Genomic DNA, 115,343 nt, shown 5'->3' on the forward strand with positions numbered 1-115,343 from the left:
GCTCATCTCCATCAGGCACCGCTCGAACACCCATAATCTGCACAGCGTCGGCAATACCCATTACACCCAGGTTATTGGTCCGATCTGCGCCAATAATACCGGCAACGTGCGTGCCGTGGTCGGGGCGCGGGCCTGCAATGTCGGGATTACCGTAATCGCGCTGATTTACATCATTCGGATTGTCGCCTACGATTGTACGGCTGTTAAAATCCGGGTTATAATTGTATTCAGCGCGGGATTTGAGTTGTTCATTGGCTTTTTCAAGTTCGTTCATTACCACGTCCGTATCAGCCGCTTTTTGCTGACGCAGTAACCGAAGGATACCCGTCACGGGCCGCTTCAGGGCCGCGTCGCTGAGTGTATCAGCCGCTTTGCTGAGCGTGATCGTGTCGAGTTTCGTAACGTTCAGCGCTTTTTTCAGGCTGGCAACCGCCGTCGAATACTGCGTATAGAACTGACTGATACCCTGATATTGCTGCTTGTACTGCGCCTGGTTTTTCTCAACCTCCGCTTTCGTTTTTACATACAGATCATACTCTTTCTGCTGCTCGGACTTGAGTGTTTTGCGATCTTTGCCCTCGTAGGTCGGCTTCAACTGGGCATACAGCCGGGTCACTTCGGCGGTTTCATAATCGACATTGCGACCGTCTTTTCCGCCAATAAAATTCCAGCCATGAATATCATCGACATAGCCATTCTTATCATCGTCTTTGCCATTTCCAGCTACTTCTTTCGGATTTACCCACAACACCCGGCGCAGATCTTCATGGGTCGTATCAATCCCTCCGTCGATAACGGCAACAATAACTGGTGTTGGTTTACGCCCTTTGAGTAATTCGCTGTAGGTACGCTCAACGCTGATACCAGCGGTTTTATCGGTTTTATCACGCAGATACCACTGCGTTTCCTGCGCCGATGCTGCTACTGTGAACAGACAGACAGACGCGCTAATAAGGAGTTTCTTCATGAATTAAGAACAAAAATTCCTCACAAATTACGAAGAAACTGGCTTAAGTTTAGCTTAAAAATTGTTAAACGAGCCCGACTTTCTTCTTTATGGCTTCGCTACATGACTACTTTTGTAATGCTCCTGTAGTAAGTCTTCGCCAAAATCGTTTGTCAAATCCCGAACCACGGTGTGAATGTGATTGGCATTGGTTTGCGTGTTATCGTACTCAATTAATAGGGTTGGGCCATGAATTCGGTAATACCAGCCTTTACCTTCGCCTAGTTCTGGCGTGAGGTCGCCCGCCCAGGCAAACCGGAGGCTATCCAGACCCGATTTTTCCAGCTTTGCCATCTGCTGCTTGGCCAGCGTGATTCGATAATTGGCCATATAAATTTGTAGCAGATCTAAAAAGAGCTTACGCTGGTCGGCGTTCATTTCGGATAGCATTAGTCCATCCATCTTTTCCAGGGACACTTTCCGTTTATTGCTGGTCACAATTTCAGGATAGGCAACGGCTGCGATAACGGCTTTTTTTCGTTGTTCGGCGTCAAGTGTTTTCAATAAAGCAAAGGCTTGCTCTGTTTCTTTCTTTAATATTTGCCGCCCTTTCTGGGGTAGATCGGCCACGCGTGGATCGCTCATCCGTTTGTCGGCCATGTGCGTATCGTATTTGAGTACACCCGGATTGCTACCAAAAAACGTAGGTGTCTGTGCCAGCACCTGGCCGGTAAGTGATAAAAATTGCAGCGACAAATGGTGCCCTTCGATCCGCCAGCTCCACGGATTTTTGGCGGATGGCTCACCGAAGATGGTGAACGAGTAATTTTCGGGGTCACGGTATGTATCATTCGGGGGACGATTATCAATAACTCGCAGCACATTTTCCATATCGATAATGGAGGTTGCTTTCTCGTACCCCTGATCACTGAGCCCCGTTTTAAGCATTGCCATAGCTGCCCGTCGCTGGTCGGGTGTCATCTGTTTCAGCGGAAGTCCTTTGCGTTCGCGGGGAACATAGTGCCAGTTGAACCGCTCAACGTCATCGAGTGGATAGGTAGCCTGTTTTCGCTGATCGGGTGTAAGCATCCCTATGAAGGTGGTAACGGCATCCAGCATTTCATCTTTAATCCGTTGCTGGGCCGACGTTGGTTTTGGGGCAGGTGCCGTTTGTTGAGCCAGTGCTGGAACAGCCAGTAACCAGCAGAAAAGTAAGCGTTTCATAAGTAGACTTGTTAATCGGTAAATCACAAAGCCACCTGTAACCTACATTTACCTATTTGGGTGTAAATCCCACCAAATCAAATGATTTGCTCAATAAACGAGCCTTTTGCCAACAACAGTTGCCATTTGGTAGTTTACAAATCAGCTCACTGTTAACATTAAGATAATGTCCACTCGACCACCCAATGACAGCACAGGTCCCTTCGACCATTTGGCGCTTCGTTACCTGCGTCAATCCCTCGATACTTCACATCCAGCCGATGAACCGTATGTACTGAACTCCATTGAAAGTCGCGTAATCAGACGGACAAAAATCGTGACCCTGAGTATTGCTGCTGTGCTCGGCCTGATGGGTGTTATTCTGTTATACGGGCCTCAGTATATGTGGCCGGATCTATTTTCCAATACAACCGTTTCGCTATTTGGCACTACGTATGAATTGCCACTTATCACGATGCTGTATGGGGTGTTGCTGGTTTATCTGGAAGTGAATATACTGGTGGTGCTAAACCTTCGCGGGGTAAAGACAATCATGCGTATTTGCCAGTTTCCCAACGCCCACGATGCTCAATATGACCGCCATTTGCAGGCGTTGGCCGATGCAGCACTTGAAAAAACGAATAGAGGTATTTTACGATTTGGCATTGATCCTTATTTGAACATGCCACGCTGGGGGCTCACGATCTACTACCTGCTGAATATGATGAAAGCAGCGTTGAGCAATCTAGCCCTCAAATTTTTATTGAAACGATTTCTGGGCCGCTACCTGCTTCGTCAGATAACTGACTTAGCCGGAATGCCTATTTATGCCTTCTGGAATGCCTGGGCTTCCTGGCAGGTTCTTCACGAAGCTCAGGTTCGTGTTATGGCACCAACAACGATCCGTGAATTTGTCCATGAATTGCACGAAGAATGGGGAAAGAATGACCAATTACGCCCCTTACTGCTGGAAGCGCTACAGTATGTGGCCATCCTTAAACGGCAATACAATTATGCCCACTTCCTGCTGACTGAAACACTCATTGACCGGTTTGACCTGAAGGCCGAGACGGCGTTGACCGGTAATTTTCTGGAACAGGCTTCTCAGGCTCCCGCTGCGGTGCGCCATAGTCTCGAACGGCTTATTGTTTTTGGGGTTCTTGTGGATGGCAAGTTGTCTTTTATTGAGAAGAAACGACTGCGCGAATTGCGAAAAAAAGGTTTTTTGACGTATTCAGCCAGCGAGATCCAACGGATAGGCAACGATTACAACCAGGGTCGTGGACTCTGGGTGTAATCGGCACAGAGAATAAGTAACAGATTTGCCTACATTGTCTTACCTCGATCAAAAATATCCTCCTGATCAGGCATTGTCGGGTTAACAAATACGTCGGCACCGTTTATCGTGCGTCGTATCGGTTCAGTATTTGGGCTCTGACGATGATGTTTATAGGCCTTATCAGACGAATAGTGGCATACGTATGACTTTCGGGTTTGCGCTGGATTCCGGATTTCTTCTCCGCCGTGCGCCAGGGCAGCATGCCAGATCAGAACCTCTCCTTTTTTGATCAATAACGTTTTCTTTTCGAGCCCGGCACTCGCGCAGGCAGCATCGAGGTATCTGGCAAAATCGTTTGGATTCAGCGTTGATTTACCATTAAAAAAGATCCCATTACCAAAATTAAATTTATCGATTTTGTGCGAACCGGGATAATACGATAGCGGCCCCGAATCAATATGTACGTCCTCAAGTGCTATCCAGGCAGCAGCCAGATGACTCGGAATCTCGGATACGACGTAGGCAAAGTCCTGATGTGTTGGTTGCTGACTGCCATATTTGAACAGCAAACTTTGCATGCCAATTACTTTATCATCAAATACTGCTTCCAGGAAAGTAACGATGTTCTTGTGAAGCATTATTTTTTTGCCGATTACTGAGTTATCGTGAAAATCATTGAATTTGAGAAACGGTCCGTTCAACACAGATTTAGGAACACTGTTTACAGGCTGCACTGGATTAGCCTGATATTCCGGTAGGTCGATCCGTACCTGAGTCTGGTATTTTTCGTGGTGCTCGATCAGTTCCTCAACTTCGCGCCAAAGCTGGTCCAGCCATTCTGTCGGAATGGCCTGCCCTAAAATGACATAGCCGTTGTCGCGCCAGAAAGTTAGTTTTTCGCTTAAATCGTATGGCAAGTCATTAGCTGCAGGAAACTGTTTAACAAAAGCGTCAATATCAGCATTGCTCTTGTCGATCCAGGGCAAGGAGTCATACGGAAACTCGGTAACAGGTGTCTCTTTTTGTGCTGGGTGAATCACCTGTTTGGCAACAGACTTTAATCTAGAAAAAATGCTGGTCATATGTTTGTGGTAGAAAGCTTCAAGTAAACTTACTCAAAGCCAGCTAGCCTACAACAATAAATTACTAAACGGTAGATTGTGTATATAAAGATGCGGCCCTTTTCTAACTGGCCTCTACAGCTTCATCACTTTTCTTAACCCGCACCTCATTAATTCGTTTATCATCTGCAGATAAGACATGAAAAAGAAATCCAGCATAGGTTATCTCTTCATTGGGTTTAGGCAGCCGGTTGAACAGTTCCAGTAATAACCCGCCAAGTGATTCACTATCACCCTGAACGGCTTCAAATGTTGTTGCATCGACATTTAAAACACGGCACACATCGGTAAGGGGCATTTTCCCTTCAAAGACTACAGTCTGATCATCTTCACGCCTGTAGCCAAGCGGAGCTTCATCATCGAACTCGTCATTGATCTCACCGAATATTTCTTCAATAATATCTTCCAGCGTAACCAAACCCCGCGTTCCGCCATATTCATCGACCACAACGGCCATATGCACACGCCGTTTCTGAAAATCCTGCAAAAGGTCATCTACCTTCTTATTTTCTGGAATAAAGAATGCTGGTCTCAGCAACGATTGCCAGTTGAAAGAATCATCCTGATGAATATGCGTCAACAAATCTTTAATGTATAAAATACCCTCAATCTGGTCGAGCGATTCATGAAAAACGGGCACTCTGGAATAGCCCGATGCGTTGATCTGTTCCATGAGCTCACTAAATGTCAGGTCATCTTCTACCGCCGAAATATCCAATCTGGCACGCATCACTTGACGGGCCGTCAGATTACTGAAATTAACAATCCCCTTAAGTATTTCTTTCTCTTCGACCGTTGCGTTTGTACCCGTCAATTCGACGGCCTGACTAAGCTCTTCAACGGATAATTTATAGCCTTTTCGCTCAATCCGGCGGTCCACCTGATTACTTAAATTAACCAACACCATGGCCAGAGGGCGAAAGACGGCCAAACCAATTTTGGCCAAAGAGGCCGTTTTACGAGCCACCGTCAGGTTATTCTGACTGGCATACACTTTAGGCACTATTTCCCCAAAAAGTACAATAGCAATGGTTGTTGCCAATGTGACGACAGGCAATACCCAACCCAACCCCTGCGACGTTTGAGAGAACTCCCAGGTGAGGTAGGTGACAATGACGACAATGGCGATATTCAATAGGTTATTAAAGATTACCAGCGACGCCAAAAGTCTTTTGGGTCGTTCGAGGAGGCTGGCGATACGCTGGTCATCGGCCAGATGACTATCCCGGCAAGAAGCCCGGTCATCGGGCGACAGCGAGAAGAAGGCTGCTTCTGAAGCTGATACTAAACCAGCCAGCGTAAGCAGTAATAAAATAAGCGCCGTATAAGGGCCGTATAAATCAAAATAGGTGCCCCAGCCGTCTGTGGCCAGGAGCACCTGTCGAGGAAGAGGATCACTAAGGTCCATGTATATCAAATCTCGTTCAACAAGTGAGCGCACTACGTAGGTTAGAACGGTAAATCGTCATCACTACTGTTGCTCTCAAAGGGTACTGGTTCTGGCTCTCGGCGCTGTGCTGGCTGTTGCCGGGGGGCTTGAGCGGCCTGTGGGGCGGGTTGCTGCCGGGGGGCACTGGCTGGCTGCGTCGGAGCGGCCTGCTGACGGGGAGCCTCATACGAGGGCTCATCCTGACGGCCGTCATTTGGAGCACCCAACAGTTGCATCGTGTTGGCCCGCACGCGTAGCGAAGTCCGCTCTTTGCCTTCCTTATCTGTCCATAACTCCGTCCGTAAACGGCCTTCGACGTATACAGAATTGCCTTTCTTCAAATATTTCTCAGCTACTTTAGCCTGTTCATTCCATAACTCAACACGAAACCACTCGGTTTGCTCAACTTTTTCGCCGTTCCGGTTCGTATATTTTTCGGTAGTTGCCACGTTAAACGTCGCGACGACAGCTCCGCCGTCCAGATAACGTACTTCAGGATCAGCGCCTAAGTTACCGATAATTGTCATCTTATTAAGACTTGCCATGCTCTTTGTTTTGTTGGTTACTTCTTAAAAATAGGTAGTGTTTAGATGATTAAAGATACTGAATTGTACCGACTTATCCAAACTGCTGATCCAAATAATTTGTAACCAAAACAGGCTTGGGTAGTTTACTTATTTCTGTCGGCAAATACCATTGTAAGTCAATCGGCAAGCTAGTAACCAACGCATCCGGTACGTCGATCAAGTAAAATTTAGCCCGTATTCGTTGATGGGACAATAATTGTACCGATTCAATTGGCGGAGCAACCAGGACGCCCTCTCGAACGAGCTGGCCAACCAAGTCAGCTAATGGTATGTCTCGCAACGCAGTTTTCGGCTCATCGGTTTCCTGCAGGTGAAAATCATATAGATTTTGCCAGATATCGCGGTCAGTCCGCTCCCGGAGAGCCAGGCGGCCATTGTGTCTGAATACAAAGTAGTTAAAGAACCGCTCACGCACGGGTGCTTTTTTCGATTTAACAGGCAGCAGGTGCTGACGCCCGGTCAGGAAAGCGATACATTGTTGCTGAACCGGACACAGAAGGCAATCGGGAGCAACAGGCGTACAATGAATGGCCCCAAACTCCATAATCGCCTGATTGTAGGTAGCTGGATCATGGGCCGATTGAATCAGTTGCATAGCCAGGCTGGCGAACGTTTTCTTGGCCATTGTGGTAGTAATGTCTTCAGTAACCCCGAACACACGTGCCAGTACCCGATACACGTTGCCATCAACCACAGGCACACGCTCGCCAAAAGCAAATGAAGCTATAGCGGCTGCAGTATAGGTGCCTATACCCTTCATTTTCAAGAGCTCGTGGTAAGTTTCCGGAAACTTACCATCTAGTTTATCAGTTACATAACGAGCAGTCTGGTGCAGATTTCGAGCGCGGGAATAATAGCCAAGCCCCTGCCAAAGGCGGAGTAATTCCCGCTCGTCGGCACGGGCCATGTCGACCACGGTTGGATAGGCTTCGACAAAGCGCTCATAATACGGTTTCCCCTGCGCTACGCGGGTTTGCTGGAGAATTATTTCCGACAGCCAAATGCGATAGGGATCAACGGTATGACGCCATGGAAGGTCTCGTTTATGCACGGCATACCACTGTTCCAGTATGGGTGCAAATGTGATTTGAATACCGTTAGAGTCTGATTGCCAATTCAAAATAAAACAAAAAATTAAGTCGTTACTTAGAAAAACGGGAGTACAGGGTTTTATAATTTATGGGAAACCCCTACCTTTGTGCTCCCATTTTTGAGACCCCAATTTTCAACAATACAGTAAACGTTAAAGTTTAAGAAGTCGTGACGAAAGCAGATGTAATTGCCGAGATCTCCGATAAGACCGGAATTGACAAGGCAGAAGTGACAAACACGCTGGAAACTTTCTTTTCAGTAGTTAAGGACTCGCTGGCCGAGGGAGAGAACATTTATGTGAGAGGGTTCGGCAGCTTCATCAATAAGAAAAGAGCCAAGAAAGTAGCCCGGAATATCTCGAAGAATACCGCCATGGTAATTGATGAGCATTTCATTCCTAGCTTTAAACCCGCCAAAGTATTTGTTGAGCAGGTGAAAACCAGCGACAAAGCCAAAGTAACGGCGGAGTAAGACAAGTAACCTGACTTGAACAGGCCCGGGCGCTTGCCTTGTAACACGAATCTTCTATGAACAAATCTGTATTATTTGTTATCCTACTGGCTGCCGCCCTGACGGTTGGGTTATATACCCGCCCGAAAGTGGTCGTACGCAATGAAGAGAAACAGATTGCTACAGCAACCTCTGGAGGTCATGCAATGCAAGCGCCCACTACTGTTCAGGGAGGAACGGATTCACTCAACGTACAATCGTCCAAAAATGGCGCCGACGCGTCGGCAATCCACGAGAAGCCTGTATCGCCAGCACAACGGAAGCAGCTGGAAACACTGGAAACCGCGTTTGCTGCGGCAAGCCCGGCCCAGAAAGAGGCTGTTGGCCTGAAGCTAATTAACGCGTTCCGTGAAGCCACTCGTTATGACAGCGCAGCTCATTATGCGGAACTGGTTGCCTTGGCCCAGCCCAATGAGCGCACGCTGGTACGGGCTGGCGATGAGTATTTCGAAGCGTATACATTTGCCGTAGACGACAAGAAAACAGCCATGCTGGGTCAAAAAACCCGACAGTTCTATCAACAGGCGCTGGCTAAAAACCCGAACCTGCTGTCGGCAAAGGCTAATATGGCCATGACCTATGTAAATACCGATACGCCAATGCAGGGAATTATGCTGCTACGTGAGATATTGAAGCAGGAACCAACAAATGAATTAGCCCTGTTTAATTTAGGTTTGTTATCCATGCGATCGAACCAATATGAACGGGCGATTGAGCGATTCCGGCAAATTTTGGTGAATAACCCAACGAGCCGGAAAGCGCAGTTTTATCTGGGTATCAGTTTAGCCGAAGCCGGTCAGAAAGCCGAAGCCAAAAAAGTGCTCGCTCAGGTAAAAGAGCAGGAGAAAGACCCGCAGATTCTGGCCGCTGTACGCGAGTACGAAGAGCGGCTATCTCATTGAGTTATAGAGTCGAAAAGGAATGAAGGTGAAAAGCTCTTGACTGTTCACGATCTGCTAACCTCATCCCTTTAACGCTATACAACTTTTTTAAGCCGTCCGGGTGGGCGGCCGATACTATTTTCAACCATTAAACACTGTTTAACTATGCCTTGCGGTAAGAAACGGAAACGGCACAAGATTGCCACTCACAAGCGGAAGAAACGGCTAAGAAAAAATCGGCATAAGAAAAAATAGTTTGTAGTTCATGGTTCGTTATTTGCTAATATTGACTCGTTCAATAGCATGTACGCGATAAACCGTGAACTACAGACTCATTTTGTGGGAGCCTCGGCCGGTCTGCAAAGCCCGAACGTGGCTTCTTTCTTTTTATACAGCCATTCTAACCGTACATTCATCTTGTGAGTAATGAATTAGTTATCAGTTCGACTCAGAAAGGTGATCGGATTGCGCTCTTGCAAAACAAGAGATTGCTGGAGTATCACGAAGAAGAGTTAGACAGCAGCTTCACCGTTGGCGATCTATACTTAGGAACAGTCAAAAAACTTTCATCGGGCCTTAACGCAGCTTTTGTTGACGTTGGTCACGAAAAAGATGGTTTTTTGCACTATCAGGACTTGGGGCCGAATATCAATTCGCTCAACAAGCTGGTCAAAGATGTAATTGCCAAGCGCGTCACTACCGGACGGCTCAACCCTAACCAGTTGGAGCCGGTTATCGAAAAAATTGGGAAAATCGATAAGGTGCTGACGAAAAACGCGCCCATTCTGGTTCAGATAGTTAAAGAGCCTATCTCAACCAAAGGTCCACGCCTTTCCTGCGACATTTCTATTGCCGGACGCTATTTGGTTCTGGTACCCTTTTCAGACGGGGTAAACCTATCTAAAAAAATTACCGACCGTGCCGAGCGGTCGCGGTTGATGCGGCTGATGTCGTCGCTTAAACCTAAAAACTTTGGCGTTATTGTCCGGACAGTCGCCCAGGATAAAGACGTTGAAGAACTCGACCGGGACCTGCAAAACTCACTGGCCAAGTGGGACCAGGCTATTAAATCCCTTGCCGATGCCAAGCCCCGCGATAGAATCCTGGGCGAAATGAATCGTGCTTCGTCTATTTTACGGGATATGCTCAACGAATCGTTTGAGAGTATTACTGTGGATACGCGCGAGTCATTTGACGAAATCAGAGATTACATTCACACGATTGCCCCCGATAAGGAGAAAATAGTTAAGCTTCACACGGGCAAAACGAAGGTTTTTGAAGCCCTCGGGCTTGAAAAACAGCTAAAATCGTTATTTGGACGATCCGTTAGTTTACCGGGCGGTGGGTATTTGATTATTGAGCATACCGAAGCGTTGCACGTTATCGACGTTAACAGCGGCAATAAATCAAACTCCGAGGAAGATCAGGAAGCAACAGCCGTAAGCGTAAACCGCGAAGCCGCTAAAGAGATCGCGCGTCAGCTTCGATTGCGCGATATGGGTGGTATCATCGTTATCGATTTCATCGATATGAAGAAAGCAGAGAATAAAAAACTTCTGCAAGACATCATGCGCGATGAGATGAAACCCGAGCGATCCAAGTTTACGATCCTCCCCTTAACAAAGTTTGGCCTCATGCAGATAACACGCCAGCGTGTTAGGCCTGAGATGAATATTGTTACTCGGGAAGTTTGCCCAACTTGTGGTGGCACAGGTACCATTCAAGCCAGTGTTCTAGTAACCGACGTGATTGAAAACAACCTTGATTACATACTTACCAAGCAAAATGAGCGTGGTATTTCAATCTCAATGAATCCCTTTCTGTATGCTTACTATACAAAAGGAGTCTATTCGAAGCAGGTTCAGTGGTATATGAAATATAAAGTATGGGTCAAACTGGTTAAGGACACGTCGCTTGGTATGGTGAATTTCAAATTTTTCAACAAGTCAGGAGAGGAAATTGAAGTTGGTACCAATGCGTAGAACGTAGTAAAATTTTACTACGCTTTTCATACAAATAAGGCCCGAACCTAGTAGTAGATTCGGGCCTTGTTTATGTCAAACCAGAACGTTGATTAGTGAAGCACTTCCATTTCCAGTAATTCTCCGAAAACTTCCTCCCCAACAACTTCTTCTACCGACTCAACTCCGTTTAGGTTGAGTAGTAAATCACGCAAGTCTTCAGTTATCTCATACGTTTGGTAGAGCTGTCGATCAAAAAGGATCGGTGCCTGTTGAAGATCACACAGTGAATATCGCTCTTCATTAAAGGCAGGCCGAATGCCTCCCCGTCGAGTAAGCCCGTTTTTAGGCCTTTCAGGCTCTAGGAATGAATGTATATAATTCCACCCTTCCCACTGTTCCGGGTATTGATTCAGGAATGGCCAGAAGGCATCATAAAGTTGCTGCATGGCTTCCTGACAATAGATTTCCCGATCACTTTGCACAATTGGTCGAATTGGCTTCAGGCAATGTAACACGTTGGTCATATCGGGCTGGCGGTAACTCACGACGGGTACAATAGGGATGCCCGTTGCATGAGAAAGATAACCAACCCCTTTGCGCGTTTTAACGCGTCGATTACCAAATCGCACAGACAGAAACTGTGATTCGTCACCTGCTTCAGGCGCCGTTTCGGGGCTGCCATCTACATAAACGATCAACGATCGTCCGGCTTTTAATTCCCGCAGAACCGTCAGTCCGGCCGAGGGGCTTCCTGTTTCAACTACGCGAAAAACGTTGGTTAGCCCGTGTTTTTGTCGTAATCCTTCAATGTGTTCTGCCATGCCATCGCCCTGGGACCGATTCATATTACTACCCACCAATAGTACACAATCTACACCCTGCCGGAAGAGCACACTGGTCAGTAGACGGTAGGAACCGAGGTGATACGTACAATAAATGCGGGGGCCAGCTTCCTTCTTCAGCATTTTATGTGCCCCGCGCTGTTTTACCAGATCGCCAGCGGATAAACATTGCTGATCAAAGTTGGTCAAAACCTGTTGCAACAATAATTGACTGAACATTGTTGCATGACTGTCGCGGGGTATTTCGGGCAGGAGATTCCCAACGGTAGCTGAGAACGTTGTGAACTTCATCAGGTAGCCCTGTTCTTTTTCGAGGTCTACCTGCTCAAAGTGTTTACGGCAGTTCTCCAGCTCTTGCTTATAAAGTTGCTTTGCAGTTAGCATGGCGTGTATATAAATTAGCGAACGGCTACCATTTTCGACAGATCGAAACTGCTGCAGCAAGCACCATCTGCCAGGAACTTCAATACGTTGGCTGATTCTGACTTGGCTACTGATTTCGAGATTGCTTTAACAACTTGAGCTGGTTTGATACTGAATTGATTTTTCATGATGATCTATTTTCGAATGATTGTTAGAAATTGCTTTACAGAGTATGGTATGTATAAATTAGCGGACGGCTACCATTTTCGACAAATCGAAACTGCTGCAGCAAGCACCGTCTGCCAGGAACTTCAATACGTTGGCTGATTCTGACTTGGCCACTGATTTCGAGATTGCTTTAACAACTTGAGCTGGTTTGATACTGAATTGATTTTTCATGATGACCTATTGTTTAAATGATTGTTAGAAGTTGCTTTGTTTGATCAGCGCCTAAACAGCGCCTTTTTGTTGATACAAAGCTACTGGCTGAAGCAAGGGTCATCAATGAACAAAAAGTCACTATGCGTACTTGGAATTAGTTAAATATTACTAGTATATTAGTATGAGATTTGAATAAGGGGACAGCATGAAGGAAATTCGACTCACACGGGGCTTCCTGAGAAAACCGGTCAACAGTGTTATCATACTGTTCGGTATCATTGTACTTATTGAGGCTATTTCCTGGTCTATCGGTTACGATATAAAAGCCAATAAGGTGGAAAGAGCTGGCGGTTATTTCCATTATATAGGCTTATTCCTACGCGTATTTTTGATTCCGGAATTATTCACCCTGTTTATTACCATATCGCTTGTCAATCGTTTCCATAAGTGGTTTAAGATGGAAAGCGTCGAAAACACATGGAAAGAAATAGGTCGCTATGAGCTACGTTTCCTACCAGTTTTAGCAATAGCCTTTTGGCTGTTTGATCCGGTTACACAAACTATTCGTTTTTTATTAGAACAGTACCCTACTTATTCCTTCAGCAGTTACTGGAAAGCGTACCTGGTCGATACATATACATGGAATGTATATTTCAAATATTTTTTTCCAGTACTTTTGATTGGTTACACAGCTCTTAACATTTCCCTTCTCCAGGACTTTTTACAGCAACGCCGGGAAGCCCAGGAGACTGCCGAGGCAGAAGCCGCCAAAGCCGCTCAGGAAGCCTTAGCCCTATCCGCGACTTTTCTGCCAAAACCCATTCTTCCCTCGCCATTTCTTTCTTACCTGAAGGGTAAGAACTTGCTCGGAGAACTTGATTTCCCGGTGAATGACGTCTATTATTTTACGATTGAAGAGCGGTTTTACTACGCAGAGTTAGCCAAAGGGCGATATATGATCAGTAAAACGCTGAACGAACTGGAGGCCGAATTAGACCCTACCCAGTTCTTTCGGATAAAACGAGACTACATTGTTAACCGACAGGCTGTTTTAAATTATGCCTATTGGGAAAATGGAAAATATATTGTCCGCGTAAACACACCTGAAGGCCACGACATTATCGTTCCCCGCGCACGAATGCAGGAATTCAGGGAATGGCTTCAGAGCGGTCAGGGACCGTTTGCTACGTCCGACTCATTTATGTTGGCTACCTAAGGGCATTTACAAGTAATTTTTAACCGCAATACCATATTTAGGTAACTGACGGCAACTATTCAACTGGAGCTTTTTCGCTATGTGCGCTTTGTGATTTACAGCCGTCCGGTAGCTAATATTCAGTTTATCAGCAATATCCGTGGCCGTGTGCCCATTTGCAATCATCCGTAATACTTCCCGTTCACGCTGGGTCAGGCGACTGAGTTCTGCACGGGTGGAGTCAGAGATAACGTCTACGCCATATCCTTTCAGTAAGTTCATAAAGCCATTGCTGTAATAACAGCCCCCATTGCTAACCGTCTGAAAGCAACGGTACAACTCATCCAGACCATCAGTAGCATACAGAAACCCAAAGAAGCCAATCTGCATGGCATTGGCAACCATTCTCAAATCAGAATTTCGGGTATACAGGATAAACTTTGTCTGCTGGTTCGACTGTTGCATCTGCTCAACAATCCCAAAGCTCTGCTGGCCTGAAATTTCTGCTTCCAGAATTACGCACTGTGGGCGCTTCACTCTGATCTGTTGTAATGTGTCTTCCATTTCAACCGCTCGGCCTACAACATTATAGCCCTGCTCTTTCAATAGCTGACTCAAAACTTCGCAGTTAAACAACTCAGATTGGGCAACGAGGATTGAAAAGTCCCGGCGCCGAATCGCGAACTTCTTTGTGAGTTCTTCACGACTGTCTACTTGATTCATGATCATTTACATCTATAGGTGGAACAAGGTAACAAGGATAAAGGCCATTCGGCAATACCACATGAATGAAATCACCCATTTTCCGGACGAAATCAACTATTTAGTCAAAACTATTTGGGTGATTTCGTCCGGAAAAATGGTGATTTCACGCAAAACAGCTTGCTTTCAGCCTAAATAGGAGCCTATTTTTGATCATCCAATTGCACAACACATATTTGACCATCGGATGATGAATCAGGAAGAATCAGCAATATCGTTTGGCTATGAAGCCTCAGAAGAGGAGATCCAAAAAGTCATTTTAGCATGGGCGCAGGCAACGGAAGCTTTTCATTATCGCTTTGCTAAATTGGATCGCCTGATCAATACGTTACAATCAGTAGCCCATCGGAAGCCTAGCGCTAACCGGGCTCGCTTAAATCGGCTTGTCGCATTGCGCCAACATATGGGCGATGTATTGATGACCTTACTGCTAGATATGTCGAGCCAGAAGACAGGTCAACCAGCTCAACTATCTAAACCCGGTCAACTCTATTCACATGCTAATTTGTTGGATGAGTTGAATCGACAAATCGATGTCGAATTGATCAGCGTCACACACGTCGCTCAAGCTTAGTGTTCACCCTCCCCTCCTATAAAGGTTAGCCCCGGCATTTGCCAGGGCTTTTTTTATGCACTTTTGGGCACTTATCCAGAAATCACCGTGCCTAGAAGGCTTGAAATTTCGATGTCGATTCGCTTAAAGTGCATAAACTCAGCCAACAGTTGGTCAGCCTCTTCAGCCGGTTTGTTACTTGCTTCACGAAGAAGTTGCTGTAGGGTTGCCATACGCTGTTCGGCCAGCATCTTTTTGATCCGCAAAATATTACGATAAGCCGAATCTGCCAGAATCCCGATCTCCTCCTCCGAAGGCACAAGAATCTCATGCTTTAGCCAGCCACCACTAATCTCATACCGGGGCGTGGTCAAGTGAATCGCTTGGCTCTGAAGTGCGGCATTGTCGGGCCGCTCAGGGGTATCGGCACGGCGATTTAAAAAATCATCAGCTGTCAGGATATCACCCCGGCTGTAGGCTTCCCTGAACAAGGCTAGAATTACGTCATAGGGTGACGTCTGAAAGTCTATCTCGTGTAATTCACTCAGCACATACTGACAGAGCGTTATACCAGGCTCTAGTTCGCGTGTACCGTAGTTAATCAACAACCTGACACACTCCTCCTCCTGATAAGATATAGGCGTTCTAACGGGTTTTATACGCTCATCCCTATAGAATCTGTCTGGTTCTATTACATCGGGCGTAGACGCCTGCTCGAACGGTTCAGCGCCAAACCCGTCGAGTAGCAAATTTATATCATCGAAAGATGGTTCAGCTGGGGTTGATGAAGAGCCAGACGTTGTTTTTTTAGTGGTGTCACCAACCCGTTGCTGCCGTTCAGAATCCTTTTTAGTTTGATCCTGTTGCTTGCGGAGCAGTCGGTTTATTTCCGAAATAACCGACTGCTCGCTAACATGAAACACCTGCGCCACGCGTTGAGAGAGCGTCTGACGCTTGAGCGGATCGGGTATTCTGGTAATGCTGGCACAAACATCGGAGATTCCTTCTGCCCGCTTGAGTGGATTATCACCGGCTTCGGTTAGCCACTGACTGGCTTTGAAGTCGATAAAGTCCTGTGACTGCTCCTGGATGTACGTTTTAAACGCATCGGCTCCTACCTTATGGACATAGCTATCGGGGTCTTCTCCATCAGGCAACAGCAAAAGTCTAAGGTTAAGCCCTTCTTCAAGTACCATGTCCAGACCACGCAGAGCCGCCTTGATACCGGCAGCATCGCCATCATAGAGAATGGTAACATTGGGGGTAAACCGAGAAATTAACCGGATTTGCTCTGTTGTGAGCGATGTACCCGATGAAGCCACTACGTTTTTAATTCCGGCCTGATGCAATGAAATCACATCCGTATATCCCTCCGTCAGGTAACAGACATCTTCTTGCCGGATGGACTGCTTAGCCTGAAAGATTCCATATAAAACCTGACTTTTATGGTAGACCGTCGTTTCAGGCGAATTGAGGTATTTGGGGGGTGTTCCACCGGGCTGATTCTTATCCGTTTTTAAAATCCTTGCGCCAAACGCAATAACTCGCCCCGATACATTGTGGATAGGAAACATGACCCGCCCCCGAAACCGGTCAAACACCTTTTTTTCGCCCCCTGCCGTACCCTCTTTGACTAAAACTAGTCCGGCTTTTTCGAGTAGATCACGGCTATAACCCCGGCGCTGACCTTCTTTTAACAGAGCGTCCCACTGGTCTAGTGTGTACCCTAGTTCAAAGGCGTCGATGGTGGGGTTGGTGAATCCTCTTTCCCGAAAATAACTCAGGCCAATGCTCTTTCCTTCATCGGTCGTTTGCATGGTTTCCCGGAAAAACGTCTTCGCAAAGTTGAGCACAATCAATAAGCTCTCCCGTTCATTCTGGCGGAGTAGATCTTCCGGCGTTTGCTCCTGCTCTTCAATCTCGACCCCATATTTTTTAGCCAGATAGCGCAACGCTTCTCCGTAGCCAATATTTTCGATGTCCATGACAAAACGAACCGCATCACCTGCTTTACCACACCCAAAGCATTTATAGATTTGCCGGGTGGGATTTACGTTGAAGGACGGTGTTTTCTCATTGTGAAACGGGCAACAGGCAATGTAGTTACTGCCTCGTTTCTTTAGGGATACAAAGTCGTTTATGACCTCCAGAATGTCGGTTGACTGACGGATTCGCTCAACTGTTTCTTCAGGAATTCGCATTGATCAGGTACTGGTTAAAAAGATTATCAAATGTACAGCGAAAGTTTCGCGCTTGCTTCCCGGTTACTCAGGAAGCATTCATCAGACTAATTTATTCTGGCAGCGTTTTTGCTACCCGTCATTATTGAGACTTAGCCCCCTATAAAATGACACGATTTTTTTACCGTAATCAATGATGAATGTATCTTTCCCTACCGTAGCCCATAAACCCTCGTCTATACCAACAAGTACCTACCAAAGTCGTCTGGGCTTGTTAGCCAGCCTGCTGCTGCTTGCATTCTTGCAAGCCTGCCGTGTTCAACCCGACCCAGACCCTGTAGGCACACCAGGTGGTAAAGCAGCTGACCAGTATACAGGCGATGTAGCAACTCAATGGGCCGCCTTACAACTTAAACTAACCAAATCGACGGCTGGCTTCACTCCTCCAGTAGCCTCACGAGCCTATGGCTACGCAGGCATAGCTATGTATGAAGCTGTCGTTCCCGGCATGCCATCGGGCAAGTCACTTGTCGGGCAGTTACAGGGGCTTACAACTCTACCTCAAGCTGAATCAGGACAAACGTACAACTGGGCGCTGAGTGCCAATGCAGCCGAGGCCGCTATGCTACGAAGCCTGTATACAACCACAAGCGCGGCCAACAAAACGACGATTGATTCGCTGGAAACAGCCCTGCAAACCATGTTCAAAGAAACGGATGAAAGCGTGAATCAACGCTCCGCTGAATTTGGAAAAAAGATTGCAGCTGCCCTGTTCGAGTGGTCAAAAACCGACGGGGGCGATGCTGGCTACTCCCGCAATTTTCCGACAAGTTATAGTGTACCAACGGGGGCTGGTCTGTGGCAACCTACCGAGAACGGTCAAAAAATACCAATGCAACCTTATTGGGGAAGAAATCGAACGTTTGTTAAAGCTAACGACGAACTACCCATGCCGAAACCGCTACCCTATTCCACCGATGCAAAGTCGGCTACGTTTGCCCAGTACTTCGACGTGTATACCAAATCTAAAAACTTAACCCAAACCGAAAAGGAAATTGCCGTTTGGTGGGCTGATAACCCGGCGGAAACCTTTACACCACCGGGCCACTCGTATAGCCTTGCCCGTATTGCGGCCCTATCAACCAAAGCCACGCTGGCTAAAGCAGCCGAGACGTTTGCCCGTACGGGCATTTCAATCGCTGACGCTTTTACCTTGTGCTGGCGCTGTAAGTATGTCTATAACAACATTCGGCCTTACACCTATATCCGACTGGCTATTGACCCAGGCTGGACAGCTTTCTGGCCTGCTCCTCCTTTTCCGGGTTTTCCATCGGGACATGCTACGCAATCGTCATCGGCGGCTACAGTGCTGACTGCTTTATATGGGGAGAACTTTGCCTTCACGGATGATTCGCACGTTGGCCGGGCCAAAGACACCCAGCGTAATATCGAGTTTAAAGCCCGCTCGTTCACATCCTTCACCCAGGCAGCACAGGAATCAGCGGACTCTCGTTTTTATGGTAATATCCACACCCGTCAGGATAACGAAACCGGCCTCACAGAAGGCAAAAAAATAGGCGCCAATGTGAATGCGCTGGCCTGGCAGAAATAGCGTCAATACCAAAACAAAGCAGGGCTTCCGAAAACTAGTCTCAGAAGCCCTGTTTTATTTTGGTATTGACGGCTTAATATGCTCTCACCAATTTGCCTTCCATAAAGTTCACAAAGGCTTTATTTACAACAACGTTGCCACCAGGCGTTGGATAATTACCTGTAAAATACCAGTCGCCGGAGTGATTAGGACAAGCTTTGTGCAGGTTCTCAACCGTTTGATACACAACGGCTACCTCGGCATTGAGATCGGCGGGTGTGATGATCTGCGCTACCTTCTTCGATAACTCTTCGTGGCTGAACGGTTCAAAAAGAGCCTTTACGTAATTCTGATTCGAGGCATTACCCGTTTCTATAGCGGCTACGCACTGCCCGTAGACTTCGTCCAGCAGTTCTTCCTGCCCTCTGTCCCGAAGAAGTTCAAGGGCAGCCCGGAATCCGATAAACTCTTTGAATTTCGACATATCGATGCCGTAACAATCCGGAAAACGAATTTGTGGAGCCGACGACACGATAATAATTTTCTTAGGACCCAGGCGGTCCAGCATACGAAGAATACTCTTTTCCAGCGTTGTCCCCCGTACGATAGAGTCGTCGACAACGACTACATTGTCTTTCCCTTTCTTAATAACTTCAAAGGTGGTATCGTACACGTGCGACACCATGTCATCGCGCTGGGAATCGTCCGTAATGAACGTCCGTAGTTTCACATCCTTGGCAACCAGCTTTTCGATACGTGGCCGAAAAGAGAGTACCCGGTCCAGTTCTTCCTCGAAAAGAATGCCATCCATAATGGCTTTTTTGCGCTGCTTGGCCAGGTGATCTTCCAGGCCTTCGACCATCCCGAAGAATGCCGTTTCTGCCGTATTTGGAATGTAGGAGAAAACGGTGTTTTCGAGGTCGTAATCTATTTCCTTGAGAATCTGCGGAATGAGCAGTTTTCCCAGTGTTTTGCGTTCGTTATAAATATCGGGATCAGTGGCCCGTGAGAAGTAAATCCGCTCAAAACTGCATGATTTCTTTTCGATTGGCTTCACGAACTCCTGCTCCATGTATTCACCATATTTGTCGATGATGAGGGCATGTCCGGGTTTTACCTCCTGAATGGCGCTATAATCGACGTTGAAGGCTGTTTTGATCGCTGGCTTTTCCGATGCCACAACAACTACTTCATCATCAGCATAGTAATATGCCGGGCGAATACCAGCCGGGTCGCGGGCAACAAAGGCGGCCCCATAGCCCGTCATACCAACCATGGCATAGCCCCCGTCAAAATCGCGGCACGACCGATGCAGGACGCGTTGCATATCGAGGTTATCTTCAATAATATCCGACAGATCGGGGTTTTCATAAATACCCTTGAACCGCTCGAATACGCGTTGGTTCTCTTCATCCAAGAAGTGGCCAATCTTCTCCATCACCGTTACGGTGTCAACCTTATCCTTCGGATGCTGACCCAGTGAAACGAGTTTATCGAACAACTCGTCAACATTGGTCATGTTGAAGTTACCCGCCACAACCAGATTCCGGCTACGCCAGTTGCTTTGGCGCAGCATGGGGTGACAGTTTTCGATTTCGTTGGCGCCGTGTGTACCATAACGTAGGTGGCCCATCCATACTTCGCCCGTAAAAGCAATGTTTTCCTGGAGCCATTTAGCGTCTTTGGCCTTGTCCTTATTGCCTTTGAGCGCCTTCCGAAATTTCTTGTTAACTTTTTCGAAGATATCCGTTACAGGACGCTGATCAACGGATCGGTAGCGGCTGATATAGCGATGACCAGCGGGGACATCGAGTTTGATATTGGCAATCCCGGCTCCGTCCTGGCCGCGATTGACCTGCTTTTCCATGAGCAGGTAGAGTTTGTTGGCTCCGTAGAGCGCTGTTCCGTACTTATCAATGTAATATTGGTACGGTTTGCGTAGCCTAATTAGGGCAATACCGCACTCATGTTTGATGGCGTCGCTCATGAGAGAGTTTTCGAAGCTCGTTGATTTATGTAGTACTGGGTTAACGGCACGGCCTGGGCAATGGTTCGGCAGTGCCCTGAACAAATGTAATCAAAAAAAGATAAGCTAATTCCCTTTTAAAGGGTTCGGTTGTATAGCCCAGCGGCTCATTAGCACATAAATGATGACCGAGGAAAGGGTGCCTACCAGCGAGCCAGCGAAAACATCTTCAACAAAATGTTGAAATAAATAGACCCGCGAATACCCCGCTAAAATCCCTAAAAATAGCCATATCCAGCCCCGACTCTTCTTCTGATCCAGAAAAGCCAGCAGCCCAAACATGGCAAAAGCAGTAGTCGTATGGCCCGACGGAAAGCTGTTATAGCTGTGAATATCCAGGCCCTCAATTACGTGATATTGAAAGGTGGAGTGTTCAAAATATTTAAGCGGTCGGGGTGATCCATCGAAGACAATTTTCTTTAAAAACTCCGATGTGAGTGATGATAAGGCAAAACTGGCGAACGCCATCAGCCCAATCCGCCAGTTGACCAGGACGAGAAGCAGAAGACAAACAGCGATAAAAAAGGCACCATCGCCCACATAAGTGATGTACGGAAAAATTAAGTCGGCCAGTGGGCTGTTACGGCTGTTGACCCACTGCATTAGCTGCTCTTGTGAGTAAACGACCTGCCAAGTGCCAAACAAGATTAACACGAAAGCGTAAGGAACGAAAAAGAACCGGTTCTTCCGGAACAGATCAACTACCATTAGAAGCACAAAATCAGGTTAATGAGCCGGAGCCGCCTTTTCAACGGTGATGCCCACGCTCATAATATTCAGCAAAGGATCCTGCCGCATGTATTGCTTAAGCTGCATGGTGTATTTGCCCGGCTTGGGAAAATGATAATTACGCTTCATTAAAAATTTATGGTCGAAGAGGTCGCCAAGACCATTACCATTGGGCTTACCGGTTTTGGGATCCATCAGAATCAGTTCGTCCAGCCGGGATTCAATTTCCTTCCCGTTGGCATCGCGCAGATAACGGGTTAGATACAGATTATAATACCCGTAGGAAAGACTGTTTCTGAGATTGTAATAAATATTGTAGGGTTGTGTTGCATCCGTGATCTCGAATGTGAATGAGGGGGCATTTTTAATATACCACTTTCCATCCTCGATATCCGTGTATTCTTTATAGACCGCATTTGTATCGCAACTGCCCATTAACAAGGCCAGACACAGCAGTAATCCCAATTGTTTCATATACATCACTAAATAGTTTGCAAAGCTACGACGGGGCGGCTGGCTTTTCAAACGACAAAAAACTACTTAACTAGTTTGAAAACGAGATGAATAGTTTTAGCTTTGTTTTATGGAAAAGTTAACCGCCAAAGAAGAAGAAGTCATGCAGGTGCTCTGGAAGATGGAGCAAGGCTATGTGAAAGACATGGTCCCGCAGTTTACCAACCCTCCGTTGCATTACAACACCGTTTCGACTATTGTTCGTAACCTCGAAGAAAAAGGATACATAGGCCATAAAGCGTATGGCAACACCCACGAGTACTATCCGATTATTAGTAAGGAGGCTTACCAGAATCGGTTTGTACTGACCAAAGTAGTTGATGAGTATTTCGATAACTCCTACAAGAATCTGGTTAGCTACTTCGCAAAAAACGAAAAGATTTCGGCCGATGAGTTACGGGAAATTCTGGCTATGATCGAGAAAAAATAGGCAGCTTCGTCCCGGACAGACGTCCGGTTTAATTTTTTGTAAAACCGGACGTCTGTCCAGGATACGTTATCCACTATGGAAACTTTGCGCTATGTCGTGTTAGTCAATGGCCTGCTGGCCGTGGTAAGCGTTGCCTTTTACTTATTGCTTCGGCGCGAAACGTTTTTCGCTGCCAACCGGCTGGCGCTCTGGCTCGGTATAGCCGGCAGCCTGCTACTCCCTCTACTTGACTTGCCCGACTGGCGACCTCAACCCATACGCGCGGCCATGCAACAAACGGCTCAGGTCATTGTGCCGGAAATAGTACTTAGCCAACCCGATTCGCAACCAGAAGTAACGATTACCTTTCCAAATCAACAGACGTTTCAAGCCTTTCAACCACAGAAAAAACGCGTTGTCTGGTCGTGGCAAATGGGCCTGTTTGTTCTCTACATCGCCGGAACTCTCTTTTTATTGATTCGTTTTGGCGTCCAGTTGGCCTCGCTTAGAAAACTCATCCGTCAATCGGCGCATGAGCCCTACAACGACTTTGTGCTGGTACATACTGAATCGATCACCTCACCCTTCTCGTTTTTCAACTGGGTCGTCTTGAACCCAGACCAGCACTCATTTGATGAGTTGGAGCAGATTCTCCGCCACGAGCGCGTCCATGTACGGGAGCGCCATAGTATCGATATGCTGCTCGCAGAAGTGCTCTGTATCGTTTTCTGGTTCAATCCGGCCGTTTATTTATTCCGTCATTTGCTTCACCAAACCCTCGAATTCAGTGCCGACCGCGCCGTGCTGGCCGAAGGCATTGACGCCAGAGCATATCAATACAATCTTCTCAAAGTGAGTTTGTCGGCGGGAAAACTGGCATTCACCAATCGCTTCAGCGGCCCATCCCTGCGCCAACGCGTTGGCATGATCAATAGCCAACCCTCCGGACCAATGGCCTGGTGGCGGTATGCAGTTTGGCTGCTCTTGATATGCACCACTATTCTGGCCTGTCAACACGAACGTAATCAGACGTTTGGCCTTTCCAATAAACCATTCTCGTCAAAAGGCCTTCCTGCTATCAGCCCGGCACGAGCCATGGTTGCTAACTTAGAGGATAAAGGTACCTGGTATCGCCATATGGCCCTGTACCGGGAAAAGTATGGCACACAGATCATCGAAAGTAAACCCGTTATACTACAGCTAAAGGGAAATCAGTTCGTGTTGCCCGATGACTATAAATATGAGTCGGCAGTAAATATCGATGGGAAAGAGGTTCCGGTCGACGAATTAACCAGGTTATCTCCGGAGTTTGTCCGAGAATTATTTGTGATGCACCAGTGGGAAAATAGAGCCAACGCCGACAAACAGGCGAAACCTTATCAGATATTTATTGAAACAAGCTCAAAACCTGTTCGATTCGATGGCAAGCGAAAGCAGTTTTTTACGCTATTACAGGCGGCTGCCCTGTCTAAATATCCATTAGGAGAATCGTTCTCCTTCAACATGAATCAACTGCTCGAAGCGACTTTTTTTCGTAACAAAAATGCGCTTGTCGAACGGACTAAAAACGAACACCTTAGCGTGTATGAAGACTACGCCAATGCCGTAGAAATTGAAATAAACCACTTACCGGCAACGATTGCCGATGTCAAGACGATTCATGTTCGGGAAGTTGCCCGTCTCTACACAAAGGAGCGCCCTTATATCGACTGGTTCCGCGCTGACAACCCCCTCCCCCGTTTTCAGTTGTCCATCGAAACGGCCCCCAAACGGGCCAAGCGGGATAGTAGTTATTACGTTTTCAGCCCATTCTATACCGGCGATTTCTAAGGCTGATGTGGTGTCAGATGCATACATCTGACAGGTGAGGTTACTCAAAACCTCGTTTCATGGCTTCGGTTTTGAGTAACCGACGGCACACACATCATGTGTCAACACGAATAACCTATCAACAAAAAACCCTGATCTGACCAGACCAGGGTTTTTCTTTATGCTTTACCATTCGGCGCAGGTCGGGGAGAACTACCCTCCGGACCGCGTGATTTCTTTTTCTTCTTTTTGTTAGCACCCGTCCGAGCGGTGTATTTGGCATCAAGTTTTTGCAGGTCACTGTTCAGAGCCGCTGCTGTAACAGGCTCTTTGGCACCAATGGGTGTCAGCACATCGAACGATTCGGGGATAATCCCATTTTTGTTCAACTCAACAATTTCCAGGACACGGTTGATCGGTAACGGATACCAGGTACTCTCGGCTCCGTAGCCAAACCACATGAGTTTACGAAAGATATCGGTCTTTTGTAAATAAGCCCGTCCTTTCTGCGTTTCCAGCGGTTTCTCAATCGTTGGAATATCCCGCAACGCATCCATGTAGGTATCTAATTCGTAGTTCAGACAGCATTTTAGCCGCCCACATTGCCCCGACAGCTTAGCTGGGTTCAGCGACAGGTTCTGGTACCGGGCCGCCGATGTGGCAATGTTTTTAAAGTCGGTCAGCCAGGTCGAACAGCACAGTTCGCGGCCACAGGAACCAATACCGCCCAGCCGGCCAGCTTCCTGACGAAGGCTGATCTGCCGCATTTCGATTCGGGCTTTAAATTCACTGGCCAGCATTTTGATCAGCTCCCGAAAATCAACCCGCTCTTCAGACGAGTAGTAAAATGTTGCTTTGGTGTTGTCCGATTGAAATTCGACATCGGACAGCTTCATATTGAGCTTTAGCTCACGTGAAATTTCGCGGGAGCGATACAGCGCAGGGAGATCGCGCAGAACAGCCTGTTCGTGGCGTTCCATATCTTTCGGCGTCGCAATTCGATGAATGACCTTAGTATCGTCGTTGATTTTGACAGCCCGCTTTTTCACCTGGAGCCGTACTAACTCGCCTTGCAGCGATACGGCGCCGATATGAAAACCCGATTGCATTTCAACGACTACGTAATCGCCCGTTGTGAGATCCAGCTGATGAACGTTTCGATAATATTCTTTGCGTCCACCTTTAAATTTCACTTCAACCACGTCATATCGCAGACCTGGCATCGCAATGTCACTTAGCCAGTCGAAAGAATTCAATTTGTTGCAGCCTCCACTGCTACACCCTCCGCTACCGCATCCGGTAGTGGCTGTTTTCTCGCCGTCGGATGCCCCACGCTGGGTTCCACACCCACCGGTTGCACAAGATTTGCAGGACATATATATATAGTTATGAAGTCGTAACGTCATACCGTTGTAAAGCTTTACCCAACTGGATAACTCGACAACTTTACAACGCTGTAACGCTCTAACTTCGTTAATCGGAGTACCGAATCAGGTCGAGCCCAATGTCTTTTCGGTACTGTTTCCCGTCAAATTGTACCATCCGGGCCGCTTCCTGCGACTTCCGAACAGCGTTTTCAAGCGAGTTGGCCTGTGCCGTAATAGCCAGTACCCGTCCGCCATTGGTCAACACGTGACCGTCTTTTTGCAGCGTTCCGGCATGGAACGCCATTATATCGTCTAAACGCTCCAGTTCCGAAATCAGTTTACCCGTTTCATACTCGGCGGGATATCCGCCCGATACCAGCATCGTTGTTACCGCCGTTTGGGAAGACACCTGAATAGCCACCTGATCCAGGGTTCCCTCCGCGGCCGCCATCATCAGTTCAGCGAAATCGCTCTGAATGCGGGGCAATACGACTTCGGTTTCCGGATCGCCCATCCGAGCGTTGTATTCAATTACGTAAGGCTCACTGTTCACTTTCATCAATCCTATGAAAATGAACCCTTTATAAACAATTCCCTCCTGTTGTAAACCCGCCAGCGTAGGCTTGACAACTTTATCTTCAACTTTCTGCAAAAACGACTTGTTGGCAAATACGACTGGCGAAACAGCCCCCATACCACCCGTATTTGGTCCGGTATCGCCATCCCCAATGCGCTTGTAATCTTTTGCCTCGGGCAAAATTTTATACCCCGTTCCATCAGCCAGCACAAAAACCGACAGTTCAATTCCCCGCAAGAATTGTTCCACCACCACTTTGCTGCCCGCTTCGCCAAACTTCTGCCCATCGAGCATGTCCCGAAGAGCTGTTTGAGCCTCCGCCAGGGTTTCAGCAATAATTACGCCCTTGCCGGCCGCCAACCCATCGGCTTTAATAACAATCGGTAAGGCGTGGCTCTCCAGGTAATTGAGTCCTTCCTGAAGAGTATCCGCCGTAAACGTTTGCGACGCTGCCGTCGGAATACCATACCGAAGCATGAACTGCTTGGAAAAGTCCTTACTACCTTCTAGCTGCGCCCCATTCGCATCGGGGCCAACAATGCGCAGGTCAGACAAGCCATCTTGTTTATGCAGGTAATCAACAATTCCTTTTACCAATGGCTCCTCTGGGCCAACGATAACCAAATCAATTTTTTTATCCCGGACAGCGTCAGCGATAGCCGGAAAGTCATTATAACTAATGGGCAAGTTGGTGGCTACCTGTGCAGTTCCGGCATTACCCGGTGCAACAAATACGGTATCACATAATGGGCTTTGCGTTAATTTCCAGGCAAAGGCATGTTCGCGCCCACCCGACCCTAGTATTAGTATATTCATAAATAATGATGAATGATAAATGATGAACGATAAATGAAGGCCAGCATAGGATAGCTCATCAGGTATCATTCATCATTCATCATTTAGTTAGCTACTTCCGACAGGAATTTTATGCGCATCAGGCGCAGGTCTTGTTCGGTGAAATCGTCGCCCCCAAATTCACGTAACGCTACGGCGATGTTATCGCTTTCGGCCCGCATGAAATACTCGAAAATTTCGTCCTGCCGGTCTTCATCCATTACCTGATTTATGTAGTAATCGAGGTTTAGTCGTGTACCCGAGTAACAGATGTGTTCAATCTCTTCCATCAAGTCTTCCATGGTTAGCGACTTCGATTCGGCAATTTCATCGAGGTCTACCTTCCGGTCGATCTGCTGGATAATAAAAATCTTGACTTTCGATTTATTAACGGTCGACTTGATGACGACATCTTTTGCCGTTTCTATTTCGTTGTCTTCAACGTATTTCGTAATAAGGTCGATGAACTGCCGTCCAAATTTCTGAACCTTACCCATCCCGACTCCATTGATCTGCGCCATTTCTTCGCGCGTGGTCGGGTAGGTTGTCGCCATCTCTTCCATGGATGTTTCCTGGAAAATAACATAAGGCGGAAGGTTTTTTTCTTTGGCAATTCGTTTCCTGAGGGCTTTCAGCAACCCGAGCAGTTCTTCATCGTAGGCAACGCCCCCCGATGCTGGCGACGAGTCTTTATCTTCGTCTTCTTTTATATCCGTACCCTGCTGCTCATAATCGTGATCCTTCGTCAATGTGATTGGGTAAGGATCTTCAATATAATTCAGGCCGCGCTGGGACAGTCTCAGAATACCATAATTATCGACATCCTTTTCGAGATAGCCGTAAATCGTAATCTGTTTAATCAGCGAGCACCAGAAATTGCAGTCGTCATTAAACTCCAGCCCCTTGCCATAAACGGCCAGACGGTCGTGCTCATAACTCGTTACGTATTGATTTCCCGTAGCCGTCAATACATCGGCTAAGTGGGCCACATCGAAACGCTGATCCGTTTGCAGAACCGTTTGGAGTGCCAGAACTACTTCGTGCTGGGCCTTGAATTTCTCCGGCGATTTCAGACAGTTGTCACAGAAACCGCAGTCCTTTTCCATATACTCGCCAAAATAGCCAAGCAACTGCCGACGGCGACAAACGCCGAGGTTTGCGTAGGAGACCATTTCTGAGAGTAAATGTTTGGCATTATCGCGTTCGGTAACGGGTTTGTCTTTATTGAATTTTTCGAGCTTGACAATATCGTCGTAGCTGTAAAACATCAGGCAATTACCTTCCAGTCCGTCGCGCCCGGCCCGGCCCGTTTCCTGATAATACCCTTCGAGCGACTTGGGTGCATCGTAGTGAATAACAAACCGTACATCGGGCTTGTCGATACCCATACCAAACGCAATGGTTGCACAAATGACGTCGGCGTCTTCGTTCAGGAACGCATCCTGGTTATTCATCCGCGTTTGGGGATCCAAACCGGCATGATAAGGCAATGCTTTTACATCATTCACGCGCAGAAGTTCGGCAATCTCTTCAACCGTCTTCCGACTGAGGCAATAGATGATGCCTGACTTCCCTTTGTTTTGTTTGATGTATTTAATGAGTTGCTTTTTAGCATCGACCTTCGGCCTGATTTCGTAATATAGGTTTTTTCGATTGAAGGATGTCTTGTATAAGTTAGCATCTTCCATCTGCAGGTTTTTCTGAATATCCTGCTGCACTTTTGGCGTAGCGGTCGCGGTTAGGGCTATGACCGGCAAGTTGCCAATATTATCAACGATGCCGCGAATTTTACGGTACTCAGGTCTGAAATCATGTCCCCATTCTGAAATACAGTGTGCCTCGTCGATGGCCACGAATGAGATATTGGCTTTCTTCAAAAAATCCAAATTCTCTTCTTTAGTCAACGACTCAGGAGCGATATATAACAGCTTGAGTGAACTATTGAGCGTGTCCTTTTTAACCTTGTTCATCTCCGCCTTGGAGAGCGTCGAGTTAAGGAATTGCGCGTTAATACCGAACGCGTTTAGCTGATCGACCTGATTCTTCATCAGGGCAATCAGGGGCGAAATAACAACGGCGGTGCCTTCACTCACAATAGCAGGGAGCTGATAGCACAACGATTTCCCGGCTCCGGTGGGCATAATAACGAAGGTATTTCGCCCTGCCAGGATGCTATAAATAATGGCTTCCTGTTCGCCCCGAAACTGGCTATACCCAAAAATTTCTTTTAGCCGCTCTTTAAGAGTTGAATGGACCGACTGATCAACCTGCATCATTCTACAAATCGTACAAAAGTTACTTTACTCAATATGCTTGCCGTATCTTTGCTATATAAAGTTAGCGAATATACGTACCAATCACTTCCAGATTATCAAACCTGACGTTGAAAGTAATAAAAAATCCTAAGACTATCGCCCGTTCGGTTTTGTTGGCCGAAGCCGAAGCAATTCGAAATGCCGTTGATTTACTCGATGATCAATTCGATGCTGCCGTTGAAACCATACTAAGTAGTTCGGGCAGGCTGGTTATAACGGGGGTGGGGAAAAGCGCACTCATCGGTCAGAAAATCGTGGCTACCATGAACTCAACGGGAACACCGTCCCTGTTTATGCACGCGGCCGATGCTATCCACGGCGACTTGGGTATGATTCAGGTAAATGACGTGGTTATGCTGATTTCGAAAAGCGGTAATACCGCCGAAATAAAAGTGCTCGTCCCTTTGTTAAAGCGAACTGGTGTTCGCTTAATTGCCCTTGTGAGTTCCCGCGATTCGTATCTGGCCCAGCAGGCCGATCATGTGTTGCATGCCTATGCCGAAATCGAGGCCGATCCACTTAATTTGGCTCCCACTACCAGTACAACAGTGGCTCTGGCCATTGGCGATGCACTAGCCGTTAGTTTACTGGAAGTTCGTGGTTTTACGCGTCAGGATTTTGCCCGCTATCATCCGGGTGGGTCGCTTGGCAAACGATTATATTTACGGGTCGCGGATATTTTTCCACACAATCAATGTCCACAAGTTGTGCTCACAACGCCGGTAAGAGACGTCATCTTTACGATTTCAGCGAATCGGCTGGGTGCCACGGCCGTAGTCGATGAAAATGGCAAGTTAAGAGGCATTGTTACCGATGGCGATATTCGCCGGATGGCCTATGATCACGCTTCTTTCTGGGAGCTTTGCGCGCAGGATGTAATGACGCCAACGCCTGTTTGCGTAAATCCTGATGAATATGCCGCAGCGGCTTTACAATTGATGCAGGAACGTGACGTTTCGCAACTTGTGGTGTCTGAAGCAGATCAAGTGCTGGGTTTCATACACTTGCATGATTTGCTTAGAGAGGGTCTTGTTTAACCGTTTACCGATTTATATAGGTATTGCTGGCTGCAGAATCCGGATGATCCTGAACAGAAATCGGCAGAGCCTGCATCTCTGCCGATTTCTGTTTAATGCCAGAACGTAAACGTTAAACAAAATCCACAGTGTGGATTCCCCACAATGGGGGAAATATTCCACACTCCACAATAAGTGAGGATTATTCGTAGGTGTACTGGCACAATTTTAATCATTAACAAGTTTTTGATTTACAGACACTTACACCAATTGCTCAACTGATTGACCTTTAAAGAAAAAAGACTGGTTTCGTTTTTGTCTAATGGTTATGTGTATTTGATTCAATAGATTCAACAGAAAAACTTAAACAGCCATGACCGCTCTCGAATTTACTAACCATATTGGCAAAGTGTCTAAATCGTTGCGTCCGTTTGCCCTACGTTTGACAAAAGATGTTGAAGATGCAAACGACTTATTACAAGATACATTATTGAAGGCATTTACTAATCGTGATAAATACACGGATGGGACTAATTTGAAAGCCTGGTTATATACAATCATGAAGAATACGTTCATCACCAACTACCAACGCATGGTGCGGAAAAATACCTTCATTGACACAACTGACAATTTGCATTACATCAATTCTATCGAGAGCAGTACTGATAATATCGCTTATTCTTCATTCGCACAGGATGATATAAACCGGGCGGTGAATGGTCTGGACGACACCTATAAAACTCCATTTATGATGCATTTCCGGGGTTTTAAATACCACGAAATTGCAGCAAAACTAAATATCCCTATTGGCACCGTGAAGAATCGGATTCACATTGCCCGCAAGGAACTGAAGGGTCAACTGAAAGTTTACGCATATTTTAACGCCTAAGCGATACTTTTTAAAAGTAAGTCGTCTAAGGTTTATTGATTGAGTAGTTTTTGGTTAAAAAAGAGGAAGGTTCGAAAAGTTGGGTAGTTTCTACCCAACTTTTTTCTTTTTATAACCTCCTGATTGACAGAGGCTACCCACGTTAAATGAAGGCAAAAGTGCCACTAATTCTACAAGTTTGGAATCAGTAAATCTTCTCAATTCGAGTTGCTGTTTCCTCTGTTTCCTCCTCCCCATCCTTGAAATTGACATGGTCATTGTGTAGATAAGAGCCCGTTGATTAGAAATTTTAGATAGTTTAGCCTAAACAAATTTCTTCATCAAGCACTTTTTTAAGCTCTTACCTACTCATTTCACCCTCAATGCCCAAACGAGTTCTTGTTATAGGAGCCGGGTTTGCCGGGCTGGCGGCAGCCACAAGCCTGGCCGATAAAGGCTACGACGTTACTATCCTTGAAAAAAATGACATGCCTGGCGGCCGAGCCCGCGTTTTTGAGGCAGATGGCTTCACCTTCGACATGGGGCCAAGCTGGTACTGGATGCCCGATGTATTCGAAACGTATTTCGCCCGCTTTGGTAAAAAACCGGCTGATTATTACAACCTCGTTCGTCTTGACCCTTCATACACTGTCGTTTTCGGGCCCGACGAAGCGGTGAATCTCCCTGCCGGGCTGGATAAGCTGGAAGCCCTCTTTGAACAAATAGAACCCGGAAGCGGTCTCAAACTACGGGAATTTTTGAAGCAGGCTGCCTACAAGTATGACGTAGGTATGAATAAATTCGTCTGGAAGCCAAGCCGGTCTGTTTCCGAATTTATCAGTCTCAAACTACTGTATGACGTTACCCGCCTGGATGTATTCAAATCGTTTGCCAGCCATGCGCGTAAGTTTTTTACCAATCCGCGCTTACTTGAAATCATTGAATTTCCGGTTCTGTTTCTGGGTGCCACACCCGCCAACACGCCCGCGATGTACAGCCTGATGAACTATGCCGAAATGGCATTGGGAACCTGGTACCCGATGGGTGGCATGCACGAAATTGTGAAAGCGATGGTTAGCCTGGCTGAAGAAAAAGGTGTTAAGATTTTACTGAATCAGACGGTTCAGAAAATTGATATACTCAAAAACAAAGCTCGGCGTGTGGTGACGGCTGATGGTATTTTTGAGGTAGATGCCGTTGTTGCCGGGGCCGATTATCATCATGTAGAAACAAGTTTGGTTACGCCAGAAAATAGAAATTACGATGACGCTTACTGGAACACGCGCGTCATGGCTCCCTCCTCGCTGTTGTACTATCTGGGCATCAACAAACGCGTACCAAACCTGAAGCACCATACGCTCTTCTTCGATGAGGACTTCAAACTTCACGCCCAGGAGATTTACGAAACGCCCCGCTGGCCATCCAAACCCTTATTTTATGCGTCGGCCCCCTCAAAAACGGACCCTGGCGTTGCACCGGAAGGGTGCGAGAATTTGTTTTTGCTGATCCCTGTTGCACCCGACCTCACGGATGATGAGTCAACCCGCGACTATTATTTTGACATGATCATGGATCGGCTCGAAGCGTATGTTGGTGAAGACATCCGTAGCCATATCATCTTTAAGCGTAGTTATGCCCATCGTGATTTTAAACAGGATTATAATGCGTTTCGTGGAAACGCCTATGGCCTCGCGAACACCTTACGCCAAACGGCATTACTGAAGCCATCCCTGAAGAACAAACGGGTTAACAACTTGTTTTACACCGGTCAACTCACCGTACCAGGTCCAGGTGTGCCTCCTTCCCTCATCTCAGGGCTAGTGGTAGCCGATGAAGTGGCCAAAGAGATTACTTAATACCGGCGATGTGCCACTAGGTCCGGCGCAGTGGAGTAGCCATATAATTCACCTGACTTCTTGTAACTTACGCCGTTTACTAGTTTTCACTTGTTTATTCCTAACCTCAAAAACTACCATACGCTCAATTTTTATGATGGCATTGTTCAACAAAACCGCACTGGAATGCAGTAAGCTAATTACGGAGCATTACAGTACGTCATTTACGTTAGGCATTAAAACGCTTGACCGTAAATTTCACTTGCCGATTTATGCTATCTATGGATTTGTTCGATACGCTGATGAGATTGTGGACACCTTCCACGACTACGATAAAAAGACGTTGCTTCTGCGCTTTAAACACGATACTTACCAGGCCATCGAAGAAGGTATTAGTCTGAATCCTGTGTTGCAATCTTTCCAGTTAGTTGTGGGTCAGTATAAGATCGAACACGAACTGATCGAAGCTTTTTTAAAAAGTATGGAAATGGATTTATACTGCCAGGACTATGACGCTGATGGCTATAACGAATATATATATGGCTCTGCGGAAGTGGTTGGCCTTATGTGCTTACGGGTTTTCTGCGAGGGTGATTTAGCGGAGTTCGATCGCCTGCGGGCATCGGCCCGCAAGCTTGGCTCTGCCTTCCAAAAAGTAAATTTCCTGCGCGATTTAAAAAGCGATTTTGTCGATCGGGGCCGTACTTACTTCCCCGGTGTCGATTTCAACGATTTCGGGCGCGATGCTAAGCAACTCATCGAAGCTGACATTCAGCGCGACTTCGACGAAGCGTATATTGGCATCATGAACCTGCCGCGTGGAGCCAGAATGGGCGTTTATCTGGCTTACATTTACTATCAAACCTTATTCAATAAGATTAAACAGTTATCCGCCACGCGCATTCAGACTGAACGGGTCAGAGTACCTAATCCACAGAAATTTGCGCTACTGGCCCAAACTTATCTGAAATATCGGCTGAATGTGCTCTAATACGTGGCCTTCCCAACTCCACGTATCCTGATTACCGTTCGAAGGTTCCCAACACACTACCCAGTACCGACAGATAGGTCTGAACCGCTTTGGCTAACGCAGGTCGGCGCTGGCTCATGTTGGTGTCAACTTCCTGCATAAAGTTTTTCCAGTTGGATGCATTCAGGCAATCCAGCGCTACAGATATAGTTGGCGTAAGTGAACGAGCCGTATGCCACCAGCCACAGGGAATAAACAGCGTTTCGCCGGGGCCCACCACAAACGTGACCGGCGTCGCTTTGGCGAACAATGGATATTTTTCCAGATCAGGATTTCGAATATCATCCACTTCAGAAACCCAAGTATTATCCGGCTTGGGATATACATAGGGCGTTTGATCGGGCGGGATAACCGTAAATTCCTTATGCCCATACAGTTGCGTGATATACGCATGCAGGCTCATGTAGTCGTAATGAACGTAAGGGAACTGGGCACCTGGGCTACCGAAAAAAATCTCTAGCGTGTTCGCACCCGACAACAACCGATTCGGCAACAATTTGCTCTGAATACGATCGGGCTGGGCATATTTCAGCCGGGGCAATACATCGGGCAACAATTCAGGATAATCACGCTCGACCTGTAACGTGCACGGATATGGGGCCGGATTTTCCTCAGTACCCGTTAACATCCAGTCGATGTAGTCGCCAAAATTATAAGGCTGGCCAGCGATGATCACCTCCCGGTCGCTGTAGCGCTCTTTGAAGAACTGAGGTGTAAATTTATTCTTTGCCGACCAAGCTTCGCAGGCATCCCCAATCACAACCGGATAGTTCGCAAAAAGATGTTCATTCGCAAATTCCTCATAACTCATGTGGTACTTCTTCTCCACAACGATATTCTTCTCGCGTACTAATTCGACAGTTTGGGTAGCCATTGGACAGGTGGGTTGATGTTAACTAGATTTTAGACTACAGGTTTATTTAAATAGACACTTGCCCGCTCATCTATTTATTGTTTGGTAGTTCTGGTCGTCAGGCGAAAGCGTATTGGCGGCAAGGGGCTGTTTAATTTCTGCCTATCTTTGTCTAAACTTATTTAGTTCTTGTCAATGGTGGACCAAGTGCTCATTTCGCCGGAGGTTCTGTCTCAATACGAAGCCGTTATTGGGTTAGAAGTACACTGTCAGCTGCTCACACAAAGCAAAATTTTTGCCGCCGATGCCAATGCTTTCGGTGCTGAACCAAATACCAACATCAGTGTCATTACGCTGGGGCACCCCGGCACACTGCCCAAACTAAACCGCAAAGCCGTTGATTATGCCATTCGGATGGGTCTGGCCTGCGGGAGTTCCATAACGCGTCATAATGTCTTTGCCCGTAAAAACTATTTTTATCCCGACCTGCCGAAAGGCTATCAACTGTCGCAGGATAAAGGGCCAATTTGTATAGGTGGGGGCATTCTGGTCAACGTGAAAGACCCGATCACGGGCGAACCCTATCAGACAACGATCCAGATTCATCACATTCACCTCGAAGAAGACGCTGGAAAATCCATTCACGATGGCGACGACTGGGCCACACAACTGGACTACAACCGTGCCGGAACGCCCCTCATCGAAATGGTAACCGATCCCTGCATTCGCACCGCCGACGAAGCAGGTCAGTACCTGACTGAAGTTCGCCGATTGGTTCGGTATCTGGACATTTGCGATGGCAACATGGAAGAAGGATCATTGCGTTGCGACGTAAATGTGTCCATTCGGCCAAAGGGCGCAACGCATTTAGGCACGAAGGTTGAAGTAAAAAACCTGAACTCGATTCGGAATGTCATGCGGGCGGTAGACAGTGAATTTTTGCGGCAGGTTGAACTGACAGAGACAAATGGGCGCATTGTTCAGGAAACACGTACGTTCGACGCGGCTACCGGGCTTAGCTACGCGATGCGGGAAAAGGAAACGATGAACGATTACCGTTATTTTCCCGATCCAGACCTGACGCCCGTCGTCATTTCAGACACGTGGCTGGCTGCTATTCAGGCCAGCATGCCCATGCTGCCAGCCGCCCTGTATCAGAAGTTCACCACCGTTTATGGCCTTCCTGACTATGATGCGGCTTTATTGACCGACGCCAAAGAACTAGCTGATTATTACGAAGCCGTTTGTGTGCATACGACCAACTACAAAGCAGCGTCGAACTGGATTATGGGGCCAGTGAAAGGGCAGCTGAATGAAAAAAGCCTGCGCGACCGCCAGTTTCCGGTTTTAGCCGAGCAACTAGCCGATTTGATTACCCTGGTCGACAACGGCACCATTAGCCAAACGGCTGCTCAGCAAGTCTTTACGCTAATGGCTGGGCAGCCTGATGCAAAGCCCGCCGACCTTGCCAAAGCAAATGGCCTGGTTCAGAATCGCAATACAGACGCTCTGCAAACGTTGGTAGAAGAGGTACTGGCTGCCTGGCCCGACAAGGTGGATCAATACCGAAAAGGTAAAAAGAACTTACTGGGTTTATTTGTTGGTGAAGTAATGAAAAAATCGAAAGGTTCGGCCGATCCCAAATTGGTAAATGAGTTATTAGCAAAGACCTTACAAAAAGCATGAAAAACTTATTTTTTAGTATAGCCAGTTTGGTCGCGTTGAGCCTGGCGGCCCACGCGCAGGCCACCAAACCCTTTACGGTAACGGGCAAAATCAATAAAGCCACGCCAGGGAGCTACGTTTATCTGGAGACAAACTCGCAGCCTACTCACAAAATTGACTCGACCAAAGTGACGGCGGGTAACCTGTTTACCCTGAATAGCAAGGTAGCCGACGGCGGTGAAGTATTTGTGCTGAATGTGGGCGGCAACCAGAAAATGGCGCTCCTGGTAGAAGGGGGCGAAACGCTGAATGTACTGGCTGATGGCTTCGTGATGGATGCTAAGACTGGTCAAATCGGCAAAGCAACCGTTACAGGCTCCAAAAACATGGACTACTACGGAAAGCTAACGGCTCTTCGCACCGAAATGGAAGCGAAGGTGAAGAACTGGAACAAAGAAGTGGCCGCAGCAACCGAGAAAAAAGATAACAAGCGAATTACGCAGATCGAGCAGGCCTATCAGGTTGCCGAACAGGACGTTGTCAACAAAGTAAAAGCGATGTTACCCGAAATGGGAACCTCCCTGGTATCTCTGTTTGCGCTGAACTTCATTAATATCGATACTGATTTTGCGACCTACGACACACTGGCGCAACGGTTTGAGAAAGAGAACCCAAACAGCCCGCATGCCAAATCATTAATCGGGCGGGTCGCTCGGATCAAAGGCGTATCTGTAGGGGCTCCCGCTCCCGAAATCGCACTGAACGACACCACGGGCACGCCCGTTCCGCTGTCATCGTTGCGGGGAAAATATGTTTTGATCGACTTCTGGGCATCCTGGTGTGGTCCCTGCCGGGCCGAAAACCCCAATGTCGTTCGGATGTATAACAAGTTCAAGGATAAGGGCTTCGCGATCTACAGCGTCTCGCTCGACCAGGCCAAAGCCAACTGGACGAAAGCCATCCGGAATGACAACCTCACCTGGACCCACGTTTCGGATTTAAAATTCTGGCAATCGGCAGCTGCTCAGCAATACGGTGTGCAGGCCATTCCAGCGACGTTCCTGCTCGACAAAGACGGCAAAATAATCGCCAAAAATCTGCGGGGCGAGGCTTTGGAACAGAAATTAGAAGAAATTCTGAAAGGGGGCCAATAGGTTACCAGCAAGTCATTAGTTTTGTGGGGTCAGGTGTATAACCTGACCCTTTTTCTTTTGGCTCAGGCCAGCGGACTACTTCATCAACCATGATTCATTCACTAATTCACTCATTGAAAAAATGAAAATTGCTATCGTTGGTTGTGGGAATATGGGCATGGCATTCGCCAAGTCGTTTTTGCAATATGATCTTGTAAAGAAGGAAAACCTATTGCTGATCGAAAAAAGCGCCGATCGCTCAGAAGCACTTAAAAATGAAAAAGCGGGTGTTGTTGTCGACACCATTGGCCCCCATATTGGCGAAACGGACCTAATCATTTTGTCGGTTAAACCGCAGGATTTCAACAGCGTTCACGAAGCCCTCCGAGCCGTTATCCAACCTTCTCAGATTGTGCTGTCCATTATGGCAGGCATTCCAATGGCACAAATTCAGGAAAAGCTGGGGCATCCGTTGGTCATTCGGGCAATGCCCAACACACCCGCTATGCTAGGCATGGGCATAACCGGATTTACTGCCGCCAAAGAAGTGGATTCGAGCAGCCTGCGCCGGGTTGAAAACCTGATCAATGCCACGGGCCGGTCTATTTTCCTGGAAGACGAATCGATGCTCGATGCCGTAACGGCGCTTAGTGGCAGTGGTCCTGCTTACTTTTATTATGTCGTGAAAGCCATGATCGATGCCGGCAAACAAATGGGCTTCGATGATGCCGTATCGGCCTTGCTCGTCAAGCAGACCATGCTCGGGGCTTATCACCTGATCAATACCGCCGATAAATCGCTGGACGAACTCATCAAAGCGGTGGCCTCAAAAGGCGGCACTACTGAAGCCGCCCTGCGCGAATTTGAGAGCGGTGGTTTAGCCGATACACTCGTTGCTGGTATCAAAGCAGCCCAAACCCGTTCAACGGAATTATCGAAGGGATAGCTTATTTAGAGAAGCCGCCCTTATCGTTCTGCTCCAACTACCAATTATGGCAGGACGATAAGGACGGTTTTTCATTGTGAAACAACCATAAACCCGCCCTGTAGCGGGTCAATAGATTCCATTACAATCGACCGGTTTCCTCATCCGAAGCGTTGTTCGTGTGCCTGCGCTTGCGGGCAAATGTGTCTTTGCCAAAACGATACGTGAACGCAAAGCCAATGCGCTGGGTATCGGACTGGCTGGTTTGAAAATACTCGGCCTGCTTTAAACTGATTGACCTGTTGTGATAAACCCACGAATGAAACAGGTCGTCAATGCTCAAGCGAATACTGCCTTTGTTGTTCCATATTTTCTTCTGTACGGCCGCATTTAACCGGTACATACTGCTCGTAACCGTTTGTCCATTCAGATCGCTACTTGCATAATAGCCGCCAAACTCGGCGTTCCAGTTTTTATTAATTGTGAAGTAGTTATTAGCGTCAAACCGGGCCACATTGGTGCTATAACTCAGCTTTTCTGTGTATACCTGCCCCTCAAGTCCCATATGGGAGAGCCTGACTGTATAATTGATGGACCACCATTTTCTGGGCGAAACAGATAAACTGGTATTCAAGATTGCCATGTAGCCATTGGCTACGTTTTCAGGTTTATTAATAAAAATATTGTCGACAGCCTGCGTAGTTTGAAAGATTACGTTTGTGAACTTGTTGTAGCTCAGGCCCATGTTCAGGAATTGTTTGTGCTGAAATTTCAACTCATAGCGGCTCTGATACTGTGGATTCAATAATGGATTTCCCGCCGTATAAGAATACTGATCTTTAAAGAAGACAAACGGATTAAGTAGCTGATAATTTGGCCGATTGATCCGTCGAACCACCATCAAACTAAACGTATTTCTGCCGAGTGTATCCAGTTTATAATTCATAAAAGCACTTGGAAAAATACCCGTGTAGTTTTTGGTAAATTCACTCCGTTGTACGACTTCATTACCTAATTGCTGACCACGGGCCTGCGTATTTTCGACACGTAAGCCCAATTGAAATCCAAATCGTTTCCATTCTTTCTGACTATTTACATAAGCCGCGTTAATGTTTTCGTGGTATTTGAAATGGTTCGACTTCCCATTATCAATCGAGCTAACCGTATTGATCACATCATAATAGCTTGCGATGTAATCGTTATCGACAACGCTCGATTTCCATCCGGCATCCAGCCTTGCTTTGTTTTTAAATGGATGGACATAATCCGCTTTGGCGGTGTAGATTTTTATACGTGATGGAATAGCATACAAAAAATCGTTCCGATCCAACAAAGCCTCATTAGGCTGGTACACAATATTTTGCAACGACTGGTTTGTTTCTGACTGGTAAGTAAGGTAATTAACATCCGCTGAAATCTCCCGTCCAGACGTACCAAATTTATGTGAAAAATTAAGGTTAGTGCCTACGTTTGTCCGTGATGTATTACTCACTGTTTGTCCTGATCCAATAGAATCTAACTGATACGTAGTGTCGAAATTTTTACTTATGTAATCAAAATTACTTTTCCCACTACCGCCATTTATATTGACAATAAACCCAATTGTTGTGTTGGTTGATGCACTATAATCTAAACCCAGATTTACACTTTGCCCGTGGCTTCTATTTATCAACTTATTTTTCAACTCGACCGTTGATGTCAATTCATTGGTTTGTGAATAAAACCGGCGATCATAGTTATCCAGATTATATGTTTTTTCAACCGTATAACCCAAATTCGTGAACAGGTTAATTTTTTTATACTTATAGTTCAGGTTCAGCGCATCATTATTCCGGCCATATCTGCCTTGCGAGTAACCCATCGACACATTTCCGGTTAAACCACCAACTCTATTTTTTTTAAGACGAATATTAATAATTGCATTTCCCGCAGCATCATATTTTGCGGATGGATTATCCATCAATTCCAGTTTATCCAGAAGGCCGCCGGGCACTGATTTTAGATAAGCCGTCAAATCCTGCGCCGACATATAGGTGCTTCTACCGTCAATGAGCACGGTTACACCGCTTCGACCATTCAGGCTAATTTCACCATTGCTGGCGATGGTTATACCCGGCGTTTTCTCAAGTACCTCCAGGGCATTACTCGTCGCACTGCTAATCATAGCCTCCACATTGACGACTGTTTTGTCGATTTCCTGGACAAGCAAAGGCTTTTTTGCCGTTACGGTTACCTCTTTTAAGGCTATATCTCTAGCAGGCATCAGGACAAATACGGGCAAGACAATGGTTGTATGGGCGTCGTCGATGGTAAGGGGAACGCTGGTGAAACGCTTTTGGCTAATTGCCGTAATAGCTAGTATGTAGGTACCGTTAACCAGGCTGCTTAGCTGAAACTTTCCATCGGCATTCGTAACTTCACCTTTCACCAGGATGGAGTCGACCGCCGTTAATAAACGGACTGTTGCTCCTGGAATAGCGTCATTCCTGCTGTCTTTTACGGACCCGGAAATCGTTTTAAGCACAGGTTGGGCAAAGGCTCCAGGCATGAGTAACCAGAGGAGGTTCGTGTAGAGTATCCGTTTCATTCGTTGCTGGGGTATTTGGTTAAAAAATCCTCAGCAAATATTGATTGCTAGAAATACAGCCAGCAATCATTGTGTTGTACCTTGGCTAATGCCTGACAGAAAACTGTTTTGGGCTGTTGAACCGGTTTAAACACAACCTTGAGGCTTCTGTCATCCGTTTGGGGGCGTTCGTCAGTATAATTTCTTCGCTTTGCCGTATGTCCCCAATTTTACAGCCCAGTAAGCAGGAAAACTGGTACAACATGAGTCATATAACAGACAATTGGGTCAATAATTTTTTTGGGAGAAGTCTTTATGCAGGTCTATCTCTTATCGTTTCGGTGCCTATATACCTGGCCATCGAAACGTATGTACGATCCATCGATGTACACGAAGACGAAGCCGTTGCAACGGCCGCAACGGGCTGTTTTATTGCAGGCGTTTTTGCGGGGCGGTATATAGCGCAGATCTGGTCGGCAAAAATAAAACCTGTATCGAATGTGCTTCTTGGCGGATTGTTTGTTTTAATTATAGCGAATATCTGCTGGTTATTTTTCCATGCTGATTTTCCGCTCCAGGGCAGAGCAGCCATTAACCTTTTGTTGTTTTGGATTCCCTTTGCCATCATAAGTCTTGCGCTGGGCATACTCATTAAACTAATCCGGGTAGTTACGAAAAATCAATTGCAGGAAGCGCAGGCATCAGCCGCGACAAGCCAAAGTGAGTTACAACTTTTACAGTCGCAGTTGAGTCCACATTTTTTATTTAATACCCTCAATAACTTATACGGGCTGTCGCTAACGCAGCACGAAAAAATTCCGCCTTTGTTATTAAAGCTATCTGACCTGCTTCGTTATTCCGTTTACGATGTTAAAGAAACGTTTGTGCCCCTGGCCGATGAATTAGCTTACATTACGAATTACATCGACTTTGAAAAAATACGCATTGGCAACCGGCTTGAACTAACGACTGATATCGAAAACGTAACGCGTACGGATATCAAGATTGCACCTATGTTATTGATCGTTTTCATAGAAAATGCGTTCAAACATTCAAAGAATACAGCAAGCGAAAAAATATTCATCGAAGTCACCCTGAAGACCTGGGGGAAAATGATTCTTTTTTCTGTAAAAAACTCATACAGCAAAGCCACTATTGGTAATGCCGACAAAAGCAATGGGTTGGGATTGGCTAATGTAACGAAACGATTAACCTTGCTGTATCCAAACGAACACATACTAGAGTATCAAAGCGATAGCGAGTTTTATACGGTGAACTTGCAGCTAAAAATGAAGGAACATGGCTACCTATAACTGCCTGATTGTTGACGATGAGCCAATTGCCCGCGAGATCGTTAAAACCTACTGCAGTCATTTACCCAATCTGCACGTGGTTGCTATGTGTGGCAATTCGCTGGAAGCCAAAGCGGTGATGCAAACACAGACAGTCGATATCTTATTCCTGGATATCAATATGCCGGTGCTGGATGGAATCGCTTTTCTAAAAACGTTGAAGAATAAGCCGCAGGTGATTTTTACCACAGCCTACAAAGAACATGCTGTCGATGCGTTCGATTTATCGGCTTGCGATTACCTGCTCAAACCCTTCTCATTAGACCGCTTTATTATTGCTGTCGATAAAGCGGTCGAAAAACTAGCTCCGGAAGGCTTAGCGGCAACAGCACCCGCGAAAAAAGACGATTATCTTTTTATCAAGTTTGACGGGAAAATATATAAAATTCTGCACGACGATCTACTTTATGCCGAAGCCAATGGCAATTACACAAAAATCGTTACCGTGCAAAGCCTAATTATGCCTGGCATGGCATTTTCTGCCTTCACCGAGCTACTTCCCCAAAAAATCTTTATTCGCATTCATCGCTCGTTTATCGTCAACAAATCCAGGATCACCCATATAGAAGGCAATCGAGTTTTTATCGATACAATCGAACTACCGATTGGTAGTAATTATAAAGATGAGTTTATGCGGGAAATAGGTATTCGAAGTCAAAACGGATAGATTCGTAACGCTTGCCGGAACCCCAATACAACTATAGGCCCGTATACGAAAACGGCGTTATAGCGCGCAATTCAGTTTTTACGGCATCCGATACGTCCAGTTCATCAATAAACTGACGGATTGTTTGTGCCGTAATTTTCTGATTCGTACGAGTCAGGGCTTTTAACGCTTCGTAGGGTTTGGGATAGCCCTCACGGCGAAGAATGGTCTGGATGCCCTCCGCAACGACGGCCCAGTTTTCGTCCAGGTCGGCCGCAATGGCGGTTGGGTTCAGCTCCAGTTTACTAAGCCCTTTCAACAAGGATTTCAGGGCAATAACCGAATGAGCAAAGGGAACGCCTATACTTCGCAGTACCGTAGAATCGGTCAGATCACGCTGCAGCCGGGAAATTGGCAGTTTGCCAGACAAATGCTCGAACAAGGCATTGGCAATGCCCAGGTTGCCCTCTGAGTTCTCAAAATCAATGGGATTGACCTTATGCGGCATCGCCGATGAGCCAACCTCTCCTTCTTTCAGTTTTTGCTTGAAGTAGTTCATGGACACATACGTCCACACATCGCGGTCAAGGTCGATCAGGATGGTGTTTAATCGCTTGAAGGCATCGAGCGTAGCGGCCAGCATATCGTAATGCTCAATCTGAGTCGTAAACTGACTCCGGACCATGCCCAGGCTTTCGACGAACGTATCCCCGAATTTTTTCCAGTCGTCGTTCGGGTAGGCCACCGTATGAGCATTGAAATTGCCCGTTGCGCCCCCAAATTTGGCAGCTGTCGGTATGGTCGACAAAAGTTGGAGTTGCTTTTCAATCCGCTCCACAAACACCAGAAGTTCTTTACCCAATCGGGTCGGTGATGCGGGCTGGCCATGGGTGCGGGCCAGCATAGCCACATCTTTCCATTGTTCGGCCAGTACCTGCAATCGCATGAACACATCCCGATAAAGCGGAACGATCTCCATATCGAGGGCGTCGCGCAGGAGCAATGGAATGGCCGTATTATTAATATCCTGTGAGGTTAGCCCGAAGTGGACGAACTCCAGAAACGGCTCTACAGGCGAGCCTTCCAGCTTCTCTTTTATAAAGTATTCAACGGCCTTAACGTCATGGTTCGTTGTTTTCTCGATTTCCTTTATGCGTAACGCATCGGCTTCCGTAAACTTTTCGTAAAGCGACCGCAGCACAGGAAACTGCGCCCGATCAACGCCGGACAATTGCGGGACCTGCCACTCGCAAAGCGCGATGAAATACTCGATCTCAATGCGAACGCGGTAATGAATCAAGCCCAATTCCGAAAAATAAGGAGCCAGGGCGTCAACTTGTGACCGATAGCGACCGTCGACGGGCGAGATCGCCGTTAATGCAGATAAATTCATGTATGTATGTTTACTATAGGACGTATGCTTTGGGCCAGTTGACTAGATCACAGCTCCTGTATGGTACGTCTTTCCTCATCAAAACGGATTCAGGTAGAGCCCAACGCCTATCCACGACGTTTGTTGTTGTTCATACTGGCTGTAAGGCCGGAAACCGGAGTATCCTTCCAGCAGAAACGTCAGGTTGTTCTGGGTACGGCCCAATTCGACACCAATGCCTCCATGAATACCGGGCCGAAAATCCGTCTGTTGCCAGAACTTGATATCGACACCACCTACCAGGCGGGCTGCGCTAGCCGAAGGTTTTTTATAGAAGGCGCCTAACTGAGCGCTCATCAGTTTGCGTTCTTCCGCTTTTCGCAATACGATGCCCAGCCCACCATACAAACGCCAGTTATCCACTACGCGGCTGTAGGTAGCATCCAATTGTTCATAGTTGACCGAATTAGGCGAAGGAGCGGTTAATTTATTCCGGTAAATGTAGTCATCGCCCAGGTGAGAGGATATATGATAGACCCGAAACCGGTAATTGTTATCACCCCGCCGAACATTATAGATGATGCTGATTTTATAATCCGTATTCATGATTTGCCGACGTGCTTTATCCTGCACATCGTCATGATAAGCCTCGAACTGCGTGAAGGACGCCAGATCAAGCACCCATTCTTCTGCGTGGGTTGCATCGGTTGAGTGACGGTAAAACGGCTTGGCAAAGCCAAAAGCAAACGGCACGATGCTTCCTTTATACTTTTTACCCTCTGTCCAGTAGCCGGGAAGAATGCTCCCGTAGGTTTGCGCTTCGAGTGGGTCCAGCAGGATCGGGTCAAATAAATGGCCCTTGGGTAAAAATTCTTTTCCTGGCCGAACAACGCTTGCTTCGCGATTACCTTCCGCAGTAACAGGCTCTGCGCTAACTGATTTGGGCTTTCTTTCCCGCTTAACCCGTTCCGGACGCGGAGCTGCAGCGGGCGCTTCGGCTGCAGGGGCTGGCGGAGTGTCCGGTTCAGCAACGGGCGCGGGGGTAGTTGCCGGTGCAGAAGCTGCTTCTTTTTTGCGCTGTTCGCGCTTCTCCTTGCGAGTGGGCTCAGCAACGGATGGTGCGGGGGTACTTGTCGATGGCTGATTATTAGTTGATGCGGGGGCAGCAACGGGCGTTGGTGGAGCTATAGGTTTACCCGCTTTTTTGGCAGCCCGTTGCCGTTCTTTCTCAGCCTGTTTTGCTTCGTATTCGCGTTGTTTTTGCAACCACTCGGCCCGAATCTGGCGTTCGCGCTGAACTTCCCGATCTATTTTTTCTTTTTGCCGCTGTTCAGCAGGTGTTAGAACGCGGGCAGGTGGCGTAGTAGGCGTTTGCGCCAGAGCTCCTGCTCCTAATAAGATACTCAGTAAAAAAACCGACAGCGTTTGTTTCATAAAGGAAAAATCGGGGTTAATGCGTAAGCCAGCTAAGGAGCAAGATTACTGTTTAAGCTCAGCGTAATGTTTATAGAAATAAGGAATGGTTTCGATGCCCTTGTAAAAATTAAATAGCCCGTAGCTTTCATTAGGTGAGTGTAGCGCATCACTGTCCAGACCAAAGCCCATCAGGATGGATTTGACACCAAGTTCCTGCTCAAACAGAGCCATAATCGGAATACTTCCACCGCCCCTTGTCGGAATTGGTTTTTTCCCCCAGGCATCTTCGAAGGCTTTGCTGGCTGCCTCAAACTCGATGGAATCGACGGGCGTAACATAGGGCATGCCACCATGGTGTGGAGCAACCGTAACGGTAACGCCAGCCGGTGCAATGGCCATAAAGTGTTTGGTAAACAGCTCCGTAATCTCGTCGGGCGTTTGGTTAGGCACCAGCCGCATGCTGATTTTCGCCGATGCTTTGGATGGCAATACTGTTTTGGCGCCTTCTCCGGTGTAGCCGCCCCAGATCCCATTCACGTCGAGCGTTGGCCGAATAGAGGTGCGCTCATTGGTTGAATAACCAGCCTCCCCCATCACCTCGTCGATGCCCAGATCTCGCTTATATTCGCTTAAGTCAAAGGGTGCTTTTGCCAGTTCGGCCCGTTCAGCGTCGCTCAAATCGGCCACGTTATCATAAAATCCGGGAATCGTTATTTTGCCGTTTTCATCGTGAAGAGACGCAATCATGTCGCACAATACATTGATTGGGTTGGCGACTCCACCACCATATACCCCCGAATGCAAATCACGATCGGCACCCGTTACGTGTACTTCTACGTAAGAAAGTCCACGCAGTCCGATTTCGATCGAAGGGGTATCGTTCGATATAATGCTGGTATCCGACACGAGAATAACATCCGCTTTCAGCATATCCCGATGTTCAGCGACGAAAATACCCAGGTGGTCGGAACCCACTTCTTCTTCGCCTTCAATCATCACTTTCACATTGCACGGCAGCCCATCCGTTGCAACCATCGCTTCAATGGCCTTCACGTGCATATAAAACTGGCCCTTGTCATCGCAGGCTCCGCGGGCATAAATCCGTTCGTTCCGGATTGTCGGCTCAAACGGGGGCGTGTGCCAGAGCTCGTAAGGATCGGCGGGTTGAACATCGTAGTGCCCATATACCAGTACCGTAGGCTTGGCTGGATCGATTAACTTCTCGGCATAAACGATTGGATGGCCCGGCGTTTCAAAGAGTTGAGCGTTATCTAAACCGGCTGCCTGTAGTTTTTCCTTAACAAATTCAGCCGCCCGGCGAACATCGCCTTTGAAATTAGAATCGGCCGAGACCGACGGAATGCGGAGTAATTCCAGCAATTCGTCTAAAAACCGCTGTTTGTTGGCTTCAAGGTAAGTCGTCATGCGTATCAAACTGTATGATATAGGCTATACGATGTATGGAAACAAGTCCATCACGCATTGTATATCATCCATTGTTAAAAGTTCGCCCCGAAGTTACGCACTTTTCGCGCAACGTCGGGGCGTTGTTATCGTAGGAAAATCGTTTTGGTGTCTATCGCTTTTTGCGCAGACGAATCAGGACTGTTCGCGTCTCCTGACCACGCAGCAACCGGCCAATGTTTTTTTGGTGGGTAAGCACCACCAACAAAAAAACAACAAACCCGAAAACAATGAGTAAAGGACTTTCTTTTTGCCCAAAAATACGGAGCAGTAACAGAACGGGAAAAGCCAGTGCCGCCAGTATGGAGCCTAATGATACATACTGGGATGCGATAACCACCAGCAAAAAGATACCGATGCAGACAACCGCCATTTCGGGGTGCGTTGCCAGCACCATTCCCAGCAAGGTAGCCACTCCTTTACCGCCTTTAAAATCAGCGAAAACGGGGTATAAATGACCTATTACGGCTACAAGACCAAAAACTATTTTGAATGTCAGAATTTCTTTGTCCGTAATGACATCAGCATACCAAAGCAAAGAGGACAGGATGGCGGCTGTATATCCTTTCAAAACATCCACAAGCATCACAATAGTACCAGCTCGCTTGCCCAATACTCTGAAGGTATTGGTAGCGCCAGCATTACCACTGCCGAATTTACGAATGTCAAGACCGAAAAAGCCCTGTCCGTACCAAACAGCCGTAGGTATTGAGCCCAGCAAATAGGCCACGACCACTGTAATGCTAATGAGAAGGATATTCATCAACAGATAAAATAAGTTATTGCTGGATAAAAAAATTGACTGATTTGACGCTCCTGATACCGGAATGTGGGATCAAAATTAAGATATTGTTACTAGACGGTCAACCTTTTTAACCTACAAAACAACTGTACTAGTAAATAAATTTCAGAAAATTAGTTTATAAAACTCTATTTTCCACCGACAACCACCTCGCGCAGGCTATCAGACGCTAAGTAGCAGGTAGCCATTTCCATAATATCCGTCGGCGATACGGCCCGCACTTTTTGAATATAGGTTGTTAAAAAATCGGCGGGCATATCGTCCAGCAAGATCACCTTGTAGCGATCCGCAATTTCGAAGGGTGTGTTCAGCGAACCGACAAACTCGCCAGCCATGTAGTTCTGAACAGTTTCTAATTCATCGGGCAGGACGGGCTCCGTTTGCAGGAGATGAATCTCCTTTCGGATCTCGTCCAGTGTTTGCTGCGTATTTTCTTTATTAACATCGGTACCAATCAAAAAGTAACCATCCCGTCGGAACGAGGGCATATTCGACGAGATACCATAGGTAAATCCCTTCTCCTCCCGAATATTTTTCATGAGCCTCGATCCAAAATAACCGCCCAAAATTTCATTGGTAACGAGCATTTTAAAGAAGTCCGGGTGAGACCGGGTAAATAGTCGGCGGCCAATTCGTATGGACGACTGAATACTGTCGGGTTTTTCGGCCAGTACAGTCAACTGATTATCGGCCTGTATGGGTCCAACAACGGATTCCAGTGTATCCGTTCGGATAGTCAACTGCCCTAATTCACGGTTAATAGCGACAACCTCGTTTTCCGTCGCCTGTCCGGCCAGCACGATCTGAAACGGACGATGACGAACAACCCGTTCAAAAAAGTCGACAACACCTTGTCGGGTAAGTTTTTCAACAGCCTCCGGCCGCTGACTACGCCCGTATGGATGATCAGCCCCAAAGAGCGTTTCCCGAAAAAGCACCCCCGCGAGGTAGGCGTTTTTCTCGTAGTTGACGCGCAGGTTCTGAAGCGTAATGTTACGCAGGTCGTCCAGCTCTTTCTGTGGAAAAGCTGGTTCAGTCAGCATCTCGCGCAGCAGCGGCAGTAAATCCGGCAGAAACTTTGTCAGGCAGTAAATCACCACGCTGGCCCGATCGGGACCCGAGTTCAGCTCCAGAAACGCGCCATACCGGTCAATGTATTCATTGATTTGCGCTGACGAGCGCGAAGGCGTTCCCTCCGACAGCATCTTCATCGTAAAAAAAGCACTTCCTGGCATCTGTTCATACCAGGTTCCGGCATTAAACACACACTCCAGACGCAAAACCGGCTGGTGGGCAACAGAGATAAGATGCAAAGGAATGCCGTTGTCCAGCTGGTGCGACTGAACGGCAGGTAATTGTATTTGCTGAATGGCCTGAAAAGCAGGCGGTTGTGTTCTATCGAGAGTCATAAGTCGAAAAGAGCGAAAGGAAGAAAGAGCAAACGAGTGAATTCAACCGTAAGGTTTTCACTCGTTCACTCTTTCTTCCTTTCGCTCTTTTAGTTAGTTAGAGTCGTCAGAATAAGCTTCATCATCGCCACCAATGCGGCTACCTTTGTTGAGGCTCAGCAGTAACGAAATCCGGAACGTTTCAGACAATGGGCTACCTTGTTTCACAGGAAGCAGATAAGAGAAGTCTACACCAAAACGCTGCTGTAGTTTCAAGCCGATGCCGGTTGTTATGTATTTACGGCCACCTTTTGCATTCGACTCGTTAAAATAACCTACCCGTGCGGCAAATTGGTCGTTGTACCAATATTCAACACCGGTCGAGAGTGTAACTTCTTTCAGCTCTTCGCTAAAACCACCGGGCGCATCGGCGAACGAACCAAATACCGAACTAAAGTAATTTTTATTCGCATTTACGTTGGTTATTACGCCATTGACCGTTTGGAAATTAGGCGTTGGCACCATCAATTTATTTGCATCCAGTACAAAGTTGAATTTGTTGTACTGATCGGCGAAGATGGTGAGTCGGGTTCCTAAACGCAGATTAGTTGGAATAAAGTAGCTTTGGGTGCCGCCGTAATTGATACGGCCACCCAGGTTAGAGATCATCCCACCAAAAGCCCAGCCAATTCCTTTACCGGTTGCGTTATCGCGCGCTTCATTCTGATAATAGGCACTAATATCGGCTGCGGCCGTTGACCCTGGTTTCAGCGCTGGATTGCTGCTACCTGCTGCCAGGTTAGAGCTAAGGTATTTAAGATCGACAGCAAGCGAGAAATTTTCTGAAAGGCGCTGGGCAAAGCTAGCCGTGACGGCGTACTCGCGCGAATTGAATGTACCCGCTGCGACACCTGTTGCCGTTGTAAAATCGACAGTTCCCAAGTCAAAATACATTAACGAGCCACCTATTGCCGAGTTTTTACCCACTTTTGAGTAGCCACTCAGATAGGTATAATACATATCGCCAATTAAGTTGCGTAGCCAGGGCGTATAAGAAAGCGAAGCTCCTTTGTCCTGTTTAGCAAAAACCAACTTCGACGGATTCCAGAACATAGCATTGGCATCTACATCACCAAGGGCTACACCAGCATCACCCAGCGCACCAGAACGGGCATCCGGAGTGAAATTAAGAAAGGGCACCGATGAGGTTGGAATATTTAGCTGGCCGTTAAGATTCGTTATTTGAGATTGAGCAGAGACGACGAACGGGAAAAAACTACATGCGCCGAGAAGAACACGGAAAAAATTGCGCTTCATAAAAAGTGAGTTGGTCAACGACAGCAACCGATGATGGTGAGAATGGCAGTACTGTGTGGTCAAAATTACGATGAAAGGTTGAATTAGAAAAAGAGATAACTTTAAGTCTGTGAATTCATTTGGTTAGTATTAATCGACTGGTTGTATTGGCAACGGTGCCATCAACCACCGAACGAACTTGGCAATGAATAATATACAGGCCATTGGCCAGGGGCGCCCCCGCATTGGTTAAACCGTTCCAAGTGCCAACAACCAGATTAGCGTCGCAATCTGTACACTGCCCTGCTTGCTGATACAACAATCGGCCCGTCAAATCATAAATACTCGATGTCCAGTCAAGTGGTTCGCCCGAGCGATTCAGTTCGGCAATCAACGTGGTTTGGGTACTAACCGGATTAGGACTGGCTCGCAATATAGTCACTTTCAATCCCGGACGTGCCGAAACTACTATGGTCAACGTGCCCTCTGCCGAATTATTGTTAATATCCCAGGCTTTGACCCGAATCGTGTAGGTTCCCGGTGCGATGTCCCGGAACGTGTACAACACCTCGCCCTGGCGCCCGTCGATACCAGTAGCTACATAACTTTCGTTTAGCACCACCACCGGTTGAGCATTCAGCTGAGCCGTAAGTTCATGCCCCAGACCAGAACGGGCTATATTGATGCCCCGGTTATCGGTCAGGCTAATTCGCAAAGTTATATCTGGTCCGGCTACCCGAACCAGTTCATCGTCAAGTACGCCCCCAACTACCGATATCTTTACGGTAGGCGGCTGACTATCAATAGTATCGACAAGAACGCTGCCACCAATACGCAGGCTATCATAACTACCAGCCGCATCGAGTACGCTGTCGGCCTGCACGGCATATAGGTACAGCTTTCCTAAACCAACGGTGTAATTAATGTCTTTGGGCATAGTGAAACGTATCGTGAATTGCCCTTGCTGAACGGCCACCTGCCCCGTAAATATTGGATCCGAAAACGTCTGGTAAGTCATCTTAGGACTCCCCGCTTCGGAGCCTAAGGTTGTTTTCGTTGTTTTTTTGTCGTAGAGCGTCAATCGGAGGAGGCCGGAGAAAGTGGCCAGCCGTTTCTCCAGTTGCTGAATTTCGCCCGACAGTTCAACAGTTTGTAGGGCCCGCAGGGTGTCCAGACGGGTAGCTGTAATGGCTTTACCATTCACTCGGGTGAGTACAGCCTTGGCCTGTGGATAGGCCAGCCGCATGGACGGGTCACCTAAAAGGGCAAAATTGCGGTTCACAGGTCCACTCAGACTATTATTTTTTGTGCTCTGCATGATTTCACCCAGGCGGGGCATCTGGCCATTGACAGGTTTAAAAGCAGCGTCGTAGAAAGCCTGGTTGAGTAATAAATTCGTATTGGCATATACGGGCCGAGTAGTCGTTAACAGACCAACAGCACCGCCTGTTCGGCTCAGTAACGCTAGCTCAGCCCCTGAATTGGCGGAGGGGTCGTCATAACGCCCGAACTGGCAGGTGGCGGTAACGAAAAGCGGCAATCGCCGATTTTTCCAGGACAGAATATCTTTAAGTGTTACAACCTGCTCGTCGGCGAGCACCAAATTGCCACCATGACCACTGTAATTGATGATAAGTTGTCCATCTTCGATAGACTGATCAATTAGCTGATTCACAAGCGGAGCTTTCTGACCATCGCTTGTGTTTTCCTGCGGATAATCGTCCAGGAAAACGCGTTGGGGACGATAAGCAGGGGAGTTTTTTTCTACGCTGGTGGCCAGTTGGTTCGCATGTTGCTGATGAATATTGTAATCCCCATCGTCCGCAACTAACAGTATGCGGGTTTGCCAGTCACCCGCCATAGTTGGGTCAGAACTGTACCGGATTAGTTTGTCGACCACCGTACTAGCCTCATCGACTGACTTTACCGGTAGTCGGCCAACGCCGATATCTATTTTATAGTCGCCTTTTGTGGTTTCAGACCATTCGCCTTCATCGGCCCCCATGAACCCGAAGTAATCATCCGACGAGTAACTCAAAACTGGATGTAATGACTCCCGGCTTTCATAAACCGGCACCATGTTCGCCAGTTGCGTTGAGCTAATTAATCCGTTTATGTTGCGATAATTGAACGTAGCATCACCGAAAAGTAGCAGATACCGAAATTTTGCAGGTTGTTTCTGATAAAAATACCTCGCCATATCCCGGATGGCGGTTGGGTCGGGCTGGCCTGACCCAAATTCATTGAAGACCTCCTGCGTTGTCACGATCAGCACCGAAAGCTGGTCGTGTTCACGCCGAAACTTCGCTAATCGTTCGGCCTGCTCACGCCAGGCGGCCGGTGTCACAATAAGCAAATCTGGTGCAGCCTGGGCACGAATATCCTGGTTCGACACCGTTGCCAGTGATACGGGTAATAAAAACTGAGCTTCGGTCCACAGAAAATAATCACTGATTCGATTGGTTAACCAACCTGCACCCTGTGTACCTGATAGCGTATATAGCTGATTCGTAGGAACAAGGGGATTCGTTACATCCCAAACTCGTAAACTGGACGTGGCCTGCCGAACAGCCACTTGCCCAACGGATAACCGACGGACCCACATGGCATTGTCATATTGCCGAAGTTCACGCTGGGCCTGCAATGCCAGAAAGTTGAGATACCCCTGCGCCGATGATTGCCCGTTTCGTTGAAATGTAAGTGCCAGTTTAACAGGGTTAGTAGCTGCCGTTACTTTAGTCAGAAATGTATCTGTACGAGAAACAGCCTGATAATCATATTCATAACCTGTTATCACCGACATTGGCATTACACCAGCGACTTGCTCATTTACCTGCAATTGGAATTGAGTCGGTGAGGGAGCTCCGGCCACAGCCGAAGCCGTTACGCGCAGCGGTACAGTTGTCAGTATACCAGCCATATTGAATGAAACGGTCTGCGTCGTATCACTATTCATGTACTCCCCTAACCATTCCCGACCTGAACGAACAGACGGAACTTTCAACAAGTCCTGTTCATGAAACTGATAATCATTGAAGGTTGTGACTGTGGGTGTGGCGGCAAGGGTTCCCGCCGGTTTATCCACGATGCGCAAACCGGGAGAATCGCCAACAGTCAGGAAGTAAAAAGTCGTATCTGAATAGACATTAAGCTGATGTGTGAAACAACGGGCCGTGGAGTCATATCGAATGATGTGCGGACTTTGGCCAAAGAACAGGAGCCCATCGTTCGCATCGAAGCGGCCGTCGGCTTCACCCACGACCTGAATGGCATTCTCGGTTAAGTCGGTGAAACGTGGCTGAGCATTGGGTTGCGGAAGCATGGCCCCTCCGTTGCCGTATAAGTGTAACCGTCTGGGGTCAGCCGTAGCAAAAGCCGGATTGAGCTGAATAAGTTGCGATTGACTGAGCCGGTAAATACCGGACTGGGTCACGCCGATTTTTACCCACAGACCGGTACGCAAAACAGATTGCGCACTCAGGGGATGAGTGAAAATCAAAAAATGGAGAATGAAGAATAGATAGAACAGCCAATATCGCCTTATCGGCCTTTCGTCCATTTTTGGGCTAGTTTTCATTTGTCATTCTTCATTTTTCACTGGGGCTACCCACGCATGAGCCAGAATGGCATATGATCTACCCGTAGATACTTCTTTACAAACGACACGGGTCCGGCGAAGCGTACCTCTAACGAACGTCTTTTTTGCCAACTGAAAGGCCTGTCCTTCAAGCACATTACTCAGAAGTATTTTTTTTTCGCCACTTGTGTCCGGAACGCTGGCATCTTCCTGGCGTAAAGCTATCATTAAAGCTGGATTGGCATAGGTTGTAGCGGCCGGCTTAGTCATGTATTGCTGAAGTGGCCGTAGAATAGCTGGCGGAAAAACGGCTTCTGTCAGTAGCGGTTGCATAAGTCGCTGAAACGCCGTTTGCCAGGCTTTACCGTGTGGCTGAACACGCTTTTTATACCGAAGATTAACATCGGCATGAGCCACTTCATGAACGTACGTAATCAGAAAAGCGTATGGATTGAGGTTGGCATTGACCGTAATCTGAAGTTGGTGATCAGGCAATACTCTAAAATCGCCGAGCCGGGTCTGCCGCGGTTTAACAACCCGAAAGCGAAATTTATACTCTTGCCAGAGTGCCTGACAGTAGGCAGCAGCGGTTGGAGGAAAGTAAAGGGTGAATGGATCTGCCAAGGGATTAAAAACAAAAAAGCCTTATAAAAATAAGGCTTTTTTTAAATTTTGACGAGAAGAACTTATTTCTTCGTGGTGTCAGCAGCCATCGTTGAAGCAGAATCCGTCGACATGGTCGAAGCAGAATCCGTAGCCATCGTGGTGGTGTCAGTTGACATGACAGCCGTCGAATCAGTTGTCGTTTCTTCTGTTTTAGGTTTGCTCTGGCAAGCTGCGAATGTTAGCATGCTGCCAACGAACAATAAAGAGAATACTTTTTTCATTCTTCAGTGATTTTTTAGGTTTCCAGTCACAAATATAGTTTTTTCCTGGTAAATCCAAAATCACTGTTCACTAATACTCTATAAACAGCAACTATCACTAGAATAATACTATTGCCAATTGGCTTAATTGAAGAAACTGTTTTTGTCAATATTGCTTTTCTTCCTGTTTGGGTGCCCGGAAGCGAATTTTGTCATACATACCTGTACTACGAAACGTCAGTAGCTTGTGGCCAAAGTAATTAGCCAGAAAGCTAAATCCCATGCCCACCACGTGAGACCCTTTCTCCCGCCAGAACGTAGTTGCATTCGGAAAGTAAGGATTAGCCACCCATTCGAGTGTGGCTACGGCGACACCCACCTGAACGCCCCAGGCCACTAGAGCGATGATGCCAAACTTGATCATCTCTCGTCCTGTATTACCCGTTTGTTTAGCCGAAAACGCGAAAAGTTTTGTCGGTACGAAGCTAACGACAGTAGCCGTCAGGTAGCCAAGAAAAACACTGGTGGAGTAATCGAAGGATTTACGATAGAGAATCTGGCTGAAAAAATTAACAGATGCGCCAAGCAGAGCCGTCAGAAAAAACGAGAAAAAACTTTTGTAGTTTTTATATTTCGGCTGGTCGATACTGCTCACGTTCACTGCTTTACTGGACAAATAGTCGAATTTGTTTGCCTTTAGACTGACTAACTACTCAAAATTACAAACTCAGGAACAAACAATAAGTTATTTTTTAGCCTGTGGCCAGTCTATTAGTGACATATTGGCTAGAAAAGCCCCTGTAAAAGGCCCGGTGCAATGCCTAATCCTATTGTCAGAATGCTGGCAGCCAGTAACACGTATCGATAAAAAGGAGCTATTCGAATGGGTTCGGTCGCCCCGTCCCGGAAATACATCGCAATGATCACCCGGAAATAATAGTAAATACCAACTGCCGACATAAGTACAGCAATCACCAGCAGCCAGATCTGTCCCCGTTCAACAGCTGTCGAAAACAGGTAGAATTTCCCCCAAAAGCCTGCCGTTAATGGAATACCTGCCAACGACAGCATTGAGACGGTCATAGCAAATCCTAGGAATGGGTTTTGCTTGGCAAGCCCATTAAACGAGTCAAAGTTTTCACGCATCACCCCTTCCCCCGTAATCGTTTGCGTACTGCGTTGCTGAGCGATCAACAATAAGATACCAAAGGCAGAAATTGTGGCGACCGAGTAAGCAAGCGAATAAAAGACGATAGCCTGTTTGGTGAGGGCGCCCAGAGCCGCTAATCCGATCAGTAAATAACCGGCATGTGAGATGCTGGAATAAGACATCATCCGTTTAAAGCTATTCTGATAAACCGCCGTAACATTACCAATCACGAGGGTGATCGCCGTAATTACCGCCAGAATAATCCACCAGAAACTGTACACGCCAACAAACGAAACAGACAATAGACGAAATAACGCAGCAAAGCCCGCCGTCTTCACCACTGTAGACATGTAGGCAGTGAAAATCGTTGGGGCGCCATCATAAACGTCTGGCGTCCAGAAATGGAAGGGAGCAGCCGATACTTTAAAAAGCAAGCCGATGAGCAACATCAGCAACCCCACATATAGTAACAACGAAAGGCCAACCTGCGGATGAGCCGCATAAGCGCCAATACCGGCAATGGTAAATGAGCCGGTGGCGCCATACAAAAGGGCCATCCCAAATAGCATGATCCCCGTGGTAAAAGACCCCATCAAAAAATACTTCAGGGCGGCCTCATTCGAACGCAGATTACGCTTGTCGCTGCCCGTTAGCACATACATGGCAACCGATAAAATTTCGACGCCAACGAATAACATCGTCAGGTTTTCGAAGCTGACCATCATGACAGCGCCAACCAGCGAAAACAAAATAATGGCGTAATATTCGGCGGGCTGCGATTCTTCACCTTCAATCAAACTACCCGACAAAGCGACAACCAGAAAGGCAGATACTAACACAATAGCCGTGAACACCATGGCCAGGTTATTAGTCCGCAACATATCGTTAAAATACAAATAGGTCTTGTTCCAGTCGAGGAAGTTGACGGCTAATGTGATGAGTAAAAATAAGAGAGTGGCAGGCAACAGAACGGCTCTCGACTTCATGAAGCCAAGAAACAGCATTACTATGCCAAAAACCGATAACAGAACAATTGGAAACATAGGTTTACAGTTTACGCGGTCACCCGCCGGGCTTTCAGTTTCTAGACTATGGGCCGATAGTATGCCTCCCGTAATCTATGGACTGGAAACGTTCTTATTTCATGGACACTGACGTTGTACCGATGTATTTCATCAGGTTAGCCACGGCAGGTTCGGTTACGTTAAGGAATGTATGTGGGTAAACGCCGATCCAGAAAACCATCACAACCAGGGGGATAAACACCCAGCTTTCTGAAGTGGTCAGATCAGCAAACGATTCTGTACGAGCCGATGTGGGACCAAACATGCTTTTCTGGAACATGCGGAGCATATATACCGCACCAAAAATGATGGTAAATCCAGCCGCCAAACCCAGGTAATGATTATAGGTGAAGACGCCGTGCAACAGCAAAAATTCACCAATGAATCCGTTCGTAAGGGGTAAAGCCACGCTCCCTAACAGCATAATCAGGAAGTACACGGTCAACTTGGGCGTCGACTGCGTAATGCCACCAAGCTGGTCGAGCTGCCGGGTGCTGGTCCGGGAAAAGATAATATCGGCAACAAAGAATAAGCCAACCACATTGATACCGTGGGCCAGCATTTGTACCAGCGCCCCCTGCATTCCGGTTTCGGTTTGAGAAAACACACCGGCCGCCATCAGGCCAACGTGTGAAAACGACGAATAAGCAATTAATCGCTTCATATCGCGCTGGCGAATGGCAATGATCGCGCCATAAACGATCCCAATAACGGCTAGAACAATGGCCGTTTTGCCCCAGGTCTCAACGCCAAGCGGAACAATGGGCAGGATAAACCGAATGAGACCATAAACGCCCATTTTGAGCATAATACCCGCTAGAAGCATCGTGGCAGGCGTCGGCGATTCAACGTAGGTATCAGGCTGCCAGGTATGAAAAGGAAACACGGGCATTTTGATAGCGAAAGCAATAAAGAACGCCCAGAAAAGCCAGTTTTGTGCCTGCGGTGTAAGTTGAAGTTTATAAAAATCAGCAATGGCCGACGAGTGAACCGATCCATTGACTGCCGGTGTCTGGTAGTACAGGTACACCAGCGCAATGAGCATAAACAAACTACCGAAGATGGTATAAACGAAAAACTTGAAGGTAACAGGAATCCGGTTTTCTCCGCCCCACATGGCCGCCAGAAAGTAAATCGGAATCAGGGCCGCTTCAAAGAAAAAGTAAAACAGAAACCCATCGCGAGCTGTGAAAACGCCCATCAAAGCCGCCTGCATAAACAGTATTAGCGCGTAGAACGTGGCGGGTTGTTTATACGTCCGGTTAAAGGTCGACAGGATAATGAACGGAACCAGCAGCCCAGTCAGTAACACCAGCAATACGCTAATGCCATCAATACCCGCGCTTAGCCGGATACCCAGCGACTCGATCCATGGATAGTCGAACCCAAGCTGAGACGTGGCATCGGGTTTAAAGATGAAAAAGGCATAGCCAGCCAGCGCAAATTCAATCAGTGCAGCGATCAACGCTACCTGTTTTATTCGCTCTCCCCCAATAAGGAAAATCAGGGTGGCCGCTACGGCAGGGTAAAGAATAAGAAATAGAGTAAGCATCTTGAACAAGTTTTCGGCATCCGGCTTTCGTTTACCGACTATTTAGCCGGAAAAACCCAAACCCGGGAACCGGCTTATAACCGAATAAAGAACCGTAGGGCAAAAATGGCAACAATACTTACGACCATGGCCAGCACATAAAAACCAATTGAGCCGCTTTGCAGCAATCGCAACTGCGCTGAAGTTTTCTGAACGAGCCAGCCAATACCGGTCACGATACCATCGATAAGGCCTTCACCGAAACTATACAACGTATCGCCCAGCCCACGAATAGGTCGAATAATGATCGTTTCGTACAATTCGTCTACGTAATACTTGTTGTATATCACTTGCTCGGGCAACGAACGTTCGGTGGATTCAGGCGCAGGAACGGCCTGACGGCTGATGTACATCACATAAGCAATAACCAGCGCCAGCAAGGCCACTCCCGCCGAAACGGCCATCAGGATATATTCGGTGCTGTGCTCGACTGTCGATTCGGCAAACGCTTCAGGATTCACCAGTCTTGACCCTTCAAAAATGGGCGACATAAAATGACTGAGCCAGCCATTACCCGGCAGATTGAGCCCCCCACCAATTGCCGACAGCACAGCTAGTACCATCAGCGGCAATGTCATTGAAATGGGCGACTCGTGTAAATGATGCCGTTGCTCCTCGGTTCCGCGAAATTCACCAAAGAAAGTCAGGAATAGCAGACGGAACATGTAGAAGGATGTAAGACCAGAGCCCAGAACGCCCAGCGCCCACAGCAGTTTGTTGTGTTCGAACACATGCGCCAGAATTTCATCTTTGGAGAAGAAACCGGCAAAGGGTGGTAAGCCCGAAATGGCAATTGTCCCAATCAGGAAGGTAACGAACGTAATGGGCAATGCCTTCCGTAAGCCACCCATTTTTCGAATGTCCTGCTCGTCGGACATGGCGTGGATCACACTACCGGCACCCAGGAACAGCAGGGCTTTGAAGAAGGCATGGGTGATAACATGAAACATACCCGCCGTGTAGGCCGTTGCACTCAAACCCAGGAACATGTAGCCCAATTGCGAAACCGTCGAATAGGCCAGCACTTTTTTGATGTCGTTTTGCAATAGGCCGATAGAAGCCGCCAGCAAAGCTGTCGCAATGGCAATACCGCCAATTATTTCAAGCGTTAACGGGGAAAGCGTGTAGAGTACGTTTGACCGAACAACCATGTAGATGCCCGCCGTTACCATGGTAGCCGCGTGGATCAGGGCCGACACAGGCGTTGGACCCGCCATAGCGTCGGGCAGCCAGGTGTAGAGCGGAATCTGCGCCGATTTACCCATGGCACCCACAAACAGGAGCAACGTAATAACCAGCACGGTGCTATCATTCATTTCTAAACTCGTAGCCTGTTTAAAAATGTCGATGTATTCGACTGTGCCGAACGTATTGATGAGCATGAATATACCCAACAGGAAGCCTAAATCACCAATGCGGTTCATGACGAAGGCTTTTCGAGCGGCATTGTTGTAACTGACATTTTTGTTCCAGAAGCCGATGAGCAGATACGAGCAAAGCCCTACACCTTCCCAGCCAATGAACATGATGACGTAGTTTGACCCCATCACCAGCAGCAGCATGAAGAATATAAACAGGTTAAGGAAGGCCATGAATTTGCCAAATCCTTCGTCATGGCTCATGTAGCCAATGCTGTACAGATGAATCAGTGAGCCAACGCCCGTTACCACGAGTAGCATCAGCAGGGATAGCTGATCGATCTGAAACGAGAAATTGATGTGTAAATCACCAACACTGATCCAGTCGAAAAGCGTCGCAACGATTGGTTGCGAATCGCCCGAAAACGAACTGAACAGATAGATCGACAGCAGGAAGGAAGCAAGTACAGTCGCTGTTGCGAGTACGCCCGCCAGACCCTTTGGTATCTGACGAAAGCCGAGGCCATTAATAAGAAAGCCAAGTAACGGAAAGAGCGGAATTAACGCACTGAGTACTTCTATTTTCATAAGGTCTGGTTATGGTTTTCGGTTTAAAGTTTACGGTTGCGCGATGCCTTCAGGAAGAACAAGTCCGCTGGGCAGCATGGCTACATCGCACACCTGTGTACAGAAAACCGTAAACTGTAAATCTGCTTTTACCATTTCAGTTTATTGAGCAATCCCACGTCGATCGAGCGGGTATTTCGGTAAATCATGACAATGATAGCCAGCCCAACCGATACTTCGGCGGCAGCAACGGCCATGATAAAAAAGACGAATACCTGCCCCGAAGAATCGGAACGATACGACGAAAACGCAATGAGTAATAAATTGACGGCATTGAGCATTAACTCAATGGACATGAAGATAATGATGGCATTGCGCCGGGTCAGTACCCCAATAATGCCGATAACGAAAAGCGCGGTACTGAGAATCAGGTAGTACGTAAGCGGTATTTGTTGAATGACTTCCGGAATGAGGACGTCCTGCGTGGGTTGCATGGCTTGCCGGTTAATACAAAGTTCCGCAAAGGTAAAGATTATTCGGAATTGGTGTAATGGTGTTTTCCGTCTCTGCGCGGGCTTATCGTAAAACTAAGGTAAAAACCGTGTCTTTTGTGACGTTTCTTGTCATCCTGTGCAAAAAATTCAGCTTAACGCTTGGTGTTGCTAAACATCCGTAGCCGGATTTCAGTCAGACGACGTTTGGTATCGAGCGGGAAATCGCCTTTTAGAATCCAATCGTAGAAAGAAGGTTCCTTTTTTAACACCTCAAGAACGGGAGCCCCTTTGTGTTTACCGAAATTAAAAACCTCCTCGCCTTTTTCGTTGATAATCATGCGGCCAGCCAGGTCGATGTTTTTATTGGCCGTCAGGCTGTGGAGCATATCGATGTCATTTTCAAACACAACATCAGCTCCGCTGTCGGCCTTGGCCACCATACCCATATACCGCTGCACCTGAGCATCGAGCACTTCGAGCGTGGCGATTGTGTCAGCTTCTGCACCATGGGCGCCAATCAACTCTTTATTGCAATAAAACCGGTAGGCTGCCGATAAATTCCGTGGCTCCATCAGGTGAAAAATACGCTGGGAGTCCACCATTCGTCGATTTTTCATATCGAAATCGACATTAGCCCGCAAAAATTCTTCAACCAGAAGTGGCACATCGAACCGGTTGCAGTTGAAACCAGCCAGGTCACAACCATCCAGAAACTGCGCCAACGTACGGGCTACTGCTTTGAACGGGGGTGCATCCTGAACATCGTCATCATAAATTCCGTGAATCAGACTCGACTCCAGCGGAATTGGCATGCCTGGATGAACACGCTGGTTTTTAACGATTACCTCGCCCCCCGGCAACGCTTTGATAATGCAAATGTCAATAATGCGATCCTTTGCGATATTGATGCCAGTTGTTTCGAGATCGAAAAAGGCCAGCGGCTTTCTGAGTACAAGTTGATGCGTCATAACCAAACCGGTTTTCCAGGGTTTGACCACAAAGGTAAACAGGTTTGGCTTTTCAGCAGGTATGCGATCACGGCTAAAAAGCCATGTTTTTTACAGCTTCTTTAATTCATCAACCCAGTTAATACCTTGTCGGGCTGCTTCGGCAGACGGCATCCGGTTTTCCTGCATCAGTTCGCGGATCGCAATAATGTCCTGATCGCGCTTTAGTCCGGCTGCGGCCATAATTTTCCCCTCTTGGCTGTATAAGGCCAGAAATGATTCATCGTTCTCCGGATCACCTTCAAAAATAATGTCGTCGAAGGCGGTAGCGTGACCGATGTAATTGATTCGTTTTCCCTGCTGATTGCTCCAGAAAAAAGGCACCATCTGATAAGGCTCCTCTTTCCCGGCCATGTTCAGACCAGCCACATGCCCCTGCTGACCCGCCACTTTCCAGTGTTCAATTCGTTGCGAACCGCTGGCCGTTGGGTAGTGAGCAATATCACCAGCGGCATACAGGTCGTCGGCTATTTTCAGGTACGCATCCGTTTTAACGCCCCCGTCTTTTTCAAGCGAAATACCTTTCAGGAAATTGGTATTGGGTTTCACACCCAGACCCAGCAAAACAACGTCAGCGGGAATCCGCTCTCCATTATCGAGACTAACAGCGGTTACTGTGTCCTCGCCTTCTAACTGGGCAACTTTCCGGCCTAAGTGAAACTGTATGCCTTCTTCTTCATGCCATTTCTGTATGACCCGGCCAATTTTTTCGCCCAGGATTTTCTCGAAAGGGGTATTTTCTATACCAATAACACTGACGTCACTGCCAAGTTTACGCAGGCTCATGGCACCCTCCAGCCCAATGAACGAACTGCCTATAATAACGATCCGTTTGCCTGATTGCCCGAGTTCCCGCAGTTTCTGACTGTCGTGTAGGCTCCGCAATGTATAAACGCCTTCCAGATCAGTGGCTAATCCGGGCAGCGAATTTGGCTTGCCGCCGGGGCAAATCAAGGCTTTATCGTAGGTCAGCGTTTCGCCCGATGCGAGTTCAATACGTTTGGTTGCGGGGTCGAGGCTGGTTACGTGCTGATTGGTCCGGATATCGATGCCGTAATCCGTGTAAAACTCCTCTGACCGGAGCGACATCCACTCATCCGGGGCTTTGCCCTGCAGGTAATCTTTTGAACAGTTGGGCCGATCGTAGGGAACTTCCCCACTTTGGGTCAGCATAATGATGTTACCCGTAAAGCTGCCTTCGCGCATTCCTTCCGCAGCAAAAGCACCCGCGCCCCCACTGCCAATGATCACGAACGTTTCTGAGTTGGCTTCGTCTGGCGCGGCCATTGGATTCTCCAGACTTTCTTTGTCTGTTGTCAGGCGCACAAAAACCTGCCCATTTTCAATGCGTACCTCGTGGGTGGGTAGTCCATTCAACGCCGGGGCTTCGAGCCGGTGGCCATCTCTGATATCGAAACAGGCATTGTGCCACGGACAGACAAGCCGGTGACCATTGAGTAATCCTTTCGCCAAAGGGCCGCCATAATGGGTGCATTTAGGATGCAGCGCGTGGAACTGCCCGTCTGCTCGGGCTAGCAGTACATCGGTATCACCCACGCGAACTTCTTTTAATTCGCCATCGGCCAGGTCATCGACATGGCAAACGGCTGCTTCGGTGTAGTCAGCTATCATGAATGGTTCAGTTTGCTTTATAAACTCGCCATTCAACGGATTTGATTTTAATCTTTTGTAAAACACGTAACAAAAAAGCCGACGCAGAAACTGCATCGGCTCAAAATCGTATTAATCAAAAAACCTTGGTTCTATTTCGAGGTGGCCATCACCATTTTGATATTGAGTTTCGCTCCTGTTTGCAGGACATCGACCAAGTCCTGTACGGTTAATGTTTTGTCGAAACGAACAACAACCGTCGGTTCGGCAATTCCGGCCATCATTGTTTTTAGTTCATTCTCCAGGTTAGCTGGATCGACCGGTTTTTTATCGATGTAGTATTTCTTGTCGGCATCAACGGATAGCGTTACCTGCTTTTTACTCAGTTGCTGCGTCGATGCGGCCTTGGGCAGCAGCAGCTTAATGACGTTTGGGTTAGCCACCGTCGATATGATCAGAAAGAACAACAACAGGAAAAACATGATGTCGTTCAACGAAGAAGTCGCTACTTCGGCAGCAAATTTATTTTTACGTCGGAGTTTCATAAGAGAGTTGACGTTTGTGGTTTATAGTCGATAACGACAAACTACGAACCATAAACTGGCTTACCGCATCCGGGCGGGTTCGGTTGTTGGTTTCTGAAGGACTTCAATAAATTCGAAGGCATTCACTTCCAGGGCAAGCGTAAACCGCTCGATCATCATGTTGAGCAGGTGATAGCCCGTATAGGCAATAACGCCGACAATCAGACCAGAACCCGACGTAATCATCTTTTCGTACAATCCACCAGCAATAATCCCAACGCTGATGTTATCAGAAAGCGATATATCGTAGAAAATGCGGATGATCCCGGAGATGGTTCCGATAAACCCTAACATGGGTGCAATACCGGCAATAACGCCCAGATACCCCATGTTACGCTCTAAACGAGAGAGTTCGATCTGACCAACGGTCTCAATCGTGCTTTCAATTTCACGGATGGGCGACCCGATCCGGCCAATGGCTTTTTCGAACACACGTCCCATGGCCGTACGCTGGTTTTTGGCAAACGATTCGGCCGATTTGATATTCCCCTGCGCTACCATATCCCGAATGTTGTCGATGAAATTAGCGTCGTACCGGCTTTGGGAACGGATTACGAAAAACCGTTCAAAAATCAGATAGAGCGCCGAAAACAGCAGGAATGCGATGGGAATCATGACCCAGCCGCCTTTGGCTACCAAATCAAATAATTGCAGCGTTTGGGGTTGAGCAGCCGTTGTGGCCGACAATGAGGTGGCCGTAGTGTCAATAGCCGGAACCTGAAGCAAGAGCATACGAACGAGTCGGGTAAGTGTATGAGGGTAAACCTGTAATCGTTATTGAAACAAACGCACCGGGGCGTATATTGTTGTCAAAGATACGCAAGCCACCTGAAATCGTGGTATAAAATTAGTCAGTGTAGCACTTTCGTTTCACCGGGTTAAAACCCGGCACAATGGGTGCATCGGATTATTTTGAACCGGGTCTTAACCCGGTGGTAATGAAAAAGAATAGTGTCGTATAGGTGCTCTTTATCTATCAGGGTTTCACTAGAATCTTCCCTCGACGGCCTGGCCGATCCGCATGTTCGACGGCTTCGGTGATTTTATCGAGCGAATAGGTGGCTTCTACCGGCAGTTGAATTTTACCTGATGCCAGCAGATTGATTACGTTCTGGGCTACGTCCATGCGCGTCTGGCTGTCTACCCGGCGCATCCAGTCCGTCAGCCAGAACCCCTTGACGGTCAACTCCCTGAAGATTAACAGGCCGGCATTCAGAACAGGATCCTGCAAGCTCATTAGCCCATAGATAAGCATTTTCCCACCTCGGGCCAGGCATTTAATTGACTCTGTAGCTACATGACCGCCCACGGCATCGAGTACACAGGCCACGCCAACGCCATCGGTAATTTGCTTGACGCGGGCGGCCAGGTTTTCGGTTTCGGTGTTGATCACTTCGGTCAGGCCAAGCGCTTTTAAGTCGTCATTCATCTCATCGCGTCGAACGGTGCCTATGGTTTTGATTCCCCGCATCGCACAAAGTTGTACGACCATTTTTCCAAAAGCGGAACCGACAGCCGTTACCATCAGCCAGCCGCCCTCGGGCACGCCCGAATCCTGCACCATGGCATAGGCCGTAAATGGATTGACGAATAGTTGTGCCGCCACCTCGTCTGAGATACTGTCCGGCACCGGAATCAGGCTCCGGTGATGTGCAATCGCATACTCCGACCAGGTGCCAATACTGGTAAAGCTAACTCGTATGCCAGTCTGCATCTGAACGCCCTCCCCTACTGCCTCCACAATACCCACGCCCTCAAAACCCGCCCCCGATGGCAACTGGGGTCTGATTCCGTAGAGATTCTGCACAAACATAATATCCGAAGGATTGATAGGCGCGGCTATAACCTTAACCCGAACCTCATTGGGACTTGGCTCAGGGATAGACAATTCCGTAAGTTTCAGAATATCGGTCGGTTTTCCAGTTTGATCGAACGTGATACTTTTCATAATGAAGCGTAAAAGAATAAGGGACAAAACAGGCTATTGAGCCCTTAGCGAACAAATGAATTTAAGCACCTGTTTGGAATAGGGTCAAAAATATGACTTAATTCGCACAAACTATTCCTAAATCCTGAATCAAGTCGGCAGCTACCTGGTAGCAACGAGTAATCTCTTATGCAAACGTCTCCCTTTCTCGGTGAATTGATTGGCACCATGGTCCTTATACTACTGGGCAACGGTGTAGTCGCCAACGTGGTGCTGAAACAAACAAAAGGTGAATCATCGGGCTGGATTGTCATTACAGCGGGCTGGGCATTTGCCGTAACCATGGGCGTTTTTGTGGCTAAAGCCTTTGGGAGCGTCGATGCCCATCTAAATCCAGCCGTTACCGTTGCCTTTGCCGTAGCGACAAACGACTTTAGCCACATGGTACCTTACATAACGGCGCAACTGATTGGTGCCTTTCTGGGGGCAACCCTGGTATGGCTACACTATCTTCCCCATTGGGCTGCCACCCCAGATCCGGCCGCCAAGCTAGCCTGTTTCGCGACAGGACCAGCCATTCGTAAACCAGGGTCAAACTTTTTGAGTGAATTGATGGCCACCCTTGTATTGATTCTTGGCCTAGCCGGTATTTCCTCCAAACACCTCGGCGAGCTGGCCATCGGCGTTGGCCCTTATCTGGTCGGTATTTTAGTCTGGAGCATTGGTCTGTCATTGGGTGGCACCACGGGCTACGCCATGAGTCCCGCCCGCGATTTTAGTCCCCGGCTGGCTCATGCCCTCTTACCCATTGCTGGCAAAGGGTCGTCGGACTGGAGCTATGCCTGGGTTCCCGTAGTTGGTTCACTGGCCGGGGCCACCATTGGCGGATTACTGATCCGCTGGTTTACGTTGTAGTAACAAGTAGATTAGTTACTAACAATAGAGGCACATAGCCCTATAAAATGTCAATCAGTAACCGGTTATAACTCAGTACTTTTTATGCCTGGTTACTTACCATTTCTTTTTCTCTTTGCATTTTCAATTTCCTATGCCCTCCTACATAGCCGCCATTGATCAGGGGACGACCAGTACCCGCTGTATTGTGTTTGACCGACAAGGTAAGATCGTCTCCCTGGCTCAGAAAGAGCACAAACAGCTGTATCCACAACCCGGCTGGGTGGAACACGACCCGGAGGAAATCTGGCGAAATACGCTCGAAGTGATCGCCCTGGCCCGTATCAAAGGAAAACTCTCCGTGCAGGATATTGTTGCTGTCGGCATTACTAACCAACGGGAAACAACCGTTGTCTGGAACCGCCGAACGGGTAAACCCTACTACAATGCCATCGTTTGGCAGGATATGCGCACCGCCGATCTGGTTACCCAATTTTCGGGGAATGGCCACGGACAGGATCGTTTTCGGGCGCAGACGGGCCTACCATTGGCTACCTATTTCAGCGGTTTGAAGCTCAAATGGCTATTGGATAATGTGCCAGGTTTGCGAGACGATGCCGAACGGGGTGAAGCGATCTTTGGTAACATGGATACGTTTGTCGTCTGGAACTTGACGGGCGGTCCAAATGGTGGTCTGCACTTGACGGACGTTACCAATGCCAGCCGCACGCAACTCATGAACCTCCAGACCCTGAATTGGGACGATAGCTTACTAAACGATTTCACCGTTCCCCGCGCGATGTTGCCGCAGATACGCCCCAGCAGCGAAGTGTATGGAACGGTATCATCCGAAGTGCTACCTGGCGTGCCGGTAGCGGGTATTCTAGGCGATCAGCAGGCAGCCCTTGTCGGGCAAACATGCTACGAGCCGGGCCAGGCCAAAAACACCTATGGCACAGGTTGTTTCCTACTAATGAACACCGGCACGGAAATGCGTACGTCCACCTGTGGCTTGTTGACAACGGTGGCTTATCAATTCCAGAACGAACCTGTTCATTACGCCCTGGAAGGCAGTGTGGCCATCACCGGTGCCTTGGTACAATGGTTACGCGATAATCTGGGCATCATCAAAAAGAGCACAGATATCGAAACGCTTGCCCGTTCGGTTGACGATAACGGCGGGGCTTATTTTGTACCGGCCTTTTCGGGGCTCTACGCTCCTCACTGGAAAGCCGACGCACGGGGCGTTATTGCGGGCTTGACGCGCTTCGTTACCAAAGGTCATTTAGCACGTGCCGTCCTGGAGGCAACTGCTTACCAGACAGTTGATGTAGTCCGGGCCATGGAGCAGGACGCGGGCGTATCGCTCAAATCCCTACGCGTCGATGGGGGCATGGTCGTTAATTCATTGCTGATGCAATTCCAGGCGGATGTCTTAAACGGCCCGGTGGTTTGCCCACGCATGACGGAAACAACCGCGCTTGGAGCTGCCTATGCTGCTGGCCTCGCGGTAGGGTACTGGCAGAACCTGGATGACCTCCGTCAAAACTGGGGCGTTGCTAAAACGTATGAGTCAACGATGGACGATGTCGAGCGAAAAAAACTCATGCGCGGCTGGCAGAAAGCCATCGAACGCTCCTTTGGCTGGGAGGAGTAAAGTAAATGGGTGGCCGTTTTAAGAAACGGCCACCCATTTACTTTACTCCTCTTTTAACTTTAATTCTTCAGCCAGCATCAGACGTGTTTGCGGCAGGCTCTGTGGGTATGCATCGCGGATGAACGCAATCAGTTGTTCGCGCATGTGGCAGCGCAAATCAAAAGCAGATGGCGCGTCGGGTGCTGATACCAGAACCCGGATGACGATGCAGGTAGGTTGTGTATCCGTTACCTGCACTGCAAACGTGTCGCCGGTCCAGAGGGGATCATTTTCGGCTAATTCCCGGGCCTTCTCCCGGATTTTATCAACGGGAATAGTATAATCCAGGTACAGGAAAATTGCCCCAACAATAGTCGCGTCGGAGCGGGTCCAGTTCTCAAAGGGTGTTTCAACGAAATATGTAATGGGTAATATGAGCCGACGGCGATCCCAGATGCGGACAATGACACTGGTGAGGTTAATCTCCTCAATTCGCCCCCATTCTTTTTCAACCACTACCGCATCGCCTAACCGAATTTGCTGATTGAAGGCAATTTGGATACCCGCCATCAGATTGGCCAGCGTTTTCTGAGCAGCAAACCCGATCAATACCGAAACAACACCGGCCGAAGTCAATACACTGAGACCCACTTTTCGACTTCCCTGAAAGGAGATCAACAGCAATGAGGCACTGATAATTACAATACCAGCGGCCAGCACCCGACGAAAAAAGCGAACCTGCGTAACGAATTTACGATGCGACAGATTAACATCCTGCACCGTATCGTACTGACGAATGAGCAGCAGTTCACCCACCTTTAGCAGTTGAATGACCAGCCATGTGCTCGAAATAAGGAAGAGAACTTCGGCTGTTTTGTCAGCTACGGGGTGTCGGCGTATAAACCGCGCCGATTGGACATTGGTAGCCAATAAGAAAAACAGGGAGGGGACAAAAATCCAAAATGCCCAGCGCACATAAACTTTAAGGTAGCCGAGCGTTTGAAACGGCCGACGCCGGACAATAAACCGAACAATCTGGGTAATAACCAGATCAACAAGCAGGCCTAGTAATACCGCAATGGTGAGCAGTACCCAGCCCGACAAATCGCGGTTAGGTACATAGCCACACCAGCGGACTATGGCTCGTATCCAGGTATCAAATTGTTGTAGCATAGAGATTATAGGCAAAAGTAAGGCCTATAAGGTTGAAAAACCTCATAGGCCTTACTTTTGCCCAATCCACAAAGCGACTTCGCGTCTAAGCTAACAGTGGCTTTACAACCTTGCCATGTACGTCCGTCAACCTGTACCGACGCCCCTGACTCTTAAAGGTCAGCTTCTCGTGATCGATCCCGAGGAGGTGTAAAATCGTTGCCTGAAAATCGTGAACATGAACCGGATCACGGACGACATTATAGCCAAAATCATCCGTTTCGCCATACACCATGCCTTTTTTAACCCCGGCCCCGGCCATCCAAACCGAGAAGGCACGCGGGTGGTGATCGCGCCCGTAATTATCGCGGGTAAGTTTTCCCTGGGAGTAGGCGCCCCGGCCAAACTCACCGCCCCAGATTACGAGTGTGTCGTCAAGCAGACCGCGCTGTTTGAGATCCATGATCAGGGCCGCCGAGGGTTGATCGACGCTTTTGGCCTGCGTCTTAATATCGTTGGGCAAATTTCCGTGTTGATCCCATCCCTGATGGTATAGCTGGACAAATTTCACGTCTTTTTCGACCAGCTTACGAGCCAGGAGGCAGTTGGCGGCAAACGTTCCGGGCTTCCGGCTATCGGGGCCGTACATATCGAAAATATAATCCGGCTCTTTCGAAATATCGAGCGTTTCGGGTACGGAAGTCTGCATCCGGTACGCCATTTCATACTGAGCCATCCGATTGTTTATTTCGGGGTCCAGCACGTGCTTGTACTGCTCCTGGTGCAGTTTGGTCAGGTAATCGAGCATTCGCCGACGGCTGGTTTTATCGACGCCGGGTGGATTGTTGAGGTAATAAACGGGATCTGGCCCCGACCGAAACACTACACCCTGATGCACCGATGGCAAAAAACCATTACTCCAGAGTTTGGCATACAACGGCTGATCGCCATCGCGTCCTTTGGAAAGGAGTACGACAAAAGCCGGTAGATTCTGATTATCGGAACCTAGGCCGTAGCTGATCCACGAGCCAAAGCTGGGTCGTCCGGCCTGTTGGCTTCCTGTTTGGAAGAAGGTGACGGCTGGATCATGATTGATGGCCTCAGTATGCAGGGAGCGCACAAACGTTAGGTCACCAGCAATGCGGGCTGTATGCGGCAACAATTCACTAAGCCACATCTGGCCAGGTCCATACTGCGCAAATTTATATTTCGACGCGGCCAGCGGAAAACGGCTCTGTCCCGCACTCATGCCCGTCAGGCGTTGACCATTGCGTACGGAAGCGGGTAAATCCTGCCCCCACATGGTTTCGAGTTTGGGCTTGTAATCGAACAACTCCAGCTGCGAAGGCGCTCCACTTTGAAATAGGTAAATAACCCGCTTCACTTTCGGAGGGAAGTGCGGCTTACCCACGGCGGGGTTCTCTCCGGGCGCGGACGAACCACCAAACAGCTTTGTTGGATTGAGCAGCGAGGCTAACGCAATAGCGCCCAGCCCCGCACTGGATTGCCCCAGAAACGTCCGGCGGCTGAATTGGTCATGTATTTCATCCTGAATATCCATTGTCCTCTGCCCTATCGTTTAATGATCGCTTCGTCGAAATTCATGATCGTGCTGGCTACTACGGTCCAGGCAGCTAACTCAGTCCGGTTTATATGCTTATCGACAGGGTATTCACCTACCGCCAGTAATTCGTTTGCCCGTTTGGGATTCTTTTTAAAGTCTGCCAGTTCTTCGTTATAGAGCTGGTTCACCAGCGTTAGCTCTTCGGGCCGCGCCGGACGGCTGACAACCGCTTTAAAGACAGCCGTAATACCCGTCGAAGCATTGGTGACTGGCAGTAGATGTTGCGCCAGCACTCGGGCAGCTTCCACAAACTGTGGGTCATTCAGGGTAACCAGTGCCTGGAGGGGCGTACTGGTTTTCTGCCGTTTCACCACACAGGTATGCCGTTCGGCCGCATCGAAATTTAACATCATCGGCGCGGGCGAGGAGCGTTTCCAGATCGTGTACATGGAACGGCGGTAAAGGCTATCGCCTTGACTTTGAATATACTTTACGGCATTTCGTGTAGCTAAAGCCTCCCAGATGCCTGCCGGTTGGTAAGGCCGCACACTTGGACCACCAACACGCTGGGTGAGCAATCCGCTGGCCGCGAGCGCGTTGTCGCGCACTTGCTCGGCCGACATTCGATAGCTTGGTCCACGGGTCAGGAATGTATTATCCGGATCGATTTCCCGTACGTTCTCAGGCACGCTCGATGCCTGACGATAGGTGGCCGACATAACGATCATCTTAAGCATGGCTTTCGTGTTCCATTGCCCTCCCGATTTGGAATCGCCCATATCACGAAACTTTACAGCCAGATAATCCAGCAATTCGGGATGGCTTGGTAATGCGCCCTGATTCCCAAAGTCATCACTGTTTTTGGCAAGACCTTGTCCAAAGTACTGCTGCCACATCCGGTTCACCATTACCCGACTGAACAGTGGATTTTCGGGCGCCAGTAACCACTTGGCCAGACCAAGCCGATTTTTAGGCATATCCTCAGGTAAGGGATTAAGGCTATGCAACACGGCGGGAGTGACTACTTCGCCAGGGGCATCGTAAGCACCGCGATTCAGCAGGTGCGTTTCGCGCGGCACCGACCGCTCCTGCATGATCATCACCTGATCGGAGTTGGTATAGAGCTTGATTTGCTCACCACGTAACGTCATGGCTTTAGCATAAGTCACCCGGTAAACAGGGTCTTGCGCCCGGACGTAATAGGTGTATAGTCCTGCCCGTTGTGCGGGTGTTTGCTTAGCCACGGGTGTTTGTAATGCAGCCATCAGCGCGTCGGGCTGACCCGCCAGACTGGGCATTTCCAGAGATGTCAGGCAACGATTGTAAATTCGGAGTTCGTCGACCGCAAAATCTTTATAGAAATAATCGTGCATCCGGCCCACATAGAAGTTGTGCTGTGCCCAGTGTGTCCGGTCTTTTCCAAACACCATGCTGTGCAGCAGGTTATCGGTAATCACCTTTGTTCGAATAGGCCGCCCGTTCAGATAAAGCGCCAAACCCTTTGCCTGACCGGTTCCATCGTAAGCAAAAGCAACCTGGAACCACTGATGTACCGGCACTTTATCGACCGATTCTATGTCGATGGCATTGGCGGGCCAAACATGGTTAAGGGTCAGTTTCAGCCGCCCATCGCCCAGTAAATCGAGTTGATAGCCACGCTGACCATCCATAGGGCCGGTCGTGCGTCCCATGAGCGTCAGGGCCATATTCGGCTTTGCTAGATTAAACCAGTTGCTAATGGTGAATGGCTCATTTTGCTCGAATGCGCCAAAGTTGCCAGGCAACTCAATAAAGCTGTCTCCAGCCAGATAACGGGCTTTGCCAAAACGACCAGGTACCGAATACGGAACTTTGTCGGGATCGCCCCCCAATCGAGCGGGAAGTGTATCGTTGACTGTATTGGCAAAAGCATTACGCGGATCTTTCCAAAGCTCTTCCTTCGTTTTACGTTTAGGCGGCTCCTTCTTTTCTGGTTTCTTATCGTCGGGCTTGCCAGCTTTAGCGATGCCTTCTTTTTTAGGTTTAGCCTCTTCAGCTACTTTCTTTTTCTCGTCTTCCCGTTTGCGCTCCTCGTTTTTGGCTTTCACGTAAGCGCCAATATCAGCCCGGTCGGCTTCATCGAATGTGTAATGCGCCAGTAGCCCGGAGTCAATTGACGATACAGTAGGATTTTTGGCCAGCCACTGCCCATAACGTTGCTGGTAATCGGGACGATTTGGATTAAGTTGTTGCTGAACTGGGGTAAGCTGTTCTCGAATGAAACGCAGTTTAGCCTCCGTTTCAGGTTTTGTTAAGGTAATGGTCGGTGCAGCTTCCCCGTTGTAAGGAATTTGACCCCGATCATTATTGCTGTTGAAAAAGGCAAACAGGGAGTAATAATCTTTCTGACTAATGGGATCATATTTATGATCGTGACAGCGGGCGCACTCAACCGTAAGCCCCAACATGGCTTTTCCAAACGTGTTGGTTCGGTCGGCAACATATTCGGTCCGGTATTCTTCGTCTACAATGCCACCTTCCTGGCTTTGCTGGTGATTGCGGTTAAAGGCGGTGGCAATAAGTTTATCACGTCGGTCTTTCGAAGCCGACAGGTTGGGCAATAGATCCCCGGCCAACTGCCAGGTAATGAACCGATCAAAAGAGAGGTTCCGGTTGTAGGCCCGAATAACCCAGTCACGGTAGGGCCACATGGTGCGCAAGCCATCGTCCTGATAGCCATCTGTGTCTGCATAACGAGCCACATCGAGCCATTCAACGGCTTGCCGCTCTCCGTAATGCGGACTACGAAGGAGCCGGTTCACCACTTTTTCGTAAGCATTTGGCGATTTATCAGCCAGAAACGCATCCACCTCGGCGGGTGTTGGTGGCAGGCCTGTCAGATCAAGGCTCACCCGGCGGAGCAGTGTGGTTTTATCAGCTTCGGGTGCATGCCCTAATTTTTTGGCTTCCTGTTTCGCCAGAATGAACCGGTCGATATCGTTGATGACCCATTTTTCGTCGGTCACCTTCGGAATCTCGGGCATGACTGGTGCAATCAGCGACCAGTGTTCTTTGTATTCCGCTCCTTGCTCAACCCATCGAATCAGTATGGCCTTCTCTTCGGCCGTCAGGGTAAGATTTGATTTAGGCGTTGGCATCATCACATCGGGATCATTGCTGATGATGCGGCTAACCAGTTCGCTTTTGGCTAAATCGCCGGGGACAATCGCTTTATGACCACTTTTTGCCAACGCTTCATAGGCACCTTCGGGCGTATCTAACCGCAGACCTGCCTGTTGTTTGGCTTTATCCGGCCCATGACAGGCGAAACAGCGGTCAGACAGAATGGGCTTTACATGAAGGTTATAATCAACCTTTTCGGGCAGACTTGCTTCGACCGCAATAATATCAGCCGGTTTTTCGATAGAACGATGGCAGGATGTCAACCAGATAGACGCGCCGAAGAGGCCAGCCGTTGCGCTGAGAAGAATGTATCGAAATTGCATGTCTGACCAGGCGCGCATACCAACGAATGGGTTGATGGTGAAACAGATTCACAAAAATAACCTCGGGAGGTATAGGAAAATCGTACTATCTTATCTTGTTGATAGACTATTTTGCTGTTGAGTGAGTTACTTTTTACCGGCGATATAGGAGTTCTCTGTAAACAGCGAGAAGAGCAAATTGAGTTCTTATTAGGATAAAATTTAATTTTAATATAATTTTCACCAGTATACTTTGAAGAATGGTCTTTACTATTCGTCTAAAACTGTTCGAAAGCTTCAGTCAACTGCTCTGAGGATACAGGGGACATTATTGTCTTCGTGAGCCAGTGTGTAATTAACTAATAGTGCCATCTTTTGAAATCGGTTATAGTAGCGACTATTCCCAGTTACCGGCACAAACCCATCATAAACAGCGTCATGTGTTAAGTTCCCAATTGTTGATCGCCTTTCGTCCCAGGCGATCTCACTAACAAGCCCATCACGTTTACGAATCCGGATAAGAATTTGGGTGCTATCGCTCTCTTTTTTATACTCGTAGATTGTGCTTTCGGGTCTCTCTTTGTTCGAAGTGAGTTTAAACCGCTTCATGCTGAGCATACTCTCAACCGTTGTCTTGTGCCTCAACAGCAACCCTTTTAATTCCTGATAATCAAGCACTTGCCTGGTTGTGGCTGGTTGGGCATCTGTGTTATAGAACGAGGCTAGCAGGCTAAAGCAAACCGTAAAAAGTATGAATTTGACGAGTTCAGATTTCATAATCCTGGATGTTGTATCGGTGGCTTGCCCGTTGCAGAAGTCAATACCCGGAAAATACGGTTTGTTTACCAAAAGCGTTTAGCTAGTCCTTTTTCGGCTCGCTTCCTTTCGATTCGGGCGGGGCCACTTTAGCAAATTCGGCAATAGCCTGTTCATTGATTCCACCAACGACCTCTAGTTTGGGTAAAGCCGTTTTCAAGCTGGCAATGCCTTGTTCGGTCACTTTAGTTTGCCAGAGATAAATCGTTTTAAGATTTTTTAGCCCGGCCAGTTCGACTAATCCAGCGTCGGTAATAGCGGTGCCATACAGGTTCAAATACTCCAGATTGGTTAGCTGCTTTAGTTGTTTCAGGCCAGCGTCGGTCACCTTCGTTTCTTCCAGATGGAGTTTTTGCAAATTCTTCAGTTTGGCAATCGATGCCAGGGCGGCATCAGAAATCTGGGTATCACCCAGCTTAAGCCACACAAGTTGATCACTCAGTTTTGGCAAGGTACCAGCCTGAGCGTCGTTGAACGTACGGGCATTTACGGCACTGACTTCCAATTGATTCTGCTCTTTTGACAGGGGCAATACCAGCAAGTTCAGTTTTTTCAGTTCGTCGACAACTTTCGGATCAGCCGCTGGCACTTTCATGGTCAGCACCGGCGACTCAGGGGCAGGCCCCGATGCAACCTGTGGTCCTCCTACTTCGAGTGGCCCACCACCGGCCAACGACGCCAGTACCGGACGAATAGCTTCATTTACGGCGAGGTCAGACACTTTTTTGTCGAAGGGGGCTCCCTGATCAATCCACCAGGTTAGCAAGGCAATATCACTCTCCTTTAGCTGAGTTTTACCTTTAGGCGGCATGTGGTGATCGTCATCTTCGGGTAACAGGCAAACCTTCACTAACTCGCTCGTCTTACTCTTGCCCACCACAAGCACCGGTCCGTCTTCATACCCTTTTTTAATCATTTCGGGCGTATCCAGCCGCAGTCCGGCCTTTGCCTTCCCCGCATTATGGCATTGCACACAACGACTATGCAAGATAGGGTTCACGATCTGCTGATACACCATTGCCTGATTAACATCCGTAATGGGCTGAAATTTCACGTCTTTCTGCTTGGGTTCGACACCGGCCAGGGTCCGCATGGTTTCGGGCATGTACTGGGTCAGATACTCTTCACCATGCGTCAGGTTGCCTCCCAAATGCCCGGCAGCCAACAAAAGCAACAGCGATACCCCCAGCGCGGGTAGATACATGAGGGAGGCAAAGGGTACAATACGACCCAGATTCTCGGACTTTACGGCCCAGGCCAGCCAGGCAAACACCGCCACGCCGATACCTTCCCACATGTGGCTGTTCAGCGTTTCGGCTTCGTAGCCGCCACCCAACGACAACATATACCCAAACACACAGGCCAAAGTAGCACTCACCGCCGACCAGAACAGAATCAGTGTGATCGTGTGCGGACTCACGGAGTTGCGCCGGGTAAGTCGGTCTAGTTCAAGCAGGCCGGCAATGAGCAGAAAACCGATCGGCAGGTGAACGATGAGCGGATGAAAATGCCCCCAGAACAACACCCAGTCGGCGGGGGACGACGGCTTCGCTTGCAACAAAATCAGCTCATGCATAAGTCAGGCCGGAATATCAGGCAACACGCTCTAGTTTAATAGGATATGTTTTTTTAGATGCCCATTGAGCTACATAAACGCTATCGTCTTCATCTACCAGAACGTCGTGCGGGTGCAAAAATGGCGAGTTTTTAAAGTCTTTGCGCTGTTCAGCAAGTTTGTTGTCCTGGTAAATCGGCGCAGAGCCGCCTGGGGTTGAAATCACCCGGTCGTTTTTATCCAGAATCTGAATGTAGCCCGAGTCAGGATAGGAATCGGATGTACTCCGAAACACGGCCCCGTAAATGTTGTCGCCATGAATAACCGGACGGCAGATGTAGGAACCCGGCAGGGCAATGGTCGACACGTATTTCCCATCGAGTGAAAACCGTTTCAGCGCATTATGCCGACGGTCGGTAATAAGCAGGGTCGGATTAGCGGCTACCCGACGGTCAACAACGATACCATGGCAGCAATCGAATGTATCGTTACCCTCACCTTTGCCGCCCCAGTACCGAATCAGTTTACCCGTTTTATCGTATTGCGTCACGTAATTCAGCCCATACCCATCTACCACATAAATATCCCCGTTAGCCGGGTTGATTGCCGTTTCGGTAGGTTTATACTGGGATGGATAATCGTATTTGCCGGTTTCTTTCGGGTACTCCAGCTTCATCAATTCGCGGCCTTTCAAATCGGTTTTGATAACCTGATGCCGGTCGGTATCGCAAATCAGCAAGTACTGGTCGTTTCCTTCACCACCTAACGTCAGCCCATGTCCGCCCGGATAACTATGGCCCCAGGATTCGAGCAATTTGCCTGATTTATCGTAGATAAGAATATTATTTTTCGTCTCGTTGGTCAACAGAATGATGCGTCCTTTGGCATCCTGTACCATTTCGTGGCAATCATTGACGGGGTTCTTGCCTGCGTCCAGAACACCCCATCCCGGCACAACCCGATATCGGAAGCCATTATGGCCAATCACCGCTGGTTCAGGGTCGTACGTACCTGATTTAGCCGACAGTAATGTCGGCACTGCCATAGTTGTTGCTCCTGCGAGCGCAGCTTGTCTAATGAATAGCCGACGAGATACGGGTGATGCCATGGGATAATTGACCTGTTTTTAAAGCAAAAGGAGACGATGTACAAACTTTACTGTAAGGTAAAATATACCTCATTCACTAAAAGGGGACTGAAGCTCAGCCTTCTTGAAGGTTGAGCTTCAGTCCCCTTTTCCTTGAGACTACGTTGCAGGCTGGTTTATTTTTGACCGTTATTCTGGTCACCGTTGTCTGGCCCGCCCCGGCCATGCCGCATGCCCCCTTTTCCTTTCATGGATTCAAGCTTAGCGAACTGGTCAGGCGTAAGAATGCCTTTCAACTTGGCCTTGAAATCGTCAGCGTTCGCTTTCATGGCCTGTGCTTTAGCCTTATTATCGTCCGAGCTGGCCTGAATGGCATCTATTTTTTGAGCGCGTGCCAAGGTAACATCATATACTTTTTGCGACGTCGCCTGATCGAGTCCCAGTTGCTGCGTCATACGATCAGTCATTTTTTTAGCGCGGGTAGACGGATCACCTTTCTGGTGCTGCATGCCTCCGTTTTTACCCATCCGACGCATGTTGGTCTGGGTGGCAGCATCGGGCGTAGCGGTTTCCTGCGCTAACAAGGGAAATGAGAACAGGGAGAGCAGTAAGCCACTCAAAGCGATTTTCTTAAGCATGGTTCTTCGTTGTTAAGTTCGAACCTAAGACGGCCAATCAGGGCAATGGTTTAAGCGCAGGTTAAACTTTAACAGCATCTTAACGCCTGCGGGCCACATCAGAAAACAGCCGATATTTCTTAAAACGTCATGATCAATCCGGCAATCTTTTCGAGTTCTCTGGCATCGACTTCACTGAAATCATTCAGTTGATCGCTGTCAACATCCAGCACCATAGTTACGTTGCCCGCCCGGTCGAACACCGGAACGACGACTTCTGACCTGGAGGCTGAACTACAGGCAATATGTCCCGGAAACTGCTCGACATCAGGCACCACAATCGTTTCCTGACGCGTATAGGCCGCTCCGCAAACGCCTTTATCAAAGGCTATACGCGTGCAGGCAATTGGCCCCTGAAAAGGCCCTAAAACGAGTTGATCACCTTTTTTAAGGTAAAACCCCACCCAGAAAAACCCAAAGGCTTCTTTGAGGGCAGCGGCAATATTTGCCAGGTTGGCAATCAGGTCCGGCTCGCCCTCTACGAGGGCTGCCAGTTGAGGGATCAGACTATCATAAATGACCTGCCGATCCTGTGTTTGAGGAAGTATGAGCGTTTCAGACATGTTCTCGTGTGCGGACGATGATTTAATTTCTTGTAAAAAACTGAATCAGAACAATACTTATAGTCGTAAACAAGGTACTGGCAGCCACCCGAATAAGGGTTGGGATAAGCAGCGTTAAGCTACTGGCTTCGATAAAAAAGAGGGCCGTATGATGAATGAGTGCTAAAATTAGCACATACCGAAAAAAAGCACCGACACCCAACTCCCGAAGCGAAAACTCAATACGCGTCTCTAGACCGGGAACATCGATCTGGGAACGAACGATCAATGGCCGACAATAGGCCATTAACACCGAAGCAGCCGCGTGTATTCCCAACGTATTGTAAAATGTGTCGATAATAATACCCGTCAGGAAGGCAATCAGCAGCAGCCAGGTCAGGCCAAGTTCATTTGGTAACAGCAGAATACAGGCAATGTAGATAAAGCAAAAAGCATAATCGAACAGAACCAGGTTTCGCACCAGCAGAATTTGCAGGATCAGGTACAACAAAAATAAAAGTGACGTAGACAGAATTTCGCGCAGGGTCATTTTATAGCTCAGCCTGTTGGTCCGGATGGGTCATTACGTCTGATAAACGTGACAACTAACACGAACCACACGCTTATTTTTCCGTTTCAATTTGTTTTTCTAACTGCTCCTGCTCGGCTTGAAGGCGATTTTCAACGACATACACAAAAGACAAGTTGCTAAAATTAGTAGCCAGGTTAAGCGTAATATCATGAAAGGTCTGGTTAGGCTGGATACCAACGCTACGCACACGGCCCACCAGTACGCCTGGCGGAAAGGTTGAATTAAACTCCGACGTAACAACCGAATCTCCCTGACTAACGGGTTTGTAGCGCGATATGTCATTCAGCTTGATCAGGTGCGGATCACCACCATCCCACTTGGCAGAGCCAATCTCCTTGGCTTTTATGAGCTGCGATGATACCAGAAATTCAGAATGCAGAATCGACGTTACGACCGAAAAATGGCGATTACAGGCTTTTACTTTTCCAACAACTCCCGTTGGTGAAATAACGCCCATGCCTGGCCGCATCCCATCATCGGTTCCTTTATCGATTGTAATGTAGTTATTGGCGAATTGCGTTGTGTTATCAACCACCTTCGCCACCGTAAATTTAAACCGGTCGGCAAAAGCGGAATCGGCCCGATATTCTGCCGGGGCGGCTGGCTTGCTTTGAAGCAGCTTCGCCAGTTGGGCATTTAGTCGTTGGTTCTCCAGGGCCAGATCAGAATTGACCTGACGAAGACGGGCATACTCATTTGCCGCATTTGACAGGGCCAATACTTTAGCCGCATATTGGTTCGAGGTATTGAAGTACGTAACACTCCAGTAATTGCTGGTATTGATAATGAAGTAAAAACAAAGTACTTCCAGCAATACAAACAGAATGAAGTTCCGGCTCCGAACAAAAAAATCGACTAACTCTCCCATTACATTAAACGTAACGAAGGCGGTCGGTCATTGCCGAAGAATCCACGCTTTGTAGACTGAAGGTATACCTACAAAGCGTGGATTCTTCGGCAATGACCGACCGCCTGGTTACACAATTAGCTAATCAATACCGATCTGTACATTTCCAGATTCTTAATTACCTCACCCGTACCTTTTACCACCGCCTTGAGCGGATCATCGGCCACGTGAATCGGCAATTTGGTTTTAGCGCCCAGCCGTTTGTCGAGGCCATGCAGCAAGGCCCCGCCACCCGTCAGGTGAATCCCATTGGTATAAATATCGGCCGACAATTCCGGTGGCGAAATTTCGAGGGCTTTCATTGTAGCCTCCTCAATTTTCGAGATAGACTTATCGAGCGCGTAGGCAATTTCGCTGTAGGTAACTTTGATTTCTTTAGGGATACCGGTCATCAAATCACGACCCCGGATTTCATAATCAGCCGGTGGGTTGTCGAGTTCAGGTAACGCTGAGCCAACTTCCATCTTGATTTGTTCAGCCGACCGTTCGCCAATGAGCAGGTTGTGTTCCCGACGCATGTAATCCACAATATCGCGGGTAAATACATCACCCGCAATGCGAATAGATTGTTCGCAAACGATACCGGACAGGGCAATCACCGCAATTTCGGTCGTACCTCCGCCAATGTCGACGATCATTGTGCCGTTGGGCTGAGTGATATCAATGCCAATGCCAATGGCTGCGGCAATAGGCTCATGCACCATGTATACTTCTTTGGCACCGGCATGTTCAGCGGAGTCTTTTACGGCCCGCTTCTCTACTTCGGTGATACCCGATGGAATACAAATAACCATTCGGTGCGAAGGAGAAAACAGTTTACTACCGGTATCAATCATTTTTATCATACCCCGAATCATCAGTTCGGCAGCCGTAAAATCGGCAATAACACCGTCTTTCAACGGGCGAATTGTCTTGATGTTTTCGTTGGTCTTTTCGTGCATCTGCATGGCCTTGTGACCAATGGCCAGTACCTTGCCACTGACTTTGTCCATGGCGATAATCGAAGGCTCATCTACCACAATCCGATCTTTGTGAATGATCAGGGTATTCGCCGTACCTAGATCAATAGCAATATCGCTGGTTAAAAAATTGAAAAGTCCCATTATAGGTTGACGCAGAACGCCTTATTACAAATACAGTTTTCTTAAAAGTGTGCAAAAATATAGATTATTAATCAGAATGATGAATAATGATTTATGAATCATCCTGGCAATAACGGCTAAAGTTGATTATTCATCATTTTTCGTTCCTCATTCATCCTTGTGATTAAGCCTTACCTTTGTGCCATTATGGGAATTCGTTCGGTCGTTAGTAAGCCATTAGCCAAGTTTATAGTAGAGCGGCAACAAGCCTGGATGTATCAGCCTGCCGAGGCTCAGCAACGCTGGTTTCAGCGCCTGATGGAAGGCGGACGGGCAACAGTTTTCGGCCAGGATCATCGTCTGAAGGATGTACGGACGGTTGCGGAGTTTCGGCAGGCCGTTCCAGTCCGCGATTACGAAGACCTGAAACCCTATATCGAGCAGATTTTAAGCGGTGGCGCCGATGTGCTCTGGAAAGGGAAGCCGCTGTATTTCGCTAAAACATCGGGCACCACATCGGGCACCAAGTACATTCCAATCACGCAGGATTCGATTCCAAACCATATCAATTCCGCTCGCGATGCGTTGCTGAATTATATTAACGAAACGGGAAACGGGGCATTTCTGGATAAGAAACTAATTTTCCTATCGGGAAGTCCCGAACTGACCCAAAAAGCGGGCATTAACATTGGGCGGCTTTCGGGCATTGCCAATCACCATGTTCCGGCTTACCTGCGCACCAACCAGTTGCCCAGTTATGAAACCAACGTCATTGACGACTGGGAAACCAAACTGGAACGCATTATCGACGAAACCCTGACCCAGCCGATGTCACTCATTTCGGGCATTCCGCCCTGGGTACAGATGTATTTCGACCGGATTCAAGAGCGAACGGGTAAGTTGATCAAAGACGTTTTCCCTGATTTTTCAGTCTTCGTATACGGGGGGGTCAACTTCGAGCCCTACCGCGCCAAGCTGTTCGACAGCATTGGCAAGCGTATCGACTCCATTGAGACCTATCCAGCATCGGAAGGCTTCATTGCGTTCCAGGATAGCCAGACGGAAGAAGGCTTGCTCCTTCTGGTAGACAGTGGCATCTTTTTCGAATTCATCGCTGCCGACGAGTTCTTCACCGAAAATCCGCGCCGGTTAACCATTGATGAAGTTGAACTGGGAAAAAACTACGCCGTCATTATTAACAATAACGCCGGATTATGGGGCTATTCGCTCGGTGATACGGTCAAGTTCGTGTCGCGGGAGCCGTATCGGCTTTTGGTAACGGGACGTATCAAGCACTTTATTTCGGCTTTCGGTGAGCATGTCATTGGTGAAGAAGTGGAGAAGGCGTTGCAATTTGCGATGCAGAAACACCCGGAAACCGAAGTGGTTGAGTTTACCGTCGCGCCAATGGTAAGTCCAAAAGAAGGCTTACCGTATCATGAGTGGCTGGTGGAGTTTGCCACGCCCCCGCACGATGCACCTGCTTTTGCCCGGGACGTAGACAACCGCCTGATCGAACTAAACGTATATTATGACGACCTGATTACGGGTTCCATTCTGCAACCGTTAAAACTGACGAGCCTGCCCCGTGGCGCATTTCAGCGGTACATGAAATCGCAGGGCAAGTTGGGCGGCCAGAACAAAGTGCCCCGCTTGGCGAATGACCGGAAGATTGCTGAAGGATTATTGGAGATAGGACAAACGGCGTAAGCGATGAAGATAACCGGAATAGACATTGGCGAATACCGTCAGTTCAAGAATATAAAATTTGACTTTACCTATCCAGAAGGCCATCCAAAAGCCGGACAGCCATTGGAGAAAGTGTGTTTTATTGGGCAGAGTGGGACGGGGAAAACGACGTTATTGAAAATCATTTGGGATTTTTTTCAAGTCGTAAATGACGGCTATCAAATTGCATCTAATAAATTTTCAATTCCTTCAGTGAGTCATTATGAAACATTTAAAGCAAGTATTTCTGTACTTGCGTTGATTTCTGAACACAAAATTAGCTTTGACTCACAGTCTCTTCGCAGTCCTTCTGATTTATATATAAACAACGATAAAGATATTGCAGGTAGCAGTTTAGATTGGATTCAGTCACAACCTAGTACTATTTATGATGCTATAAAATCTTACAACAAGCTATGCTTGTACATAGACGACTCTGCTCTTAGTCATGCATACAGTCTCACCGCAAATAGAAATGAAGATAATAGGGCCTATTTAGCTAGCACAGATGAGCTTTTTCTCACTAATGAGAAAAGACAAGAGTCTATTGATAGACTGGCCCAATCAAAAACACTGGCCTTCCATTCTTTGGATGGACGTTATTTATGGTCTTATTTACTTAATGATATTGAAAAATATGATGAAAGCTTAAAGAAAGTTGCCATTGATCTTATTCAGAAAAATGGAAGTTTTTCACCTCATCGCTTATCTGAAAGCCTAAATAAGTGGCAAACTGAAAACCCTAATCCTAAGGTTGATATCGCTACTAATTGCCTAAATTCTGTTTTAAAGGATTTTTTTCTTGAAGTTGATACAGAAGGTACCGAAGCGTTAATTGTAATAAAAACGAAGGGTGGTAAACAGCTGGCTTTTAATGGCCTAAGTACTGGAACGAAGCAACTATTGGTAACGGCTATTCCTATTTATAAAAGCCAAATTAATAAGGGAGTTATATTATTCGATGAACCTGAACACTCCTTATTCCCGGATATTCAGCGAAAGTTGGTAAATTACTACACTTCTCTCGCCCCCAATTCTCAATTCTTCTTTGCTACGCACTCCCCCATCGTTGCATCCGCTTTCGAGCCCTGCGAACGGTTCATTTTGTATTTTGACGAGAACGGTGAAGTGAAATGTCGTAATGGCATTTCGCCTGAAGGTGATGATCCAAATGATATTTTAAGTGATGATTTTGGCATGAATGAATTAATGCTACAACCTGGGCTGGATGCTTATGAAAGATATAGGAATCTATTTGTAGAAATAAAAAACGAAAAAGACATAGCGCGTCAAAAAAAATTAATAGTAGAACAAGCTAAACTTGGCGATAAATACAAATTTTAGCCGACATGAGACGTGTTATAAAATTGGCTCAGTCGAAAATTATTGAGCGACAGCTGACTTACAAAGAGGGGAATAATGATGAGTTGAGACAGTTACTAGCCGAAGAGCAACATAGTATCTGCGCTTATACAGAAACACATTTTGGAGCATCGAATGACGCTCACATTGAGCACTTTAATCCAACGCTTAAAAACACTAATAGTGACGGCTATACAAATTGGTTTCTGGTTAAAAGTTTATGGAATGTCAGAAAATCAAGTAAATGGATAGAACCTATACTTCATCCTACCGCTCAAGACTTAGAACAACGAATTTTATACTTTGACGGCAACTACGTTGCCGCTGATCCTAGTGATATAGAAGCTAACAACCTCATAAAGCTATTAGATTTAGACAACGCTAGATTAGCTGATCAAAGAAAAAGATACATTAGATCAAAAAAACAACAGATCAATAATCTAAATCAATCAGCACAACAATACATTGACGAACTGATAGTTGATTACCCTGAAGGCGTATACTTCATCCGCGCCATAGAAGAAGAATTGGGAGTGAAAGTCAATTTTGACTTAGTAAAAACTAAATGACTGACATAAAAAAACGCCATATCGCCATCCTCGGCTCAACCGGTTCTATTGGGACCCAGGCCGTCGACGTGATAAAATCCCATCCCGACCAGTTTCAGGTTGAGGTGCTGACAACCAACAACAATGCCGATCTGCTCATTCAGCAGGCCGTCGAGTTGAAACCCAACGTGGTGGTCATCTGCAATGAAGATCGCTACGAGCAGGTTTTCACGGCCCTCGATCCTTTGGGCATCAAAGTTTATGCCGGCGCCAAAGCCATTGCATCGGTCGTGCAGATGGATACCATCGACATGGTGCTGACCGCTATGGTTGGCTATGCCGGGTTGTTGCCTACCATTAAGGCCATCGAAGCGGGGAAGGCCATCGCGCTGGCCAATAAAGAAACACTGGTGGTGGCGGGTGAACTCATTACCCGCCTGGCTACGCAAAAGGGCGTCAACATTTACCCGGTCGATTCAGAACACTCGGCCATTTTCCAATGTCTGGTTGGTGAGTTTCATAACCCCATCGAGAAAATCATCCTGACCGCATCGGGTGGGCCTTTCCGGGGTAAATCGTTGGAGTTTCTGGCGACGGTTACGAAAGCCCAGGCGCTCAAGCACCCAAACTGGACAATGGGTGCCAAAATTACCATCGACTCGGCTACGCTGATGAACAAAGGGCTGGAAGTCATCGAAGCCAAATGGTTATTTGGCCTGACAGCCGAGCAGATCGACGTCATTGTTCACCCGCAGAGCATTATTCATTCACTAGTGCAATTTGAGGACGGTAGCCTGAAAGCACAGATGGGCCTGCCCGATATGCGCCTGCCCATTCAGTTTGCGTTGGGTTATCCAAATCGGCTAAAATCTGATTTCCCCCGCTTTAACTTTATGGATTACCCCTCCCTGACGTTCGAGCAGCCCGACCTGAAAACGTTTCGAAACCTTCAGCTTGCTTTCGATGCCCTGAAGCGGGGCGGCAATGCAGCTTGCATCATCAACGCTGCCAACGAAGTAGCAGTCGATGCGTTCCTGCACGATCAGATCGGTTTTCTGGAAATTTCAGAAATTATCGAGTCCTGTCTGGCCAAAGCAACCTTCGTCGAACAGCCCACTTACGAAGACTACGTCCTCACCGACGAAGAAACCCGTCGGCTCGCTACGGAGCGAATTAAAACTTTGGTTTAGCTGTTTGTATTGTATCGGCCACACACAACGTTTTTAACACACGTGACTTACTGGATTTGGTTTATCATAGGTATTGTGCTCGGTATTATCTTATTTCGCGCCCTCAAAAGCCGACGCTAAGCAACGTGTCGTTTTTAATCCTCACATTCGCATTATCACAATGGTCCGCCATAGCGGTTTAACTACATGGAACCTAAGTATTTAGAAATTTTAATAATGGCGGGTCAGCTCATTCTGGGCTTGTCCATCCTGGTTGGCTTACACGAATTAGGGCATTTATTAGCTGCCAAAGCCTTCGGCATGCGCGTAGAGCAGTATTTTATTGGCTTTCCTCCCAAAGTATGGAGTATCAAACGGGGTGAAACTGAATATGGTCTCGGCGCCATTCCGCTGGGTGGTTTTGTGAAAATTTCGGGTATGATTGACGAATCGCTCGATACGGCCCATACCGATACCGAGCCCCAACCCTACGAATTTCGCGCCAAGCCGGCCTGGCAACGCCTGATTGTTATGCTCGGTGGTATCATCGTGAACGTGATTGTCGGCATCCTGATTTTTGTGATCATCGCCTACAAGAACGGCAATACGTATCTGGCGGCCAAAGACGCTAAATATGGCATTGTCGCCTATGATCTGGCTAAAAGCATTGGCTTACAAACGGGCGACAAAATTGTGAAAGTCAATGGAAAGACGATTTCCGACTTCAATGAGATTCGTAGTTCAGACGTATTCCTGGGAAACAATAGCTCCTATACGATTGAGCGAAACGGTAAGCTGGAAGACATTTTCATCCCGAATAACTTTGTCGATAAACTAGCCGATAAAAAAGCGGCTGGTCAGTTTATCGAACCCATCGAACCATTCAAGGTAGCCGAGTTAGTACCGGGCCAACCAGCCACCAAAGCAGGCCTGAAAGCAGGAGACATTATTACGAGCGTTAACAGCAAGCCCATTCGGTTCTACCACGAATTCACGGATATCGTGAAACCGCTCAAGAACACTCCACTAACCCTTGGTATTAATCGGAATGGTCAGCCAACGACACTCACGGTCAAAACTACGGCCGACGGCACGATTGGTTTTTATCCCGAGTTTCTGCTGCCTCTAACGAAGCAGCAATATACGTTCGGCGAAGCGATAGGTGTTGGAAGCAAAAAGGCGTTCCAGGTCGTGTACGATAATATAAAAGGATTTGGCAAGATTTTCCGGGGCGAAGTTTCGGCATCTAAAGCACTAAGTGGTCCAATCGGGATTGCCCAAAACCTCTTCGGTGGAGTTTGGCTTTGGGATCGTTTCTGGACCGTTACCGGCGTATTGTCGATGGCGCTTGCATTTATGAATGCCCTGCCGATTCCGGCGCTCGATGGCGGGCACGCCACAATTCTGAGCTACGAAATCATTTCGGGTCGTAAACCGTCCGATCGTTTCCTGGAAGGAGCCCAGAAAGTCGGTATGGTTATTCTGCTTGGCCTGATGGCTTTTGCCATCTTTAATGACGTTTTCAAAGCCGTTTTTTAATCCATTAACCACAATGAGCAAAACGCTATTCAACTGAGGTTGAGTAGCGTTTTGCTCATTGTAGACCAATTTTGTGCTTGCTGTGCTTAAAAAATTATTTAGTGGCATTTTACTGGTTAGCCTAATGGCCAGCCGACCGGCACACGATTTCCATGCCAGTGTAACGCAGATGCAGTACAACCCGAAGGAGCGAGTTTTTGAGATCAGTATTCGGATTTTTACCGATGATTTCGAGAAGACGCTTACTGAAGCCTATAAGAGTAAAGTCAACCTGAATGGACCCGCAAAGCAGGACCCGTTGATCGAAAAATATGTGCAGTCACATTTTTCATATGTAAACTCGCAGAAGCAAACAAAGCCAATTAAATATATAGGCTATGAAGTTGAGACAGACGCCCACTGGATTTATTTGGAAATGCCTTTTGCCGAGCCACTTCGAGGTAGTTTACTGAAACAAAATGTACTGATGGAAATGTTTGATGATCAGGTAAATATGGTTAATGTTCAATATCAAGGCCATAAAAAAACCTTTGTTTTTCGTAAAAATCAGCCCATTCAGGACATTTCAGTCGAATAATAAATTTATGGGCTACTAAGTAGCCTAATTAGTTAATTTTGTCATTGTAACGACAGGTCCGCCAGTTCGTCACAAGGGAATGATTGGCACGGACCTTGCAAATACTTCGTATTCCTTGCCTTTCCTATATTTCAGGCACCAAATATTCAATGCTGCCAACCTGGCAGTGTACTTATGCATTCAGACCAAGATTTAGCTACCCGCTTATTGATGACCGATTTTGATTCGGACAATTTAGAGATTGTACCGCTTGGGTCGCCAGAAGGGTTAGATGATGATTACGAATTACCTGCCAACTTACCGATCCTGCCCGTTCGGAATACAGTATTGTTTCCGGGCATGGTAATCCCTGTGACCGTTGGCCGGTCGAAGTCGATACGATTAGTAAAAAAGGCATATAAAGGAAATCGGATTATAGGTGTAGTCGCGCAGTTGAATCAACAGAAAGATGAACCGACTGCCGATGATCTTTATCGCTTTGGCACAGTCGCTTACATCATAAAGATGATCACCCTGCCCGACGGAAATATTACCATTATTATCCAGGGCAAAAAGCGCTTTGAAATCCAGCACTTTACGCAGGAAGAGCCGTTTATGACGGCCCAGGTTCGCCAGATTGACGACTCCTTTACGAATGTAAACAAGAAGGAAGGCAAAGCACTTCTTCAATCCCTGAAAGACGCTGCCTATAAAATGCTGCGTCTCAATCCGGAAATTCCGCAAGAGGCTCGGATTGCCCTCGATAATATAGAAAGTCCAACGTTCCTGTTGCATTTCCTGTCGTCGAACGTTAACGCTGATGTTGCCGATAAACAACGCCTTTTAGAAACACTCGAAGGAAACCAGCAGGCCAACCTTCTGCTCGAGTTCATGCTTCGGGAAGTTCAGTTGCTCGAACTCAAACGCGAAATTCAATCCAAGGCCTCATCGGACCTCGATCAGCAACAGCGAGATTACTACCTGCGTCAGCAGATGAAGGTATTGCAGGATGAGCTGGGGATGGAAAACCCCGACCGCGACATTGATGAGTTACGCATCAAAGCCGACCGCAAAAAATGGCCAGCTGAGGTCCGTTCCCATTTTGATAAGGAGCTTACCAAATTACAGCGCATCAATCCGATGGCACCGGAATACCCGGTCACGATGAATTATGTTGAGTTGATGGTCGATCTGCCCTGGAATGAATACACCAAGGACAATTTTGACCTGAAACGGGCGCAAAAAATTCTGGATACGGATCATTTCGGTCTGGAAAAAGTGAAAGAGCGGATTATTGAATACCTCGCCGTTCTGAAACTAAAAAATGACATGAAAGCCCCGATTTTGTGCCTCTATGGCCCTCCGGGCGTGGGTAAAACCTCACTGGGAAAATCGGTAGCGAAGGCACTGGGGCGTAAATACAGCCGCATGGCCCTGGGTGGTGTGCATGATGAAGCTGAAATTCGTGGCCACCGAAAAACCTATATTGGCGCTATGCCGGGCAAGGTTATTCAGAATATCCGGAAGTGCGGTACGGCCAATCCCGTGTTTATCCTGGATGAAATCGATAAAGTAAGTTCTGATTTCCGGGGCGACCCATCGTCAGCCTTACTCGAAGTACTTGATCCGGAACAGAACTCAACGTTCATGGACAACTACCTCGAAACGGAGTTCGATTTATCGCGGGTGTTGTTCATTGCCACGGCCAACTCGCTCGACACCATTCACCCCGCCCTGCGTGACCGGATGGAGATCATCGACATTGCGGGCTATACGGTGGAGGAAAAAGTCCAGATCGCGAAAAAGTACCTGATTCCAAAGCAACGTCGGGATCATGGTTTGAAGCCTAAAGATTTAGTATTCGACGATAAAGCCGTTCTGCGCATCATTGAAGGCTACACCCGCGAATCGGGCGTTCGGAACCTGGAACAGAAAATTGGCGCGCTCATCCGTAAGGTAGCCAAATCCATTGCGATGGAAGAGGAATACAACCATACTATTAAGGTGAGCGATATCCCCAAAATGCTGGGTGCCGAAATATTTGATAAAGAACTCTATGCCGATGATGACATTGCCGGTGTCGTTACGGGTCTGGCCTGGACGCAGGTCGGCGGGGAAATCCTGTTGATTGAGTCGAGTTTGAGCCGCGGCAAAGGCGTGTTGACATTGTCAGGCCAGCTTGGCGATGTGATGAAGGAATCGGCCATTACGGCACTTTCCTATCTGAAAGCCCATGCCGATGATCTGGGAATTGACTACCGCATTTTCAGTCATTACGATCTGCACATTCACATTCCGGCCGGTGCTGTCCCAAAGGATGGGCCTTCAGCCGGGATCACGATGCTCACCTCGATGACCTCCATGTATACCCAGCGCAAGGTGAAGCCCTATCTGGCCATGACTGGTGAGGTGACGCTCCGGGGTAAAGTGTTGCCCGTGGGCGGTATCAAAGAGAAAATTCTGGCGGCAAACCGGGCGGGGATCAAAGAGTTGATTCTCTGTTCGAAAAACCGCAAAGACATTGAGGAAATTAATCAGTCATACATTAAAGATCTGGTTTTCCACTATGCCGATACTGTCGATCAGGTACTCGATATAGCCTTGCTTCCTGGTAAAGTAGGCAAGCCGATGAAGTTCATACTGCCCGAAGAAAAAGAGCAGCGCGAAGTAGAAAAAGTATACTAATATGTTATAGGATGTGTGGTAGAGGATGTGTCTGGTTATGCACCCGACGATGTCATACATCCTATACCATACGCCTTATATCATACCGCGCGGGCGGCCCCGATCTTTTTGTGCTTGACTTTCAGAACCTATCCGCCACTTATCAGCAGGCCTTATTAAGGCAGGTTGTACCTTTCTGGCTAAAAAACAGCCGGGATAAACTATGTGGAGGCTACGTTGACCTGCTGTCAGCAACGGGCGAACAGATAGAAGGCGATAAATTTGTAACCTTACAGGCTCAGCAAGTGTGGGCCTTTGCCTGGCTTTATACAACCCCCGACGGCCAGTCGGACTGGCTCGAACACGCTAGTCATGGCGCTCGTTTTCTCAGTCAGTTTGCCCACGATGATTCGCTGGCCTGCTACGCACAACTCGACCGACGCGGTCGTCCCGTATCTCAATCTATTGACCTCGTTCCGGCTAGTTTTGCCGTTATGGCCTATGCGCAGTTGCACCGCGCCACAAAGCAGGACGAATGGGCAATGCTGGCTAAACAAGCCTTTTCTAGCTTACTTGAACGCCGTGCCGATGTTCATACTGACCAGGCGAATACACTTGGTGGCTTTCGGCAGGTACGGCATCTGAGCGAAACGGTAGCGGTCCTGAAAATGGTTCTGGACATGCAACCGCTGCTCGCCGAAGATAGCTGGAAGCAAACGATTGACCTTATTCTACAGGATATCCTGCATGGTTTTATGGATCGGCGTACGGATACCCTTCGCGAGTTCATCTTACCCGAAGGCGCCTTTATAAACACGCCTGAAGGCCGACGCCTGAATGTCGGCCTTTCCTTTCAAACCGCTTGTTATCTGCTCGACTTTTATGCCGAGAGCGCATCAGCTAAAGCAGGATCCGTCATCGGTACAAATCGTCGGTTAGCGATGCAAGTCGTCAACTGGTGTTTACGACTTTGCGAACAGGCATGGGACGAAGCCAACGCGGGATTAAACCAGTATGCCGACTTTAAGCAGCAGGCATTCATTTTCCCCGATTGGCAGCAAAAGTGGGCCTGGGTTCAGTTGGAAGCGCTGTCGGCCCTGCTAAAAGGATACGAGCACACGCGCCATCCCGACTGCCTGAAATGGTTCAAGCGGATACATGACTATACCTTCCAGCACTTTCCTGACCCAAAACAGACGGGTTGGCACCTGGTTCTCGACCAGCACACGCAGCCATTACTAGCCGCAAAAGCTACGCCAATAGTCGGTTGTTATTCGCTCATTCGTTGCATGTCCGAAGTAGGAAAGCTATTAACAACCCTTGGCCAAACAAAAGAACGAAACAGTCGTGCGGGTATCTCGCTCAACCCGCAGCGTTTCACCGAAGAGGCATAACCAGTAAATCCTGCTTATCGGTCTCAGCCACCAAAAAGTTGATTGTTGACTGAACACTGGGCAAATTGGCAATTCTGAATGTGTGATTCCCGGCTATTACAAATTCAGAAGCAAGTGTTTTCTGTTCTGTATGATGAACCGCATCAAGCTGATAAAGCGTAATGCTGAGCTGACAGGCAACCGTTACGGTTACGTCAATCAACAGGTCGTCAGCGGGCTGTCTGACAAACCGGATAAGGGTTTTATTAAAAGCAGTTGTATTAGCTAACGTCTGCTTAATCTGCTTGACCAACAAGGAAGTAACAGGAGCCAGCCCATCAATAAAATGGACAGTTGGCTTTTTTGTTAAAAAATCAGCTTTTAACAGGGCCTTCATTTCCTCATCAATGCCCCGCCCAAACGCAATCAAGTCAAAATCGATGGCGTCAAACTGTTTACTTGCTTGCTCAACAAGTCCGGTTGTTTGAACCTCAAATCCTTCGTTTGTTAAGGCCGCCGACAAATTAGCCAGTACGATTGGGTTACGGCCAATGAGTAGTATTCGTTTGCGTATCATGCTCTTTCCAATTGAGAAGCCAATAATGAGTAAAGGCTTCCCAAAGAATTCAACGTTTGAGAAGCCACTATACAAAGTAGCCGTTCCTGACTGGCAAAATACGTTACCGTTAACCTATTTTCCAGCCTGAACAAACCCATCGATGGCGCCCCGGACGTTTCCGAATTTAGCCAGTAAAGCTTCGGCCTGTTCTCGATCAACGCCAATTTCACTCATGACCATCTTGGCTGCGCGGTCCTGTAGCTTAATATTGGTCAGCATCATATCAACCATTTTGTTACCCTTCACGCGCCCCAGTTGAATCATGACCGAGGTCGAAATCATGTTCAGAACAAGTTTCTGAGCCGTTCCGGCTTTCATTCGGGTACTACCTGTTACGAATTCCGGTCCCGTGACCACTTCTACGGGGAACTCAGCTGCCTGTGCTACCGCCGAACCGGCATTACACACGATGCAACCCGTTAAAAGACCCGCTTTACGGGCCTCATTCAAGCCACCTATTACATAAGGCGTCCGGCCCGATGCCGCAATGCCAATCACCGTATCGGTCGAATCGGGCTGATAAGGCGCAATATCCTTCCAGGCCTGTTCGGCATCATCTTCCGCATACTCGACGGCTTTTCGAATGGCCCCATCGCCACCGGCCATCAATCCAATGACCAGGTCGTGCGGAACACCATACGTTGGCGGGCACTCCGATGCATCCACCACACCCAGTCGGCCACTTGTTCCGGCACCGATATAAATGAGTCGTCCGCCCCTGCGCATGCGATCAACGATCTGCGTAACCAGTTCTTCAATCTGTGGAATTGCCTTTTCGACAGCAAGTGGGACCGTTTTATCTTCTTTATTGATGTTGAGCAGCAAGTCATGAACCGACATTTGCTCCAGATGATCGTAATGGGAAGTTGTTTCAGTTGTCATACCTCAAAATTAATACAGCCGGATTCTACCGAACAAATAATGCGTTTTTTCTTGCCTTTTCCAGAAACATCGCCTTTATTTACGGCGTTATTACACTATCAGCGAAATTTCGCTAAATGTTAATTATGATTGCCGAGCAGCCTACAACCGAACTGAACCGATTTAGTCGTACTCTAACCCAGGAAATAAGTAATCCAGCCGCCAAAGCCATGCTTTATGGAGTTGGTCTGAGCGAGGAAGACATGCAGAAGGCGCAAATCGGCATTGCCAGCACAGGCTATGAAGGCAACACCTGCAATATGCACTTGAACGGCTTATCGGTCTACGTAAAACAGGGCATTCAGGCCAGCGGCCTGGTCGGGTTGATTTTTAACACGATTGGCGTATCCGATGGTATGACCAATGGGAATGATGGCATGCGCTATTCATTACCCAGCCGGGATTTGATCGCCGATTCTATTGAATCCGTCGTGGCAGCTCAGTGGTACGATGGCGTAGTGACAGTTGTCGGTTGTGATAAAAACATGCCAGGTGCCGTTATGGCGATGGCACGCCTGGATCGGCCGGGTATTATGGTATACGGGGGCACCATTCGGTCAGGCCATTATAAAGGACAGAAGCTAGATATCGTCTCCGCTTTTGAAGCGTTGGGCAAAAAATACGCGGGGAATATTTCTGACGAAGATTATGAAGGCGTCATTAGAAATTCCATTCCGGGGGCCGGTGCCTGCGGGGGTATGTACACCGCCAACACAATGGCCAGTAGCATTGAGGCAATGGGGTTGAGCTTACCTTTTAGCAGCAGCTACCCCGCCACCCACCAAGGCAAGCAGGAAGAGTGCAAGAAAATTGGTGCTGCCATGCGCCTTCTGCTCGAACGTAATATTACACCAGCCGATATCATTAGCCGTAAATCACTGGAAAACGCGTTAACGGTGGTCATGGCGCTGGGCGGTTCTACCAACGCTGTGCTGCACTTTTTGGCCATTGCCCGGGCGGCAGGTATTGACTTAACGCTCGACGAAATTCAGGCAATCAGCGACCGGGTTCCTTTTCTGGCCGATCTGAAACCAAGCGGTAAGTACTACATGGAAGATATGCTCGAAATTGGCGGTGTGCCGGCCGTCATGAAATACCTCTATCAAAATGGTATGCTGCATGGTGATTGCCTGACAGTAACCGGAAAAACAGTCGCCGAGAACCTGGCTGATGCACCCGACCTGAATTTTGACACCCAACAGATCGTACGGCCGTTGAGCAATCCGATCAAAGCAACCGGCCATATTCAGATCATGCGCGGCAACCTGTCGCCAACGGGCTCTGTGGCTAAGATTACCGGCAAAGAAGGCCTACGTTTCGATGGTACCGCGAAAGTGTGTGAGCACGAAGGCGAAGTAATCGATGCACTCCAGAAAGGCGAGATTCTGCCGGGTCAAGTGATCGTAATTCGCAACGCCGGTCCCAAAGGTGGACCCGGTATGAGCGAAATGCTGAAGCCAACCTCGGCCATCATGGGCGCGGGCCTGGGCGACAAAGTAGCGCTGATTACCGACGGCCGCTTTTCGGGGGGAACTCACGGCTTTGTGGTGGGCCACGTTACGCCGGAAGCATTTGAAGGTGGGCCAATTGCCCTCGTCCAGGATGGCGACCGGATCACGATCGACGCTACCAACCGCGAACTGACGCTTCACATTTCGGATGAAGAGATGGCACAGCGCAAAAGCGAATGGCAGAAACCCGCCCCCCTTTTCACGAAAGGTGTGTTGGGCAAATACATCCGCAACGTAAAATCAGCGAGTGAAGGTTGCGTAACGGATGAAGTGTAACAACGGATTCTCCGCCTACTCACGAATGATCGAAACTATTTTTGAGTTATTGAATCTCCGATGTACTGACAACTAACATCACTGCCTGAAACAATGACTACGGCCACTCAAAACCAACAAATCCTTAATTACCTAAAACCATATCAGCTTGAATGGATAGGTATTTTTGGATCGTGGGCAAGGGGTGAGAATAGTCCAGGTAGTGATCTGGATATTCTGATTAAATTCATCAAGCCGGTTTCCTTGTTAACATTCGTTAGGATGGAACGCGAATTATCAGAGATACTGGACTTAAAGGTTGATCTGGTATCAGAGGGAGGTCTTAAAAATGAACGAATGCGTCAGCGTGTTCTACGGAATCTAAAGATAATTTCTTTATGAATGACGATCTAACTTATCTAGATCACATTGCCAATAGCTTTAGAAAACTACGAACAACAGTAAGTCAACAAACTGAATACGACCTTTAACTTGATCATACATCATGGAAGCAATCGCCAGTATTAAACCGGAAACCGCGCATGCAGTGGAGACTGCCCCAATAGAAGCACCGGCTCCTACATACATCAACGGCTCGCATGCCTTGATGAGAGCGCTGTTAGCCGAAGGTGTAGAGACCATTTTTGGCTACCCCGGTGGCGCCATTATGCCCGTATACGATGCCCTGTATGACTATCAGGATCAGATAAATCACATTCTGGTCCGTCATGAGCAGGGGGCCGGCCATGCAGCACAGGGTTACGCCCGTGTGACGGGCCGGGCGGGCGTTTGCCTCGTCACGTCCGGGCCGGGAGCAACCAATCTGGTGACTGCCATTGCCGACGCCCTGATCGACTCTACACCCCTGGTTTGTCTGGTTGGTCAGGTTGGCAAAAAACTACTCGGTACCGATGCGTTCCAGGAAGCCGATGTCATGGGCGTTACCATGCCGATCACCAAATGGAACTACCAGATCACGGATGCCGACGAAGTGCCTGAAATACTGGCCAAAGCGTTCTACATCGCGCAATCCGGTCGGCCGGGGCCTGTGCTGATCGATATGACCAAAAGTGCTCAGCTGGAGTTAATGACCAAGCCCTACGTGTACGAGCGCTGCCAGAGTCTGGTGAGCTACCGGCCACGACGCATCCCTAAGCAGGAGCAGGTCGAAGCTGCGGCTGCCTTGATCAATTCGGCCAAACGGCCTTACATTCTTGTCGGACATGGTGTTCAGATTGCCAAAGCGGAAGATGAACTACGCGAGCTTGCCGAGAAAGCAGGAATTCCCGTGGCAACGACGCTGCTGGGGCAATCCACCATCCCTACCAATCACCCGCTTTATGTTGGCTGGCTGGGCATGCATGGCAACTACGGTCCCAATGTAATGACTGATCAGGCTGATGTCATTATTGCCATCGGCATGCGCTTCGACGACCGGGTAACGGGCGACGCCAGCAAATACATCAAACAGGCCAAAGTCGTTCACATCGAAATTGATCCGTCAGAAATTGACAAGATCATTCGGGCCGACGCACCGGTTGTTGGCGATGCGAAAGAAGTCATAAAAGCCTTGTTGCCGCTTGTAAAACCCAATGACCATACAGTTTGGCGAAATGAGTTCCGTAAGTATGACGCCATCGAGAACGAAACGATCACAGTTCCCGAACTGACCAATACGGAGGGTAAGATCAGAATGGCCGAAGTGATCGACATGCTGTCGAAGAAGACAAAAGGGGAAGCCATTTTGGTGACCGATGTAGGACAGCACCAGATGATGGCCTCTCGTTATTACCAGTTTCGGCGTCCCAATAGCCTGGTTACATCGGGGGGTATGGGTACCATGGGCTTTGCCTTACCAGCGGCTTTTGGCGCCCAGGTAGGCGCTCCTGACCGGCAGGTCGTCGCCATTATTGGCGATGGTTGTTTTCAGATGACGCTACAGGAGCTTGGCACCATTGTGCAGAACAAGCAGCCCGTAAAGGCTATCATTCTGAACAACAATTTCCTGGGCATGGTGCGGCAATGGCAGCAGCTTTTTCATGAGCGACGCTATTCGTTCGTTGAGCTGCAAAATCCTGATTTCATTACCATCGCCCGCGGCTTTGGTATGGATGGCCAAACCTGTGATGAACGGTCCAATTTATCCGATGCCCTCGACACACTGCTGGCCCATGATGGACCATTTTTGCTCGAAGTGATTGTCGAAAAAGAAGAGAACGTATTTCCGATGGTGCCCGCCGGAGCCAGTGTTTCGCAGATTAGACTGAAATAAAATGACGACCTACACCATCTGCATATTCACGGAAAATACCATTGGGCTGCTGAACCGCATCACGATCATTTTCACCCGCCGACGCATCAACATCGAGAGCCTGACCGTATCGGAAACGGAGCGAAAAGGCGTATCCCGGTTCACTATTGTCATCAAGCACGAATCGCGCGAGGAGGTTGAAAAGCTGGTCCGTCAGATTCGGAAGATCGTTGAAGTGATGGCCGTATTCGGTTATCTCAATGATGAGATCGTTTATAACGAAATTGCATTGTTCAAGATTTCGACGCCACTTGGCAGTAAGTCGCTGGATGTTGAAACCATCAACAAAGAGTACAAAGCCTGGGTCGTTTACTGGGGTCTGGATTATGTTGTTATCGAGAAAACAGGAAATGATACGGAGATTTTCAAATTTTTCGGATACCTCAAGCAGTACGAGATTCTTGAGTTTGTTCGCTCGGGTCGCGTAGCTGTCGGCAAAACAGAAAAGGGTCTGGTCGAGTACCTACCCGAATCCGAATGGGCGTATTATTTATAACCAATCACAATTACACAATACGAGTACAAAACCAATTAAACATGGCAACGATTAATTTCGGAGGAGTTGAGGAACAAGTTGTAACGCGGGAAGAATTTCCGTTAGAGAAAGCCCGTGAGGTGCTGGCCAATGAAACCATAGCCGTAATCGGCTATGGCGTACAGGGCCCCGGCCAGTCGTTGAATATGCGCGACAATGGCTTTAACGTTATCGTTGGACAGCGGAAAGGCAAAACATACGACAAGGCCATCGCCGATGGCTGGGTACCTGGCGAAACCTTGTTCGAAATCGAAGAAGCGTTAGAAAAAGGCACGATCATCTGCTTCCTGCTCTCCGATGCCGCTCAGATTGAACTCTGGCCAACGGTGAAAGCTGCGCTTAAGCCAGGTAAGTCGCTGTATTTTTCGCACGGATTCGGTGTCACTTATAAAGAAAAAACCGGCATCATTCCTCCGCCCGATGTCGATGTATTCCTCGTAGCCCCTAAAGGATCAGGAACGTCGCTTCGTCGCCTGTTCGTAGAAGGCAAAGGCTTGAACTCCAGCTTCGCCATCTACCAGGATGCGTCGGGTCAGGCACGGACCAAAGCCATTGCCATGGGTATTGGCGTTGGTTCGGGCTATCTGTTCGAAACCGATTTCTACAAAGAAGTAACGTCTGACTTAACCGGCGAACGGGGCACGCTGATGGGCGCTATCCAGGGTATTTTTGCCGCTCAGTACGAAGTGCTGCGGGCTAATGGTCACAGCCCTTCGGAAGCGTTCAACGAAACGGTTGAAGAACTGACCCAGTCGCTGATGCCACTCGTAGCCGAAAATGGTATGGATTGGATGTACGCTAACTGTTCGACAACGGCCCAGCGTGGTGCCCTCGATTGGTGGAAACCTTTCCACGATGCAACGAAGCCTGTATTCGAGCAATTGTACAATTCGGTGAAATCGCAGGAGCAGGCCGAAATCAGCATCACCCGCAATTCACAACCCGACTACCGCGAAAAGCTGGAAGTAGAACTGGCTGAACTGCGCGATTCAGAAATGTGGCAGGCTGGTAAAGCCGTCCGGTCATTGCGCCCGGAGCGGAGCTAATTTTTCCGGTTATTAGTTATTGGGTTATTGGTTATTGAATTGTTGACCACGTCGGTTGATAATTCAATAACCAATAACCCAATCATGTTTATAGGCGCCCCTATGGGTTGTTTGCTTAACTTTACGTTATGAGCACTGTAGTAGACGACAAGAAATTCACCTTTCCTGATCTCGATAATATTTATTTGGCCGCCGAACGGCTTCGTGGCGTGGCGGTGCATACGCCCCTTCAGGAGAACATCAATTTATCAGACCGATACGGAGCCACTATTTTCCTCAAACGGGAAGATTTACAAGTCGTCAGATCCTACAAGATTCGGGGGGCTTATAATAAAATGGCCAGTATGACCAGGGAGTCGCTGGCCAACGGCGTTGTGTGCGCCAGTGCAGGCAACCACGCTCAGGGCCTGGCCTACGCCTGTCGAAAAATGGCCGTTCATGGTACCATTTTTATGCCGACGACGACGCCCAACCAGAAAGTAAAGCAAGTCAAACTATTTGGGAAAGAGTTCGTAAAAGTGGTTCTCATTGGCGATACCTACGACGATGCCTACCATGCAGCGATGGAATTTGTGGACACCCACGACAGTGTGTTTGTGCATCCGTTCGATGATGTACAGGTAATGGAAGGTCAGGGAACAGTTGGGTTAGAGATTTTTAAAGACTCTAACTTCAAGATCGACTACCTCATCATGGCCATTGGTGGCGGTGGTTTGGCGTCGGGCGTCTCGGCGGTTTTCAAACAGTTGAGCCCAAAAACCAAACTCATCGGCGTAGAACCCGCTGGTTCCCCCTCCATGAAAGTGGCCATTGACGAAGGCCATGTCGTCACGCTCGATCATATTGATAAATTTGTGGACGGAGCGGCCGTGAAGCGTGTTGGTGACACAACGTTTGAGATCTGCCGGAAAAACCTGGACCGCGTCCTGCTGGTTCCGGAAGGAAAGGTGTGTACGACTATTCTTCAACTCTACAATGAGGAAGCCATTGTAGCCGAACCAGCCGGAGCCCTATCCATTGCCGCACTGGATTTTCTGAAAGATGAGATTAAAGGGAAAAATGTCGTGTGCCTGGTCGGTGGGGGAAATAACGACATTACCCGGACGGAAGAAATAAAAGAACGCTCGCTCTTATACGAAGGACTGAAGCATTATTTCATTATTCGGTTTCCGCAACGGGCTGGTGCTTTCCGCGATTTCCTGAACGTACTCGGTCCCGACGACGACATTAGCCGTTTCGAATACGCGAAGAAAACAAACCGTGAAACAGGTCCCGCCGTGGTTGGCATCGAACTCAAACATCGGGACGATTTCGGTCCGCTTATTCAGCGAATGCAGGCGCAAAACATCGTGTTCGAGTACCTCAACGACCAACCCGACTTATTTCAGTTTTTGGTGTAACTTGACAATGCTATGATCATAGCCGTTCAAAATAACCGGGCATTAACACACAGTCTATTCACTGTTGGCAGGGCCATTGAACAAGTTTCAAGTAAAAACTTGTTCAACCAAGAAACGTTTAACTGGCGAGCTTTTCCAGCACTACGTGATCAGCTTATTCACCACTATTGGGATATAGACAAAACTCTCTTTTGGGAAGCTATTACAGTTGATATTCCTGCAAACAAAGAATAGATTGATGTAATCATTGAGCAGGAGTTAGCAAAACTCTCTGGCAAATAAGCTTACTCTTCCATGCTCCGCGTTCCCTCATCCATCCAGCCCAATCAGTTCGAATCACTGAACATCCGGCGACCCGACGCGTCTGAGATGAAATTTGTGGCTTACCGCAGTGACGTATATCCTGAACGGAACGAGGTTTTCTTTGAAGAACATGCCGTCATTGTGGTACTGGAAGGCGAGAAAAAGTTTAGCTCGCCCACGCAGGAACTGCACGTACGCAAAGGTGATATTTTGTTTTTTCAACGGGGATGCTACTCCATGAATGAATCCATAGACAACAGCTACCGAAGTTTGGTGTTTTTTGTCAATGAGAAACTACTGAAAGAATTTGTCAGCCAGCACCTGTCTTTGTTCCAGGCGCTGCCCACTCCCCTACCAGCCGACCTCATTCTATCCTTTTCGTCATCGCCGACGTTCACAACCTTTATAAATTCATTACTTCCCTATTTTGGTGCCAAAACTCCCTTTTTGAATGAGTTGCTTCGGCTCAAATTTCAGGAATTACTGTTACACCTGCTCGAACTGGACATGTCGGGCCACTTGCGGGCGACATTGCTCCATATTTATCAGGGGCAGAAGACGGATCTCGATTACCTGATGAACACGTATTTCCTCAAGCCGCTGTCTATGAGTGAACTGTCTAAATTATCAGGCCGAAGCCTGTCGGCGTTTAAACGAGAGTTCGAAGATCATTTTCATACATCACCCGGCCATTGGATACGCCAGAAGCGACTGGAACACGCCCATTTCCTGCTCCGCAACACCGATAAGAATGTCTCGGAAGTGAGTATGGAAATTGGCTACGAAAGCGTCTCGCATTTTATTAAGGCCTATAAGAGCCAATACGGCGCAACGCCGAAGCGAATGGTGTAATCTCAGACCGGGCGAGAAAATCATTCACTCAACGGCGCAACCGGCAACCACAGCGCATTGAGCACGCAGACAATCATTGTCCTATAACTTCCTTTCGATGAGCTAATCCCCAAAAATGAAGTTCATCTATCACTTTTTCGAGCGACATACCATGTGGCGTAATGGAATACTCAACGGTTGGCGGAAAGGTGTCGTGAACCTGCCGAAGGACAAGTTTATTCGCTTCCAGATTTTTCAGCTCTTTGGATAGCGTTTTGTCCGTTATTCCGCTAACCTCTCTGGCTATTTGCTTGAATCGTTTGGGACTTTCTGACAACGAGAACAGGATCAACAACTTCCATCTTCCCTCAACCGCTTCAAGGGCATCCTTTATGGAAAGCATCGTTTTGGGGCAACCACCTGTCGACAGCATTTCGTTTCATGGTTTACATTACTTCCCCTTTGGATAGCGCTATCTCAACAGGAAGTAATATCGTTTGGATAGCGAATGTAGATAGTTTTGTCGCAAATGATACGGATATGACAAGCGAGCAAAAGAAATCAACCCTACTGACTGTTGCCCTTTGGCTAGCTCAGGTACTGTTAGCCGTCAGTTTAATCTGGGCAGCAAGCATGAAGCTTTTTCAGCCAGTCGATCAATTAGCCGCCATGTGGCCGTGGACGGCTGACCACACTACGCTGGTTAAACAAACAGGGGTAGTCGATTTATTGGCAGGTATCGGCCTGGTTTTGCCTGCGTTGCTCCGCATCCGGCCCAAACTGACAAGTTATGCAGCCTATGGAATAATAGCCCTGATGGTGGCTGCGAGCGTTTTTCACATAGCAAGAGGAGAAGCCTCGCAAAGTGGCGTAAACATCGTCTTTGCGCTCCTTGCCATTTTCATTGCGTGGGGCAGACGAGCGCAAGCTACTGTTACGACAGGAGACTGAATGAGCTAACACATTGAACGATCATGGAGACCAAGCAGGACTCACGGCCGAGATGAAATCGGCATGCCCTGAATTGATCCATATCGGCAAAAAAGTCAGCTCTGCGGTATATACGGTCGCTCGCCTACTTTTTAGTGCGAATAGACCCTACCGTTATTCCGGCTGCATGAAAAATCTGTTTATATCCGTAGGCTTACTCTGTTTCCTTTTTCATCCAGGCTTGAAGGCGCAACAGCCCTCCAAACCCAAAACCGGGCTAACGGCGAACCTGGGCGTGTTTACCCAAAAACAGGTCGAAGCGGGGGCCACCCTCTTTGCTACGCATTGCGCGGCCTGTCATGGGCGGGATTTACGGGGAACGGAAGGCGGTAATGCGCTGGTTGGTCAGCGGTTCGTTGGCAAATGGAGCGCTCAATCAGTAGGGCAGTTGTTCGACCTCACCAAGTCGTCCATGCCCAAAACCAATCCGCATTCGCTGGATGATGCGTCGTACGCGTCGCTGATCGCGTTTATTCTGAATGCCAACGGATTTCCGGAGGGCGATGTAGCGTTACCGTCGGCGACAGCACGGTTGAAGGCGATCCCGATTGGTACCCCTCCCCCCTCATCGCGGGTGAGCATGCAGTTTAAACCCGCCGTGTACACGGAGAAGCCCACCACCATTGAGGGCGACTGGCGGCAGCACCGGAGCGATTATGCCAGCTCCAACTATTCGCCCCTGAGCCAGATCAATAAAGACAACGCCAAACAGCTCAAAATTGCCTGGCGCTGGAAGACCGATAATTTTGGTCCGAACCCGGAATTTTACTTTAAATCGACACCCCTGATGGTGAACGGCGTGCTGTTCACAACAGCGGGTTCAAACCGGACCGTAGCCGCCATCCATGCCGAAACCGGGGAAACCTTATGGACCTTCCGGTTCGACGAAAAAGACCGAAAGACCTATGTGCCCCGTCAGAATTCGGGCCGGGGAGTCGCCTACTGGACCTCGCCCGACAAAGGGAAAGACCGGGTTATTTACATCACACCCAGTTTTCAACTCATCGCCATCGATGCGCAAACCGGGCATCTGATCTCCGATTTTGGCGATAACGGCATAGTGGACCTCAAAAAAGGCCTTGGCCCACATGTCGACCCGCTTACGGCCACCATTGGCTCAACCTCGCCCCCCATCATCGTCAACGATGTGATTATCATGGGCGCCAGTTTCCCCGTTGGACTAGCCCCAACATCCAAGAAACAGGTTCGGGGCGACATCATGGGCTACGACGTAAAGACCGGCAAACAGCTCTAGATTTTCCGCACCATTCCGCAGGCCGGTGAAGCCGGGAATGAAACCTGGGAAAAGGACAGCTGGCAGTACACCGGAAACGCCGGAGCTTGGGCACCTCTCACCGCCGACCCCGCTCTGGGCTATGTGTATTTGCCCTTAGAAGCCGCTACGGGTGATTTCTATGGCGGGCACCGGCCGGGCAACAACCTGTTTTCGCAGAGTCTGGTTTGTCTGGATGCAAAAACGGGCAAAAAGGTCTGGCATTACCAACTCATCCACCACGACATTTGGGATTACGACCTACCCGCCCCGCCTATTCTGGCCGATATTCGGGTAGACGGCAAACCCATCAAAGCGGTTGTGCAGGTCACCAAACAGGCGTTTACCTTCGTGTTTGACCGTGTTACCGGAAAACCCGTCTGGCCCATTGAGGAGCGGCCCGTCCCGAAAAGCGATGTAAAAGGCGAATGGACATCGCCCACGCAGCCGTTCCCAACCAAGCCAGCCGCTTTTGATCGACAAGGGTATTCAGATGATATTCTGGTCGATTTCACCCCCGAGATAAAGAAAGCGGCCCTGAAAATAGTCAGCCGGTATAAAAAAGGGCCACTTTTTACACCCGTCAGCGTCTATGATCCACCCAAAAACCTGGGCACCCTGATGCTCCCCGATGCGGTGGGTGGGGCCAACTGGCAGGGCGGTGTGGTCGACCCCGAAACAGGCATGCTCTATGTATCATCGAGCACCGTTATCCGGCCCATGAGTCTGGAGGCCGCTCCGGCTATTTCGGACATGGATTACGTGGCCTACATGGGCAATGCCCGCATTGGTCCGTATGGGTTGCCGCTCGTGAAACCGCCTTACGGACGAATCACGGCCATAGACCTGAACACCGGCGATCATAAATGGATGGTACCCAACGCCGACACGCCAAGTTGGGTAAAAGACGTTCCGGCCCTGAAAGGCATCAAGATTCCCCGAACCGGGCTTCCGGACCGGGTGGGTATGCTGGTCACCAAAACGCTGCTATTTGCCGGAGAAGGTGCGGGCCTGTATGGGTCCGATGGCGGTGGCGGCAACAAGTTCCGGTCGTACGACAAAGCAACGGGAAACATCATCTCCGAAATCGAGCTACCCGCCAACCAATCCGGCCTACCCATGACGTATTCCATGAACGGCAAGCAGTATATTGTCGTAGCTGTTGGCGCGGTCGGCCATCCGGGGGAATTGGTGGCGTTGTCGCTTTAAGAAAGTAGTCAGGTAAACAAGTATGCGTGCGTTCGTTTTTCTAATGAGGCCATGTTGCTCCTTAGCCGAAGCCAATTCGATGTGTCGAACTCGAATGATAAGACCAACACAGAAAATGTAAATTTATCTCTGTACCCACCAATGAATTGCAAAGGTATTTTTTATAAAAAAGTAATATATTGAGCTAAAATAGTCTGAGTAAATGCAAAGAGTGCAACAAAACTTCCCTATATTAAAGAGTTACAGCAATTGTAAAACGGCATAATGACAAAAGAAGAATTTAATAATCTTTGGGCTTTAAATTACCCAAACACATTTCCGATTCAATATTTGTTCAAAAACGACTATTCGGACAGGTGGTTTAGAATTCATAGTTTACCGGAATCAAAACGCTATGCGACAAATGATACTGAATGGGAAACACTTTTATTAAGACAAAATGAAATAATCACCGATTTATTTGGAGTTGACACTCCTATTTTACTTGTGACAGGAGAATATAATTGGGGAGACCAAAGAGTAATTCACATAACAGATGAGGAAGAAATCTTTAAGTCATTCATATTTACAAGACTTGACAAAATTGGCTTATACAAAATTGACCCAGAACAGTATGACGAACCTGACATTTATAGAGCCGCGTTTGCTAAAACAATTTGGAGGCCAAATTTTCACGACAACCTTTTAAGAGAAATTGCTAAAGATAATATTAGAGCATTTTTCGTTTCGTTTAACAAAAATGCAATTATTGCACCTTATGACGGTGGTGTAGACTTTTTACTTAAAGACAGTTTGACAAAAGATAATTACAAAAACAAGTATAGACAGTGGTTATCGAAACGAGAAGATGGACTTTAAAAACGACATAAAAACAACTACTGCCAACATGGGTTTTGCGTCAGGCAGACTGAAGTGCAAAATTCAATAGCAGTTTTCTAATTGAACTTTAGTAATAATACCGACTTTTGTGCTTCGATTACCCACCCGAACGAAAATCCAGAATTCGTTAGCAGAAGTTTTACAGACCACCATTATAGACAGACAATATGCCATTATTTAGAATTGAAGAAAAGTTAGAACACATAAAAGAAACTTCTTTCAAACTTGAAAGGGAAATCCAACAATTGACCGAACAAAATCTTCAAACATTACTGCATCTTGACTTTATAAAATCAGAATTTTCTTTAAACGGGTTCCGTATTGACACTTTAGCTTTTGACAAGGAGGCAAAATCGTTTGTGATAATAGAATATAAACGAGACAAGACATTTAGTGTTATTGATCAAGGCTACGCTTACCTCTCATTAATGCTTAACAACAAAGCGGACTTTATTCTTGAATTTAATGAAAGTCAAAATCAAAGCCTAAAACGAACCGATGTTGATTGGACACAATCGAAAGTAATTTTTGTTTCGCCAATGTTCACGACATATCAAAGAGAAGCAATTAACTTTAAAGACTTGCCAATTGAATTATGGGAAGTTAAAAAGTTTGACAATAACACAATTTCTTATGAGCAAATCCAAAAAGCATCAGCCAAAGAAAGTATTAAAACAATCTCACGTAACGATGTAACGGTTGATGCTGTAAGTAAAGAAGTGAAAGTTTTTACAGAACAAGACCATTTACAAAAGGTAGGCTTTGAAACCAGAGAATTATACGAACAGCTTAAAGAAAGACTTCTAAATTTGGACGATAATGTGACCGTCCAACCCAAAAAGCAAACTGTCGGGTTCAAAGTAGACAATAATATTTTTTGTGACATAGTTTTACAAGCAAAAGGGCTAAAAATATTTCTGAACTTAAAAAGCAGTGAATTACAAGACCAAAAAAATATAGCGAGAGACGTTTCTAATGTTGGACATTGGGGTAATGGTGCTTACGAAATTTTGTTGACAGACCTTGAAGATATCGACTATATTTTGAGTTTACTAAAACAGTCATTACGCAAGAATAAAAACGGCCGCTAACAGGGGTTTGCAAAAATGGAGGTTGAAGGATAAAGGCTCATGTGTAATTTGTCAATTTGTCTTAAGAATAAGGCTTGGGCTGAAGTGCCTTAATTTCACCTACCTCTGCAATACCCAAACCGTTAGCTGTTACTTTATGAGATTTCGTAAAACTTCTCATTGAATGCACATACAGATTTCAAGAACCCACCTTCACCTCCTACCCCCAATGCCGCTTTCCACCCACCAAACTACTTTGGACTAAAATCGCTATTTACTGGACGAATGGCGGGATTTGCCATTGGCTAAGATTTATCAATTTTGTAGCCACCTTTCCCTATTGTCACAATAGCTGAAAAGCACTAAAGAAATTACCGCGATTAGTTATCCTCTATAGTTATGAGTACCCCAAAAACCCTGTTCGATAAAGTCTGGGATGCGCACGTCATCCGGCAGGTTAAAGATGGTCCCGATGTGTTGTTCATCGACCGCCATTTTATCCACGAAGTAACGAGCCCGGTGGCTTTTTTAGGTCTCGAAGGCCGTGGTGCAACGGTATTGTATCCCGACCGCACCTTTGCTACCGCCGACCACAACACCCCAACGCTCAACCAGCACCTGCCCGTTGCCGATCCTATGTCGGCCAATCAGTTGGCGGCTCTGGAGCGCAATGCCAAAACCTACGGTATTTCGCACTGGGGGCTGGGCCACATTAAGAATGGTATCGTACACGTTGTTGGTCCCGAAAACGGTATCACTCTCCCCGGCATGACCATCGTTTGTGGCGACTCGCACACCTCAACACACGGTGCCTTCGGGGCCATTGCCTTTGGTATTGGTACATCGGAAGTGGAAATGGTGCTGGCTACGCAGTGCATCATGCAGCCGAAGCCGAAGAAGATGCGGATTACCGTCAATGGTAAGCCCGGTAAAGCGGTGCTGCCCAAAGACGTTATTCTGTACATCATTTCGCAGACATCGGCCAGCGGTGCTACGGGCTACTTTGTCGAATACGCCGGTGAAGTGTTCGAGAACATGACCATGGAAGGCCGGATGACGGTTTGTAACATGACCATCGAAATGGGTGCTCGTGGTGGTATGATCGCTCCCGACCAAACCACCCTCGACTACCTAAAAGGCCGCGAACTATCGCCCAAAGGCGAGCAGTGGGACAAGCTCGTTCCGTATTGGGAATCCCTCAAAACCGACGAAGGCGCTACGTTCGACCTCGATCTTACCTTCGATGCCGCCGATATTGAGCCACAGATTACCTACGGAACAAACCCAGGTCTGGGCACCGGTGTTACGCACCAGATTCCAATGGCCGACAGCGTAAAAGACGGTTCTGCCAGCTACAAAAAATCGCTGCAATACATGGGCTTCCAGGAAAACGAAACCATGATTGGCAAGCCGGTCGATTTTGTGTTCCTCGGCAGCTGCACCAACGGCCGGATTGAAGATTTCCGCGCCTTTGCGTCGATTGTAAAGGGCCGCAAGAAAGCCGACAACATCACGGCCTGGTTAGTGCCGGGTTCACACGTAGTTGAGAAACAAATTCAGGAAGAAGGTATTCTGGACATTCTGACCCAGGCCGGTTTTGAACTGCGTCAGCCGGGTTGTTCAGCCTGTCTGGCCATGAACGAAGACAAGGTTCCAGCGGGTAAATACGCCGTATCGACCTCCAACCGCAACTTCGAAGGTCGGCAGGGGCCAGGTGCCCGCACGCTGCTGGCAAGTCCGCTGGTAGCAGCCGCTGCCGCCGTTACGGGAGTCGTTACCGATCCTCGCGAGTTTCTTAACTAGTCTGAAGTTTGATGTTTGACGTTTCACCACTTGATTATCGATAGATAGCCAGATGTACGATAACGTCAAACTTTAAACGCCAAACTTCAAACCAACCTTTTCACTAATGGCTTACGATAAATTTACCATACTCCGCAGCAGTGCCGTTCCCATGCCGAATGAGAACGTCGACACGGACCAGATCATCCCCGCCCGTTTCCTGAAAGCCACTGAGCGCAAAGGATTTGGCGATAACCTCTTCCGCGACTGGCGGTACAACAATGACAATACGCCCAAAGCTGATTTCGTCCTGAACGACCCGACCTATTCAGGAAAAATTCTGGTAGCTGGCAAAAACTTCGGTAGTGGGTCAAGCCGCGAGCATGCCGCCTGGGCCATTTACGACTATGGCTTCCGTTGCGTTGTGTCGAGCTTCTTTGCCGATATTTTCCAGGCCAACTCCATCAACGTCGGTATCCTGCCGGTCCGGGTCACTCCCGAATTCCTGGAGAAAATCTTCGCGGCCATCGAAGCCGACCCGAAGACCGAACTCGAAGTGAACTTACCGGTCCAAACCGTCACGCTGCTGGCAACGGGCGAAAGTGAAAGCTTCGCGATCAACGAATACAAGAAGCACAACCTCACCAACGGCTACGACGATATCGACTACCTCCTGTCGATGAAAGAAGAAATCGGAGCCTTCGCTGAAACGAGACCTTTTTAAAGGCGAAATAGCGAAAGAGTGAAAGAGCGAAAGACTGGCTATCGCACAAAATGTATTTATGCGCTGGCTACCCTTTAATTCATTCGCTCTTTCGCTCATTCACTCTTTCGCTCTTTATCTATGAAACGTCGCTACATTGAAATAATGGACACGACACTCCGCGATGGTGAACAAACCAGCGGAGTGTCGTTTTCTGCATCCGAAAAACTGGCACTGGCTCAGTTGCTCTTGACTGAAGTTAAAGTAGATCGGGTTGAGATTGCCTCGGCACGCGTGTCGGCGGGGGAGTTAGAAGCTGTTCAGCAAATTACAGGCTGGGCTGCCGGCGCTGGTTTGCTCGATAAAATTGAGGTGCTGACATTCGTGGATGGAGAAGCCTCCCTCGACTGGATGCAGGCATCGGGCGCCCGGGTCATGAACCTGCTTACGAAAGGTTCGATTAACCATCTGGTTCATCAGCTTAAGAAAACACCAGATGAACATTTTGCCGAGATTCAGCAGGTAATCCGCGCAGGTAAGCAACGGGGGTTCCAGGCCAATATCTACCTGGAAGACTGGAGTAATGGCATGCGTAATTCGCCCAATTATGTGTTCCAGTTTCTGGATTTCCTCAACACCCAGCCCATACGCCGGGTATTGCTACCCGATACACTGGGCGTATTGACCCCAGGCGAGACCTATGCGTTCGTCAGCCAGCTGGTCAACCGCTATCCTGAGCTGCACTTCGACTTCCACGCCCATAACGACTACGACCTTAGCATTGCGAATGTAATGGAAGCGATTCGGGCGGGCGCACATGGCATACATTTAACCGTTAATGGCCTGGGCGAACGGGCGGGTAATGCACCTATGGCCAGTGCGATTGCGGTATTGCGGGACTTTATGCCCGATGTACGGACGGGCGTTGTTGAAAAATCGTTGTATCAGGTCAGCAAGATCGTTGAGACCTTTTCGGGGCTGCGTATTCCGGATAACAAGCCCGTTGTTGGCGATAATGTATTTACCCAAACAGCGGGTATCCATGCCGACGGTGACAAAAAGAACAATTTGTATTTCAATGCCCTATTACCCGAACGCTTTGGCCGGAAACGCAGCTATGCCCTGGGTAAAATGTCGGGGAAGGCGAATATTGATAACAACCTTCGTGAATTAGGTATTCAATTATCGGAAGGTGACCTCAAGAAAGTAACCCAGCGTGTCATTGAATTAGGCGATCAAAAAGAAACGGTCACTCGGGAAGATCTACCCTACATCATTGCCGACGTGCTGAATAACACCGCCGTTGCCTCGTGTGTGGAAGTGCTCAATTATGTTCTAACGCATTCCAAGGATCTTAAGCCGTCGGCTACGCTGCGCGTTCGAATCGCTGATGAGCAATTTGAGGAAAGTGCCCAGGGCGATGGGCAATACGACGCGTTTATGAACGCCTTAAAGAAGGTCTACAGCAAAAAGAAACTCACATTGCCCGTGCTAACCGACTACGCTGTCCGCATTCCGACAGGTGGCCGGACAGATGCTCTTTGCGAAACGATCATTACCTGGAAATTTAATAACCGTGAATTTAAAACGCGGGGCCTTGATTCTGACCAGACCGTATCGGCCATAAAAGCGACGCAAAAAATGCTCAACACCTTGGATTAAAATTGATCGTTCGTTTAATATCTTAGTGCTCCCTAAATAGAGCAGTAACCTTAAACGTTAAATCCGTCATCCAAGCTTATGAGCCAAGCTAAACAAACTGCAGATAAAGTAGAATACAACGGAGCGGATAATCTGGCGATGATGAGCCATGCCGTCAACTACAACAGCGGTCTTTACCAGTGGGTGGCACGTGACATTCGTCCCGGCGAGGCTATCCTGGATTTTGGGGCGGGCAATGGCGAATACGCCAATCGATTTCCAGTAGGCAGCGTAGATGCTGCCGAGATAGACCCGGAGTTGTTGCCGCTTATTAAACAGCCTGTATATACAGACATTAATCAGTTGGCAAAAACATACGATTTAATTTACACCATCAATGTGCTGGAGCATATCGAACACCACGGCGAAATTGTGAAGGAGTTATACAGAAAGCTCAAGCCGGGTGGCCGCCTTAAAGTCTTCGTTCCAGCGCGTCAGGAAATTTTCAGTAACATGGATGAACATGTCGGTCATTACCGACGCTACGATAAGAAGCTGATTCGCCAAATTCTGGAAGATGCCGGACTACAGGTTACGTATTGCCAGTATTACGACTTTGCGGGGTACTTTATTTCCCTCATTTATAAATGGCTCGGTAACGACGGGCGGATCACAAAAGAATCAATAATTTTTTATGACCGTGTTGTTTTTCCGGTAAGCCGTTTGTTTGACAAATTAACTGTAGGCCAGGTTATTGGCAAGAACGTTATTGCCGAAGCTATCCGACCTACATAAGATAAGGGTATTAGTTTGCCTCAGTCCATTTTTTCATATTCTATTTAACTCGTTTATCAAAACGGGTGGCCAGTGCAGTTGCCTCAGTCACTCGTTTACTTTTTAAAATGAAGAAACACATTGTAGTCATTGCCGGTGATGGCATCGGTCAGGAAGTAACAACAGTTGGCAAACAGGTTCTCGAAGCAATTGCCACTAAATACAAGCATGAATTCACCTTCGATACTGCCCTGATTGGCCATGAGGCTATTGAAGCTACAGGCAACCCAATCCCCGACGAAACCATTACAAAGTCTAAAGCGTCTGATGCCATTTTGTTTGGTGCCGTTGGCCATCCCAAATACGACAACGATCCATCGGCTAAAGTCCGACCGGAGCAGGGGTTGCTGGGTATTCGTAAAGCATTAGGTTTGTATGCCAATCTTCGTCCAATAAAACTTTTTGATGAACTTCTAAGTGCCTCCAGTATCAAACCTGAAATATTAAAAGGAGCAGACATCCTGTTCTTTCGCGAATTAACGGGAGATGTTTATTTTGGGGAGCGAGGCCGGAAAGACGACGGTAATACGGCCTACGACACCATGATTTATAGCCGTTATGAAGTAGAGCGGATCGTCATAAAAGCATTTGATGCGGCTATGACCCGACGTAAAAAGCTATGCTCGGTTGACAAGGCCAATGTCCTGGAATCATCGCGTTTATGGCGAGAAGTGGTGCAGGAAATAGCGCCCCGTTATCCTGAAGTAACCGTAGAGCACCAGTTTGTCGATGCGGCCGCTATGTTATTGATCAAAGACCCCAAGCGTTTCGACGTTGTTGTAACAGGCAACTTATTTGGTGATATTCTAACGGATGAAGCCAGTCAGATTGCGGGTTCGATGGGTATGTTAGCGTCTGCTTCGGTGGGCGACACAACAGGCTTATATGAACCTATTCACGGTTCAGCGCACGATATCACAGGTAAGGGCGTTGCTAACCCACTGGCTTCGGTATTGTCAGTAGCCCTGATGCTGGATATATCTTTTGGGATGAAGGAAGAAGCTGAAGCTGTTGTTAACGCCGTTGATTCTGTCCTTAAAGCAGGCTTTCGTACACGAGACATAGCAGACACCAATACGCCTGCTGATAAGCTTCTGGGAACGAAGGCAATGGGCGATCAGATTTTACGCTATCTGGCGGCTTAAAAATAAGTAAATTTTAATAAATTGATTTTTCTTCTCATTTGTAAAATTAATAGAAACGCTTACTTTTGTAGCGTATTTACGCGAACAGCGAAATTTCGCAAGTTTAAATTATGACTAATCTTTTAACCTGCCGACTGCAAATTCTAAACGTTTTCTAAGACGGAGAAGGTTACGCTATACTTAAAAGCCCTTTCTCTGACCAGAGGAAGGGCTTTTTTCTAATCATTGAATCATTTCTATTCCAATCAATACCAGCTTATGAGCCAGCGAGTTTACATTTTTGATACTACTCTGCGC

At 47.9% G+C, this 115,343-nt stretch carries 97 protein-coding genes and 1 pseudogene (2 of these 98 cut by a window edge); 46 read left to right on the forward strand and 52 right to left on the reverse strand.

Annotated elements, in window-relative coordinates; translation table 11 throughout:
* Both ACYVAM_RS23185 and ACYVAM_RS23190 read right to left on the reverse strand, forming a co-directional pair.
* Positions 1 to 967: the 5' portion of a S8 family peptidase gene (locus ACYVAM_RS23185; protein WP_461071504.1), read on the reverse strand. The gene continues 638 nt to the left of window position 1, outside the view; 967 of the gene's 1,605 nt are visible here — the first part of the coding sequence; its start codon is at positions 965 to 967; the stop codon falls past the left edge of the window.
* Positions 968 to 1,054: 87 nt separating this feature from the next.
* Positions 1,055 to 2,170: a DUF3500 domain-containing protein gene (locus tag ACYVAM_RS23190; RefSeq protein ID WP_461071506.1), complete on the reverse strand. Its 1,116-nt coding sequence runs from the start codon at positions 2,168 to 2,170 to the stop codon at positions 1,055 to 1,057.
* A gap of 166 nt (positions 2,171 to 2,336) precedes the next feature.
* Between ACYVAM_RS23190 and ACYVAM_RS23195 the strand changes: the two genes are divergently transcribed.
* Positions 2,337 to 3,446 (forward strand): LBF_2804 family protein, encoded by a 1,110-nt coding sequence (locus ACYVAM_RS23195; protein ID WP_461071508.1) that lies wholly within the window; start codon positions 2,337 to 2,339, stop codon positions 3,444 to 3,446.
* Between the two features lie 29 nt (positions 3,447 to 3,475).
* Here the strand turns inward: ACYVAM_RS23195 and ACYVAM_RS23200 are convergent, their stop codons facing one another.
* The 4 genes from ACYVAM_RS23200 to mutY all read right to left on the reverse strand — a co-directional run bounded on the left by ACYVAM_RS23200 (position 3,476) and on the right by mutY (position 7,685).
* The gene (locus ACYVAM_RS23200; protein ID WP_461071510.1) at positions 3,476 to 4,510 is read right to left on the reverse strand and encodes a phytanoyl-CoA dioxygenase family protein; all 1,035 of its coding nucleotides are present in this window, start codon (positions 4,508 to 4,510) and stop codon (positions 3,476 to 3,478) included.
* 103 nt (positions 4,511 to 4,613) lie between these two features.
* Positions 4,614 to 5,957, reverse strand: coding sequence for a gliding motility-associated protein GldE (gene gldE / locus ACYVAM_RS23205; protein ID WP_461071512.1), 1,344 nt, complete (start codon positions 5,955 to 5,957; stop codon positions 4,614 to 4,616).
* Positions 5,958 to 5,998: 41 nt separating this feature from the next.
* Positions 5,999 to 6,523, reverse strand: a complete 525-nt coding sequence (locus ACYVAM_RS23210) for a single-stranded DNA-binding protein (protein WP_461071514.1) — start codon at positions 6,521 to 6,523, stop codon at positions 5,999 to 6,001.
* A 73-nt stretch (positions 6,524 to 6,596) separates the two neighbouring features.
* On the reverse strand, positions 6,597 to 7,685 hold the full coding sequence (gene mutY / locus ACYVAM_RS23215) for an A/G-specific adenine glycosylase (RefSeq protein ID WP_461071516.1): 1,089 nt from the start codon (positions 7,683 to 7,685) through the stop codon (positions 6,597 to 6,599).
* 140 nt (positions 7,686 to 7,825) lie between these two features.
* Between mutY and ACYVAM_RS23220 the strand changes: the two genes are divergently transcribed.
* The 3 genes from ACYVAM_RS23220 (at position 7,826) to ACYVAM_RS23230 (ending at position 11,030) form a co-directional block, all read left to right on the forward strand.
* A complete protein-coding gene (locus ACYVAM_RS23220; RefSeq protein WP_046577075.1) occupies positions 7,826 to 8,128 on the forward strand; it encodes an HU family DNA-binding protein in 303 nt (100 codons plus the stop codon).
* A gap of 56 nt (positions 8,129 to 8,184) precedes the next feature.
* Entirely contained in the window at positions 8,185 to 9,069 is an 885-nt protein-coding gene (locus ACYVAM_RS23225) for a tetratricopeptide repeat protein (RefSeq protein ID WP_461071518.1), read from the forward strand.
* 398 nt (positions 9,070 to 9,467) lie between these two features.
* Complete coding sequence (locus tag ACYVAM_RS23230; protein WP_461071520.1) at positions 9,468 to 11,030, forward strand: Rne/Rng family ribonuclease; 1,563 nt, start codon at positions 9,468 to 9,470, stop codon at positions 11,028 to 11,030.
* A 92-nt stretch (positions 11,031 to 11,122) separates the two neighbouring features.
* On the opposite strand, the gene ACYVAM_RS23235 is transcribed toward ACYVAM_RS23230, so the two are convergent.
* Genes ACYVAM_RS23235 through ACYVAM_RS23245 form a run of 3 tightly spaced genes read right to left on the reverse strand, consistent with a single transcriptional unit; the run spans position 11,123 to position 12,616 of the window.
* A complete protein-coding gene (locus tag ACYVAM_RS23235) occupies positions 11,123 to 12,238 on the reverse strand; it encodes a lysophospholipid acyltransferase family protein (RefSeq protein WP_461071522.1) in 1,116 nt (371 codons plus the stop codon).
* A gap of 14 nt (positions 12,239 to 12,252) precedes the next feature.
* Entirely contained in the window at positions 12,253 to 12,405 is a 153-nt protein-coding gene (locus ACYVAM_RS23240) for a hypothetical protein (protein ID WP_461071524.1), read from the reverse strand.
* 58 nt (positions 12,406 to 12,463) lie between these two features.
* Positions 12,464 to 12,616 (reverse strand): hypothetical protein, encoded by a 153-nt coding sequence (locus tag ACYVAM_RS23245; protein WP_461071524.1) that lies wholly within the window; start codon positions 12,614 to 12,616, stop codon positions 12,464 to 12,466.
* A gap of 187 nt (positions 12,617 to 12,803) precedes the next feature.
* Here ACYVAM_RS23245 and ACYVAM_RS23250 point away from each other — a divergent pair, with 187 nt between their 5' ends.
* Positions 12,804 to 13,814 (forward strand): LytTR family DNA-binding domain-containing protein, encoded by a 1,011-nt coding sequence (locus ACYVAM_RS23250; protein WP_461071526.1) that lies wholly within the window; start codon positions 12,804 to 12,806, stop codon positions 13,812 to 13,814.
* Positions 13,815 to 13,820: 6 nt separating this feature from the next.
* On the opposite strand, the gene ACYVAM_RS23255 is transcribed toward ACYVAM_RS23250, so the two are convergent.
* Positions 13,821 to 14,516, reverse strand: coding sequence for a LuxR C-terminal-related transcriptional regulator (locus tag ACYVAM_RS23255; RefSeq protein ID WP_046580019.1), 696 nt, complete (start codon positions 14,514 to 14,516; stop codon positions 13,821 to 13,823).
* A gap of 226 nt (positions 14,517 to 14,742) precedes the next feature.
* On the opposite strand from ACYVAM_RS23255, the gene ACYVAM_RS23260 reads away from it, so the two are divergent.
* The gene (locus ACYVAM_RS23260; protein WP_461071528.1) at positions 14,743 to 15,129 is read left to right on the forward strand and encodes a hypothetical protein; all 387 of its coding nucleotides are present in this window, start codon (positions 14,743 to 14,745) and stop codon (positions 15,127 to 15,129) included.
* A gap of 71 nt (positions 15,130 to 15,200) precedes the next feature.
* On the opposite strand, the gene dnaG is transcribed toward ACYVAM_RS23260, so the two are convergent.
* The gene (gene dnaG, locus ACYVAM_RS23265) at positions 15,201 to 17,309 is read right to left on the reverse strand and encodes a DNA primase (RefSeq protein WP_461071529.1); all 2,109 of its coding nucleotides are present in this window, start codon (positions 17,307 to 17,309) and stop codon (positions 15,201 to 15,203) included.
* Positions 17,310 to 17,481: 172 nt separating this feature from the next.
* On the opposite strand from dnaG, the gene ACYVAM_RS23270 reads away from it, so the two are divergent.
* Positions 17,482 to 18,900, forward strand: a complete 1,419-nt coding sequence (locus tag ACYVAM_RS23270) for a vanadium-dependent haloperoxidase (protein WP_461071531.1) — start codon at positions 17,482 to 17,484, stop codon at positions 18,898 to 18,900.
* Positions 18,901 to 18,973: 73 nt separating this feature from the next.
* Here ACYVAM_RS23270 and ACYVAM_RS23275 read toward each other — a convergent pair whose 3' ends face one another.
* The 3 genes from ACYVAM_RS23275 to ACYVAM_RS23285 form a co-directional block, all read right to left on the reverse strand.
* Positions 18,974 to 20,866: an amidophosphoribosyltransferase gene (locus ACYVAM_RS23275; RefSeq protein ID WP_461071533.1), complete on the reverse strand. Its 1,893-nt coding sequence runs from the start codon at positions 20,864 to 20,866 to the stop codon at positions 18,974 to 18,976.
* A gap of 105 nt (positions 20,867 to 20,971) precedes the next feature.
* The gene (locus ACYVAM_RS23280) at positions 20,972 to 21,613 is read right to left on the reverse strand and encodes a phosphatase PAP2 family protein (protein ID WP_461071535.1); all 642 of its coding nucleotides are present in this window, start codon (positions 21,611 to 21,613) and stop codon (positions 20,972 to 20,974) included.
* Between the two features lie 18 nt (positions 21,614 to 21,631).
* Positions 21,632 to 22,108, reverse strand: a complete 477-nt coding sequence (locus ACYVAM_RS23285) for a gliding motility lipoprotein GldH (RefSeq protein ID WP_461071537.1) — start codon at positions 22,106 to 22,108, stop codon at positions 21,632 to 21,634.
* 109 nt (positions 22,109 to 22,217) lie between these two features.
* On the opposite strand from ACYVAM_RS23285, the gene ACYVAM_RS23290 reads away from it, so the two are divergent.
* Together ACYVAM_RS23290 and ACYVAM_RS23295 are read left to right on the forward strand one after the other, a co-directional pair.
* Complete coding sequence (locus ACYVAM_RS23290; protein WP_461071539.1) at positions 22,218 to 22,577, forward strand: BlaI/MecI/CopY family transcriptional regulator; 360 nt, start codon at positions 22,218 to 22,220, stop codon at positions 22,575 to 22,577.
* A gap of 75 nt (positions 22,578 to 22,652) precedes the next feature.
* The gene (locus ACYVAM_RS23295) at positions 22,653 to 24,386 is read left to right on the forward strand and encodes a M56 family metallopeptidase (RefSeq protein WP_461071541.1); all 1,734 of its coding nucleotides are present in this window, start codon (positions 22,653 to 22,655) and stop codon (positions 24,384 to 24,386) included.
* 158 nt (positions 24,387 to 24,544) lie between these two features.
* On the opposite strand, the gene ACYVAM_RS23300 is transcribed toward ACYVAM_RS23295, so the two are convergent.
* From ACYVAM_RS23300 to recQ, 3 genes are all read right to left on the reverse strand, one after another.
* A complete protein-coding gene (locus ACYVAM_RS23300; RefSeq protein ID WP_461071543.1) occupies positions 24,545 to 25,741 on the reverse strand; it encodes a PSP1 domain-containing protein in 1,197 nt (398 codons plus the stop codon).
* Between the two features lie 97 nt (positions 25,742 to 25,838).
* Positions 25,839 to 27,125: a phosphoribosylamine--glycine ligase gene (gene purD / locus ACYVAM_RS23305; protein ID WP_461071545.1), complete on the reverse strand. Its 1,287-nt coding sequence runs from the start codon at positions 27,123 to 27,125 to the stop codon at positions 25,839 to 25,841.
* Between the two features lie 83 nt (positions 27,126 to 27,208).
* Positions 27,209 to 29,419 (reverse strand): DNA helicase RecQ, encoded by a 2,211-nt coding sequence (gene recQ, locus ACYVAM_RS23310; protein ID WP_461071547.1) that lies wholly within the window; start codon positions 29,417 to 29,419, stop codon positions 27,209 to 27,211.
* A 107-nt stretch (positions 29,420 to 29,526) separates the two neighbouring features.
* Between recQ and ACYVAM_RS23315 the strand changes: the two genes are divergently transcribed.
* The 4 genes from ACYVAM_RS23315 to ACYVAM_RS23330 all read left to right on the forward strand — a co-directional run bounded on the left by ACYVAM_RS23315 (position 29,527) and on the right by ACYVAM_RS23330 (position 34,168).
* Positions 29,527 to 30,495, forward strand: a complete 969-nt coding sequence (locus tag ACYVAM_RS23315) for a KpsF/GutQ family sugar-phosphate isomerase (RefSeq protein WP_461071549.1) — start codon at positions 29,527 to 29,529, stop codon at positions 30,493 to 30,495.
* 352 nt (positions 30,496 to 30,847) lie between these two features.
* Positions 30,848 to 31,363 (forward strand): RNA polymerase sigma factor, encoded by a 516-nt coding sequence (locus ACYVAM_RS23320; RefSeq protein WP_046577103.1) that lies wholly within the window; start codon positions 30,848 to 30,850, stop codon positions 31,361 to 31,363.
* 362 nt (positions 31,364 to 31,725) lie between these two features.
* A complete protein-coding gene (locus ACYVAM_RS23325) occupies positions 31,726 to 33,198 on the forward strand; it encodes a phytoene desaturase family protein (protein ID WP_461071551.1) in 1,473 nt (490 codons plus the stop codon).
* A 133-nt stretch (positions 33,199 to 33,331) separates the two neighbouring features.
* On the forward strand, positions 33,332 to 34,168 hold the full coding sequence (locus ACYVAM_RS23330; RefSeq protein ID WP_461071553.1) for a phytoene/squalene synthase family protein: 837 nt from the start codon (positions 33,332 to 33,334) through the stop codon (positions 34,166 to 34,168).
* 31 nt (positions 34,169 to 34,199) lie between these two features.
* On the opposite strand, the gene ACYVAM_RS23335 is transcribed toward ACYVAM_RS23330, so the two are convergent.
* A complete protein-coding gene (locus tag ACYVAM_RS23335; protein ID WP_461071555.1) occupies positions 34,200 to 35,081 on the reverse strand; it encodes a cupin-like domain-containing protein in 882 nt (293 codons plus the stop codon).
* A 174-nt stretch (positions 35,082 to 35,255) separates the two neighbouring features.
* On the opposite strand from ACYVAM_RS23335, the gene gatB reads away from it, so the two are divergent.
* The 3 genes from gatB (at position 35,256) to proC (ending at position 38,804) form a co-directional block, all read left to right on the forward strand.
* Entirely contained in the window at positions 35,256 to 36,746 is a 1,491-nt protein-coding gene (gene gatB, locus ACYVAM_RS23340) for an Asp-tRNA(Asn)/Glu-tRNA(Gln) amidotransferase subunit GatB (RefSeq protein WP_461071557.1), read from the forward strand.
* Entirely contained in the window at positions 36,743 to 37,879 is a 1,137-nt protein-coding gene (locus ACYVAM_RS23345) for a redoxin domain-containing protein (RefSeq protein ID WP_461071559.1), read from the forward strand. The genes gatB and ACYVAM_RS23345 overlap by 4 nt, the downstream gene beginning before the upstream one ends.
* Positions 37,880 to 38,000: 121 nt before the next feature.
* The gene (proC, locus tag ACYVAM_RS23350) at positions 38,001 to 38,804 is read left to right on the forward strand and encodes a pyrroline-5-carboxylate reductase (protein WP_461071561.1); all 804 of its coding nucleotides are present in this window, start codon (positions 38,001 to 38,003) and stop codon (positions 38,802 to 38,804) included.
* Positions 38,805 to 38,925: 121 nt separating this feature from the next.
* Here proC and ACYVAM_RS23355 read toward each other — a convergent pair whose 3' ends face one another.
* A complete protein-coding gene (locus ACYVAM_RS23355; RefSeq protein ID WP_461071563.1) occupies positions 38,926 to 41,370 on the reverse strand; it encodes an outer membrane beta-barrel protein in 2,445 nt (814 codons plus the stop codon).
* Positions 41,371 to 41,567: 197 nt separating this feature from the next.
* Here ACYVAM_RS23355 and ACYVAM_RS23360 point away from each other — a divergent pair, with 197 nt between their 5' ends.
* Both ACYVAM_RS23360 and ACYVAM_RS23365 read left to right on the forward strand, forming a co-directional pair.
* Complete coding sequence (locus ACYVAM_RS23360; protein WP_461071565.1) at positions 41,568 to 42,662, forward strand: sensor histidine kinase; 1,095 nt, start codon at positions 41,568 to 41,570, stop codon at positions 42,660 to 42,662.
* Complete coding sequence (locus ACYVAM_RS23365; protein ID WP_461071567.1) at positions 42,649 to 43,368, forward strand: LytR/AlgR family response regulator transcription factor; 720 nt, start codon at positions 42,649 to 42,651, stop codon at positions 43,366 to 43,368. Before ACYVAM_RS23360 ends, ACYVAM_RS23365 begins: the two co-directional genes overlap by 14 nt.
* A gap of 31 nt (positions 43,369 to 43,399) precedes the next feature.
* Here ACYVAM_RS23365 and purB read toward each other — a convergent pair whose 3' ends face one another.
* The 19 genes from purB to ACYVAM_RS23460 form a co-directional block, all read right to left on the reverse strand.
* Positions 43,400 to 44,740 carry an adenylosuccinate lyase gene (purB, locus tag ACYVAM_RS23370; RefSeq protein ID WP_461071569.1) on the reverse strand — a complete coding sequence of 447 codons (1,341 nt, stop codon included), beginning with the start codon at positions 44,738 to 44,740 and terminating at the stop codon, positions 43,400 to 43,402.
* Positions 44,741 to 44,818: 78 nt separating this feature from the next.
* Positions 44,819 to 46,153, reverse strand: a complete 1,335-nt coding sequence (locus tag ACYVAM_RS23375) for a DUF1207 domain-containing protein (RefSeq protein ID WP_461071571.1) — start codon at positions 46,151 to 46,153, stop codon at positions 44,819 to 44,821.
* A gap of 45 nt (positions 46,154 to 46,198) precedes the next feature.
* On the reverse strand, positions 46,199 to 47,560 hold the full coding sequence (locus ACYVAM_RS23380) for a dipeptidase (RefSeq protein WP_461071573.1): 1,362 nt from the start codon (positions 47,558 to 47,560) through the stop codon (positions 46,199 to 46,201).
* A 151-nt stretch (positions 47,561 to 47,711) separates the two neighbouring features.
* A complete protein-coding gene (plsY, locus tag ACYVAM_RS23385; protein WP_461071575.1) occupies positions 47,712 to 48,362 on the reverse strand; it encodes a glycerol-3-phosphate 1-O-acyltransferase PlsY in 651 nt (216 codons plus the stop codon).
* A 167-nt stretch (positions 48,363 to 48,529) separates the two neighbouring features.
* A complete protein-coding gene (locus tag ACYVAM_RS23390; protein WP_461071577.1) occupies positions 48,530 to 49,810 on the reverse strand; it encodes a M16 family metallopeptidase in 1,281 nt (426 codons plus the stop codon).
* A gap of 93 nt (positions 49,811 to 49,903) precedes the next feature.
* A complete protein-coding gene (porV, locus tag ACYVAM_RS23395; protein WP_461071579.1) occupies positions 49,904 to 51,106 on the reverse strand; it encodes a type IX secretion system outer membrane channel protein PorV in 1,203 nt (400 codons plus the stop codon).
* Between the two features lie 115 nt (positions 51,107 to 51,221).
* Positions 51,222 to 54,584 carry a type IX secretion system sortase PorU gene (porU, locus tag ACYVAM_RS23400; protein ID WP_461071581.1) on the reverse strand — a complete coding sequence of 1,121 codons (3,363 nt, stop codon included), beginning with the start codon at positions 54,582 to 54,584 and terminating at the stop codon, positions 51,222 to 51,224.
* Positions 54,585 to 54,665: 81 nt separating this feature from the next.
* On the reverse strand, positions 54,666 to 55,286 hold the full coding sequence (locus tag ACYVAM_RS23405) for a sprT domain-containing protein (RefSeq protein ID WP_461071583.1): 621 nt from the start codon (positions 55,284 to 55,286) through the stop codon (positions 54,666 to 54,668).
* Positions 55,287 to 55,348: 62 nt separating this feature from the next.
* The gene (locus ACYVAM_RS23410; protein WP_461071585.1) at positions 55,349 to 55,549 is read right to left on the reverse strand and encodes a hypothetical protein; all 201 of its coding nucleotides are present in this window, start codon (positions 55,547 to 55,549) and stop codon (positions 55,349 to 55,351) included.
* A gap of 145 nt (positions 55,550 to 55,694) precedes the next feature.
* A complete protein-coding gene (locus ACYVAM_RS23415) occupies positions 55,695 to 56,204 on the reverse strand; it encodes a GtrA family protein (RefSeq protein WP_461071587.1) in 510 nt (169 codons plus the stop codon).
* Between the two features lie 110 nt (positions 56,205 to 56,314).
* The gene (locus ACYVAM_RS23420) at positions 56,315 to 57,721 is read right to left on the reverse strand and encodes an NADH-quinone oxidoreductase subunit N (protein WP_461071589.1); all 1,407 of its coding nucleotides are present in this window, start codon (positions 57,719 to 57,721) and stop codon (positions 56,315 to 56,317) included.
* A 94-nt stretch (positions 57,722 to 57,815) separates the two neighbouring features.
* Positions 57,816 to 59,294: a complex I subunit 4 family protein gene (locus ACYVAM_RS23425; RefSeq protein WP_461071591.1), complete on the reverse strand. Its 1,479-nt coding sequence runs from the start codon at positions 59,292 to 59,294 to the stop codon at positions 57,816 to 57,818.
* 74 nt (positions 59,295 to 59,368) lie between these two features.
* Positions 59,369 to 61,279 carry an NADH-quinone oxidoreductase subunit L gene (gene nuoL, locus ACYVAM_RS23430; protein WP_461071593.1) on the reverse strand — a complete coding sequence of 637 codons (1,911 nt, stop codon included), beginning with the start codon at positions 61,277 to 61,279 and terminating at the stop codon, positions 59,369 to 59,371.
* Positions 61,280 to 61,407: 128 nt separating this feature from the next.
* Entirely contained in the window at positions 61,408 to 61,752 is a 345-nt protein-coding gene (gene nuoK / locus ACYVAM_RS23435) for an NADH-quinone oxidoreductase subunit NuoK (RefSeq protein ID WP_046577146.1), read from the reverse strand.
* Between the two features lie 152 nt (positions 61,753 to 61,904).
* Positions 61,905 to 62,720, reverse strand: coding sequence for an exonuclease domain-containing protein (locus tag ACYVAM_RS23440; RefSeq protein WP_461071595.1), 816 nt, complete (start codon positions 62,718 to 62,720; stop codon positions 61,905 to 61,907).
* 90 nt (positions 62,721 to 62,810) lie between these two features.
* Positions 62,811 to 64,391, reverse strand: a complete 1,581-nt coding sequence (locus ACYVAM_RS23445) for an FAD-dependent oxidoreductase (RefSeq protein ID WP_461071597.1) — start codon at positions 64,389 to 64,391, stop codon at positions 62,811 to 62,813.
* 131 nt (positions 64,392 to 64,522) lie between these two features.
* The gene (locus tag ACYVAM_RS23450) at positions 64,523 to 64,915 is read right to left on the reverse strand and encodes an ExbD/TolR family protein (protein WP_460941365.1); all 393 of its coding nucleotides are present in this window, start codon (positions 64,913 to 64,915) and stop codon (positions 64,523 to 64,525) included.
* 60 nt (positions 64,916 to 64,975) lie between these two features.
* Entirely contained in the window at positions 64,976 to 65,686 is a 711-nt protein-coding gene (locus ACYVAM_RS23455; protein ID WP_460941366.1) for a MotA/TolQ/ExbB proton channel family protein, read from the reverse strand.
* Positions 65,687 to 65,930: 244 nt separating this feature from the next.
* Positions 65,931 to 66,902, reverse strand: a complete 972-nt coding sequence (locus ACYVAM_RS23460; RefSeq protein WP_461071599.1) for a zinc-dependent alcohol dehydrogenase family protein — start codon at positions 66,900 to 66,902, stop codon at positions 65,931 to 65,933.
* Between the two features lie 168 nt (positions 66,903 to 67,070).
* On the opposite strand from ACYVAM_RS23460, the gene ACYVAM_RS23465 reads away from it, so the two are divergent.
* Both ACYVAM_RS23465 and glpK read left to right on the forward strand, forming a co-directional pair.
* Positions 67,071 to 67,796, forward strand: coding sequence for an MIP/aquaporin family protein (locus ACYVAM_RS23465; protein WP_461071601.1), 726 nt, complete (start codon positions 67,071 to 67,073; stop codon positions 67,794 to 67,796).
* Positions 67,797 to 67,929: 133 nt separating this feature from the next.
* Entirely contained in the window at positions 67,930 to 69,432 is a 1,503-nt protein-coding gene (gene glpK, locus ACYVAM_RS23470; protein WP_461071603.1) for a glycerol kinase GlpK, read from the forward strand.
* A 42-nt stretch (positions 69,433 to 69,474) separates the two neighbouring features.
* On the opposite strand, the gene ACYVAM_RS23475 is transcribed toward glpK, so the two are convergent.
* The 11 genes from ACYVAM_RS23475 to ACYVAM_RS23525 all read right to left on the reverse strand — a co-directional run bounded on the left by ACYVAM_RS23475 (position 69,475) and on the right by ACYVAM_RS23525 (position 82,870).
* Positions 69,475 to 70,584 (reverse strand): mechanosensitive ion channel family protein, encoded by a 1,110-nt coding sequence (locus ACYVAM_RS23475; RefSeq protein WP_461071605.1) that lies wholly within the window; start codon positions 70,582 to 70,584, stop codon positions 69,475 to 69,477.
* 85 nt (positions 70,585 to 70,669) lie between these two features.
* On the reverse strand, positions 70,670 to 72,124 hold the full coding sequence (locus ACYVAM_RS23480) for a DUF1501 domain-containing protein (RefSeq protein WP_461071607.1): 1,455 nt from the start codon (positions 72,122 to 72,124) through the stop codon (positions 70,670 to 70,672).
* An 11-nt stretch (positions 72,125 to 72,135) separates the two neighbouring features.
* Positions 72,136 to 75,630 (reverse strand): DUF1553 domain-containing protein, encoded by a 3,495-nt coding sequence (locus ACYVAM_RS23485; protein ID WP_461071609.1) that lies wholly within the window; start codon positions 75,628 to 75,630, stop codon positions 72,136 to 72,138.
* A gap of 258 nt (positions 75,631 to 75,888) precedes the next feature.
* Complete coding sequence (locus ACYVAM_RS23490; protein ID WP_461071611.1) at positions 75,889 to 76,368, reverse strand: hypothetical protein; 480 nt, start codon at positions 76,366 to 76,368, stop codon at positions 75,889 to 75,891.
* 82 nt (positions 76,369 to 76,450) lie between these two features.
* Positions 76,451 to 77,983, reverse strand: a complete 1,533-nt coding sequence (locus ACYVAM_RS23495; RefSeq protein ID WP_461071613.1) for a c-type cytochrome domain-containing protein — start codon at positions 77,981 to 77,983, stop codon at positions 76,451 to 76,453.
* 16 nt (positions 77,984 to 77,999) lie between these two features.
* Entirely contained in the window at positions 78,000 to 79,070 is a 1,071-nt protein-coding gene (locus ACYVAM_RS23500; RefSeq protein ID WP_461071615.1) for a 6-bladed beta-propeller, read from the reverse strand.
* Between the two features lie 155 nt (positions 79,071 to 79,225).
* Positions 79,226 to 79,687: a DUF4890 domain-containing protein gene (locus ACYVAM_RS23505; protein WP_461071617.1), complete on the reverse strand. Its 462-nt coding sequence runs from the start codon at positions 79,685 to 79,687 to the stop codon at positions 79,226 to 79,228.
* A gap of 119 nt (positions 79,688 to 79,806) precedes the next feature.
* Positions 79,807 to 80,289 carry a GAF domain-containing protein gene (locus ACYVAM_RS23510; RefSeq protein WP_461071619.1) on the reverse strand — a complete coding sequence of 161 codons (483 nt, stop codon included), beginning with the start codon at positions 80,287 to 80,289 and terminating at the stop codon, positions 79,807 to 79,809.
* Positions 80,290 to 80,311: 22 nt separating this feature from the next.
* Complete coding sequence (locus ACYVAM_RS23515) at positions 80,312 to 80,818, reverse strand: hypothetical protein (protein ID WP_461071621.1); 507 nt, start codon at positions 80,816 to 80,818, stop codon at positions 80,312 to 80,314.
* A 73-nt stretch (positions 80,819 to 80,891) separates the two neighbouring features.
* Positions 80,892 to 81,728 carry a rod shape-determining protein MreC gene (gene mreC / locus ACYVAM_RS23520; RefSeq protein WP_461071623.1) on the reverse strand — a complete coding sequence of 279 codons (837 nt, stop codon included), beginning with the start codon at positions 81,726 to 81,728 and terminating at the stop codon, positions 80,892 to 80,894.
* A gap of 116 nt (positions 81,729 to 81,844) precedes the next feature.
* Positions 81,845 to 82,870 (reverse strand): rod shape-determining protein, encoded by a 1,026-nt coding sequence (locus ACYVAM_RS23525; protein WP_018619308.1) that lies wholly within the window; start codon positions 82,868 to 82,870, stop codon positions 81,845 to 81,847.
* A gap of 186 nt (positions 82,871 to 83,056) precedes the next feature.
* Here ACYVAM_RS23525 and ACYVAM_RS23530 point away from each other — a divergent pair, with 186 nt between their 5' ends.
* The 8 genes from ACYVAM_RS23530 to ACYVAM_RS23565 all read left to right on the forward strand — a co-directional run bounded on the left by ACYVAM_RS23530 (position 83,057) and on the right by ACYVAM_RS23565 (position 93,809).
* Entirely contained in the window at positions 83,057 to 84,559 is a 1,503-nt protein-coding gene (locus tag ACYVAM_RS23530; RefSeq protein WP_461071625.1) for a GH3 auxin-responsive promoter family protein, read from the forward strand.
* A 3-nt stretch (positions 84,560 to 84,562) separates the two neighbouring features.
* Positions 84,563 to 85,921: an AAA family ATPase gene (locus tag ACYVAM_RS23535; protein WP_461071627.1), complete on the forward strand. Its 1,359-nt coding sequence runs from the start codon at positions 84,563 to 84,565 to the stop codon at positions 85,919 to 85,921.
* A gap of 5 nt (positions 85,922 to 85,926) precedes the next feature.
* The gene (locus ACYVAM_RS23540) at positions 85,927 to 86,508 is read left to right on the forward strand and encodes an HNH endonuclease family protein (RefSeq protein ID WP_461071629.1); all 582 of its coding nucleotides are present in this window, start codon (positions 85,927 to 85,929) and stop codon (positions 86,506 to 86,508) included.
* Positions 86,505 to 87,677, forward strand: coding sequence for a 1-deoxy-D-xylulose-5-phosphate reductoisomerase (locus tag ACYVAM_RS23545; RefSeq protein WP_461071631.1), 1,173 nt, complete (start codon positions 86,505 to 86,507; stop codon positions 87,675 to 87,677). The genes ACYVAM_RS23540 and ACYVAM_RS23545 overlap by 4 nt, the downstream gene beginning before the upstream one ends.
* A 186-nt stretch (positions 87,678 to 87,863) precedes the next feature.
* On the forward strand, positions 87,864 to 89,195 hold the full coding sequence (gene rseP / locus ACYVAM_RS23550; protein WP_461071635.1) for an RIP metalloprotease RseP: 1,332 nt from the start codon (positions 87,864 to 87,866) through the stop codon (positions 89,193 to 89,195).
* 82 nt (positions 89,196 to 89,277) lie between these two features.
* Positions 89,278 to 89,772, forward strand: a complete 495-nt coding sequence (locus ACYVAM_RS23555) for a DUF6702 family protein (protein WP_461071637.1) — start codon at positions 89,278 to 89,280, stop codon at positions 89,770 to 89,772.
* Between the two features lie 174 nt (positions 89,773 to 89,946).
* A complete protein-coding gene (gene lon / locus ACYVAM_RS23560) occupies positions 89,947 to 92,436 on the forward strand; it encodes an endopeptidase La (RefSeq protein ID WP_461071639.1) in 2,490 nt (829 codons plus the stop codon).
* Positions 92,437 to 92,546: 110 nt separating this feature from the next.
* A complete protein-coding gene (locus ACYVAM_RS23565) occupies positions 92,547 to 93,809 on the forward strand; it encodes an AGE family epimerase/isomerase (protein ID WP_461071641.1) in 1,263 nt (420 codons plus the stop codon).
* On the opposite strand, the gene ACYVAM_RS23570 is transcribed toward ACYVAM_RS23565, so the two are convergent.
* Both ACYVAM_RS23570 and murQ read right to left on the reverse strand, forming a co-directional pair.
* On the reverse strand, positions 93,793 to 94,365 hold the full coding sequence (locus ACYVAM_RS23570; protein WP_461071643.1) for a response regulator: 573 nt from the start codon (positions 94,363 to 94,365) through the stop codon (positions 93,793 to 93,795). The genes ACYVAM_RS23565 and ACYVAM_RS23570 overlap by 17 nt on opposite strands.
* A gap of 114 nt (positions 94,366 to 94,479) precedes the next feature.
* The gene (gene murQ, locus ACYVAM_RS23575) at positions 94,480 to 95,289 is read right to left on the reverse strand and encodes an N-acetylmuramic acid 6-phosphate etherase (RefSeq protein ID WP_461071645.1); all 810 of its coding nucleotides are present in this window, start codon (positions 95,287 to 95,289) and stop codon (positions 94,480 to 94,482) included.
* Between the two features lie 125 nt (positions 95,290 to 95,414).
* Between murQ and ilvD the strand changes: the two genes are divergently transcribed.
* The 8 genes from ilvD to ACYVAM_RS23615 all read left to right on the forward strand — a co-directional run bounded on the left by ilvD (position 95,415) and on the right by ACYVAM_RS23615 (position 103,541).
* The gene (gene ilvD / locus ACYVAM_RS23580; RefSeq protein ID WP_461071647.1) at positions 95,415 to 97,115 is read left to right on the forward strand and encodes a dihydroxy-acid dehydratase; all 1,701 of its coding nucleotides are present in this window, start codon (positions 95,415 to 95,417) and stop codon (positions 97,113 to 97,115) included.
* A 93-nt stretch (positions 97,116 to 97,208) separates the two neighbouring features.
* Complete coding sequence (locus tag ACYVAM_RS23585) at positions 97,209 to 97,496, forward strand: nucleotidyltransferase family protein (protein WP_461071649.1); 288 nt, start codon at positions 97,209 to 97,211, stop codon at positions 97,494 to 97,496.
* A 103-nt stretch (positions 97,497 to 97,599) separates the two neighbouring features.
* A complete protein-coding gene (gene ilvB, locus ACYVAM_RS23590; RefSeq protein ID WP_461071651.1) occupies positions 97,600 to 99,366 on the forward strand; it encodes a biosynthetic-type acetolactate synthase large subunit in 1,767 nt (588 codons plus the stop codon).
* Position 99,367: 1 nt separating this feature from the next.
* Positions 99,368 to 99,901 (forward strand): acetolactate synthase small subunit, encoded by a 534-nt coding sequence (gene ilvN, locus ACYVAM_RS23595; protein WP_461071653.1) that lies wholly within the window; start codon positions 99,368 to 99,370, stop codon positions 99,899 to 99,901.
* A 41-nt stretch (positions 99,902 to 99,942) separates the two neighbouring features.
* Positions 99,943 to 100,986, forward strand: a complete 1,044-nt coding sequence (gene ilvC, locus ACYVAM_RS23600) for a ketol-acid reductoisomerase (RefSeq protein ID WP_461071655.1) — start codon at positions 99,943 to 99,945, stop codon at positions 100,984 to 100,986.
* 128 nt (positions 100,987 to 101,114) lie between these two features.
* On the forward strand, positions 101,115 to 102,386 hold the full coding sequence (gene ilvA / locus ACYVAM_RS23605; RefSeq protein ID WP_461071657.1) for a threonine ammonia-lyase: 1,272 nt from the start codon (positions 101,115 to 101,117) through the stop codon (positions 102,384 to 102,386).
* Between the two features lie 12 nt (positions 102,387 to 102,398).
* Positions 102,399 to 102,620 (forward strand): HepT-like ribonuclease domain-containing protein, encoded by a 222-nt coding sequence (locus ACYVAM_RS23610; RefSeq protein WP_461071659.1) that lies wholly within the window; start codon positions 102,399 to 102,401, stop codon positions 102,618 to 102,620.
* Between the two features lie 60 nt (positions 102,621 to 102,680).
* Entirely contained in the window at positions 102,681 to 103,541 is an 861-nt protein-coding gene (locus tag ACYVAM_RS23615; protein WP_461071661.1) for a helix-turn-helix transcriptional regulator, read from the forward strand.
* Positions 103,542 to 103,614: 73 nt separating this feature from the next.
* On the opposite strand, the gene ACYVAM_RS23620 is transcribed toward ACYVAM_RS23615, so the two are convergent.
* Positions 103,615 to 103,923 (reverse strand): winged helix-turn-helix transcriptional regulator, encoded by a 309-nt coding sequence (locus ACYVAM_RS23620; RefSeq protein WP_461071663.1) that lies wholly within the window; start codon positions 103,921 to 103,923, stop codon positions 103,615 to 103,617.
* 137 nt (positions 103,924 to 104,060) lie between these two features.
* Between ACYVAM_RS23620 and ACYVAM_RS23625 the strand changes: the two genes are divergently transcribed.
* The 10 genes and pseudogenes from ACYVAM_RS23625 to ACYVAM_RS23670 all read left to right on the forward strand — a co-directional run.
* Positions 104,061 to 104,471: a DoxX family protein gene (locus ACYVAM_RS23625; protein WP_461071665.1), complete on the forward strand. Its 411-nt coding sequence runs from the start codon at positions 104,061 to 104,063 to the stop codon at positions 104,469 to 104,471.
* A gap of 166 nt (positions 104,472 to 104,637) precedes the next feature.
* Positions 104,638 to 106,992: pseudogene (locus ACYVAM_RS23630) on the forward strand (outer membrane protein assembly factor BamB family protein).
* 264 nt (positions 106,993 to 107,256) lie between these two features.
* Positions 107,257 to 107,850, forward strand: coding sequence for a DUF3885 domain-containing protein (locus ACYVAM_RS23635; RefSeq protein WP_461071667.1), 594 nt, complete (start codon positions 107,257 to 107,259; stop codon positions 107,848 to 107,850).
* Positions 107,851 to 108,038: 188 nt separating this feature from the next.
* Positions 108,039 to 108,962 (forward strand): DUF5655 domain-containing protein, encoded by a 924-nt coding sequence (locus ACYVAM_RS23640; protein WP_461071669.1) that lies wholly within the window; start codon positions 108,039 to 108,041, stop codon positions 108,960 to 108,962.
* A 378-nt stretch (positions 108,963 to 109,340) separates the two neighbouring features.
* Complete coding sequence (gene leuC, locus ACYVAM_RS23645) at positions 109,341 to 110,744, forward strand: 3-isopropylmalate dehydratase large subunit (RefSeq protein WP_461071671.1); 1,404 nt, start codon at positions 109,341 to 109,343, stop codon at positions 110,742 to 110,744.
* 106 nt (positions 110,745 to 110,850) lie between these two features.
* Entirely contained in the window at positions 110,851 to 111,447 is a 597-nt protein-coding gene (gene leuD / locus ACYVAM_RS23650; RefSeq protein ID WP_461071673.1) for a 3-isopropylmalate dehydratase small subunit, read from the forward strand.
* Positions 111,448 to 111,567: 120 nt separating this feature from the next.
* The gene (locus ACYVAM_RS23655; RefSeq protein ID WP_461071675.1) at positions 111,568 to 113,088 is read left to right on the forward strand and encodes an alpha-isopropylmalate synthase regulatory domain-containing protein; all 1,521 of its coding nucleotides are present in this window, start codon (positions 111,568 to 111,570) and stop codon (positions 113,086 to 113,088) included.
* Between the two features lie 78 nt (positions 113,089 to 113,166).
* Positions 113,167 to 113,862, forward strand: coding sequence for a class I SAM-dependent methyltransferase (locus ACYVAM_RS23660; protein WP_461071677.1), 696 nt, complete (start codon positions 113,167 to 113,169; stop codon positions 113,860 to 113,862).
* A 107-nt stretch (positions 113,863 to 113,969) separates the two neighbouring features.
* The gene (gene leuB / locus ACYVAM_RS23665) at positions 113,970 to 115,046 is read left to right on the forward strand and encodes a 3-isopropylmalate dehydrogenase (RefSeq protein WP_461071679.1); all 1,077 of its coding nucleotides are present in this window, start codon (positions 113,970 to 113,972) and stop codon (positions 115,044 to 115,046) included.
* Positions 115,047 to 115,304: 258 nt separating this feature from the next.
* On the forward strand, positions 115,305 to 115,343 hold the 5' end (the start) of the coding sequence (locus tag ACYVAM_RS23670) for a 2-isopropylmalate synthase (protein WP_461071681.1). 1,101 nt of this gene lie beyond the right edge of the window; 39 of the gene's 1,140 nt are visible here — the first part of the coding sequence; the start codon lies at positions 115,305 to 115,307; its stop codon lies off the right edge, out of view.

Source organism: Spirosoma horti (assembly GCF_054776595.1).

Coding starts and splice junctions, on each gene's coding strand:
- ACYVAM_RS23190 (WP_461071506.1), bottom strand. CDS start 2,170: ATGAAACGCTTACTTTTCTGCTGGTTACTGGCTGTTCCAGCACTGGCT.
- ACYVAM_RS23195 (WP_461071508.1), top strand. CDS start 2,337: ATGTCCACTCGACCACCCAATGACAGCACAGGTCCCTTCGACCATTTG.
- ACYVAM_RS23200 (WP_461071510.1), bottom strand. CDS start 4,510: ATGACCAGCATTTTTTCTAGATTAAAGTCTGTTGCCAAACAGGTGATT.
- gldE (WP_461071512.1), bottom strand. CDS start 5,957: ATGGACCTTAGTGATCCTCTTCCTCGACAGGTGCTCCTGGCCACAGAC.
- ACYVAM_RS23210 (WP_461071514.1), bottom strand. CDS start 6,523: ATGGCAAGTCTTAATAAGATGACAATTATCGGTAACTTAGGCGCTGAT.
- ACYVAM_RS23225 (WP_461071518.1), top strand. CDS start 8,185: ATGAACAAATCTGTATTATTTGTTATCCTACTGGCTGCCGCCCTGACG.
- ACYVAM_RS23235 (WP_461071522.1), bottom strand. CDS start 12,238: ATGCTAACTGCAAAGCAACTTTATAAGCAAGAGCTGGAGAACTGCCGT.
- ACYVAM_RS23240 (WP_461071524.1), bottom strand. CDS start 12,405: ATGAAAAATCAATTCAGTATCAAACCAGCTCAAGTTGTTAAAGCAATC.
- ACYVAM_RS23245 (WP_461071524.1), bottom strand. CDS start 12,616: ATGAAAAATCAATTCAGTATCAAACCAGCTCAAGTTGTTAAAGCAATC.
- ACYVAM_RS23250 (WP_461071526.1), top strand. CDS start 12,804: ATGAAGGAAATTCGACTCACACGGGGCTTCCTGAGAAAACCGGTCAAC.
- ACYVAM_RS23255 (WP_046580019.1), bottom strand. CDS start 14,516: ATGAATCAAGTAGACAGTCGTGAAGAACTCACAAAGAAGTTCGCGATT.
- ACYVAM_RS23260 (WP_461071528.1), top strand. CDS start 14,743: ATGATGAATCAGGAAGAATCAGCAATATCGTTTGGCTATGAAGCCTCA.
- dnaG (WP_461071529.1), bottom strand. CDS start 17,309: ATGCGAATTCCTGAAGAAACAGTTGAGCGAATCCGTCAGTCAACCGAC.
- ACYVAM_RS23270 (WP_461071531.1), top strand. CDS start 17,482: ATGATGAATGTATCTTTCCCTACCGTAGCCCATAAACCCTCGTCTATA.
- ACYVAM_RS23275 (WP_461071533.1), bottom strand. CDS start 20,866: ATGAGCGACGCCATCAAACATGAGTGCGGTATTGCCCTAATTAGGCTA.
- ACYVAM_RS23280 (WP_461071535.1), bottom strand. CDS start 21,613: ATGGTAGTTGATCTGTTCCGGAAGAACCGGTTCTTTTTCGTTCCTTAC.
- ACYVAM_RS23285 (WP_461071537.1), bottom strand. CDS start 22,108: ATGAAACAATTGGGATTACTGCTGTGTCTGGCCTTGTTAATGGGCAGT.
- ACYVAM_RS23290 (WP_461071539.1), top strand. CDS start 22,218: ATGGAAAAGTTAACCGCCAAAGAAGAAGAAGTCATGCAGGTGCTCTGG.
- ACYVAM_RS23295 (WP_461071541.1), top strand. CDS start 22,653: ATGGAAACTTTGCGCTATGTCGTGTTAGTCAATGGCCTGCTGGCCGTG.
- ACYVAM_RS23300 (WP_461071543.1), bottom strand. CDS start 25,741: ATGTCCTGCAAATCTTGTGCAACCGGTGGGTGTGGAACCCAGCGTGGG.
- purD (WP_461071545.1), bottom strand. CDS start 27,125: ATGAATATACTAATACTAGGGTCGGGTGGGCGCGAACATGCCTTTGCC.
- recQ (WP_461071547.1), bottom strand. CDS start 29,419: ATGATGCAGGTTGATCAGTCGGTCCATTCAACTCTTAAAGAGCGGCTA.
- ACYVAM_RS23320 (WP_046577103.1), top strand. CDS start 30,848: ATGACCGCTCTCGAATTTACTAACCATATTGGCAAAGTGTCTAAATCG.
- ACYVAM_RS23325 (WP_461071551.1), top strand. CDS start 31,726: ATGCCCAAACGAGTTCTTGTTATAGGAGCCGGGTTTGCCGGGCTGGCG.
- ACYVAM_RS23330 (WP_461071553.1), top strand. CDS start 33,332: ATGATGGCATTGTTCAACAAAACCGCACTGGAATGCAGTAAGCTAATT.
- ACYVAM_RS23335 (WP_461071555.1), bottom strand. CDS start 35,081: ATGGCTACCCAAACTGTCGAATTAGTACGCGAGAAGAATATCGTTGTG.
- gatB (WP_461071557.1), top strand. CDS start 35,256: ATGGTGGACCAAGTGCTCATTTCGCCGGAGGTTCTGTCTCAATACGAA.
- ACYVAM_RS23345 (WP_461071559.1), top strand. CDS start 36,743: ATGAAAAACTTATTTTTTAGTATAGCCAGTTTGGTCGCGTTGAGCCTG.
- proC (WP_461071561.1), top strand. CDS start 38,001: ATGAAAATTGCTATCGTTGGTTGTGGGAATATGGGCATGGCATTCGCC.
- ACYVAM_RS23355 (WP_461071563.1), bottom strand. CDS start 41,370: ATGAAACGGATACTCTACACGAACCTCCTCTGGTTACTCATGCCTGGA.
- ACYVAM_RS23360 (WP_461071565.1), top strand. CDS start 41,568: ATGTCCCCAATTTTACAGCCCAGTAAGCAGGAAAACTGGTACAACATG.
- ACYVAM_RS23365 (WP_461071567.1), top strand. CDS start 42,649: ATGGCTACCTATAACTGCCTGATTGTTGACGATGAGCCAATTGCCCGC.
- purB (WP_461071569.1), bottom strand. CDS start 44,740: ATGAATTTATCTGCATTAACGGCGATCTCGCCCGTCGACGGTCGCTAT.
- ACYVAM_RS23375 (WP_461071571.1), bottom strand. CDS start 46,153: ATGAAACAAACGCTGTCGGTTTTTTTACTGAGTATCTTATTAGGAGCA.
- ACYVAM_RS23380 (WP_461071573.1), bottom strand. CDS start 47,560: ATGACGACTTACCTTGAAGCCAACAAACAGCGGTTTTTAGACGAATTG.
- plsY (WP_461071575.1), bottom strand. CDS start 48,362: ATGAATATCCTTCTCATTAGCATTACAGTGGTCGTGGCCTATTTGCTG.
- ACYVAM_RS23390 (WP_461071577.1), bottom strand. CDS start 49,810: ATGACTCTCGATAGAACACAACCGCCTGCTTTTCAGGCCATTCAGCAA.
- porV (WP_461071579.1), bottom strand. CDS start 51,106: ATGAAGCGCAATTTTTTCCGTGTTCTTCTCGGCGCATGTAGTTTTTTC.
- ACYVAM_RS23410 (WP_461071585.1), bottom strand. CDS start 55,549: ATGAAAAAAGTATTCTCTTTATTGTTCGTTGGCAGCATGCTAACATTC.
- ACYVAM_RS23420 (WP_461071589.1), bottom strand. CDS start 57,721: ATGTTTCCAATTGTTCTGTTATCGGTTTTTGGCATAGTAATGCTGTTT.
- ACYVAM_RS23425 (WP_461071591.1), bottom strand. CDS start 59,294: ATGCTTACTCTATTTCTTATTCTTTACCCTGCCGTAGCGGCCACCCTG.
- nuoL (WP_461071593.1), bottom strand. CDS start 61,279: ATGAAAATAGAAGTACTCAGTGCGTTAATTCCGCTCTTTCCGTTACTT.
- nuoK (WP_046577146.1), bottom strand. CDS start 61,752: ATGCAACCCACGCAGGACGTCCTCATTCCGGAAGTCATTCAACAAATA.
- ACYVAM_RS23440 (WP_461071595.1), bottom strand. CDS start 62,720: ATGACGCATCAACTTGTACTCAGAAAGCCGCTGGCCTTTTTCGATCTC.
- ACYVAM_RS23445 (WP_461071597.1), bottom strand. CDS start 64,391: ATGATAGCTGACTACACCGAAGCAGCCGTTTGCCATGTCGATGACCTG.
- ACYVAM_RS23450 (WP_460941365.1), bottom strand. CDS start 64,915: ATGAAACTCCGACGTAAAAATAAATTTGCTGCCGAAGTAGCGACTTCT.
- ACYVAM_RS23455 (WP_460941366.1), bottom strand. CDS start 65,686: ATGCTCTTGCTTCAGGTTCCGGCTATTGACACTACGGCCACCTCATTG.
- ACYVAM_RS23460 (WP_461071599.1), bottom strand. CDS start 66,902: ATGAAAAGTATCACGTTCGATCAAACTGGAAAACCGACCGATATTCTG.
- ACYVAM_RS23465 (WP_461071601.1), top strand. CDS start 67,071: ATGCAAACGTCTCCCTTTCTCGGTGAATTGATTGGCACCATGGTCCTT.
- glpK (WP_461071603.1), top strand. CDS start 67,930: ATGCCCTCCTACATAGCCGCCATTGATCAGGGGACGACCAGTACCCGC.
- ACYVAM_RS23475 (WP_461071605.1), bottom strand. CDS start 70,584: ATGCTACAACAATTTGATACCTGGATACGAGCCATAGTCCGCTGGTGT.
- ACYVAM_RS23480 (WP_461071607.1), bottom strand. CDS start 72,124: ATGGATATTCAGGATGAAATACATGACCAATTCAGCCGCCGGACGTTT.
- ACYVAM_RS23485 (WP_461071609.1), bottom strand. CDS start 75,630: ATGCGCGCCTGGTCAGACATGCAATTTCGATACATTCTTCTCAGCGCA.
- ACYVAM_RS23490 (WP_461071611.1), bottom strand. CDS start 76,368: ATGAAATCTGAACTCGTCAAATTCATACTTTTTACGGTTTGCTTTAGC.
- ACYVAM_RS23495 (WP_461071613.1), bottom strand. CDS start 77,983: ATGCATGAGCTGATTTTGTTGCAAGCGAAGCCGTCGTCCCCCGCCGAC.
- ACYVAM_RS23500 (WP_461071615.1), bottom strand. CDS start 79,070: ATGGCATCACCCGTATCTCGTCGGCTATTCATTAGACAAGCTGCGCTC.
- ACYVAM_RS23505 (WP_461071617.1), bottom strand. CDS start 79,687: ATGCTTAAGAAAATCGCTTTGAGTGGCTTACTGCTCTCCCTGTTCTCA.
- ACYVAM_RS23510 (WP_461071619.1), bottom strand. CDS start 80,289: ATGTCTGAAACGCTCATACTTCCTCAAACACAGGATCGGCAGGTCATT.
- ACYVAM_RS23515 (WP_461071621.1), bottom strand. CDS start 80,818: ATGACCCTGCGCGAAATTCTGTCTACGTCACTTTTATTTTTGTTGTAC.
- mreC (WP_461071623.1), bottom strand. CDS start 81,728: ATGGGAGAGTTAGTCGATTTTTTTGTTCGGAGCCGGAACTTCATTCTG.
- ACYVAM_RS23525 (WP_018619308.1), bottom strand. CDS start 82,870: ATGGGACTTTTCAATTTTTTAACCAGCGATATTGCTATTGATCTAGGT.
- ACYVAM_RS23530 (WP_461071625.1), top strand. CDS start 83,057: ATGGGAATTCGTTCGGTCGTTAGTAAGCCATTAGCCAAGTTTATAGTA.
- ACYVAM_RS23535 (WP_461071627.1), top strand. CDS start 84,563: ATGAAGATAACCGGAATAGACATTGGCGAATACCGTCAGTTCAAGAAT.
- ACYVAM_RS23540 (WP_461071629.1), top strand. CDS start 85,927: ATGAGACGTGTTATAAAATTGGCTCAGTCGAAAATTATTGAGCGACAG.
- ACYVAM_RS23545 (WP_461071631.1), top strand. CDS start 86,505: ATGACTGACATAAAAAAACGCCATATCGCCATCCTCGGCTCAACCGGT.
- rseP (WP_461071635.1), top strand. CDS start 87,864: ATGGAACCTAAGTATTTAGAAATTTTAATAATGGCGGGTCAGCTCATT.
- lon (WP_461071639.1), top strand. CDS start 89,947: ATGCATTCAGACCAAGATTTAGCTACCCGCTTATTGATGACCGATTTT.
- ACYVAM_RS23570 (WP_461071643.1), bottom strand. CDS start 94,365: ATGATACGCAAACGAATACTACTCATTGGCCGTAACCCAATCGTACTG.
- murQ (WP_461071645.1), bottom strand. CDS start 95,289: ATGACAACTGAAACAACTTCCCATTACGATCATCTGGAGCAAATGTCG.
- ilvD (WP_461071647.1), top strand. CDS start 95,415: ATGATTGCCGAGCAGCCTACAACCGAACTGAACCGATTTAGTCGTACT.
- ACYVAM_RS23585 (WP_461071649.1), top strand. CDS start 97,209: ATGACTACGGCCACTCAAAACCAACAAATCCTTAATTACCTAAAACCA.
- ilvB (WP_461071651.1), top strand. CDS start 97,600: ATGGAAGCAATCGCCAGTATTAAACCGGAAACCGCGCATGCAGTGGAG.
- ilvN (WP_461071653.1), top strand. CDS start 99,368: ATGACGACCTACACCATCTGCATATTCACGGAAAATACCATTGGGCTG.
- ilvC (WP_461071655.1), top strand. CDS start 99,943: ATGGCAACGATTAATTTCGGAGGAGTTGAGGAACAAGTTGTAACGCGG.
- ilvA (WP_461071657.1), top strand. CDS start 101,115: ATGAGCACTGTAGTAGACGACAAGAAATTCACCTTTCCTGATCTCGAT.
- ACYVAM_RS23610 (WP_461071659.1), top strand. CDS start 102,399: ATGATCATAGCCGTTCAAAATAACCGGGCATTAACACACAGTCTATTC.
- ACYVAM_RS23615 (WP_461071661.1), top strand. CDS start 102,681: ATGCTCCGCGTTCCCTCATCCATCCAGCCCAATCAGTTCGAATCACTG.
- ACYVAM_RS23620 (WP_461071663.1), bottom strand. CDS start 103,923: ATGCTTTCCATAAAGGATGCCCTTGAAGCGGTTGAGGGAAGATGGAAG.
- ACYVAM_RS23625 (WP_461071665.1), top strand. CDS start 104,061: ATGACAAGCGAGCAAAAGAAATCAACCCTACTGACTGTTGCCCTTTGG.
- ACYVAM_RS23635 (WP_461071667.1), top strand. CDS start 107,257: ATGACAAAAGAAGAATTTAATAATCTTTGGGCTTTAAATTACCCAAAC.
- ACYVAM_RS23640 (WP_461071669.1), top strand. CDS start 108,039: ATGCCATTATTTAGAATTGAAGAAAAGTTAGAACACATAAAAGAAACT.
- leuC (WP_461071671.1), top strand. CDS start 109,341: ATGAGTACCCCAAAAACCCTGTTCGATAAAGTCTGGGATGCGCACGTC.
- leuD (WP_461071673.1), top strand. CDS start 110,851: ATGGCTTACGATAAATTTACCATACTCCGCAGCAGTGCCGTTCCCATG.
- ACYVAM_RS23655 (WP_461071675.1), top strand. CDS start 111,568: ATGAAACGTCGCTACATTGAAATAATGGACACGACACTCCGCGATGGT.
- ACYVAM_RS23660 (WP_461071677.1), top strand. CDS start 113,167: ATGAGCCAAGCTAAACAAACTGCAGATAAAGTAGAATACAACGGAGCG.
- leuB (WP_461071679.1), top strand. CDS start 113,970: ATGAAGAAACACATTGTAGTCATTGCCGGTGATGGCATCGGTCAGGAA.